Genomic DNA, 115,343 nt, shown 5'->3' with positions numbered 1-115,343 from the left:
CTGGGCGAGCGCGCGCAGGGCCGCCGACTCCAGCTCCCACTCGCCCATCGCCTGGGCTTCGCGCCAGCTCGCGCGGCCCGTCTCCTCGGCCTCCGACAGCCGGTTGGCGGACGTGGCCCGGTGGCTCACCTTGCGCAGCAGGTCCGCGCAGCGCGGGCGAAGCCGCTTCTCCCGGCACAGCGTCAGCGCGGCCTTGAGTCGCTGGTCCGCCTGCCAGGCTTCACCCGCGAAGCCCTCCTGCCGCGCGAGTTCGTCCTGGACCAGCAGGTGGATCCACGGGTCGTTCCACTGGCGCGCCACGCGCTCCAGCTCCTCGGGGGGACTCTGGGCCTCCGGCGTCAGCAGCCTCGCGCCGAGCAGCAGGTCCTGCTCGCCCGCACCGCGCAGACGGGTGAGGTAGTCCGGGGACGCGGGCTGGCGCTCTCGCAGGAGGCGGGCGTACTCGGCGGCCAGGGGCGCGCGTCGCGTGAAGTCCCGCGCGGCGATGTTCCGCGTGTGGTCCGCCAGGGCCGTGCCGCCGTGGATGCGGTCCAGCAGCTCCGCCAGCGGGAGCAACGCCAGCACCCGGGCCGACGTGGGCGCGGTGCGCACGACGTCGTAGAAGAGGCCGCGAGAGATGCCGGGATGTCGGCGCGCCTCCTCCAAGGGGATGGGGAGGTTCGCGTCCTGGGCCAGCTGGGTGAGCGCGGTCCGCGTGCGGTTCCAGGACTCGGCCCGCTGGCTCACGGAGGCGCGCAGCCAGGACGCGTGCTCACGGGCCTCCGCGCTCCATCCGGGCTCGCCCAGGGCGGCCACCTCGTCGAAGACGGACGCCGCGAGCAGGTGCAGCCCCATTTCGCGCAGCACGAGCGCCCGGTTCCACAGGGCCTGTGGATGACGGGGCGAGGTCTCCAGCAGGCCGTCGAGCCAGGTCAGGGCCTCGTCGTTGCGCTTCAGCAGGAAGGCGGCGACGGCCTGGTCGTTGTCGCGATTCAGCGACGGCGGTGCATGCGCCAGGTGCGCGAGTCCCTGTTGGGGATCTCCATGGAGCAGATAGGAGGCGGCGATGCCCGCCCGGTCTCCGCTCTCTTCCAGTCGGGCCAGCTCCCTCAGGGGAACGGCGATGGAGGGGCGCTCCTCGCGAGGCCGGACGTAGGGACGATGGACGTCCGCGGCCGGGACGCTGAGGCGCGGCTCCAGGGGGCGGGTGCGGGTGTCGGTGAGCCAAAGCAGCTCGTCACGACGGCCGGGCAGCGGGCCCGAGCGCGCGATGAGGATGGCCGGGAACACGAGCAGGGGGATGAGATGCCAGGCACGCAGGCGCGGCGCGCGTCGCCCGCGAGTAGACTTCCCTGGTGCATCCAGCTCGGCAGCCATTCGCTGGACCCTCCCCGTCGCTCCGCGTCCCATGGCGCGAAGCCATCACTCAGGCCCCGAGTCTTAAGCCAAGAAGCCTGACTGAGACAAATGGTGTTGGTGAAAGTCACGATGGGTTGGGGATGACGGCCTGAGTCATGACGACCCGGGCGGTGCGTCCGGGCGGCGGGTGGGCGCTCTCCGGCGCTAGGGTTGCGCCATGTTCATCGTCATCCTCGGCGGTGGTGTGTCGGGCCTGTCATGCGCCATCCGGTTGCAGGAGGCCGGGCACACGGTGGAGGTGTGGGCGCGAGAGCTGTCGCCTCACACGACGTCGGATGTCGCCGCGGCCGTCTGGTACCCCTATCGCGCGTGGCCGCAGGAGCGCGTCAGTGCCTGGGCGAAGCGGACGTACACGGTGCTGGCGTCACTGGCCCAGGAGCGCCCCGAGGCGGGCATCCTGATGGTCCCCGGCGTGGAGGTGTTCCGTCGTCACGTCGAGGACCCGTGGTGGCGCGACAGCGTGCCGGACTTCCGTCGGGCGCGGGCGGACGAGCTGCCTCCGGGACTGTTGGAGGGTTATCACTTCACCGCGCCCGTCATCGAGATGCCGCGCTATCTGCCGTTCCTCATGGCGCGCGTGCGCGAGCTGGGCGGCCACATCATCCAGCGCGAGGTGCGCTCCCTGGACGAGGCATGGGCGAGCGCGTCCCTCGTGGTCAACTGCACGGGCCTGGGGGCTCGGGACGTCGTGGGAGACGAGACGCTCTTCCCCGTGCGCGGTGAGGTGCTCCGGGTGAGCCCGCCCCCCACGGACCGCTTCATCTTCGACGACGAGTGCGAGAGCGGCATGGCCTACGTCATTCCCCGCTCGCGGGACTGCATCCTCGGCGGCACGGCGGAGGAGGGGAACGCGTCGCTCGTCCCCGACGCGCTGAAGGCCCGGGCCATCCTGGAGCGCAACGCGCCGTTGCTTCCCGAGGGCGCGAAGCTGGACGTGTTGGAGCACAAGGTCGGGCTGCGCCCTGGACGCCCCACCGTGCGACTGGAGGTGGAGGTCCTCGGGGAGCGCGTCGTGGTGCATGACTACGGCCATGGGGGCGCGGGCGTCACGCTCTCATGGGGCTGCGCGGAGGAGGTCGTCCAGCTCGTCGCGACCCACTCCCGCTGAGTCAGGCCCCCGCGCGGAGCACGCGTCCGAAGCCGCGCTCCTGGCCCAGGGCCGGGGACACCGTGCCGGCGCTCACCGCCTCGCGTCCGGCGATGAGCACCGCCTTCACCGCGGCATCATTGCGGCGCACCAGCCGCACGAAGCCTCCGAAGTTCTCCATCGGCGCCTCGGCGATTTCATCGAGCTTCTCGTCCAGGCCGTCGGGATTGATGACGACCAGGTCGGCGCGTCGGCCCTCGGCGAGCACGCCCGCGTCCATGCCGAACCAATCGCCAATCTCCCCGGTGAGCCGATGCACCGCGCGCTCTATGGTCATGAAGGGCTCGCCGCGCTTCTGGGCCTCGCGCACCAGCCGCAGGAGCCGCAGCGGGAAGTTGTAGTGCGCCATGTTGCGCAGGTGGGCGCCCGCGTCGGAGAAGCCGACCAGGATGTCGGGGTGCTGGCAGATGAACTCCAGCTCCTTGAGCCTGTCATTGGCCATGACGGTGTACCAGCGCAGCGCGTCCCCATGCGTGGCCACCAGGTCCAGGAACACGTCCACCGCGTCGCGGCCCTGCTCCTGGGCCACCTGCGCGAAGGACTTGTTCACCAGGCTCTTGTCCGGGCACTCGAGGATGCGCGACTGGTTGAAGTCGCGGTGGAAGGCGCGCGGCAGGAAGCGGTTGGTCCACTGGCTGCGGAAGCGGGCGCGGTACTCCGGGTCCTTCAGCAGCCCCGCGCGAGAGGCCGCGTCCTGGAGGTGCAGGGCCGCCGCGCCCGCGCCGAACTCCTCGAAGACCACCAGGTCGATGCCGTCCGCCCACAAGTCGAACACCTCTGGCAGCGCCTGCCAGCGGAAGTTCGCGCCGAACAGCGTGTTGGCCGCGCGCGACAGGACGCCGATGAGCCGGTGGATGCCTCGGCTGGCGCGCGGGTCCATCATCGAAATGACTGTCGTCTTCAGCGTCTTGCGCCACAGGCCCATGCTCTCGAGCAGGAACAGCACCACGTTCACCTTGGTGCTGATGTTGGGCACGCCCTGGAACACGCGGCCCCGCGCGCGCAGGAGCTTCGTCAGCCGGCGGTACTCGCTCCAGCGGGCATAGGTGGAGGGCAGGGGCCGGCTGCGGATGTCACGCGAGCCGCCCATCTTGTCCCACTTGAGCGTCATGATGGACATGCCCAGGTAGCCCAGGTCCAAGCCCTCGGTGACCATCGCCTCCATGCGCCGCAGCTCGTCCTCGCTGGGGCGCAGCCCTGGCTCCAGGCTGCGATGCAGACCCATGGCGTGGGCGCGCAGCGCGGAGTGCCCCAGCATGGACGCGACATTGGGGCCCAGCGGAAGCGTCTCCAGATGTTCCAGGTAGCCGCCCAGCGAGTCCCACGTCTTGCGCTGCTCCAGCAGCGAGCGGACGGTGTCGTAGGGGATGGCCTCCACGCGGCAGAACATGTCCGCCAGGTCCTCGGGCTTGCCCACCGCGAGGCTGAGCGAGCAGCTTCCCACCACCACCGTGGTGACGCCGTGGCGCACGGACTCGGAGAGCGACGGGGCCAGCTCCACCTCCGCGTCGTAGTGGGTGTGCAGGTCGATGAAGCCCGGAGTCACCCAGTGGCCGGCCGCGTCGATGACGCGCGTGTGCGGCGCGCGCTCAATCGGTCCTTCCGTGAGGGCGGCGACCGTGTCTCCTCGGATGCCCACGTTCAGCTTGCGGGGTGGGTTGCCTAGACCATCGAATACGAGTCCGTTCTCGACGATGAGGTCCATGGGCCGAGCCTAGGCCCGCCGTTCTGTCCACTTCCACCCGGAAGCCACCGACAGGAGGGCGGCAAACAGTCGGGCGCGGTGCGTCAGAGTGGATGTACGCCCCTGGAACGAGGAGCGGGGCGCTTGCTCGCAGGCCCGCTCTGGCGTGCTCCCATGCCTACCTTGCCGTCCGGACGACACGAACGCGACCTGCGCGCGGGAGGCGAGAGATGGCACGGACACGGTGGAAGTGGCTCACGCTGGTGGGCTTGGGCGCGTCGCTCGCGGCCTTCACGGGATGCGAGGACGATGAGGTTCGCGACAACTCACGCAACGTCGGCCGCGAGATGGGCAAGGCGGCGAGGGAGGTGCGTGACGGCACACGCGAGGCGGCGAAGGACATGAAGACCGCCGCGGAGGAGGCCTCGCAGGGCTTCAAGGAAGGCGTTGGCGGCTCGGGTGCGCCGGGCGATGCGGCCACGCCCGTGCCGAACCAGTCAGAGGAGGACCGGGAACGTTCGGTGGAAGACCGCGACGTGCCAGGTGAAGCACCTCCGCGTTGAGGTCACATGTGCCCTCCTGGCGCCGTGACTCGGCGCGGTGCCAGGATGACGCTCACGGCCATGCAGCGGCTGGCGGGGGCCCCATGAGCGAGCTGGAGCTGGACAAGGTGTATCGCCGGGGCGAGGAGTCTCCTGGCGTGCGGCGCATCCAGGAGTGGCTGACCCTGAATGGCTTCGCGGTCGCCATCGACGGGGACTTCGGCCCCGCCACGGAAGCGGCGCTCAAGCGGTTTCAGGCCAGGTCGAACGTGCCTGTCTCCGGGGTCGCGGACGCGGTGACCTTCGAGCGACTGGTGGCGCCGCTGCGCTCGGCGCTCTCCCTGGCTTCTCCGGCGGGCCGCTCCCTGGGCTCGCTGACGGTGGCGTATGCGGCGCAGCACCTGCGCCAGCTTCCGCGCGAGGTGGGTGGGAGGAATCGCGGCCCCTGGGTGCGGCTGTATCTGGATGGCAACGAGGGCGCGTCCTGGTGCTGGTCCGCTGGCTTCGCGACCTTCTGTCTGCATCAGGCGGCGAGGACGCTGGGCGTGCCCATGCCCGTGGAGCGGACCTTCTCCAGTGACTTGCTCGCGGCGCAGGGGCGCGCGCGGGAGAGCTTCCTCTCCACGCAGAGCGCGCCGCCGGACCGCACGCGAATCCGTCCGGGCAGCCTCTTCCTGCGGCGCCGCACGCCCGGAGACTGGGCCCACGCGGGCATCGTCACCGAGGTGGATGAGGAGACCTTCCAGACCATCGAGGCCAACACCAACGACGAGGGCGCGCACGAAGGCTACGAGGTCTGCGCACGCACCCGGGGCTTCAAGAACGTGGACTTCGTCCTCGTGTGACACGCGCTGCCTTGGGTCACGTGGGCTTGCCCGGTGTCGGCTTGCCGTCGCGAGGCTTCGCCGGGCGTGGCGTGTAGTGCGCCAGGACGGGCTGGTGGTCCGACGACTCGGTGCTCCGGTCCACCTCGAAGAGGACGGGCTCCAGCTCCGGGCTGGCGTAGAAGTTGTCGAAGCGCTTGCCCGTGGCGGGCACGATGCCCGACTCGTCCGGCAGCGAGGTGAGGGTGGCGCTGTCGGCGATGTCCTGGAGTCGCAGCCAGTGCTCGCTGCCTCGCGGAACCTTCCCGGAGCGCAGCTCCGAGCACGCCTGCTTCGGCGTCATCATCTCTCCGTCTGACATGCGGACGCGCGCGACGGCGGCGTGGGCGATGGTCTCCGGCAGGCCCTGCTCCAGCACATGCAGTTCGTGCCGCAGCCGAGGGTCCGCGATGTTGCCCACGCCCGTGTCGCCCACGCTCGTGTGCGGCACGCCGTAGCGCACGGCGTACTCCTCCACCGTGTCCGTGTCGTCGTAGGTAATCAGGTGGGCCATCAACCAGGAGCCGCCGCGCTTGATGGCGGTGTTGGCGTTGAAGTCACCCAACGCCACGGCGTGGGGAATCTCCCGGTGGCGCAGCAGCGTGTTGAGCTGCCGCAGGTTGTGCGCGTTGATGCCGGAGTCTCCCAGCGTGTGGTGCACGTTGTAGAGGACGACGGGCACGCCCTCCACGTCCAGCCGGACGTACAGCGCGCCCCGGTCCTCCGGCAGCTCGCACGGGTCTCCGCCCCGGCGATGGATGGCGGCGGCGCGCTCGGCGTCGGAGAGGGAGTAGGTGAAGTGGGCCGCATCCACCAGCGGATGCCGCGTGAGGAACGCCTTGCCGTTGATGAGCCTCGTGCCGTTGCCACCGTCATGACCGAAGTACGCCAGGTGGAAGCCGTACCGCGCCGACAGCAGCACGGCGATGGGGACGTTGGCCTCCTGAAGCCCGATGACGTCCGGCATGCGGCCCTCCGCCTCCAGCCCGTCGAAGTACGCCAGCAGGGCTTCGCGGCGCTGTCCTCCGAGCAGGATGTTGAAGCTCATCACGGAGAGCCCGGGGCCCGTGGGCGGCCGGGACTCCGGGTGTCGGACGAGCAGCGTGCGCCCATCGCCGAGCTTGCGCTCCGTCGCCGGCAGCTTGAAGGCGTCGAGGCTCGGCAGGGTGAGGGTGGGGTCCCTGCGAGGACGAGGCTCCTCGGCGCTGGTCGCCATGCGGCCGAGAAGGGGACCCACGCCCGGCAGGTGCTCGAGGACCTCGGGCACCTTCATACGGGCTCCTGGGGCAGGCCCCTCCCACGAGGGGCGCGAAGCAGCGAGTCGTGCTGGCGAGCGACGGTGTCCACCAATCCTCCTGGGTGTCCTCAAGTTCGGTGCGGATCCTCCGACTCGCCAGGGGCAGGCTTCTTGGAACGCGTGGTTCGGCCATTCTCGCCGGGACGGAAAGCGGGCGGGCGGCGAGGCCATGGCCTCCTCTGCGGCAGACCGAGAGGCGGAGCGGGGGCACCTCGTGGTTGAATGCTGAACATGATGCGGGTGTTGCTGCTGGTGATGTGTGCTGTGGGAGTGACGGCGTGCGCGACCACGACGTCCCGGGCCGAATGGGCGCCGCCGTCGTGTGAGCCGGGCGCGCTGCTTCCCTGTGCGGAGTGGGGCGCCAAGCTGCTGCGCGAGGGAGACCGTCCCCGGGCCATCGAGGCCTACGGTAAGGCGTGTGAGGAAGGCGACCTGTCGAGCTGCATGACGGAGGGCAAGCTGCGCAAGGAGTCCGGCGACCTGTCCGGCGCGGAGCGTCCGCTCACCAAGGTCTACGAGACGGGCGACGTGGCTGCCGCCCTGGCGCTGGCGGAGGTGCACGAGGCGAAGGGCCAGGCCGTGGACCAGCAGGCCGCGGCCCGGCTGCGCCACCAGGCCCCCGCGATGGACAAGCCCGCCACGGAGGTGCTCTTCGCCATGCGGACGGGCAGCGAGATGGGCACGGGCCTCGAGCTGTCCTTCAACCTCCAGCCGATGGCCTTCATGGATCGCCGGCTGGGCTTCGGCGCGAACATGGTGTTCGGTGGGGAAGACGGGCTGGTGGAGACCAACGGCTTCGCCGCGTATCAGCACTACGTCTCGCCCTATGTGGTCCCCTATGCGCGGGCGATGGTGGGAGGCATGACCTCGGGGCAGGACACCTTGCTGAACCTGGGCGGTGAGACAGGAGTGAAGCTGTGCCTGGAGGACATTGGCCACCTGAACGTGGCCGCTGGCGTCTCGCGCGCCAGCGGGGGCTACTTCTCGGTGGGCCTGGGGCTCAATGGCATCATTGTTCTCGCCATCCTGTTGCAGTACCGCTAGCGCCCGCGTCAGGAGTGGGGAGTCCGAGCACGTAGGAGATGGCCGCCTTCGCGAGCCGGCTTGGGCTGCCCGTGGAAGAGTCCCTGCTCCGTGAGTTGTCTGGGACCTACCTGCGGCGGCGGATGTCCATCGCGGAGGTCTCCTTTCTCCTGGGCTATGCCGAGCCGGCCGCCTTCCATCGCGCCTTCAAGCGCTGGTGGGGAATGAGCCCGGAGCGCTTCCGCCGAGAGCACCTTCCGGCTTCACCGTGATGCCGCCGTGGTCCTCCGCGCGTCTGGGTCTTTGAAGACCGACCATGCGTGAGTCCTGACTGCCGTGACGGTTCGCCGAGGGCGTCCGCGCGGTGGATTGCGGCGGTGACAAGGACTGTTTGACTCGCTTGGCGACGCGTTCCTAGCATCACGCGACATCAAGGCGGGGGACTCACCACTCACATGCCGGCATTGACTGAGTCACCTGGGTATCTCTCCCAGGGCGAGGACTCGCTTTACTACGTTCATCACCGGGCGCTGACGGAGCGTCGGGCGGCGGTGTTGCTGGCGGGGCCGTTGGGGCTGGAGCGGGCGCATGGCTATGTCGTGTGGGTGAGATGGGCGCGCTTCCTCGCGGCTCGGGGCGTGGAGGTGCTGCGTCTGGATTATCGAGGCTCTGGCGAGAGCACGGGGCGCTTCGATGAGATGACTTTCCCGCGCTGGGAAGAAGATTTGCGCACGGGGCTGGAGCACTTGCGGCGCGTGAGTCCCGGTGTGCCGTTGACGGTGCATGGGCTTCGACTCGGTGCGTTGCTCGCGGCGCGAGTGTTCCGGACGGAGCCGGTGGAAGGGCTCTTGATGTGGGAGCCGCCGGAGTCGGGGAGGGCGCATCTGATGGAAGTGCTTCGCCGGAAGGTGGCGGCGGACAATCTGGAGGGGACGGGAGGGGAGGCTCGCTCGCGTGAGGACTACGTGACGGAGCTGGAGGCGGGGCGGCACGTGGAGGTGGAGGGGTTGCCCTGGTCTCGCGGTTTGTGGCGCAGCTCGGAGGGCTACGGCCTGGCGGTCCCCGAGAAGGACGAGGCGCGGCCGTGGCGGGTGGTGCACCTGGATGGCCGTCCCGCGGAGCGTTTCCTGGCGCCGGGACGGAGTCGCTCGGTGAGGGCACCTCGGCCCTTTTTCTGGACGACGAGCAACCGGCTCTTGCCGGAGCTGGCGGAACTCTATGAGGACAGTCTGGGGTTCATCGCTGGGACTGGGGCGCGCCAGGAGGTGCGGTCATGAGGGAGTTGATCCAGCTCGACGTGAAGGGACACCGGTTGTGGGGGACGTTTCATCCTCCGGCGACGGGGACTCGGCGTTCGGTGGGTGTGCTCTTCCTGAACCCCGGGCATGTGCCGCGCTCCGGGCATGGGGGGCTGTCGGTGCTCGCGGCGGAGCGGCTCGCGGCGCGAGGCTTCCCGTGCTTCCGAGTGGATTTGCCGGGGTTGGGGGACTCGGACGGTCCGTTGCCGGAGACGACGTCTGAGCTGTACCAGCTCGTGTGCAAGGGCGGCTTCGTCGAGGTGGCGAGCGCGGTGCGGGAGGAACTCCAGCGGCGATTTGGGCTGGAGGGGATGTTGATGGGAGGGCTGTGCGGGGCGGCGACGACGGCGCTGTATCTGGCGGACCGTGAGCCGGAGGGTGTGCGCGGCCTGTTCATGTTCGAGCCGGAGTTCTACCTGTCGGAGCAGGAAGCGGCGGCGGTGGGAGGGGAGGGGGCCGAGGTGGAGGTTGAGTCCCCGCGGCTGTCATTGAAGCGGGTGACGTCGAAGCTCTTCTCGTATTGGGGCTGGATGCGGATGCTGACGCGGGAGAATGAGTACGCGCGCTTGTTCAAGTACGTGCCCTTCCCGCGACAGAAGCTGCTCGACTTGTTGATGGACTGGGATTCGTTGCCGGCGGTGACGAACGTGCCGCTGGTGCGGGCGTGGCAGCGCGTGGTGGAGCGCGGGCAGCCGGTGCTGGTGCTGACGGCGGAGGGCAAGCTGCGAGACGTGTTCTTCGACCGCATCCATCGCTCTGCGCTGGCGGACCTGCCGCATCCGAACCTGTCGCGGATTCGCCTCAAGGGCACCAATCACATCTTCACGACGGGTGGTGCGATTGAGTCGTGCGTGGACCACCTGTGTCAGTGGGCCTCAGAGCGCTTCCCGGGTTCAAACACCACGCACCTGCCCATCCCGCCCGAAGCTGTGCGTCCGGGTATCGAGCGGGTGGTGGGCTGAGGCGCGCAGCCGTCCAGTCTGCAAGCCGCGCCACACGTGATGGACGCGCTCAACTTGAGCACTCCCTGTCCACAGACGAAAATGTTTGTGTGTGTGATTTTGTCGCGCGCGGCGCGAGAACTCACTCGGAAGGGGCACACTTCGTGGGAGTCCGGTTCACGAGGCGCTCCGCCCCAGTGAGACAGGGGCGGGCGCCGGGACTTCGTGACGGGGTGCCTTACGGCAGGGAGTAGCGGACGCGGAAGCCGAAGACCAGGTTGGACTGGATGGGGTCGCGCGTAGCGAAGCCAATCACATACCGGTTGCCAGCCACCACGGTATGGGCGGGTTGGGATGCGGAGAAGATGGGGAAGCTGGAGTAGCCACTGTTGAAGGCCACTCCCGAGTTCTGCCAGGTACCCCCGAAGCTGCTGAAGTACGACACGGCGAGGGTCGCATCGGCCGTGCTCCAGATAGCGGCTTCGAAGTATCCGACGGTGGAGGAGTCGTAGCCGTAGGCAATGGCTTCCTGGATCTGCGCACCCGACGGAAGATTCAGACCGCACACGTACGTATTGAGCGTGGCATTGGAGTTCACCGCGCACGGGAAGGTATTGTCACCGTCCGTGCGCAGCGTGCCGCCGCCGCCGCAGGTCATCGGAGCTGGCGGAGGAGCGCTTCCCTGGTGCACGCAGGTGATGGCGGGGATGGAGACGGAGTACGTCCCGGCCAGCAGTTCCGGGTTTCCTGTCCGAGCGGGCGTTGTGGTCTGGGGGGCCTGCGGCTTGCCGCGCTCCTCGGCGGATGCCGTGGACAGCGTGGCGAAGGCGGTGAGCGCGGTCAGTGAACGCAAGGTCGACAGATGACGAGGCATGTTGATGTCCCCTGTTCGGAGCGCGTGGGTGGGGTGTTCGCGCGCCGAGCGTTCAGTAAATAACTTTGATGTTATTCCCGCAATTGCGGCTTTGTCTGATTGTCGCGGGGCTCACGCCAGCCGCCGCATCTTGAGGATGATGCCCTCGGAGGCGGGCGTGGTCCCTGATCAGGTCCTGGGACCGACGCGGACAGCTCAGACCCGGTGGAAGAGGCTCAGTCCCCACGCACTGTTCGACGAACCCTCCGCCTCTTCCTTGCTCACCCCCAGCATGCGCGCGAGCTGGGCGAACTCCTTGTCGCCGACGAGCTTGCGGATGGCTTCCGGGTCTCCTTCCATGAGCTTGTGGAAGTTGCTGAAGCGCCCCGAGACTTCGTAGTGCTCGCTGTCGCAAGACCAGTCGTGATTGCCAATCAGGCCGAGCTTCGCGGTCGTCTTGCCGTAGACCCGGGAGATGCCCGCTTCGTAGAAGCCGTAGACGACACCGCTGAGCGTGGCATCCCCGTGAACCTCCAGGTTGCCCTCCAGGTAGAGGTGGTGGGCCTTGAGCTGACCCATGACAGCCAACGTGCCCGTCTCATCCGTCGTGACCTCGCCGCTCACCGTCAGGTCCCCCAGGACCAACAGCGCCCCCTCCGTCACGCTGAGGTCGCCCTCAATCACGAGGTCTCCCTCGTGAACCCAACTGTCATCGCCGAGGACTCCCGCGATGTCCTCATCACCAATCTGCTCGAGGTCCTCGTCCTTCACGGGCCGGAGCTTCGGCTTCAGCGACTGCAGTGTCTGCTCGTTCAAGTCACACCTCCACGAACATCGATGAATTGGCGCCCAGGACCTACGCCGCGGCCAGTCCCGACTCCGCCTTGCTCCGAGCCTCGCGCTTTGCTCAGACCCGGAAGAAGAGCTTCATTCCGTAGCCATCGCACTCCGTATCCTCGTCGGACAGACCCAGCATGGGCGCGAGAATGGCGAACTCCTTGTCACCCATGAGCTGGCGGATGGCATCGGGGTCTCCCTCCTCAAGCTCGACGAAGTTCGAGAAGCGGCCAGAGACCTCGTAGTGCTCGTCATCGCACTCCCATTCATGGTCGCCGATGAGACCGAGCTTCGCGGTCGTCCGTCCGTCGACCTGTGAATTGCCCGCTTCGTAGAAGCCGAAGAGGGCGCCTCGGAGCGCAACGTCCTTGTGCACCCGCAGGTCGCCTTCCAGATAGAGGTGGCGGGCATCGAGTCGCCCCGTGACGACGAGCTTGCCGCTCTCGTCCGTCCCTACGGCATCGCTGACCCTCAGATTTCCCAGGATCAGCAACGCCCCCCGCTTCACCTCAAGCTCCCCTTCGAGCACCAGGTCTCCCTCGTGGACCCAGGTGTCACCGTCGAGGAACGTCGCGTGCTCCTCGAGCAGGAGGTCCGCGATGTCCCCGGCCCTCCGAAGCCGAGGCTTCAACGACTCCAGCGTATGTGTCGTCACATTGCTCCTGCTCTCGTGTGGTGAACGGCGCCTCGTTCCCACGGGGCGCCAGGAGGCTATGCCGCGACCACCAGCCCCGACTCAGACTTGCTCCGGGCCTCACGCCGCTGGATGGCCAGGAACAGGGCCTCGTGCGTGGCGGGAGCGGCCAGCTCCACCTCTCCGCCCGGAGCCCCGAACGCGCCCACCGCATCCCTCAGGGCCTCGCGCACCGACAGCGCCAGCATCAGCGGCGGCTCGCCCACCGCCTTGCTGCCGTGAATCGTGTTGTGCTGCCGCGCCCGCTCCAACAGCCGCACACGGAAGTCCACCGGCGCATCGCTGAACGCGGGCACCGGATACGTGCTGGCCGAGTGCGTGAGCAACCGTCCCTTCGCGTCCCAGCGCAGGTCCTCGCCCGTCAGCCAGCCCATGCCCTGGACGAAGCCGCCTTCAATCTGTCCCCGGTCCACACCCGGGTTGAGCGAGTCACCCACGTCCTCCAGCACGTCCACCCGAAGCACCCGCTTCATTCCCGTGTGGCCATCCACCTCCACCTCCGTCACCGCCGCGCCATACGCGAAGTAGAGGAACGGCTTCCCTCGGCCCTTCGCCTTGTCGTAGCCGATGCCCGGCGTCTGGTAGTAGCCCGTCACCGAGAGCCCCACGCGCGCCAGGTACGCCGCGTCCACCACCTCCGCGAAGGACACGGACGCATCCGCTCCCCCCACGCGCCCGTCCTGGAACACCACCGCCTCTGGAGCCACGGTGCGCCCGTGCCGCTCCGACAGCAGCTTCACGGCCACCGGCACAAGCCGCCCACGCAGCGTGACGCACGCCTCGCGCACCGCCGCGCCGTTCAGGTCCGAACCCGACGAGGCCGCCGTGGCGGAGGTGTTGGGCACCTTGTCCGTCACCGTCTTCGCCACCCGGATGGCGTCCGCGGGCAATCCCAGCTCGCGCATGGCCACGCCCTGAATCTTCGTGTGCAGACCCTGGCCCATCTCCGTGCCGCCGTGCGACAGCATCACCGAGCCATCCCGGTACACATGCACCAGCGCGCCCGCCTGATTCAGGAACGTCGCCGTGAAGGAGATGCCGAACTTCATCGGCGTCATCGCCAGCCCGCGCTTGATTCGCGGTGAGCGGGCATTGAACTCCTCCACCTCCCGACGTCGGCGCGCGAAGTCCGACGAGTCCTTCAGCTCGCGCCACAGGTGCGGCAGCCGCTCGTCCTCCAACTCCTGGCCGTAGTGCGTCGTGTTCGTCTCACCGGTGCCCCGGTAGAAGTTGCGCTCGCGCACTTCCTCCGGCGGCAGGCCCAGCGTGCGCGCCACGCGGTCCAGGACCTCCTCACCCACCAGCATGCCCTGCGGTCCACCGAAGCCACGGAAGGCCGTGTTGGACACCAGATGCGTCTTCGCCACGCGGCCCGTGTAGCTCATGGCCGGGACGTAATAGGCGTTGTCCAGGTGGAAGAGGGCGCGGTCCGTAATCGACTCGGACAAATCCAGCGACCAGCCCGCGTTCGACACGAGCTGCGCGCGCAGGGCGAGCAGCTTGCCCTGCTCGGTGAAGCCCACCTCGAACGTGGCATGGAACGGATGGCGCTTTCCCGTCACCGCCATGTCCACGTCCCGGTCCATCATCCACCGCACCGGCTTGCCCGTGTGCCACGCGGCCAGCGCGACAATGGCCGCGGGTGAGTTGCCCTGCGTCTCCTTGCCACCGAAGCCGCCACCCATGCGCGGTGACTGCACCACCACGCGACTGCGCGGCAGGTGCAACACGTGGGCAATCACCGCTTGCACCTCGGACGGGTGCTGCGTGGAGGACACCACCGTGATGTCTCCGTCGTCGCCCTTCTCCGCGAAGGCCGCCTGCGTCTCCAGGTAGAAGTGCTCCTGTCCGCCCATCGTCACCGTGCCGGACAGCCGACGCGGGCTCGACGCGAGCGCCGCGTCCACATCGCCGCGCCGGATGACGTGCGGCTCCGTGTGGTAGCTGCCCTGCGCCATCGCGTCTTCCACGGTAAGGATTGCCGGCAGCGGTTCGTACTCCACCACCACCTGCTTCGCGGCCTCGCGGCACGCGTCGATGCTCTCTCCCACCACCACGGCGACAATCTGCCCGTGGAAGAGCACCTCGTCCTTCGCCAGGAGCGGCTCGTCGTGGCGGATGGGCCCCGTGTCGTTCATCCCGGGGATGTCCTCCGCGAGCAGCACCGTCACCACGCCCGGAAGCGCCCTCGCGGCCGTCGCATCCCTGCGCAGGATTCGCGCGTGCGCATGCGGCGAACACACCGGCCACACCTCCAGCATGGGCCGGCCCTGCGCCACATCGTCCACGTACTTCGCGGCCCCCGTCACATGACCCAGCGCGCTCTCATGTCGCAGCACGCGGCTGGTGTCCGTGGGCGCCTCGGCGTCTCCCGTGACGAAGCCCGGCGCCGCGTCCAGCGAGGGACTCTGCTCCCCCGAGAAGAACTTCTCGAACAGGCTCACGATGAGCCCGCGTCGGTACTCCGCGCTCCCGCGCAAGTCGCTGATGGGGGACAGCTCGCCCGAGAGCACGGGCAGCACCTTGTCCACCGTCTCCCGGGTCCACGGCTGGTCGACGAGCAGCTCCTCGGTGCGTCGCGCGCGAATGGGCGTGGCCGCCACGCCGCCGTACCCGAGCCGCGCCGTGCGCACCACACCGCCCGCATCCAGCTCCACGCAGAAGCCCGCGGCGACGATGCTGATATCCAGCTCGCGCCGCTTCGACACCTTGAACGAATCCGACACCCGCCGGAGCCCACTGGCCGCCGAAGGCGCATGCGGGATGACGATGAAGCGCACGACCTCGTCCACCTGGAGCGCCGTCTTCCGGTACGCGAGGAAGAAGTCCGACAGCGCCACCGTCCGCTCGCCCTTCACGGACGACAGCACCATCCGAGCATCCAGCGCGAGCAGCACCGGCGCCAGGTCGCCAATCGGCGACGCCGTCACCAGGTTGCCCGACAGCGTGGCCCGCTGCCGAATCTGTCGCGAGGCGAAGACGTTGAGCATCTTCCCCACCTCGGGCACGTCCTTGCCGAGCGCATCCTCCAGGTCCACGAGCGTCGCCGCGCCGCCCACGTACCAGCCGTCCGCTTCACGGCGGATGGCACGCAGGGACTCCACGCCCTCGGTGGAGATGAGGAACGGAAAGCGCCGGGCCTTCTTGGTGATGTCCACGCCCACTTCCGTGGCACCCGCCACGAGCAGCGCCTCCGGATGCGCGCCCTTCAGCGCGAGCAGCTCCTCCCACGACGTGGGCCGCAGGAACTTCTGGCCGCCGGCCTCATAGCTCAGCGCCGACACGGGTGAAGCAGGGCCCCCGAGCGACGTACCCGGCAGTGGCTGCAGGCCCACCGCCGAATCCCTCGCGGCGAGCGCCTCCATCATCGCGTCGCGGATGGGCCGGTACCCGGTACAGCGGCAGATGTTTCCACAGAGCTGGTCCGCCACCGTCTCCGGGGTACAGACCTCCGGCCGCGAGTACGCCTCCGCCATGGAGACGATGAAGCCCGGCGTGCAGAAACCACACTGCGAGCCGTAGTGCTTCACCATCGCCTGCTGCACGGGATGTGGCTTCTCGCGCGAGCCCACGCCCTCCACCGTCACCACCTCGCGCCCGGCCACCATGGGCACCAGGGTGATGCAACTGTTGAACGCGCGCAGGCAGCGGTTGCCCTGGGCGTCGCGGTCCACCATCGCCACGGTGCACGCGCCACAGTCCCCCTCGGCGCAGCCCTGCTTCGTTCCCGTGGCGCCTTGGGCGCGCAGGTAGTCGAGCAGCGTGGTGTTGGGCGACACGTCCTCGACGCGGACCAGGCTCCCGTTGAGCCGGAACTCGAACATGGTGCTCATTCTCCAGACGAAACCCCGCGCAGGCGGGGCGGCTCCGAGGCGGATGGCTCGGGGCGGGTTTCAACGAAAGGTTGGTGGTGGAGCTGGAGCAGGCCGGCGGCGATGCTCACCGCGACCTCCTGGGGGGACTTGCCCCCCAGCTCCAGCCCCATGGGGCACTGCACCCGGCTCAGCAGCGTCGCGGGCACGCCTCGCGCCTCCAGCCGCTGCCGGAAGCGCGCCCACTTCGTCTTGCTGCCGATGAGGCCGATGTAGCGCGCGGGCTTTTCCAGCGCGGCGGCGATGATGTCCTGGTCCAGGTCATGCCGGTGCGTCATCACCGCGACGTACGTCCGGCGCGTGTCCCATACGGCCTGGGCCACGAAGTCCTCCCAGGACTCCTCGTGGCGTGTCACCGCCGCGGGCACGCGCTCGCCGTGGAGCCACTCGGGTCGCTCGTCCACCAAGTGTACGCGGAAGGGGGTCCCCTCGAGGATGCGGCACACCGCCTGGCCCACATGGCCGGCCCCGAAGAGGTACAGGCGAGGCCCGTGGTTGACGGGCTCCACGAAGACGTCCACCACGCCCCCACAGCACTGGCCGAGCTTCGCGCCCAGCGGATAGCGATAGGAGCGGGACTCGCCGCGCTCCAGACAGGCCCGCGCGTCGGCGAGCACCAACTGCTCCAGGTGTCCGCCGCCCACGGTGCCGTGGAACGCACCGTCCCCACGCACCAGCAGCTTCGCGCCGGGCTCGGCGGGGGTGCTTCCCTGGCACGCTGTAACGGTGGCCACGGCGAAGGGCGCATCCTCGCGCGCCCACTCGCCCAGCTGGCGGACCCAATCCCACATGGTCCCTGTGAGTCTGCCACACCCGGAGTCCGACGGGGATGACTCTCACCCGGAGTCCGTGGGCTGGACGACGGCCTGGTGTCCAGGCCGCCCCCTGGGGATGTCCCGGGGCCCTCTCCCCGAGCCCCCGCGCCGAGCCTACGTGGCCACCGCCGCGCCGGCCGCCTCGGTGCTCCGGCGCATGGGCTGGAGCTTGCCGTACGTCAGCGAGCGCCACACCCACTCCATGGGCCCGAAGCGGAAGCGCGCGAGCCACAGGTGGCTCCACACGATTTGAACGGTGAAGACCCCCAGGCAGTACACGATGCTCATGCTGGGCGTCAGCTTGCCGACGAGCCCCAGGCCGTAGCCGTAGAACACGAGGATGCTGATGACGGACTGGCTCAGGTAGTTGGTCAGCGCCATGCGGCCCACCGGCGCGAGCACGGACAGGATTTTCTGCCCCGTCGCGCGCTGGAAGAGCAGGGTGATGCCCGACACGTACGTCGCGGCGATGCCCACCTCACCCATGGCGCGCACGGGGGCCAGCACCATGGGCAGCCACACGGGCAGCGTCTCCGGATTGATGATCTTGCGCAGCACGAGCTGCTGCGTCACCACGCCCACGCTGCTGCCCAGCACGCCCAGTCCCAGCGACCAGAAGAACAGGCGGCGGAAGAAGGCCACGTGCTGGGGCGCGTCATGGAACAGGCGCTTGCGGCCCGCATAGAAGCCCAGGAGGAAGCGGCCCAGCAGCGCCAGCGAGTTGACGCACATGATGAGCAGGAACTCGCGCCGGTAGAACGACAGGCCGCCCTTCACCACGGCCCACCAGTTCCCGTTCTGGAACACCGACAGGGTGTCCGCCTTCAGGGCCGCGGAGCGCTCCGTCTCCAGCTTCGCCAGCGCGGCGGCGGCCTCCGGCGTGGCGGCCATCAACTGCGGCAGCTTGAAGATGACCGCGCTCAGAATGGGCCACGCGAAGAGCAGCACCGCGGCGACCTTGAGAATCGTCCGGTCCTCCCGGCGCCGGAACCACAGCAGCCAGAAGCCCAGCAGCGCGTAGTTGCTGAGGATATCCCCGTACCAGATGAGCGTCAGGTGAGTGAGCCCCAGCAGGAGCATCACCCCGAGCCGGCGCACGTAGAGGCGCGTGACGGGCGAGCCCCGCGCCTCCGCCCGGCCCATCTGCACCGCGAAGCCCAGTCCGAAGAGGAACGAGAAGATGGTGATGAACCGCCCGCTCACCAGCGTCGTCACGACGGGCAGGAGCACCTTGTCGAGCATCGTCCCATTTGCGAACAGGGACTCGAGTTGCTCCCGGGGCATGAAGGCCCGGCCGCTGAACCACATAAACGTATTGGAGATGAACACGCCGCACAGCGCGAAGCCGCGCAGCGTGTCGAGCAACACCAGGCGCTCGCCCGAATCGACCGGGCGGGCCTCGGCGGTGGTCACCGCGGAAGGAGCAGAGGTCATGTGTTCGGAAAGAACGCCTGAACCTGAGCTTTATTGCCGGTATTCCACGGCAGCGGTGAATTGCGCGCGCTTCGAGCGGGTCGGGTGGGTCTACACGCCGATGCGTGGGCAGATGTCCTTCACGATGCACTCGTCGCACTTCGGCTTCTTGGCGGTGCAGGTGTAGCGGCCGTGCAGGACGGTGGCGGGGCCGAAGAAGGTCCACGCGTCCTGGGGCACCAGCTTCATCAGGTCCTCTTCAATCGCCTCCGGCTTTTCGTGCTTCGTCAGGCCCAGGCGCTGGCTGACGCGGGCGACGTGCGTGTCGACGATGATGCCGGAGGCCAGGTTGAAGGCGGTGTTGAGGACCACGTTGGCCGTCTTGCGCGCCACGCCGGGGAGCGTCACCAGCTCCGAGACAGTGCGGGGGACCTCTCCGCCGAAGTCCGCGAGCAGCGCGCGGCTCATGGCCTGGACGGACTTGGTCTTCTGCTTGAAGAACCCGGTGGGCTTGAGGTCTTCCTCCAGCTCCGAGGTGTCGGCGTCCGCGAAGGCCTGGGGGCCCGGGTATTTGGGGAACACGGTGGCGGTGACGCGGTTGACGCGCTCGTCGGTGCACTGCGCGGCGAGGATGGTGGCGACGAGCAGCTCGAACGGCGTGGACCAGTTGAGCTCGTAGCGTGCGTCGGGGTGCTTCTCACGCAGGCGCTCGAGGAGGAGGGCGGCTTTCTCAGCGGGTTTCATGGGGTGTGGAGGACATCCTACCTGGGATGGCTGACAGACACGGGCTCGGAATCGGCGGCGGGGGAGGGGAGGGGAGGGCCATGGCCGCTCCTCATCTCCCTCGAACGGCCCCAATCGTGCTCGCCGCTTCGTCATTGTGCGGTCAGCAGCAATGCAGCGATCGGTACGGCGGATGAAGGCGTGGGGTCAAGTCGGATGCGAGGATGGCGCGTGGGGCGGAGCGGACTCGCGGGGGAGCGCGGCCCGTGTCGAAGGGGATGCGCGAGGGCGTAGGACTGGGTTCTGCTTGGAGTGCTCAATGACTCACGTCCGAGGAAACAGCTGGAGACCCTGGGGGCGTCGCTGACAAAAAAATGTGCTGCGACTGTTGTGTGGGCTTGCGTTGTGGGTCGTTGGCAGGTGGCGGTAGAGTCTGGCCTTTCCCCCGCAACGGAGTTCATGAATGAATGTCTTCAAGCGTGTTGTCTGGGTTTGTGCCGCCGCGTCCCTTGCCGCCTGTGGTGGCCCCGAGGAGTCTCCCTCTCAGGTGTCGCTGGGCAAGCAGGAGTCCGCGCTGACCACGACCTCGTTTGGGGGCTGCACGTTCACCATCTCCTATACGACGGTCGCTCCGCCCTTCCCTCCGGTCTATGTCGTCAAGCTGACGCGTCAGGCTTCTGGGACGTGTCCGTATCCCGCGGCGACCGTCGACCTGGGGCAGTCCTACAACACGCCTGACCTCAACGTCCTGGGGACCGCCGTGGGACTGTCCGCGTCGTTCTCCACCAAGGGGGGCCTGAGTGGGAGCTCTCCCACGGTTTGCAGCGTCCGTCACATCGACCCGGCGACGCTGGCGACGATTCGGGACGCGTTCGTCGGGGCGAACTTTGGCAGGGGCAGCGTCTATGGCTGCCGCCTGGACCAGACGGATGCGGGCACCACGCTGGTGGCCTACGGGACGAAGACGGGCCTGCTTCCGGGGGAGCCGACGACGAGCACCCATTCCAACTGGGTGGCCACGTATTACAACTTCTTCACCAGCACCACGCCGGGCGTCTACTACACGTACTGAGTCAAGCCGGTGGACCGCGGAGGCTCTCTCCGCGGTCGCTGGCGCGTGAAGGATGACCGGGGATGAAGACCCTGGAGGACAGCGCCGCGACCCGTTCGACTCAGGTCAGCGCGTCGCCGTGAAGCGACGCACCACGCGGCACTCCGGGTCGCCCGCAACCGTGTTCACATGGTTGGCATTGAACGTCCCGGAGAAAGAGGCCGGCGCGTCGACACTCTCGGGGCCCTCCGTGAACTGGCCTTCGATGAGGTAGAGCAACTCGGTGGGAGGCCCTTCGCGGCGCTGGAGCTGCACAATGGCCCTCAGCACGATGTGTTTGGTGGTGCTCCCGTAATGCGAGCCCGTGAGCTGGAGTTCTCCCAGCGTCGCGGTGATGTCCACCTCGCTGCCCTTCTGGACCACGACGACCCGCTCGCCCTCCGGCAGCGACACCCCCAGCAGGCCGCAGTCGGCGCTCAACGGCGTGGCGTCCTGGAAGCGGAACACATAGGCGCCGCTGATGGCGCAGCCTGATTCACAGCGTTCGGGCCCGATGTCGTCGTCGTCCTTGTCGTCGCCACTGCCGCACCCCGGATTGCCCATGCCACTGCCCATGGTCAGCATCGCCGTCACCAGCAACAACGGGACGCGCAGGTACGTCACGGCGGTTGGACTCTTCTTTTCTCGAGACACTGCGTCACTCATGTCGGCTTCCCCGCCACTGCATTCCGGCCCAAAGACGATGTTTCTACTGCGTTCCGGGGCGCTGGAACAAATCCGCGATAGCCCTGTCAGCCCCGGTGACTCCACGCGGTTGAGCCCTCAATCCTCCTGGGGGCTCCGAGGTGGGGTGGAAGCACCCTGGGACTCGGGTGCGCCACGGGTCCTCCCGCATTCAACCAGCACCTTCGCGCGCGGTCCGAACGACCAGCTTCCCGGCATGCCTCCGTAATGCCTCTTGAAAAACACCCCGCTCACGGGGCTCTTTCAGAGGAAATCCCATGTCTCGACGTGGAAGTCGCAGCCCCTGGCTGTTGTTGACGGCTGCCCTGGTGGCGGGTCCCTCCCTCGCGGGGGAGGTGACGAACGTGGTCGCCTCGGACCGCATTCCGCTCCCCGCGGAACGGGAGAGCAAGTATCGCAATCGTATCGCCCAGGAGCTTGGCGGCGGCGGCTGGCAGGTCTTCCTCGGCGACCTGCACAGCCACCCCCGAGGCCATTCGGAGAACGAGGACACGGAGCTCGACTTCACGCCCCAGATTCTGCGCAGCGAGGTACTCCAGTCCGCGTTCCGCCATGGCTATGACTTCTTCGGTACCAGCAACCACACCTCGTCCTGGGACGACGGCTATGACGGTGATGACCCCATCTCCCAGTTGAGCCCGGAGCTGGATGCGAACGGTCAGCCCGAGCTGCTCATCCTCACGGGCGTGGAGAGCCACGTCGGTCCCGACGACGGCACCGGCCCCTCCCATGACCACCACTTCAACAGCTTCAACCGGCACGTCCACGTCCACTCGGACGATGTCTGGGACATGCATCACGAAATCCTCAACAACTACTCGACCAATCCGCTGCTGAGCACCCACGTCCAGTTGAACCACCCCAGCGACAACGTCTGGTTCACGCTGCCCACCGAGCCGGACCGCCGCCGCAACGTCCGTGACGCCATCGAACTCACCGAGTTCAACGGGCTCCCCAGATACTTCGAGCTGCTGCGTCGAGGCTTCCGCGTCGCCCCGGTCTCCAACTCGGACTCGCACGCCACCACCCGCGAGCTGCTGGCCCATGAGTACCTGGACCGGAATCCCGACGGCTCCTTCGTCAGGCCCTTCATCGACGAGCCCGGCGTGCCCCGTGAGAAGCTCTACGGCGATGACTTCGCCCAGGGGCGCGGCGGTGTCGTGCTGCCACCCGGCACGCCGTTCAACTACAACAACTTCCTGACCGCGCTGCGCAACCGCTCGGTGTTTCGCACCGGGCTCGCGCCCGCCTCCGGCTTCTTCATGGTCAACGGGCGCCCCATGGGCTCCGAGTTCGAGCGCGCCGCCAACGAGCGGAGGCTGGACTTCACCGTGTGGGGCACGACCAAGGACGGCACCGGGTATGGTGGCAACGAGTGGACGAAGCTCCAGGTCTGGAACCCCTTCCAGCCCGGCGCGCCCCTCAAGGAAATCACCTACTCCGACCCGAACCTCATCAATGTGCGCGAGGCGTTCTCGCTGACGCCCTACGAGTCCATCTACGTCGTCACGCTCACCCAGAACTGGGGCAACTCCGAAGTCGTCATGGCCCCCATCTGGGTCACCAATCCCGTCAGCAAGCCGACCGTCTCCTTCGAGCACCCGGTGATCAACCGGCAGCTCTTGCCCATGCTGTTCATCAACGGCGGCGGTAACAGCCTCATCCTCCAGCGCGCGACCAACCCCTTGTCGCCTGACTGGAAGACCGTCGGGACCATCACCAACAACTATTACTACCCCATCGACTCCGCCACGCTGCCGACGACCTCGCTCTGGAGGGTGGTGGACCCCCACCAGCAGACCATCGTCTCCAACGCGACGACGCTGACCATCGCCAATGGCATCGAGGCCGAACTTCCCTGGGTCGGCACCACGACGCACGATGGCGTGAATGTCACCGTCCACTGGTCCCATCCGCAGGGTGTGGCGGTCGACTACTTCGCTTCGCGAGACAACGGCGCGACCTGGACCAAGGTGGGCGAGGACGTCGTGGCGAACACGAACAGGTACTGGAACTTCTACACGGGCGGCTGGGGCAACTCGAACGTGCTGCTCAAGGTGGTGGACAAGAACGACTCGGGCCGCTTCGGCATCGCAGGGCCCTTCTTCGTCGACGCCACCGTCGAGCAGAAGATTCCCGCGACGTCCAGCAACGCCACCATCAACGCCATCGCGGCCTACACGGTGACGGATGACAACACGGGCTCCTGCTGGTGGACGAGCAACGGGAACGAGCAGTCGGTGTACATCGACCTGGGACAGGTGCACCTGGTCAAGCGGATGGAGGTCCTCTTCGGCAGCGCGAATCCGCCGAGCTGGTACATGGGCCTCAGCCTCAACGGGAGCAGTTGGGTGATTCAGGACGGCAGCTCCCTGTCGTATGCGTCCGGTCAGACGCTCATCAGGGATTACAGCCAGCGCTCGGGCGGAGGGTTGAACACGCGCTACGTACGGTTCTACGCGTCGGGCACCTTCCCCGGCATCACCCAGTTCTCCCAGATATGTGACGTCCGCTTCTACCGGTAGGCACGACGCCCCAGTCCTCGGGGCTGTGTGACGGGCCACTTCATGACGCGAGGACGGAGCGAAAGCCTCGGCTCCCGCTCCGTCCTCACGGACTCACACCCTCGCGCCCGGCGTCACAGTTCCGTGCTGGCGTGCAGCGCCGTCACTCCCGGTTCCACGGGCTGCCGCCAGGTGGCGCGGTAGGTGCCCCCCGCGAAGTCCCACGTCACGCTCCAGGTCTGGACGGGGAAGGGCCCCTGGTGGGGCGTGGCGCCGCTCCAGAACGAGCGCGTGCCCGACGCGTAGGACAAGCCCAGGTCCGTCGACTCCCCGAAGCCGGGCCCCGTCATCAGCCCACAGCCCTTCGCGTCGCACCGCAGGCTGCCAGACGGGTAGGGGCGGCTGACGTTCGTCGCTTCCTTCAACCACTCCGTTCCAGTCCACCGCCACCAACTCAGGTCCGTGTGCATCCGGATCCCGCTCGGGGACACGGCCAGCAAGCCCTGGCCGTCCCCTGACGACGCCACGGTGTTCTCGTTGGACCAGGCGACACCGTTGTGCACCATGTAGCGGAACTCGTGGCTGAGGGGCGCCATCACCATCACCGCGCTGTCCGTGGCCACGATGTCGTAGATGCCGGTCCGCAGCACCGGCTCCACCCTCGGCTGCCAGACGCCCGAGGTGTGCATGCGCAGGATGTTCAGCTCGCGGTCCTCCCGCTTCGTCGACAACGCGAAGGAGGCTCCCGAGGGAATCAACTGGGTGTTTCTCCAACGCAGTATCGTCGACGTGCGCTCGGCGGCGAGCTGAGGCGTGCTCCACGTCGTCCCGTCCACGCTCTGCGCAGAGCGAATCTCCCACTCGCCCCACGCCGCCATGAAGCCACTGGCTCCGTGCACCAGGACCAGGTCGGGGTCCGTAGCCGTCACGCTGTCCAGCTTGACCGGCGTCCCCATCCCCCCCGCGGCGTAGGACACCGCCCAGATGTCCACCTTGCCCGCCGTGGTGGCCGGCTGGAGGTATGCGACGACCACCCTGTCGCCATCCACGGCCACCCGGACGTTGGAGCCCACGGGCCCCAGACGCACGGGCTGGTGCCACACCTCCCCGTCGTACTCCGCGAGGAAGAGGCTCCACACGCCCCCATCGAACTGCTCCCACGCGGCGGCTCCTTGCCCGTCCGGCGCGAAGTGGACCACCGCCTCCCGCACGCCACCGACGAGCGGCGGCGTCACCATCTGCCTCGCCGCGCCCCACTGGCCACCACCCTGATAGCCACGCACGGAGAGCTGCCCCGGCGCCACATAGGACACACTCACCTGGTCCACCACTCGATGCGGCACCACGGGAGTGCTCTCCGCGCCGCGAAGCTGGACGCTCGGCTGCCACCCCTGCGACGTGAGCGCGGTCCCCCAGACTTCATGCAGGGACGACGTCGGGCCGTTCTTCTTCATCAGGACCAGCAGCTCATTGCCCACCGCGCGCGTCTCGAGCACCGCGTGCATCCCTGTCGCGACAACACTCCTCGTCACCGACGTCCACGAGCCCCCCACCTGCGTGATGGAGTGCAGCCCCGAGGAGCTGCCCGACAACAACCCGACGTAGTTGCCCTGGTACGAAACCACCGCCACGGGGAGGAGCAGCGGCCCGCTGTCCGGCAGCCGCACGAGGGACTGCCACTCACCATTGACGCGAACCGACGCGGTGAGTTCATCCGAGCGGATGAAGAGCGCCGTGACGGTGCTGCCATCCGAGGCGATGCGCAGGTTGCGCGCCTGACTGGAGGTGATGAACTCGGCGGGCCCCCACGCCCGGGTGGTCCGATTGAAGAGCGAGAACCACGTCCCCTCCGAGGTGGTCCACGCCCGGCCAAAGCTGTCTCCCACGAAGGTGTACTGCTCCTCCACGGACGAGGAGACGACGCTGGAGTGCACCCACTGCACACCATCGAAAATCGTCGTGACGTCCTCGAAAGAGTCCGGCCCGGATATCAGCATCACGGCCCCCGCGTTGGAGACGAGGGTGGGGGACGTCCCCAGGTTCTTCCGGGTCACCTCCAACCACTGCGCTCCGGAGCGCACACGGAAGGACTTCGCTACGGAGTCATAGGCATAGAGGTTGTCGCCGAAGCCGAAGAGGTGGCCACGGATGCCAGGCGTCACCGGGGTGAAGGCCGTTCCATCGAAGAGCGCCACCGCATCGTCGTTGGGCGATGGGGTCGACCACCCCACGATGAACCGCTGGTCCCACGCGGCCGCCTGCGGCGACTCCTTCATCGAGCGCCCCTCGCCCACCAGGATGGACGCTCCGAAGCCAGAGCCTCGGTTGAGCGAGGCGCGGACCTGGACGCCCGTGCCCGTGTTCTCGTTCCACACGGCCAGCGTCCCCAGCGGCCCGGTGGCGAACACGGCCGGGCCCGGCTGGCCAGGACTGCCCGCGCTCACCCTCACCCCCGGAGCCACCGTGCGGAAGGTGTACGTGAAGGGCGAAGCGAGGCTCGCCCCCTGCGGCGTGCGTACGTCCCTCACGGTCATCGTGTAGTTCGTCGCCGGCGCGAAGGGCGACAACTGACGGTACGCCACCGTGTTCGTCGATGACTCGTAGTTGGCCACCCCCGTGACACCCGCGACGCTGACCGTCTCCGGGGTGATGGAGTCCCGGTCCAGCGGCCGGTCGAAGCGCACGCGCAGCGGGCCACTCAGCGGCACGAAGCGCGTGTCCGGAGCAGGCGTCGCGTCGAGGACCTGTGGAGGGGAGGGGGGCAGCTCCGTGACGAAGCCGAAACCCTCGAACGGCACCAGCCGGTTACCGACGATATCCTCCACGGAGCGGGCGTGCCCCCGGTAGCGCGTCTGGTACTTCAAGGGCTGGGCAGGAGTGAAGACCCCCTGGAGCCGCGCATCGTCGTAACGCAGGGCGCCCGGGACGAGGCCGACCACCTGGGTGCCATCCGCGTTCAGTTCCTCAAGGTAGAGCCGCTCCGGCGTGATGCTCGCGGGCCGGAGCGGCTCGCTGAACGTGACGATGATGGGGGCGTTGCGCACGGCGACTCCCACCGAGGTTGCCTCCGGCAGGGTTGCCTGCACGCGAGGCGAGGTGGTGTCTCTCGACGACGCCACCACGAACGTGAGCGTGTACGGCTGAACGAGGGGATTGCCCGCCAGGTCCTTCGCCTTCGTGGAGAGCGTGCCCGTGACACGTGCGCCCGGCGCGGGCTGGGGGCTCACCCGGAAGTACAGCGACCGGCTCGCGGCTTCATAGGAGTACGTCCCGGAGAGTGGCGACGCGGGGTTCGGACCCAGCAACTGCTCGAACTGGAGCGACTCGGCCGTGAGGGTGCGCGGGTCCATGGCCTCGTTGAACGTGAGGACGTACACCGGCCAGGTCGACGGCACATCCGTCACTCCGAGGAGGGGCTTCGTGGCCGTCACGCTCGGCGGCGACGAGTCCGACTCCAACCCCACCGTGAAGATGGAGTGATGGGGCACGCTCAGCGACTTGCCCGTCACCGAGCGCAGCAGCGAGGAGACCACCGCCGTCACCAACGCGTCGGCGGTGAACGGACGCGCCGGGGTGAAGGTCAGCGTGCGGGTGGTGGCGTCATGAGTCAGGGTGCCCTGGAGCGAGACCCCGTTCTCCGACACCGAGAGGACATGCTCGTTCACCGTGCTGACGTCGAGCGCCTCCGTGAAGCCCACGATGACCCGCGCGTTGCGAGGGACCGCCTCCGCGTCCAACGCGGGCAACACGTAGTCGATGAAGCCCAGGCTCTCCGAAGGCTGCGAGCCACCGTCTCCAGTCCCACCGTCCCCCGTGGGGCTGGAGCCACCATCGGAGCCTCCCGCGTCGGGATCGCCCGAGGCGTCCGGCGGGCCATTGTCGTTCGGCGTGTTGTCCTTGCAGGCAGGGGTGAACACCATGAGGCCCAGGACAACCAGGGCCCATCTCATCCAGGAGGGTTTCAATGTCATAGGGGGATGTCGCGGGCCGAACGGCTCGTGCGGCGCTTTCCGTTCCCGCGACTCGGGTGACGACGACAGGACCAAGAAGCAGCAAGAGGGACCACGCGTCGACGGAGCCCCTGTACGGACAGGGGTCATGCGCGCCCGGATAGGCGAGGGCACCTGCAACCAGGTGACAGGCGCTCGCCACACCGCACCGATGTACCGCGACCCTCTGACGTTCCCCTTGGAGCGACCTCCAGATCTCGGCCAGTCGGCGACGCACGCGTCATCGCGGTCCTGAGTCTGATGCCCTGACGGGTTGGGGCGACACCTCGCGGCACTGAATGCGGCCGCATTCCACGCTACCGCCGTTCGTGGCACTCGACTTTGGTGAACTCGTAGTGATTGGTCCTGACGCCCCAGTTTCTGCGGATGCCATTGCAATCACATCGCCGATCTCCCGCGAGGGTCGTCATTCCAGGCGGGCGTGTCCATCCCAGGAGTCTGGGAGATGCTGTCCGGCCCGTGCGGGGATGGACAAGAGTGCTCTGGCTCTATCTTGGCGACCGAGAATAGACGGCCTTTCCTCCGAGGTGGCGCACGGTTCGGCGGCCCCCATCCGCGCCCCGCCTCGGCTCCTCCGCCTCAGCCAAGTGTGTCCTGGTGCGCGGCGCTCCGACGTCCCATGGAGCTGCCATGGCTTGACATGTGCTCCGTGTGCCAGTGTTTTTGCTTTCCGCCGCGTCTTCCTTCAGGAAGGAGGGGCCCACGCCGTTGGCCCATCCATCCCACCTGCTGTCTGGAGGAACGACCATGACACCCCTGCTACGAAGCATCTGGCGTCGTCTGCCCATTCTGATGTTCGCGCTGGGCTGCGGTGGAGCACTCCCCGAGCCAATAGAGGAGGGCGCCCCGGGTATGCAGGCGGAGTCCTTCCAGCCGGCGAATGTCTCCCTTTCAGGCGCGCTGCTCGATGACCACGGAGACACTCCGGCCACCGCGACGCACCTCCCTGCCTCCTCAGCCAGCTTCGGAGGCACGCTGGAGAGCTCCCTCGACCGGGATGTCTTCGCCTTTCAGTCGGGGGCCCGGCACTTCTACCGCTTCCACTGCACCTTTCCGGAGCCGCTCGTGGGTTGGGGGCTCGAGCTCATCGATTCCGCGGGCAGGCGTCTGGATTGGGTCCCTGTCTGGATTTCGTCCGGGCGCAGCCTCTACTTCAAGACCCACTCGGCGCAGACCACCTACCTGAGGATGTACGCCGTCCATGAGGAGCTGTCGGGCTCCTACAGTTGCGTGCTCGAGGACGTGGGGCAGGATGACCACGGTGACACCGTGGAAACGGCCACGCCTTGGCTCCCGAGCACCCAGGCCACGGGCGTCATGGAGCTGCGCACGGACATGGATGTATTCACCGTGTCTTTGTCGCACGGGGCCTTCCATGGCGTCACCTGCACGTCCCAGAACCCGGCCGTGTCCTGCAGGGTGAAGGTCCTCTCTCCCACGGGTTCGTCCACGGGGGAGCCCACGGGCACGGTCTCCTTCAATGCGACGCATGACGGAATCTACCGGGTGGAGGTGACGTCGGTCTTCGCGCAGGACTCCATCGTCCAGGCGGCCTATACGCTCCAGTTCGTGACCCTGGGCACGGACGACCACGGGGATGCGCGGGAGTACGCCACTCCGGTGACGCCGTCGTCCGTGCCTTTCACGGGACAGCTCTCCGGTGGTCTGGACCGGGATGTCTTCTCCTTCACCACCCAGGTGGGACACATCTACCTCTTCAGTTGCGAGGTCGTCCCTGGGTACAGCGTGGGGCCGCACCTGCTGCTCACGAATGGCACGGGGCAGATGGTGGATGTCCACACGTACGTCGAGAACCAGCCGACGCGTGTCTCGGTGGATGCGGCCGCTGTCGCCGAGTACTTCGTGGAGGTGGGCTTCGGGGCCTACGTGGGCCCCTATTCCTGTCGCCTGGAAGACCTGGGCTCAGACGACCACGGGGACACCCTCGTGGATGCGACCGAAGTGTTGCTTCCCTCCCTGCTCACGGGACATCTGGAGACGCGCCTCGACGTGGATGTCTTCTCCTTCTCCGTGCGTGCCGGGCACCACTACTCCCTTCAGCAGATGGGAGGCACCGGCAACGCGGGCGCAGTGAGGCTGAAGAACGCGCAGGGGACGGTGCTCCACACCCTGTCCGGTGGCTTCACCTTCCTGTCGTCCGAGGAGGCGGTCTACTTCCTGGAGGTGGATGTCGCGCCGTTCGGGTGGGCGGGCACCTTCTCCATCTGGGCCCGTGACCTGGGACCCGATGACCACGGGGACACACCCGCGACAGCCACGCCGCTCGAACCGGGCCTGCCTGTCTCCGGCGCGTGCTACGTGAGCACGGACGTGGACGTGTTCACCTTCACCATGGAGGCCAATGCCCTCTACCGGGTGAGTTGCACCGGATGCGACCCGAAGCTCGAGTCACCGGCCGGGCCGCTTCGCACGCTCAAGACGACCCAGGGCACCACCATCAGCTACCACCTGGACGCCGACGCAACGGCTCCGGTCTACGTCGTCGTCAGGGCAGGGCTCTACCAGCTCACGCTGGAGTACCTGGGCACGGACGACCATGGGGATGACCTGGTCCATGCGACGCCCATCACCTATCCGCTGCTGCTGCCCGCGGTGCTGGACTCAGCGTTCGACGTGGACGTGTTCTCGCTGAGCCTGCTTGCCGGGCAGCCGCGTCGCGTGAAGGCCACGGCCGGTTTCGGGACGGTGGTGAGTGTGGTGGCCCCGGATGGAACGGCTGTGCCCAGGAGCTTCGCGGGGGACTTCACTCCCACCCAATCGGGCCTCCACCACCTCCGGGTCCGGCCTGACATTGCCTCCGGGAGCTTCACGTACGGCCCCTACTCACTCATCCTGGACTGAGCACGCCGCCGCGTTCCCATGCGCCTCTGGCGCCTCAGCCCAGCGAGGCGGGAGGCCCCGGTCTTCAACAGCCCGCGGGGTCATTTCAGCAGCAAGTTCCGACTTCGCGTGGGTGTCTCGAATCCCGAGACTTGAGACGGATTAAGCATCCAAGGTTGTCGCTGAGGGTTTGGGGTGGGGGCGCGCTATGAAACCTGGCGCGCGGCCCCGGCGGGAAGCCCTCGCCGGGCGGCGCATTCCCCCGCAGTCAAAGAGACGAGCATCCATGTTCAAGCAGGCAGCAGTCCTCGCGATGACCGGTGTCGCATTGCTGGTCGGTTGCGGCGGTATGGAGCCGCGAATGGAGAACGAGGAGATCATCTCCAACCTCATCGAGGCCGGCTATCCGGCCAAGGACATCCAGGTCATCAACGAGGCTGTTTTCGTGGGCGGCGACACGCGTGTAACGCTCCAGGCCTCCCGAGAGATGCTTCAGGCCCCCCCGGGGAGCGCCGAGCACTACAGAACGACCAACGTCGTCGGCCCCTCAGTGACGAAGATCTGCCTCAACCCATCGGACTCGTTTAACGAGTATCCCAAGTTGAAGCTGGGGCTCAACATGGCCATCGAAAACTACAACGCGCTGGGTCTGCGGTTCACCTTCGAGCGCGGCCCGACCACCGGCTGCTCCGCGAACATCGACATGGTGACCACGACCGAGGACCATAGCTGGACGTTCTTCCCTGCGCTCGGTCTCCCCCACGGGACCATCTACATGACTGTCTTGCTGGCCAACTACGAGCTCGACATCAACGAGCACACCATCACCCACGAGATTGGCCACGCCATCGGGTTGCGCCACACGGACTACTACAACAGCGCCATCAGTTGCCCGAGCGGCTACAACGAGGGCGATATGGGCGTGGGCGCCATCCTCATCCCGGGGTCGCCGGAAGCCGCCGTTTGGGACGGGTCCGTCATGAACGCCTGCCCCAACTTCGGCAGTACCGGCGAGTTCACCCAGGCCGACGAGGCCGCGCTGAAAGCCCTCTACGGCCCGAGCGAGCTCCCGAACTGCTCGAACGTCGACCTCACGGTCTTCCGAGGGCAGACGGGGGCGCAGGGTCGCTGCACCTGCTCCCCGGGGGCCTCAGGCACTGTCTGGGGAACGAATCTCTACACCGATGACTCGAATATCTGCACCGCCGCGGTGCACGCGGGGGTCATCTCCACCAGCGGTGGGACGGTGGTCGTCGAAATCCAGCCGGGCCAGAGCACCTACGTGGGAACCACTCGCAACGGCGTCACCACGAACTCCTACGGCGCCTGGGCGGGGAGCTTCCGCCTCATCGGCGCTCAGGTGCCGCAGACTCCGCCGATCTGCTCCAGCTTCAACTTCCTGTCCTACCGCGGGCAGAACGGGACGCAAATCCGGTGCAACTGCCCGACGGCGAGCCTCGGAGCGGCGATCTGGGGGACGGACCTCTACACCGATGACTCGGATGTCTGCACGGCGTCCGTGCACGCGGGTGTGATTGCCTCCAGCGGCGGACAGGTGACTGTCACCATCCAGCCGGCCCAGGGTGGCTACGCGGGCACCACCCGCAATGGCGTGACCTCGTACTCCTACGGTTACTGGGCGGGGAGCATCTCCCTCAGCCCGTAATCGCCCCGTTGGCAATGGGCGGCCCGGACAGAAGTGCTCCGGGCCGCCGGTTTCGCTTCAACGCACCCAATGACAGACCCTGGATGACCACGCGGGTATGCGCCCATCCGGGGCACTTCGAGCCGCGCCCGGGGCGCAGGCGCACGACGATACGCTGTGCCCGAGGGAAGTGAACGGACACACCGCTGCCGAGCGCGGCGCGGGAGAGCGCCGCGCTGAAGGGTAGGGGGCTAAGGGGTGGGGCCCTTACTGCCAGAAGTCTGGCTGCTGTCCATGATGTCGGCGACACGCAGGGCCCACAACTCGCGGCCACGCCCCCCGTCGTTGGCGGCGAAGTAGACCAGGGTGCCCGCGCGAGTCAGCGACGTCGGAGTGGAGGAGGCGTCACCCGGTGCCAGGTCCGTCAAGCGCACCGTTCCCGCGGCGCTCCCGTCCGTCATCCACAACTCCATTCCGGTTTCCCCATCCGACGCGGAGAACAACAGCCGCCCCTCGGCCAACGGAAGCAGGTTCGAGACGAGCGCGCCATTGTTGTAGGACTGCGTCGCCAATCCCCCATTCGGACCGGGTCGGAGGTCCACCAGGATATCCGTGCCCGCGGCAGTCCCATCGCTCTTCCACAACTCGTAGCCGTGAGCATCGTCACGCAGGCCGAAGTAGAGCGCGCCGCCCATCGTGGCGAAGTACGTCGACTCGGAGTAGGAGCGCACCGGAAGGTCCTTCACCTTGACGGTGCCCGCGCTGGTGCCATCGCTCTTCCAGAGCTCGGTCGTGGTGTAGTCGGACACGAAGAAGAAGAGCGTCCCCGACATGTTCCTGAAGTTGGTCAACGCGCCGCCGGTTGCCGGCAAGAAGGTCGCCACCTTGACGGTGCCCGTGCTGGTGCCATCGCTCTTCCAGAGTTGGTTGTACGCGCCGGTTCCATCCTGGGCGCGGAAGAACAGCGTCCCATTCACGTCGGTGAGGTTGGACGGGGAGGAGCTGTTCACGCCCGGCCAGATGTCCTTCACCCGCGTCGAGCCCGAGTAGGTGCCATCCGTCTTGTACAGCTCGGTCCCCAGGCTCGTGCCGTCATCGGCGGTGAAGAAGAGCGTCCCGTTGGAGACCACCATCTGGTCCGGGGTCCTGAGCCCGCGACCGGCGGTGTCACTCGTCTGGGTGGTGTAGGAGCCGTCCGTCATCCGCAAGATGTCGCCGTAGCTGGTGTCATTGGCGCGGAAGTACAGCCAGTTCTTGTACGACACCAATCGGGGCGAGGTGACGGTGAGCGAGCTGGCCACGGGGATGGCGCCAGCGGTGCCCGAGGAGGTGGGACTCCGCATCAGCCTCGCGGGCGAGCTGCCTCCAATCGAATTGGTGGTGGTGATGTAGAAGATGCTCGAGCCATGCAGGGTGAAGGAGGACAGGGTCGGGCTGCAGCTCCCCGTGCAGATGTCCCAATACCTGCGGGTGCCCGTGGCGGTGCCATTGCTCTCCCACAGCTCCGCCCCATGGCTCCCTTCATTGGCGGTGAAGAACACGCGGCCGTTCGACACGACGAGATTCGCGGGGGAGGACTCGCTCACGGGCCCGAAGAGGTCTTTCACCTGGGTGGTGCCAGCGGCCGTGCCATCGCTGCGCCACAGCTCGGTGTTCGAGACGCCGTCGTTGGCTCCGAAGTAGAGGACGCCGTCCAGGATGCCGAAGTAGCTCGTCGCCAGGGTTGAAAAGGCGCCAAGCGAGGTGCCCGGGTTGATGTCCTTCACGACGCGGGTGCCCGCTGCGGTCAGGTCACTCACCCAGAGCTCCGTGTAGACGCTTGAGCCCGTGCTCGCCTCCCGGGCGGAAAAGTAGACCGAGCCGCCCAGGACGTTGACGTTGTTCAGGTTCGAGGGCGCGGTGAGGAGTCGCTGGGTGCCCGCCTGGGTGCCGTCGCTCTGCCACAGGGCATAGGTAGCGGTCGAGTCGTAGGCGGTGAAGAACAGACTGCCTCCTACCACATTGATGTTGCTGATGTTGGAGGTGGCGCTGCCAGGAAAGACATCCACGGCCAGCAAGGTCCCGGCGGTGGTGCCATCGCTCTTCCACAGCTCGTATCCTGACGCGGTGTCGGAGGCCGGGAAGTACATCAGCCCGTTGAAGAGCAGGGGGGCGCCCACGGTCCTGAATTCCTTCACCTTGACCGTCCCCGCGGCCGTCCCATTGGACTTGAAGAGACTCCGCTGGCTGGGAGCATCCGAGGCGATGAAGTAGAGCATGTCGTTGTACACGGTGAGTTCAGCTGGCGCGGAGCCGTTGGTGCCCGGGTAGAGGTCCATCCGCATGGCCGTGCCGGCGGCGGTGCCGTCCGTCGCCCACAACTCGGCCCCCACCCCGGAGGTGGCCCTGAAATAGACCGTGCCGTTGAAGGCGAGGAAGCCACTCGGGTAGGAGTCGCCGGTGCCCGGGTTGATATCCACGAGCATCTTCGTGCCGACGGCGGTGCCATCACTCGTCCACAGTTCGTTTCCCGAGGCGGGGTCGTAGATGCTGAAGTAGAGCGTCCCGTTGATGGGGGTGAGTTTTGGACTGAAGTTGTTGATGTTGATTGCCTTGAGCATCTGCGTGCCGGCGACAGTGCCATCGCTGCGCCACAGCCCCAGGGCTCCGTGGGAATTCGAGGCGAAGAAATAGAGCGCCTCGTTCATGACCGTCAGACCGCGCGGGTTTGAGCCGCATGGGCCCGAGCAGAGGTCCGCGACCAGCGCGGTGCCAGCGGAGGTGCCGTCGGTCCTCCAGAGCTCCTCGCCCGAGGTGTGGCTGTCGGCGGCGAAGTAGAGCGCCCCACCGAGCGCGACGAAGTGCTTCGGATTGGAGCCGACGTTGGCCGGAGTCGAGGTGTTGATGTCCTTGACCAGGAAGGCGGGTCCTTCGTCCAGCGCCTCCCTGAGGGGACCTGGTTCCTGCTTGGGAGCCCACGGCTCCGTTGCCTCCGGGCCGCAGCCCGCGCCCAAGGTGAGCAGTGTGAGTAGGAAAAGACCTCTCACTCCGGATGCAGGAGTGGAACATACGGACGCGGAACGTCCGCCTTGCTTCTGGATATTCATGTTGGAGAACCCCTCACTGAGGCGTTGGATGAAACCGCACCGGACTGACATGTCTGGAAGGGAATTCTGACGCGAGGCGCATGGCCTTGTTTTGCGTGGAGGCCACGTATCTGTGCTCTCCCGGAACATCGGACCGATAGAAGCCCATGGTGCTGTCCTGCTCGTGAGCGGACGGGTAAGAGCACCTCTTGGAGAGGTCGGCTCAAGGGGGTGTGGTCCCTGTGGCACGTGAACGGACACACCGCCGCCGAGCGCTGCGCGGGAGTGCGCGGCGCGGAAGGGTGGGGCGCTGACTGCCAGAAGTCTGGCTGCGGCGGCCCTGGTGCCGGTGCAAGAGGCGGCACATCCACGGGCCGCTTCAAGTGCTCGAGCACCTGCCTGACAGTGGGCGAGTGGGCGAGGTCGCCTCCACCCGGTCAGCGCGTCTTGCCCGAGCGCTCAAGGATGAGGCGCTGCGTCTCGTTGCCCTCGGAGCCACCGTCCCGCTCCAGGATGTAGTCGAAGAGCGAGTCTTCCCTCACCGCCACGGGCGAGCCTGCTTTCAGCTCGGGCACGGCCTCCGGCTCACTGTTCAACACGCCATGGAGCACGCTGCCCTCCCACCGCGTGACGTGGACCCACATCCACTCGATGCCCCCGTCATGGGTGGTGAAGCGGGCCTTCACGAGCAGCTTCGACTCCAACTCCAGACCCTCCTGGAAGCGCGGTTTGATTCGCGTGAGCAGGGCCTCCACGGCGCGGCGGCTCGCGGCCAGCAGCTCCGGGTCCTCGTCGACATGGACAATCTCGGATTGCGTGCCGAAGACCTCGGCGATGGCGGCATAGGGGCGCTCCGAGGGGTTGTCGCCAGGCCGAGCCTTGAAGATGATTTCCACCAGCCGGTTCTCACCTTCCACGTCGCTCGGGTCCACGGGGAGCAGGCCAATCAAGGTGCGCCGGGGCGCCTCGGGCGGTACCTGCTCCAGCAGGGCCTCGCGATAGGAGGCGAGCTTCAGTGCGTCCACGGTGATGGGGAAGACCCCATTCTTGCGGATGGCGGTGCCTTCGACCATGAGCTGGGCGACGAGGTTCATGAACGTGCCCACCGTGTGCGCGAGCGGCGCCGGGACCTGCTGCACTCCCAGGTCCGGGAGGCCGAAGGTGCCCAGGCCCGCGGTCATGAGCCGTGCGGTGCCGTCCCATTCTGAGTAGACACGGGTGTTGAAGTGGCGTGGCAGCATCGGCTCGCCGCCGTCCCAGCCTTCGAGCCGGCGCTCGTGCCAGCCCTCCACGGAGAAGAACTCCCCGGCATGCTCGTCCCACACCAGCCCGCCGCTGGCGCGGGCCAGCTCCAGCGCCAGCGCGTGCGCCTGCCGCACCGCCTCGAAAGCCGGGGGCTCGGTGGTGAACTCCAGGACGGTGATGCGCTCGGAGGCCGCGAGCTGCGCCTGCTCCTGGGGCGAGAGGCCGCGCGCGGCGATTTCCAGCATCCCCTGCTCGGGGAGAGGATGGTCCTTCAGTGCTCGCTCCGAGACGCGCACGGTGGGCAGGGGCGCTGCCCCCGTGCCCTCCCCAGCGAGTCGCAGCACGGTGAAGCGCTCGCGCACCAGCTCCTCCACTTTGAGGAGGACTGGGGTGCCAGGCTTTGGCGTGTGGACGACGGCGAAGCGAAACGTGGCACGCGGGGAGAAGAGCGGGCCTGGTGGCAGCGGTGGGGGAATCGGCCGGAGAGTCGCCGCCCGGGTGGCACAGCCCGAGAGCGCGAGCGCACAGAGCACCGCGCCCCAGAACCCCACGAAACCCAACCGCCTGGCGGTCACACCGCGCATGCTCATCCTCACGCCCTGTTCGAAGAAGGTAGGTGACGGCAACCTAGCACCCGGAGGCGACAGTCGGCCGTTCCGGTCCCAGCTTCGTCATGGCGTCGTCGTCACCGTCGGGATGCGGGTGCGTCTTGCTGGCCTGCTAGGATTCGCGGGGCCTCCCATCCGCACTGAACACCCGACGAACCTTTGAGTGAGGTCAGCACGCATGTTCAAGGACAGCGCCGCTTCAGGACTCGGGTCTGAGTACCGCCCGCTCGACTCTCCCCAGCTCGAGAATCCCCACCCGTTCCTCGCGCGTGCACGGCGGGAGGAGCCGGTGTTTTTCAGCCCGGCGCTGGGAGCGTGGGTGGTGACGCGCCATGCGGACATCAGCGCAGTGGTCGCCGATACCGAGCGCTTCTCGTCCGCCGAGTCCATCACCGTGGGCGCCGCGACGACGCCTCCGGAGGTGGTTGCCGCGCTGATGGACGGCTACCCTCTGGTCCCCAGCCTCGTCGACAATGATCCGCCAGCGCATTCGCGCTTCCGAAGCCTCGTCAGCAAGGCCTTCACCGGGCGGCGCCTCGCGGAGAAGGAACCCTTCATCCGCGCCCTCGTGGACGAACTCATCGACTCCTTCCGGAAGGAAGGGAAGGCGGACCTGTTCCAGCGGTTCGCCCATCCACTGTCGTGCAGCATCATCGCGGAGATTCTCGGAATCCCTCGCGCGGACATCCACAGGTTCCGGCGCTGGTCCGACGAGCTGACCACGGTCCTCGCGGCGCATGGCCCCATTGAGCACCAGGTCGCATGCGCGCGAGGCGTGGTCGACTTCCAGCGCTACCTCGCCGCGGCGCTCGAGGAACGCAAGACGTCTCCCCGGGATGACCTGATGAGCGACATCGTCACCGGGTCACAGGGGATGACGCCGCCCATGAGCATGGCGGAGCTCGTGAGCATGCTGATGCAGGTGCACTTCGCGGGGCACGAGACGACCGCGGGTCTCATCGTGGGAGCGGTGGAGCTGCTGCTCGAGCATCCGGAGCAGCTGCGGGCCCTTCGGGAAGACCCGGGCCTCATCGCGGGCGCGGTCGAGGAGGCGGTGCGGATGACCTCTCCCGTGCATGCCATGTTCCGTACCGCGCTGGAGGCGGTGGAACTTGGGGGCGTTTCCATTCCCAAGGGAGCCCACATCCGCATCGTCTACGCGTCGGCCAATCGCGACGAGGCCCGGTTCCACGAGCCGGAGCGCTTCGACGTCCGGCGGCCTGACATCAAGAAGCACCTCGCCTTCGGGCAGGGCCTCCATTTCTGCATCGGCGCGCCGCTCGCGCGGCTGGAAGCACGCCTGTCGCTGGAGGCCCTTCTGCGGAGTCTCCCGGGGCTCCGGCTGGTGACAGGGCAGACGCCGGGCTTCTTGAGGAGCGTCACCGTCAGGAGGCACGAGAGCCTCGAGGTCGCGTGGGAGGTCCACGCGCCCCAGGCTCGCTGACGACAGCGTTGAGCGGCACGCCTGAATCACCTTCAGCGGAACCGCCCTCATTGCGAGGTGGCTCCCGTAGGTGTGCCGCAGGTCGTGCCAGCCGATTTGCCCCTGCTCGGCGGGTGATGCCCGCCACCCGGAGCGCACGTCGAAGCGGCGCCCCCATCTTCCCGTCGGTGAACTGCCGGCCGTCTTCTTGGCAGAACACGAAGCGATCGTGCAGGTGCCGGTGCGACTTGAGCGCCTCCACCACCGAACGGGGCAGGTCGACCGTCCGCTCGCGTCCACCCTTCGGCAAGTCTTCCACACCGCGCCAAATGCCCCCGCTCGACTCGCGGCATAAGGCCATTCGAGACCTGCGACCCGTCGTTCAGGGTTCGCCGTACTTTGTGCAGCGTGTATCCGAAATCTTCTTGAAGACGGCTGAATGAGATTCGTTGTGGGCGGCCATGCAATCGTGGAGTTGGGCGTTGCACATGGCTACTTTGGCTTTATCGCCTTTCGCGAACGTCTCTTTGCAATTCTTCGACTGCTCGATGCAGGCGTTCTGGCACGCAGCCTGGATTTCCTCGGGCTTGTGAAGGTAGTCGATTCTTTCTTTACGGTCGGGGGAGACGAAGAGCTTGAAGTGGTACCCGGCTTTGAATTTCTCCTTGTTGTCGTGGCACGACACCTTGGGGGCCTTAATCCCGCCCAAGGGGAATGAGACATTCGGCTTCACCGTCGGCATTACGCAGATGCTGGCGGCGCTGCTCTCCGGGGGCGGCTCAGAAGCGAAGGAGGGAACGGCAACGGAAAGCGTGAACACGGCGGTCAGGCACATCAGGTTCTTCTTCATCAAGTTCTCTCCCTGGACTCTCATTCAGCAACACAACGCGCACCATCCGCATCAGAGAAGAAGCGAGGTTGCCTCAACCTCTGAGAGGCATGCGTTCATCGACTCGTTCGTGTGACGGGCTCCGAGCTACCGGAGCAGCAACCGTGCCAAGGTGTCAGCGCGAGCGTCAAGAGTAATCCAAGGGTACAGAAGTCACATGAGCCACGCCTTCTTGACGTGTCAGGTTCGGGGACTGACACGTCAACCTGCCTTGTGACGCAGCCGCACCGAACCTCGAGTCTCCGATTACCACCATTCTTGACGGAACCACTTCCAGTGAATGCGCGCAGTACAGGGGCTGGAGGTGATTTCAGAGGTGTCTCAAGCGGTGAGACATGTCGAGAAACCGCACGCATCTACCTGGGGCAACCCTCTGCCCGGTGATGCGGTTGACCTGCCTGAATCCTTCGGACCGTTGCTTACGAGAGAGATGCCGGCCGGGATGGATTGGGTACCACTGCTTCGCACTGCCGTCGAAATTCCAGAGGCGTGAGGTAGCCGAGGCTCGACTGTGGCCGGACCAGGTTGTAGTGCTGCCGCCACGCCTCGATGACAACCTTTGCCTCTATCCTGGAACGAAACCATTCCATGCTGAGGCACTCGTCACGAAAGCGTCCGTTGAAACTCTCGTCGGTGCCGTTCTGCCAGGGCTTGCCCGGCGCGATGTGCGCCGGCTCGATGCGAGCCTCCGCGGCCCACCGCAAGATGGCCGAGGCGACGAACTCCGGCCCGTTGTCACTGCGCATGTGCCTGGGTGCCCCTCTTTGACTCACCAGCTTCGACAGCACCTCGACTCCCCGTCCAGAGCGGATGGCGCCCGCAACGTCGATGGCAAGGCACTCGCGCGTCCACTTGTCCACCACCGTGAGGCATTTGAGCTGCTGTCCGTTGTTCAACCGGGCGTTCTCCGCCTCCAACTGCTTCAACCTCTTCGTGTCGTTGGCGTCCCTGCCCCCGAAGTGCTTGCGCCACGCGTAGACCGTGGGCTCGCTCACTCCATGCTCTTTCGCTGTCTCCGGCACGGACGACCGCTCCGCCTCTCACAGAATGGCGTAACTGCTCGCCGGGCCCCGCCGCGCCTCATTGAGGGGGGCCGCTACTCGGTGGACTTCGCCGCCCACGTCGCCCTGCAGAAGTATGGCTTCCACCTGCCACTGGCGCGCCAGGAGCGCATGTTTCAGCGAGAGGGCCTGGTGGTGGACAGCCAGACGCTCTGGGACCAGCTCGACGCGCTGGCCCACCACCTGCAGCCCAGCTACGAGGCGCTGCCCGCGGTTGTCTTCTCCTCCCCGCTGACGAGACGCACTGGTACATGCTGAACAAGGGACCGGGGAAGAAGTGGTACGCGTGGACGGTGGCCTGTGCGGACGCGGTGTACCACCGGATTCTGCCCAGTCGCTCCGGGGCCACCGCGAAGCTGGTACTCGGTGACTATGCGGGCGTCGTCATGGTGGATGGCTACGCCGCCTACCAGACGGTGACGAAGCCTGGAGCGGAGGGGCCAGCCTCCTGCTCCCTGGTGTTTTGCTGGGCCCACGTGCGACGCAAATTCGTGGAGGCCGAGAGAGTGGCACCCGTGTGCGCCGAGGTGCTGTCGCTCATTGGCCAGCTGTATGCCATTGAGGCCGACCTACCACAACCGCACGTACTGCAGGGGGAGCAACAGGCCGCGGCACATGCTGGAGCAGTGGAGTGGGCTGACCGTCTTCCTCTCCAACCCATGGGTGCCGCTGGACAACAACCTGGTGGAGCGGCAGCTGCGCGACATGGTGGTGGGCCGCAAGAATCACTACGGCTCCAAGTCGCTGCGCGGCACCGAGGTGGCGGCCCTCTTCTCCTCGCTGATTGAGACGGCCCGCCTGCGCGGTGAGGACCCGGGGCGCTACCTGCTGCACGCTGCGCTCGCCGCCACCGAGACTCCCGGCACCGTCACGCTCCCGTCCAGCTCCGACTGACACCACCGCGCCCATCGAAGCCGGGCGGGGGCTCATCCACGCCCCGTCCAGATGGGGCGCGGCGAGCTGTTACCCATGGGCTTCCCTGGTCGTCTCCGCATTCCTGTAGTTGAGTCAGTCCATGCGAAAACTCCTCCTCCTCTGCTTGCCGCTGTTCGCCTGTGTGACGACGAAGTCCGTCCCGGTCCCGGCTTCTGCCGACTCCAGCGCGTTGCATCAGGTGAAGCGGATGAAGGTGGCCGAGGGGGTCGAGCTCGAGCTGCTCGACTTCGGAGGCCAGGGACCCGCGCTCGTCTTCCTGTCGGGCCTGGGCAACACGGGCCACGTGTTCGACACCTTCGCGCCGGAGTTCACCGCGGCCCATCACGTCTACGCCGTCACCCGCCGGGGGTTTGGCTCGTCGAGCTGGCCCGAGCAGGGCTACGACACCGCCACCCTGGGCGAGGACGTCGTCCGGGTGCTGGAGGGGCTGGGAATCGCGAAGGCGTCATTCGTGGGCCACTCCGCCGCCGGGCCAGAGCTCACCTGGGTGGCAACCCATCACCCGGAGCGCGTGGAGAAGGTGGTCTACCTGGACGTGAGAACCAACGGTGACCTGCTGGCGGAGCTCCTTTCGGTCCTGCCCATGCCTCCTCCGAGCGAGCCCGCTCCCGAGGACGTGGCCTCACGCGCCGCGCTCGCCGCCGCGCTCGCGCGTGACGTCGGAGGAGAGTTCCCCGCGCACGAGATCGACGAGGCGAACGAGTTCGATCCGAAGACCGGGCACTACCTGCGCGCCCGCAGGTGGCCGCACGCGGAGGAGCGGGTGATGAGGGGTTTCTCGAAGGTGGACTTCGCGGCCGTGACGGCGGCCGTGCTCTTCCTCTACGTGGATCAGCCTCGGTCCGGGCGGGCGGAGGACCTCCCAGGCTTCTCCCAAATGGACCTTCCCGTGCAGGAGAAGTTGAGGACCCTGGGCGCCAGGGCGCTCCAGCGGGACGCCGAAATGCTGAGCGTGATGAGTATGCCGAACTGGAAGGGCATCAAGCTCGAGCACGCGCGGCACTACGTCTGGCTCACCAACCATGACGAGGTGCTGCGCGAGATGAAGACCTTCCTCGATGCATTTTGAAAGGGCGGCGAAGGCGCGCTGGATGAGCGCATCTCCTGTTTCCACACTTCGAGCAAGCGAACAGGTCCAGCGCTTTCCGTCCTGCGTAGCAGTCTGGCGAGAGTCCAATCATGGTGTGCGCTCCTTCTTTCTTCGGCTCCTCCCTCGTCGCGGCAAAGGACGGGCTCTCTTCCTCCGGCTCCGGCCTCGCCCCTGCTTGGGGGAAATGGCTCGCCTGCGCGGTGAAGACCCGGGATGCTACCTGCTGCGCGCCGCCCTTGCCGCCATCGAGAATCCCGGTACCGTCACGCTCCCGGCCAGCTCCGACTGACGCCACCGCGCCGTGCTTCAATGCCCGGCGGGCTCATCCGCGCCCCGTCCAGACGGGGCGCGGCGAGCTGTTACAGAATGGCGACCATCTGCTCTTCGCTGAACCGACTCTTCTTTACTTCCTGCCTCCGTGGTGTCCGGAGGCGGCACCCTCTTGAGCTTCAGGTGGTCCGAAAACCGCAAGGCATGTCACCCCCAGGCTGTGGCCGGTGGACCTGGGCCCCTATGAAAGCGCCGCCCATGTTGCACGTAGGTCGCACGAACCTGCGGAATGGACGGGAACGGGACAGGACGGCAGGGGACGCGGAGGGATACCGAAGTTGAGTCGTTCCCGATGGTTGCGAGGTAAGGGCGCGATTCTGCTGGGAGTTTCGCACCGTCCGGAGAGGGTTCGATCTCCGCCGCCTCCCATCCTGGCGAGGAGCGCTCGGCCGCGAGGCGGTCGAGCGCACGGTCGACTTCCGTGGTGGTGGGGAAAGCTCATTCTCTGCTCTGGCAAATGGCCATCGGAGGGTATGAGGAACGACCATGAGCGACGAGCGAACGCCTACCGAGCCTGAAGTGATGGAGCCCACGTTCTGGCAGAAGAATGGCTGGTCGGCCCGGGTCATCAAGAACGAGGACGATGACGGCTGGGCCGTGGAGATCCGCAAGCAGGGGATTGCCGAGCCCGTCCTCATCAGTCCGTGGGTGATGGGCCGCGACAAGAAGAACCCCAAGCCCTTCGATGCGCCCGCGTTCGCGACCTTCGTGAAGACGGCCTCGGAGGTCCTCGACCGCTCCGCGCGACAGCGCGACCAGGCCCTGACCCGGAAGCTCTCCATCGCCTGGGAGGGCCGTTGGTACGAGGTCCTGCTGGAGATCGTGGCCGATGAGTATGAGCCCCACGCGCTGCTCTCGGCCACCGACGACGCGGGTGCGACTGTCGCGAAGCATCGCGTGCCCATGAACTTCAAGTTCAACAGGGACACCGCCAACGTGTGGGTGCGCGAAGGCTTCCCCGAGCCCTGAGCTGGCTGTCCTCAACACCCGGAGTCAGTGCCCGCCCGTCCCTGGCCACTTCGGGGCCTGGGCGGGTGAAGTCACGAGCGTGGAAGAAATGGCAGTGCGATTTCCGCAAAACATGCGGAATCAGCATCTACGTACTTCCCCGCATCAAGGTCTGTCATGAAGACACGCGGCGCGCGGATGCGAGGTGCCGGGGCCCTCTCCGCTCGAAAGCCTGACGAGCGATGGGCTTGGAATGACAAATGCTAGGGAGCCTTCCCATGAAAATCCAAGCATGGGCCCTGGCGGGAATGGTGATGCTGGGCAGCGGCTGCATCTCCAGCATTCGGACCAGCAGTCACTCATTCCTGGACGCGAAGAAGTCCGAGGCACTCCTCCAAGGAGGCCCGGATGACGCCGCGCGACGCATCACGGAGTTGATGAGCAAGCGCGGCTTCCCGGTGACGGAGAAGCAAGTCCGCAAGGACGGGAGCCTCGTCTACGTCTTCAAGGGACTGCGCACGGCGTTGACCACGGTGTCGGGGGGCGACATCGTCTACGGCTCCACGAACACGGTGGGGTCCATGTTCTTCGTGCTGCTGACGCCACGCGAGGACGGCGTCACCCGGATGGACTTGTTCGGCAACCCCACCTTGGATGGCCGCGCGGTGTGCAGTGACGCTCCGCCCGCCTGGGTGCCGAGATGCGACAAGAATGTCATCACCGGCTCGCTCTGGCACGGCCGGGACCAGATGACCGGGAAGGACGAGGCGGAGGCCATCCGCGGCATGCTGCTGGAGCTGGAGTTGGGGCAGACAAGCGGCCCTGGTGCGTTGATCGCCAGGCCAGAGGCTCCGCCCGAGGCCCCCTCCCAGCCGACCTGTGTCGCCTCGGAACATCCGGACTGGGCGGGCGCCTCGGCCGTCCAGAAGAAGAAGCTCCTGGAGATGTGCCGCGTTCCGGTCGCCCAGGCCACCGACGCGAACTGACACAGACAGCTCCAGGTCTCGCAGGCGCGAGGGGTCGCCCAGCACATCAAGGTACAGCTCATGCGCCGGCGCCGCACCACGCGGGCGCACCTCGACAGCGACTTCGACGCGGGCGTGCTGGAGCGGTTCAATCCCTTGCGAAGGTGCCATTGTCATCATGAGAGAGGAATGGTTCCGCCCCTGGTGGAGAAGTCTTCCGGATTGCGACGCACTCGTGAAGACAAGCGAAGCGATGGCTTGACGGGGTGAGAAAGCCCCAGGCACAATTGTTGGTGCAACCGCGCTACATGGAATTTGAGACATCTGGAATTCCTGGCGCTGTGCCTACCAAGGGTACTCTTCATGAACAGAGCGATACGTACGCTCCGGACTCTCCCTGTCTTCTCCCTTGCCTTCCTCGCGGCGTGCCAAGGCTCCTCATCCGAGAAGGGCGACGACCTCGAAGCGAGTGAGACAGTGCCATCGTCGCTCGTCTCGTCCAGTGTGTCTCCCAGCAGCGACGAGGCCATGAGCGGCATCTGGGCGGGCGGAGGAAGCGCGCCCATCCATGGATTGATGGATGACGGTGTCTCCTTCGCGGCGAGCGATCGCGGCGGCTCGTTCGCGCGCAGCGCCCCCGCGAGAACGTCATCGACCCTGACCCTGGGCTATCACGACAGCGCCATGCCCGGCGGCGCATCGAAAGTCGTCGTGAACTACGACGGATGGGCCATCAACGGAGGCGCCGGCTCGCTCCGCGTGAAGCTCTACGATGGCGCGACCCTGCTCGCCACGGGGCCCCTCCACGGACTCACCACCACTCCCGGGAACTTCAGCGACACGTTCGCCAGCCTGGACGTGGCGGACGCAAGGTTGCTCCGGACCGAGCTGCTCTTCGAGAACAGCGCGGCGGCCGGATCTCTGGTCTCGTCCATCATCTGGCTCGACGTCACCGGTCGCAGCGGCACCGGGCTCCAGGGGCAATATTTCGACAACGTCGACTTCACTGGCGCCTCGGTGAGTCGAGTGGATGCCACCGTCGATTTCAATTGGGGAGCGGCCGCGCCTCTCGCCGACCTCGGCGCCGAGACCTTCAGCGTGCGCTGGACGGGCAAGGTCAGCGCCGACCACACGGAGATGTACACCTTCTACACCACCAGCGACGATGGCATCCGCCTGACGGTGAATGGCACGCGCATCATCGACAACTGGACCGCACACGGCGCCATCGAGAACTCCGGAACCAGCGCGCTCCAGGCCGGCGAGCCCTATGACATCGTGCTCGAGTACTTCGAGAACACTGGCAACGCCGTGGCCACGCTCTCGTGGTCATCGCCGTCGACGCCCAAGGGCATCATCCCCAGGGAGAATCTCTTCCCCGGCCCGGCGGGCCCTCCCATCCCTGTCACGAAGCTCGACTGCCCTCCGGGTTTCATCAACGAGGTCTTCCGCGACGACTTCGACGGGACTGCCCTCGACACCACGAAGTGGGACGTCATCCAGGGAAACAACAACCCCAGCGGGGGCGCGTTCACGCAGCTCACCAAGATGCTCCGCGCCAACGTGAAGGTGGAGGACGGCAAGCTGAAGGTCGCCTCCAAGCGCCACTGCGCGGACCCCTATCCCAACATCACGCCGGAGAATCCCGCCAGGTGCGCGGGCACGAACTACTACTCGGGCGCATGGCTGAAGGGGAAGGGCACCTTCGCTCCGGGAAAAGGTGCGATGGCCTTTTACGCGAGGATGCCGGCCCCCATGCCCGGCACGTTCCCCGCCCTGTGGGCCCGCAACAGCTTCGGCGATGCACGCTATGGCGAGCTCGACCTCATCGAGACCTGGTGGGATTCCCCCAAGGGCACGGCCAATGACCCGAACAAGTTCTCGGCCACCACGCACGTCGGCTCGAGCCCGATGATTCACACCTCGAACAACGAAGTCGGCCCCTTCGCCAATCTGGTCTCCGCGGCCCACGTCTGGGAAGTCGAGTGGGACGCCGCCGCGGTTCCGGCGATCGCCCGATACTACTATCGGGACAGCCTGGGCTCTTCGCGCATCCTGGTGCGGACCGCGACCTACCAGACGTCTGGCTTCAACGGGAGGGTCACCGACGAGGCCTTCCGCACAGCGCTCGCCGATGGGTGGCGCCCCTATATCGACTTCGCGGTGCAGCCGGAGGGGACCTGGAACGTCGGGCCGGATACCGCGGCGGTCTATGACCCGCCAGACCTGGAGGTTGATTCGGTCATCATCTGCGCCCCCTGACGCCAACTGGCGTTGCACTTCCGCTCGATGGAGGCGAGTTGGGCTTCCGCGCCAAACTGAGCCTGGAGCCAGCGGTGGCTCGGTCAGCCCTGGGATGCCGCGGGCTGGCCGGGCTTGGAGGTCGCCGGAGCCGAGGGTGGGCGCCCGCGTTCGACGGCGTCCAGGCGGGCCATGGTCTGCGCGTAGAGGTGGTCCAGCTTGGAGTGGAGCTGGGTGACCTCCATGCCGGCGCGGATGTTGGCTTCGTACTCGACGTCGGAGCGGATGCGGTCCTTGGCGGCCTGCCGGCTCTGGCTGATGAGGACGAAGCAGGACAGGAAGATGGCCTCCAGGCTGACCACCATGGTGAGCAGGCCGAAGGGGAACGGGTCGAACGCGTGGAACGTGGGAACCCATCCCAGGTTGATGGTGATCCACACCGCGAACCACACGGCGTGCAGCATCATGAAGGTGAAGGTACCGCTGAAGGCGGCCAGTCCATCCGCGAGTCGTTGGATGGTCGTCAGTCGCTCCTCCACCATCTCGTTGGGGCTGAGTGATGGCCGGCTGTGCAGCATCTTGTCTGCTTCGCGCAGGCGACGGCCGATGGCGGTCAGCACGTCCATGGCGCTGGAGGGGTGGCGCCGGAAGAGGAGCTCGAGGTCCGCGCGGTCCACCTTGAGGGCGGACGTTTCCTGGATGGCGCGGGCATCCGCGCTGCGCGGGTCTCCATCCAACAGGGACAGCTCGCCGAAGAAGTCGCCGCGCCGCGCGGTCTCGAAGACGATGACCTGGCCGGTGGTGTCCTCGACGGAGATTTGAACCTCGCCGGAGCTGACGATGTAGATGGCGCCGCCGGGGTCTCCTCGGCTGAACACCTTCTCTCCGGCGGACAGGCGCACTTCCTCGAGCTGGTTGGCGAGCAGCGCGCGCTCCTCGTCATCGAGGGCGGCGAAGAGGGGCACTTCCTTGAGCAGGGCGACGTCGGCGGGCATGACGCGGAGTTCCTCGCGAAGGGCTGCACCGTGCGCTCCGCAGGCTGGCACCTTCCGAGCAATTCGCCCAGCGTCACCGTGTCACGGGACGATGGTTTTCCCAGGGCCGAAAAGTAGGGCCCGGCCGGATGACTGTGGCTCCAACGAGTCGCGGTGCTTTCGCGACGTGGCTCACGGCGAAGGGGGCTCGCGGGAGGTTTTCGGCTCGACGGTGGAGGCGACGTTCTGCGGGGTACCGTCGGAGAAGGGCCTGACGTCGAACTGGACGCGGACGGAGCGGCCGGGCTTCAGGTTCTCGCGCAGATAGGTCTCGATGTCCTGGTCGCGAGGGACAGTCTCTCCGGCGATGCGTGTCTGGTGTGTCACGCGGATGGGAATCGAAGCGCCGCTGGGACCGGTGACGAAGAGTGTTCCCGGGGCGGTTCCGAGCACCGGGCCGGAGAAGGCCCGAGGTGTGCCGCTCGTGCCCTCGGCATCCGGTGCAGGGGAGGGGCGGGCCGAGTCCCCGCTCGCCTGGGTGTTCACGGCCACGGCCAGGGGAGGCGTGCTCAGCAGGAGTCCGAGGAGCAGGTGCTGGGTCCATCGTTTCATCGGAAGGCCTCCTGGGCTGGGCGGAGCAGTCGTCCACGGGAAGCATGGCCACTGACACGCTTGAAGGCAGGGCCTGCCTGTCCGGTCGGGGGCTGATAGGGTCGGCCCGATGCCGGGACGGGCATGGTGAACAAGTGCCGACGTCCGGCGGGGGGAAGTGCGCATGCGAAGGACAACCTGGGTGATTTGCCTCGGGATTCTGCTGTGGGCCTGCGCGACGCCATCGAGTGTGGTGCACCGCGATGCCGCGCTGCTGCCGGTTGATGACGTGTCCGCCGAAGAGTGTGCCGCGGCAGCAGAGGACGACAGCGGGTGTGTCGCCCTGTCGTGCGCGAGTGGCGAATGCGGTCTGTACCGGTGCGAGGACCTTGCTTCCGCTCCGGTGGCCTTCCGTGGGCCGATGCCGGCGTCGGCCGCGGCCTCACAGCAGCGAATGCGGGGCCCAGCCCAACCTCTCCCGGGCCGAGGCCCCGTGCTCGTCATCCCGTGGCATCGTGCCGAGGAGTTGCCGAGCCAGGCGCGACTCCGAAAGGCGTATGCCGAGTGGGCCAGTGTCCCGAAGGAGAAGCACCACATTTTCCCTCGCGCGCTCGAGAACTACTTCACCTTGCGTGGCATCAACCTCCACGAGTTCGCCCTTGCCATCGACGTGCGGCGTCATCGCCAAATCCACGATGGCAAAGACGGCGGACCGTGGAACGCGGATTGGCGCGCTTTCATTGAGGCGAAGGAGCGAGGCATCAGTAAGGCTACGAAGTGGGAACTGATGGAGCACGCGGGCTTCATGATTCAGAAGTATCATCTGGTCGGAATGCCCATGTCCTACTGGACGAAGCTCGATGAGTTGTTCGCTGTGCCGACAAGCGGAGTTGGAGGGAAGTGATGCGCTATTTCGAGTTGCGTCGCTCGCTGCCGCATCGCGACCCGGCCTACCCAGGGGGGTATCAAGCCGAGCATCGATGGGGGCTTCCAGGTGCGGTGTGTCCCACCTGCCATGGCGAGTGGGCCAGACTTGGACTCGACTATCCGGCAGTCGACCTGACCACGCTGTCGAGTGAGCGCGAGTATCGCAAGGCTCGACAGACGATGTGGGACGAGTACTCGCGGCTCCGTGATGCCGTGATGCCGTTGCTACCGGCGGGTGCGCTGGTTGCGCCAGGTACGCACCTGGGGCCGTTGGTGGGCAGGGCCCGCGGCAACCTGCCGCCTGTCGTGCTCCAGGAGTCGTGGAGGTTGCTGGTTCATGGTGACGTGCTCCAGCAACTCGAGGATGCGAAACTCACGGGCATCACACCCGTTGAGGCGCGCATCAGCGGGAGCAAGCGCGGCCCTCTGTACGAACTCGCACTCATGCCGCAAGGGAGATTGGCATCAGAATGCCAGCCGCGATTCTACGGCAGTGGTCCCTGTGCCAACTGTGGCATGCAGGAGTACGACATCCCCGAACCGTGGTGGATGGACGCGACCAGCCCTCCGTCCCTGGATCTGGTCCGCTTCGCCATGATGCCGACCCTCATCCTGGCGAGTGAGCGGTGCGTCGAGGTCCTTGGCGAACTGCTGCCTCTCAGCGGAGTGCTCGCGGTGGAGGTTCCGACGACGCCTCCGCCTGTCCCTCATCGCGGAGCGCAGCCGTAGACGTCTGCTTGACGTCGACCATCCAGCGGGCTCGATCCTCCGGTGCCGCACCATGGACGCCAAACGACTTGAAGCGCTCTTGCACCAACTCCTGCGCATCGCCGCGCTCGGATGGGTAGGCGGCGAGTGTCTCACCGCTCCCATGCGGGACCAGCCCAGGGGAATGAACCTCGCCATCCTCGGATGGACGATGGACGCTCCCTTCGTGCCGGCGTAGGGTCCGCGCCCGTTCCCCCCTTTCTCCCGAGTGAGAAACCCATGGTCTCGGCCATCTTCAATCCGGCCCGCTGGACGCCCGTCGAGGGCCACAAGTTCAAGGACATCACCTTCCACCGCGCGGTGGACCAGGGCACGGTGCGCATCGCGTTCAACCGCCCCGAGGTGCGCAACGCCTTCCGTCCCCGCACCGTCGACGAACTGTCCAAGGCGCTGGAGGCCACGCGCTTCATGACGGACGTGGGCTGCGTGCTCATCACCGGCAACGGCCCGTCCCCCAAGGACGGCGGCTGGGCGTTCTGCTCGGGCGGAGACCAGCGCATCCGCGGCAAGGACGGCTACAAGTACGAGGGAGAGGAAGGCGAGTCCGACCCGGCGCGCCTCGGACGGCTGCACATCCTGGAAGTCCAGCGGCAGATCCGCTTCCTCCCCAAGGCGGTCATCGCCGTGGTGCCGGGGTGGGCCGTGGGCGGTGGACACAGCCTGCATGTCGTCTGCGACATGACCATCGCGAGCCAGGAGCACGCGGTGTTCAAGCAGACCGACGCGGACGTGGCCAGCTTCGATGGTGGCTATGGCTCGGCGCTGCTGGCGCGGCAGATTGGCCAGAAGCGGGCGCGCGAAATCTTCTTCGTGGGCGCGAACTACTCGGCGCAGGAGGCCTTCCAGATGGGAATGGTCAACGCCGTGGTGCCCCACGAGAAGCTGGAGGACTTCGCGCTGGAGTGGGCGGCGGAGATCAACACCAAGAGCCCCACCGCCATCAAGATGCTGAAGTACGCCTTCAACCTGCCCGACGACGGTCTGGTGGGGCAGCAGCTCTTCGCGGGCGAGGCCACGCGCCTGGCCTACGGCACCGAAGAGGCCCAGGAAGGCCGCGACGCCTTCGTGCAGAAGCGCAAGCGCGACTTCAAGCGCTTCCCCTGGAGCTACTGAGTCACGCTTCGTCTTGTGTGACTCGGCCCGCTTCGGAGACACCCCGGAGCGGGCCGTTCAAATGCTTCAGATGCCTACACGGTGAAGACCACCGACGGCGCGGAGCGCTTCGCCGGGCCATGGTAGACGGCTTCGATGTTGTTGCCGTCCGGGTCCAGCACGAAGGCCGCGTAGTAGCCCGGGTGGTAGGGCCGCTCACCTGGGCCGCCGTTGTCCTTCCCACCGGCCGCCAGCGCGACCTCGTAGATGCGCTTCACCATCTCCTGGTCCTTCGCCTGGAAGGCCAGATGGACGCCGCGTCCACTCGGCGCACCGGGGTCCGCGGTGCTGACGAACAGCTCGTCCGCGAAGAAGTTGTCGGGGCCATGCGAGCCCAGCGGGATGCCCAACACTTCGAGAATGGCCTGATAGAACCGCTTGCTCGCCGCCAGGTCCTTGGCGCGGAGGTGGACGTGGTCGAGCATCCGGCCTCTGTGAAATTCCATGGTGCTCCTCGCGGAAATGTGCGCCCCTGAGGGGGTACGCGTGGAGGCGCGAGGCTGCCATGAAACCCCATTTCCTGACCTTCTTTTGCGAGCTGGCTCCGGAGCCACTTCGCGAACTGTTCAACACCGAAGGCGTCATCGACGATCTCCAGGCGATGCGCGCCGGCGTGAGCCTGGGACTCCTGGACTTGAGCCCCGAGCGCGCCGATGTGGTGCGCCGCCTGAACCGCGCGGGCATCCCCGTCACGGCGTGGCTCCTGCTCCCTCCGGAGCAGGGCTACTGGTTCCACGCGGGCAACGTGCTGCAAGCGCGTGCGCGCTACGAAGCCTTCAGGACGTGGACGGACGACGAGAAGCTCGAGTGGGCCGGCGTGGGGTTGGACATCGAGCCCGATATCCAGGAGCTGCGCAGGTGGGCCGAAGCGCCGCTGCGGAGTCTTCCTGGGATGCTCTCGCGGCTCATCCTCCGAGGAGGTCGCTCCCGCGAGGCGAGGGCGGGCTACCACGCGCTGGTGGAGCGCATCCGCGTGGATGGCTACCGCGTGGACGCGTACCAGTTCCCCTTCATCGTGGATGAGCGCCAGGCGCGCTCCTCCGTGCTGCGGCGCGTGGCGGGTCTGGTGGACGTGCCCGCGGACCGGGAGGTGCTGATGCTCTACACCAGCTTCGTGCGTCCCCGAGGCGCCGCGCTCCTGTGGAGCTACGCGCCAGGCACGGGCTCGCTCGCGGTGGGCAGCACGGGGGGCGGCGTGGAGCTGCCAGGGGTCCTCTCGGCGCCGCCGCTGGACTGGACGGAGCTGTCGCGCGACTTGCGGCTCGCGGTGCGCTGGACGCATGACCTGCACGTCTTCAGCCTGGAGGGCTGCGTGAAGCAGGGCTTCCTGTCGAGACTGCGCGTGTTCGACTGGGACGCTCCCGTGGACCCTCCCTGGGTGGAGTCGCGGCGCGTGGACGCGGTGCGCCGGGCCGCGCGCGGTGTGCTCCACGCGTCGGGTCGGTTGCTGCGCTGACAGGGGAGGGGGCGCACGCAGTGTCGGGGTGGGTGTGGAAGTCACCTCGCGTCATGGTGCCTTGGATGACGTGAAGGGTTGACGCTCGAAACGCGCGGCAGTGTCATGCGCCCCGATTCCCCGAGCTGTTGCCCCGCCCTGCTCGGGAAGGGAACGACATGACCGACCTCCCCCAGACGTCGAAGCTCCTCGGCGTGCTGCTGTTGTCCGCGAGCCTGCTCCAGGCCGCGCCCGCCGTGGCCGCCTCCCCCGTCAAGTCCTCGGCGGTGCCGAACGGAAACTTCGAGGTGGCCGGAGGGTCCTCCTCGGTGCCCGCGTTCTGGCGCTCGCAGGGACCTGGCAAGGTGGCCTCCAGCGCCGAGGGCAAGGCGGAGGGCTCGCGCGGCCTGCTCATCGAGAGCCCTCAGGGCGGTGGCGAGACCACCGTCGAGTCCGAGAACCTCCAGCTCCAGGTGGGCCAGCTCTACCGGCTCAGCGCCTGGGTGCGGACCAAGGGCGTCCAGGTCGACCCCCAGGCCCGCTATCCCACGGCCCACGGCGCCTGCTTCTCGATGAAGAGCTTCCCCTTCACCAACTGCGCACCCGCCCCGGGCGGTGAGGCCGGCACCCGCGCCTCCGTCCTCTTCTTCGCCACCCAGTCCTCGGACCGCGTGCAGCTCCACCTGGGCCGCAACGGCAAGGCCACCGGCTCCGTCTGGTATGACGATGTCCGCCTGGAGCCCGTGGAGGACATCACCGCGTATGTCCCGATGGAGTCCGTGCGCTGGGCGGGCAAGGGCTTCCGCTATGACGACGGCGGGTGGATCTACGTCCACATCGAGGGCGAGCCCTACGAGCGCGGCGTCCAGTTCGGTGAGCTGACCTCGCAGGAAATCGTCCGGTACATGGAGAAGCTCGGCATCCAGAAGGACAAGACGGATGCGGCCAAGGGATGGAGCCACCAGCGGCTGCTCGCGGACTCGCTCTTCCTGCGCAAGTTCGACGCCGAGTACCTGGAGGAGATGAAGGGCATCGCCGACGGCGCGAACAAGGCCGGCGCGAAGTTCAAGGATCGCGAGCTGGACGTGCTCGACATCGTCACGCTCAACACCGCCGTGGACGCGGGCCAACTGGAGGAGGCCAACCGCGCCACCTCCACCTCGCTGTCCGGCCGCACCTTCCTCAAGGCCGACGAGGAGGCCGAGCGCGGAGGCAAGGGCGACCACTGCTCCTCCTTCGTCGCCACCAAGTCCGCGACGAAGGACGGCCGCGCCATCATCGGGCAGATTTTCATGTGGAACGGCTACACCGGCGTCCACTGGGACGTGGTGCTGGACGTGCAGCCCACCCGGGGCCACCGCTTCGTGATGCAGACCTTCCCGGGCGGCATCCACAGCGGCGCGGACTGGTTCATCAACTCCGCGGGCATTGTCATCGGCGAGACGACGGTGGGGCAGACGCCTTTCGACCTGAATGGCTCCCCGCAGAGCAACCGCATCCGCAAGGCGGCGCAGTACGCGTCCTCCATCGATGACGTCGCGCGCATCATGAAGGACAACAACAACGGCCTGTACACCAACGACTGGACGCTCGCGGACACGAAGACGGACGAGGGCGCCTGTCTGTTGCTCGGCACGAAGAAGACGCGGCTGTGGCGCACCGGCAGCAAGGGCAACACCTCCGACACGCCGGGCAACCTCAAGGACTTCATCTGGGCGAACAACAACAACCGCGACTTGGAGGTCCGCAAGGAGTCCGTCTCCAGCCCGGACAACGCGCCCGCGGACCTGGCCTTCAATACCTGGAACCGCGACATCGCCTTCTGGGAGTACTACGCGAAGTTCGGCAAGAAGGGGTTCGACCTGGACTCCGCCACGCGGATGATGGCCTCCAGCCCCATCAACCGCCCGCACGCGTGCGACGGCAAGGTGACCACGTCGGAGATGGCCGAGAAGCTGATGTTCCTGGCCCACTACGGCAAGACGACGCTGCGCGAGAAGATGATTGGCAGCCGCTTCATGCCGGACCTTCCCGGCGCCACGCCGCACCTGTCGCTGGGCTACACGACGTTCAGCCCCATCTACGTCGCCGCCAAATTGAAGGAGGCGCGCAAGACGTGGAAGGCGCCCGAGGAGCCCCAGGCCGCCAAGCGGGACTTCTCCCGGGTGAAGGACGCGGTCGGCTTCGACAAGTCGCTCCTGTGGGCCAACACCCTGTTCCCCGCGTCGGACGGGGAGAACTGGCTCATCAGCGGCACGTCCGCGTACTGGAAGCTCTTGCGCGACGTGTCGGCCCACGAGGACAAGCAGGACAAGGCCTTCGACGCGCAGCGCGACGTGCTCGCGGACCTGAATGACCGCTACCTCTTCACCACCTCGCGCGAGGCGGACGTGCTGCCCGCCTCCGTCAAGACGGAGTACGGCCGCTATGGCACCTATCTGGTGCCGCGCATCAAGGGCACCTTCGCGCTGCACCAGCTGCGCCTGCTGTTGGGCAACGCGGACTTCTCCAAGGTGATGAACGCCGTCCACGCGCGCTACGCGAACAAGGACATCTCCACCGCGGACTTCAAGCGCACCGCGCAGGAGGCGGTGGGCAAGGACGTGGGCTCCTTCGTCGGCCAGTGGCTGGAGCGCACCGGCCTGCCGCAGCCGCGCTTCCGCGCCACCGCCGCGCAGGTGAAGGACGGCTATGAGGTGACGCTCAAGGTGGAGCAGCCCGGCCCGAAGCCCTGGCACTTCGTCACGCTGGTGGAGGTGCACACGGCGAAGGGCTCCACGCTGGAGCGCGTGGAGGTGAAGGGCACCGCGAGCGAGACGTTCGTCCTGCGCACCAAGGAGGCGCCCGTGCGCGTCGTCTTCAACGCGGGCAATGACCTTCCGGTGCCGCGCGAGCGCTACCAGGTCCTGGCCAACCAGACGGATGCCTGGGAGAAGCTGCTCATGGTGCACGGCACCGCCCGGCAGACGGAGTCCATGCGCACGCTGGTGCTGGGCTACCGCGAGTCGCTGGCGGATGTCTTCACCGAGCGGCTGGTCCCCGTGGCGCCGGACTTCGAGGTGACGGACGCGCAGCTGGCGGATCGCGACCTGGTCGTCTTCGGCGGGGCGGAGGACAACGCGCTGCTTGCCCGGCTGGCCCAGGAGAAGAAGCTCCCCGTGGAGCTGGGCCGCCGCTTCTTCCGCTGGCAGGGCAAGACGTATGGCCGCCCGGATGACGGCATCGCCCTGGCCCTGCCCAACCCCTGGAACCCCAAGCGCGCCCTGTACCTCTTCGTCGCCAACAGCGGCATCCAACTGTGGCACATGACGCGGACCTACCAGCGCAACCTCCAGGGCTGGGCCCTGTTCCGGAACGGCGACGTGACGACGAAGGGCTTCCATGACCTGGAGGCCCTGTCGCAGGACGTGACGGTGACGCCGGCTCCCGCGCCCGTCGCGCCCCCGGTGCCCGCCCCCGCCACCTCGGTGCCCGCGCCCGTCATGGGCCAGCGCTGAGCGCCTGAGGCGGGAGTGGGCGCTCGCGGCCTCGCCTCCTGAACGGGGGCGGGGCCGGAAACGGCTGTTTCCACGAAATTGCAGCCAGGGCGGGGGACTCCCTGAGGAATAGGGCGGGCGCGCGGGTGTTTTTCCTGCCTGCCCGGATGGACGACGACCACTCGGGTCCGGCAGCATCCCCCGTCCCTTTTTCCTCTCGGAACCTCATGAGCCCCAAGAAGTCCATTGCCCACCGAGCCTGGGCGACCAGTGCCCTCGGAACCCTGTTGCTGACCGGCTGCGCCAGCGCGCCGCAGCCCGCGCCCACCGAGGCAACTCCGCCTCCCGCCGCCTCCGCGTCCACGCCCGCGCCCGTCGCGGAGGCCGTGTCGGAGGAGGCGGTTCGCGCGCTCGGCGTCGAGCTGAAGAACCTGGACCGAGGCATCCGTCCCCAGGATGACTTCTACCGGTTCGTCAACGGGACCTGGCTGAAGAACACGCCCATCCCCGCGGACCGCGCCCGCTATGGCTCGTTCATCGAGCTGGCGGACAAGTCCGAGCTGGCCCTGCGCGCCATCATCGAGGAGTCCGCCACCGCGAAGGAGCGCGCGCCGGGCTCCACCGCGCAGAAGGTGGGCGACCTGTACAACAGCTTCATGGACACCGAGCGCATCGAGTCGCTCGGCGTGAAGCCGATTGCCCAGGAGCTCGCGCGGGTGAAGGGCCTGAAGGACAAGGCGCAGCTGCCGGAGCTGTTCGCGGAGCTCCAGCGCAGCGGCATCCAGACGCCCTTCGCCTTCTTCGTGGGCCAGGACCAGAAGCAGGCCACGCGCTACATCGCGTACGTCAGCCAGAGCGGCCTGGGCCTGCCGGACCGGGACTACTATTCCAAGCAGGAGCCGCGCTTCATCGAGATTCGCGCCGCCTACGTGGCGTACATCGAGAAGCTCTTCACGCTGGCTGGTGAGAAGGACGCGAAGAAGGCGGCCGAGGCCATCCTCGCGCTCGAGACGACGCTGGCCGACAAGAGCTGGGACCGGGTGAAGAGCCGGGACCGCGAGGCCACCTACAACCTCAAGAGCGTCAAGGAGGCGGAGGCGCTCACGCCCGGCTTCTCGTGGACGCGCTTCTTCAAGGCCGCGGGTGCCCAGGCGACGCCCGCCGTCATCGTCCGTCAGCCGACGTACTTCGAGGCCCTGGCGGGTCTCGTCAAGACGACGCCGCTGCCCGTGCTCAAGCAGTACCTGACGTTCAAGGTGCTGGCCGGCCGCGCGCCGATGCTGTCGAGCCCCTTCGAGCAGGCCTCGTTCGAGTTCTACGGCAAGACGCTGCAGGGCCTTCAGGAGAACCGTCCGCGCTGGAAGCGCGGCGTGTCGGCGGTGGAGGACTCGCTGGGCGAGGCCGTGGGCCAGCTCTACGTGGAGCGCCACTTCAGCCCCGCGTCGAAGCAGCGCATGGTGGAGCTGGTCAACAACCTGCGTGAGGCCTTCCGTCAGGGCATCGACGGGCTGGACTGGATGAGCGCCGAGACGAAGGCGCAGGCCCAGGCGAAGCTGTCCAAGTTCAACGTGAAGATCGGCTACCCGGACAAGTGGCGGGACTACTCGCGCCTGGAGATCGTCGCGGGCGACCTGCTGGGCAACGTCCGTCGCGGTGAGGCATTCGACTTCCAGCGGATGGTGGACAAGCTGGGCAAGCCCATCGACCGCGAGGAGTGGGGCATGCCGCCGCAGATGGTGAATGCCTACTACAGCTCCACGATGAACGAGATTGTCTTCCCGGCCGCCATCCTCCAGCCGCCGTTCTTCAACCCGGACGCGGACGACGCGACGAACTACGGCGCCATCGGCGCGGTGATTGGCCACGAAATCAGCCACGGCTTCGATGACCAGGGCAGCCGCTCGGATGGCGACGGCAACCTGCGCAACTGGTGGACGGAGAAGGACCAGGCCGGCTTCAAGCAGCGCACGTCCGTGCTGGTGGCCCAGTACGCTGGCTTCAGCCCGCTGGAGTCGATGAACGTCAACGGCGAGCTGACCCTGGGCGAGAACATCGGCGACCTGAGCGGCCTCGCGGTCGCCTACAAGGCGTACAACATGTCCCTCCAGGGCAAGGCGGCGCCGTCCATCGCCGGCTTCACCGGCCCCCAGCGCTTCTTCCTCGGCTGGGCGCAGGTCTGGCGTGGCCTGTACCGCGACGACGCCATGCGGCAGATGCTGCTCACCGACACCCACTCGCCGCCGCAGTACCGCGTCAACGGCGTGGTGCGGAACATGGCGGAGTTCTACGAGGCGTTCGGCGTGAAGGAAGGCGACGCCGGCTGGCTCGCCCCCGAGAAGCGCGTGAAGATCTGGTAGCTCCCTGACGATCCCACCGTCCGACGTGGGCGGTGGGACAGGGTGGGGCGCTTGCTCGGCCCCACCCTGAAGGGCCCCATGAGGCCGCCTGGACAGGGCCTCTGGGATGTTTACGCTGGGGCACCCCGTCACCGAGGTTCCTCGCGTGAGCTCCCTGTTGCTTCGACTGGTCTGTGGTCTGTTGTTCTCCGCGCTGGTGTTGGGGGCTGTCGTTCATCCTCCCGACAACCTCACGCAAGGATTGGGGATGATGCTCCCCGCGAGCATGCTGCTGGGCGTGGCCCTCAAGGGCCCCCGTCGCGGCATCATCCCGAAGAAGAAGGTCCCCGTGGCCGTGCCGGTGGAAGAAGCGCCGCCGCGCGCGTGAGGGCGCCCCGCGTCACGCCTCTTTCGCAAGGGTTTTCCGCAATGGTCCCTTGAGGGCTCGTCCTGGGACGAGGTTCTCGGGACGCAGGGGCGTGGTCGGTGGGCCTCGTCTCGTGGCGGGAATGAGCCACCAGGGGAGGGCGGGTGTCGTCTAACGGGGCAAGCGAGGTGCATCTGCGCGCGCCCGCATCCCTGGACGCACCACACCCCTGAAGGTACACCCATGATTGTCAGCAGTCTGTTGACGCTCTGTCTTCTGGCGGCGCCGCCGCGATTGATCGCGGACCTCAACCCCGAACCACGAACGAACGCCACGAATGCGCGCGTGCTCGCCATGTCGGGCGACACCGTCTTCTTCGCGTTGAGCACGCAGGCGGGCAACGAGCTGTGGGCCGCGAACACGGCCGAAGGCCGATCCTGGTTGGTCAAGGACATCCATCCCGGACTGAGCTCATCGACCCCCGATTTCGTCGCCATGCTGGGAGGCAAGCTCCTCTTCCGAGCGGATGACGGCGTTCACGGCGAGGAACTCTGGACGACCGATGGAACGCCCGCGGGCACCCAGCTCTTGTTGGACATCCGGCCCGGTGGCGCGAGCCCGGAGCTTCGTGGCGCGTATGTCTGGGGCACGTCGCTCTACTTCATGGCGAATGATGGTGTGCACGGCATCGAGCCTTGGATGACCGACGGCACTCCGGAGGGGACCCGCCTCATCGCGGATACGACCCCCGGCGCGCAGGGACTCTCCGACAGAGCCATTGGCCTCGTCGAGTTCGATGGCGCGCTCTACCTCGGTTCGTACAACGAGCTGTGGAGGACGGATGGGACCGCCGCCGGAACCTGGCGCGTCTACGCGGTCGACCAGTCCTCGCATCCCCGCGTGGTCCGACCGTTCGTCACCGTGGGGAAGCTCTGGTTCTCCTCGGGGTACTCCGCGAACCCGGTCAGCGATCGCTACGTGACGGATGGCACCACCGCGGGCACCCGGTTCGTCACGACCTCGTCCGGGGGGCCGAACCTGGTGGTGGGTGGACGGACGCTGTTCAGCACCTCGTCGGGAAGCAATGGCACCTTCACCCTCTCGTTGAAGGCGTCGAATGGCACCTCCGGTGGCACCCAGGTGATTGCCTCCATCTTGTCCTCGAGCACGTCCACGTGGATTCACGCCGTGAACCCGAGCGGGACGCTGGGGTCCTTCGTGGTCCCCGTCGGCACGGGCTCCGCGCTCTGGCGCACCGACGGCACCTCGGCGGGAACGCGCTCGGCGCAGTCGCTTGTGCGGATGGGAGGGGTGGTGGGTTGGCTGGGAGGGGAGTTTGTCTATGTCGCCGCCGACTCGACGGGTCCCGCGCTGTTCGCCTGGAATGGCACGGCGGCGCCTCGCGTGGTGCGGCGCTTCGCCGAGCTTCCCACGAACATCCTGAGCGCCCAGGTCGGAGGGCTGTTCTACTTCACCGCGAGCGACGGACTGACGGGTCAGGAACTCTGGGTCTCGGACGGCACGGAGCAGGGGACGGTGATGGTGGCCGACCTCAGCCCGGGCGCGGACGGCACGGTGCTCGCCGCCCTCCATCCCGGCGCGGGACAGTTGCTGTTCACTGGCACGCCGCAAGGGGGAGCCGTCTCGCTGTGGCGGACGGATGGGTCCGTCGCGGGCACGTCACGCGTGTCCACTGGGAGTCCGGACGCGGTCGTGTCGTCGTCCACGGCGATGGTGGCGTTCACCGAGGAGGAGGGCGAGGCCTTATTCCGTGTCTTTCCCGAGGGGGCGCCGGAGCGGCCCGTGACGAGGGTCTGGACCGTGCCCAACAGGAGCTCGGCTCCCGGGAGCTGGACCCTGAATGGGGATGGGACGTCCGTGTACTTCAGCGCGAGCCCGACCGATCAGCATATCGAGCTGCTGCGCACCGATGGCACGAGTCCGGGCACGCACGTTCTGCTCAGCGTGTTCTCGGTCAGCACCCCGGAGTTCTACAAGCTCGAGCAGATGGGCGACACGCTCGTCTTCCACGACAGGTACACCTTGTATGCCAACCGAGGTGTGCGCAACCAAACGGTGTACCTCACCAATGCCACCAGCATCGCCCGGTTGGGCTCCAAGGTCATCGTGGGCCGAAGCAAGAGCCCTTCGGGTCATGAGCTGGCGGTGAGCGACGGAACGGTGAACGGGACGTCCGCGCTGCAGACCCTGAGTAGCTCCCCGTCCGACTTCGTCACCTCCGGAGCGCGGGTCTATTTCCGCCAGTACAGCTCCACCGCGAGCGCCTATCACCTGTACCGCACGGATGGGACGCTCAACGCGGGAGGGGTGGCGCGGATGGCGACGTTCACCGCCAGCCGCCCGGTCGCCTATGGCAACAAGGTGGCGTTCATCGCCGACACCACCTCGCTCGCCGCGAGCGACGGGACGGCCGCGGGGACGACGCTGGTGTCGGGGACGGAGAACACGTCGCCGAACGACCTTCACGGCGTGGGGCCGTGGCTGTTCTTCACCGCCCGGGATGCCACGAATGGGCGTGAGGTGTGGGTGCTCGATGAGGCCGGGGCTCGCCGGTTGGGTGACTTCGAGCCCGGGGCCGCGGACACGCGGCTGCTGGCCGCCACGCGGCAGTCCGGAGGGGCGGTCCTGCTCATCCAGACGGGGGCGGGCCGCGAGCTGGTGAGGACGAACGGCACTCCCGAGGGCACCACGCGACTGGGCGCCGTCCATGGCACGACGTGGCTGACGACCCTCGAGGACACGGTGTTCCTGGACTGTGATCCGGATGGGCTCGTGGGGCTGGAGCTGTGCTCGCTGCCCGCAGGCGCGACCGCGCCCCTCCTGGTCGCCGACTTCTCACCGGGCCTGATGCCCTCGTCGCCGTCCGCGCCCGTGTACGTCGCGGGCTCTCTGCTCGTCGCTGCGAGCCATCCCGACGTCGGCCGCGAGCCGTTCGCGGTGGATGTGGATGTCACGCCGCCGGTCATCAAGCCGACCGTGACGGGGACTCTCGGGAAGAACGGCTTCTATGTGAGTGATGTCACCCTCACCTGGTCCGTCACGGACACGGACACCCCCGTGAGCAATACGAGCGGCTGTGACAGCGTGGTCTTGACGGTGGACACGCTGGGGCAGGTGTTCACCTGCTCCGCCACCTCCGAGGGCGGCACGGCCGTCGAGCGCGTGACACTCCCGCGCGACACCTCGCCCCCCGTGGTGACGTGTCCGGGGCAGGTGCAGGGCACGGAGGCAACGCCCGTCGAGTTCTCCGTGACGGCCACCGACGCGGTGGACCCGGCTCCCGTGGTGGTCACCACCCCGCCTTCGGGCGCGGTCTTCCCGACAGGCTTCACCGTTGTCGAGGCCTCGGCGACGGACCGCGCCGGTCACCGCTCCTTCTGCCAGTTCTCGGTGCTCGTCTCCGAGCAGCCTGCTCCTGATGCCGGTCCCAACGACGCTGGGCCCGTGGACGGCGGTGGCCTCGTGGACGGCGGTCCGGGCGACGGCGGCTCGGGTGGGTCGGCTGATGCCGGGCGAGACGCAGGCGGAACGGTGGACGCAGGCGTCACGCCGATGCCACCCGCCGTCGAGTCCTCCTCCTGTGGCTGCGGAGGTGGTGGCGGGCAGCTCCTCTTCGGGCTCACGCTCCTGCTGCTCCCCGCGCTCTCCCGGCGGCGGCGCTGAACTCCCTCCGATGAGAGGTCCCGCGCGTGGCGGTGTGAGTCACGCGCGGGGGAGGGAACTCGCCGGCTCGTTCCGCCACTCCATCTCGATATCCGCGCGCTCGTAGCCCGTCTCGCGCGACACTTCGCCTCCCAGGCGCGTCGTCACGAAGCCGTGCTTGCGATACAGCCCGAGCGCGGGCGCGAGCGCGCCGCCGGTGTTCGCACCTCGGCCGGCATGGCGTGCCCTCAGCCCTTCTTCGCGGAGGGCTTGTTGAGGTGGGCGAAGAAGTCGTTGCCCTTGTCGTCCACCACGATGAAGGCCGGGAAGTCGACCACTTCAATCTTCCACACGGCCTCCATGCCCAGCTCCTCGTACTCCAGCACCTCCACTTTGGTGATGCAGTCCTTGGCCAGCCGGGCCGCCGGGCCGCCAATGGAGCCCAGGTAGAAGCCGCCGTGCTTCTTGCACGCGTCGGTGACGGCCTGGGAGCGGTTGCCCTTGGCCAGCATCACGAAGCTGCCGCCCTCCGCCTGGAACTGGTCCACGTACGCGTCCATGCGGCCGGCCGTCGTCGGACCGAACGAGCCGGAGGCATACCCTTCCGGCGTCTTCGCCGGGCCCGCGTAGTAGACCATGCGGTCCTTCAGGTACTGCGGCATGCCCTCGCCCCGGTCCAACCGCTCCTTGAGCTTCGCGTGGGCGATGTCGCGCGCCACCACCATGGGGCCGGTGAGCGACACGCGCGTCTTGATGGGGTAGCGCGACAGCTCCGCGCGCAGCTCGTTCATCGGACGGTTGAGGTCCAGCTTCACCACCTCGCCGGCCAGGTCCGCCTCTGTCGTCTCCGGCAGGTACTTCGCCGGGTCCGCCTCCAACTGCTCCAGGAAGACACCGTCGCGCGTAATCTTGCCGAGCACCTGCCGGTCCGCCGAACACGACACGGCGATGGCCACCGGGCACGAGGCGCCGTGGCGCGGCAGCCGGATGACGCGCACGTCGTGGCAGAAGTACTTGCCGCCGAACTGGGCGCCAATGCCCATGCGCTGCGTGAGCTTCAGCACCTCCTGCTCCAGCGCCACGTCGCGGAAGCCCCGGCCCAGCGCGTTGCCCTCGGTGGGCAGCGTGTCCAGGTAGCGCGCGGAGGCGTACTTGGCCGTCTTCAGCGCGAACTCCGCGGACGTGCCGCCCACGACGATGGCCAGGTGGTACGGAGGACACGCCGCGGTGCCCAGCGAGCGGATCTTCGCGTCGAGGAAGGCCAGGAGGCTCGTCGGGTTGAGCAGCGCCTTGGTCTCCTGGAACAGATAGCTCTTGTTGGCCGAGCCGCCGCCCTTGGCCATGAACAGGAACTTGTAGGCGTCGCCGCCCGTCGCGTAGAGCTCGATCTGCGCGGGCAGGTTGTTGCCGGTGTTGGCCTCCTTGTACATGTCCAGCGCCGCCATCTGCGAGTAGCGCAGGTTGGACGTGCGATACGTCTCGAAGACGCCGCGGGAGAGGGCCTCCTCGTCATGGCCGTCGGTGAGGACGTGCTGGCCCTTCTTGCCCATGATGATGGCGGTGCCCGTGTCCTGGCAGGACGGCAGCACGCCACCGGCGGCGATGTTCGCGTTCTTCAGCAGCTCCAGCGCGACGAAGCGGTCATTCGCGGACGCCTCCGGGTCCTGGAGGATCTTCGAAAGCTGGCCCAGGTGGCCGGGGCGCAGGAGGTGCGCGATGTCCCGCATGGCCTCCCGGGTCAGCAGGGTGAGCGCTTCGGGGGCGACCTGGAGGAAGGTGCGTCCGCCGGCCTCGAAGGTGGAGACGTGGTCCTTCGTGAGCAATCGGTAGGGCGTCTCGTCCTTGCCCAGCGGGAGCATTTCCTGGAACTGGAAGTCGTTCATCGCGCGCGCCTCTTCGGGGGAGTCTTCGGCGCCCAGGAGTAGCGCCCTTGGCGGCGGGATGGGAGCCAAAAACGTGGACCGGGCCACACCCCAGGCCCCTGTCCGGCCGGGACCTGGAGTGAGGGGAGGGGGGCCGACGGTCGGCTGGTGGTCAGCCCGCCCGGCTGACAACTCGCGGCAGGCCCAGGTTGTGCGATGCTGTGGACCCCCGTGGCTTATTCCTCCGTACAAGCACTGTGGCTCTGCATCCTGGCCCTCGTCGGCGCCACGGCTCGCGCGGCTGAACCGTCCACCGTCGAGCAGCGGGCCCGCGAGGACCTGGACCGTCAGCTCCAGGCCCTGGTCAAGACGCCTCCTCCAGAGGTCGTCATCACCTACGAAGGGCTCCCGGGCGCGGGAACCGCGCGGGCCTACAAGCTGCTGGAGGTGGACTTCATCCTCAACGGCCAACCCCTCGCGGTACCGGGGCTGGACGTCATCTCCGGCCCGGGCATCCATCGCCTCGCGTCGCTGAAGGTGGAGGAGGGCTCCTACACGCTGGTGTCGCGCGTCACCTATACGAACAACGACGCGTGGAACCTCTTCAGCGAGGAGAGCGGCTTCCTCTGGAAGATGACGGCCTCCGTCACGTTCCAGGCGCAGAAGGGGCTGCGGATGCGGGTGAAGGTGATTCCCGGCATCAACCCCACCGCGCCCGACCCTCGGCTGAAGCTGAAGCTGTCGCACGATGTATCGGCGGAGATGACCGCGCCGCTCGCGGACGCCACGCTGGTGGAAGGCCAGGACGCGGGTGCGCCGCCCATCGCCGTGGCGCAGGTGACGCCGCCTGTCACCGCGCCGCCCGTGACGGCGCCTCCTGTCACCGCGCCGCCAGTCGCGGGGACGAAGCCCCGGGAATCTCCGGAGCAGGGCCCGGTGGCGCCGGGGCGGCTGCTGCTGAAGGTGCTCGCGGGCAAGAAGCCCGTGGCCGCCACGGCGTATGTCCGGGGCAAGGGCGCGCCGCAGCAGGTCCTCCTCGACAAGAACGCGCGCAAGCCGGTGCCGGTGATGCTGCCCCCGGGTGAGTACACGGTGGATGTGCTCTCCAAGGGGTTCCTGGCCCAGACGCGTCAGGTGAAGGTGAGCCGCGATCGCGAGGCCTCGGTGGCCTTCGTGCTGGCGCCCGCGCCCGCTCAGAAGGCGAAGCAGCCGCAGGTGAAGAACGAGCGCGTGGAGCTGCCCAAGCCCCCGCGCTTCGCGGAGAAGCAGGCCGCGCCGCGCAAGGACTCCACGGAGGGCCTGGCCCTGCTGGTGGACCTGCTGGTGCGGGACGAGACGCTGCGGCTGCGCCTGGAGGGACACACGGACAACCGCGAGGCTCCGGCGACGGCGCGACAGGCGCTCTCCGAGTCGCGCGCCAAGGCCGTGGCGGACCTGCTGGTGAAGGCGGGCCTGAGCCCGTCGCGCATCGACGCCTCCGGCCTGGGCGATACCCGTCCCAAGGCCCCCAACCTGATTCCGCGCGGGCGCGAGCTGAACCGCCGCGTGGACATCCTGCTGGTGAAGGGCAAGTAGCGCCCCCCGCCTCCTCGGGGCTCCTGACGTGTGCTTGGATGGGCCCCTTTTCAGGGGGAGCGTCCATGTCGTCCCAGGAGCCGGTGAAGAACGCGTATCTCGACCAGGTGCGGGAGCAGCAGCAGCGCCTGGAGGTGGACCTGCGGGCCCGCAAGCAGATGGTGGGCGGCATCGCCATGGCTGCGGCGAGCGCGTCCCGCCCGGCGTCGCCCGGAGGAGGGGGCGGAGGAGGAGGAGGTGGTGGTGCGAGCCCGGGGAATGCGGTGGACGTGCGCATCACCGGCTTCTGGCGCTGGAAGACGGTCGTCGTCCCGCCCAATGCCTACGTGGTGCAGACGCGCCGTGGGCATGCGCAGCCGCTGACGCTCGGCCTGGGGGTGTCGTTCGCCTATGACCCCTCGAAGGACTCGTTCCTGGTGGTGCCGGGCGCGATGCAGACCATCCTCATCAACGCGCACTGCATCTGCCGCGAGCTGCAGGGCCTGTTGGTGCAGGGCTACGTGCAGTGGATCATCGAGGACTTCGGCACGGCCTACCGCAAGCTGGACTTCACCGACGTGGAGGACCCGATGCGCGTGGTGAACGTGCAGCTGCGCGAGCAGGCGGAGGCGGCCATCAAGGACAAGGTGGCCACCATGAGCATCGACGCGGTGCTGTCCGACAAGCAGCCCATCATCGAGGAACTCACGGCCCGGTTGCGGCACGTGGCGGAGGGCGGCGGAGGCACCGACAAGGGCCTGGGGCTGCGCATCGTCACGGTGCAAATCAAGGAGGCCGTGGTCAGCTCCGCGCGCCTGTGGGAGAGCCTCCAGACGCCGTTCCGCGCCGAGCAGGAGCGCATCGCCCGGCTGGCGTCGTTGGGGAAGGAGGAGTCGCTGGCCCAGCGTGAGCTGGAGGTGGAGCAGACGCGCGAGCGCATGCAACTGGAGAGCGATGGCGAGCTGTCCGCGCTCCGGGCGAGCAAGGACGCGCAGGCGTACGACCGCGAGCAGTCCGAGCGGCAGCGGCGACAGCATCGCGAGGAAGAGGACGCGCGCAAGCTGGCCACGGAGCGGCAGCAGACGGTGCTCCAGGCCGCGGAGCTGGAGAAGGCCCGGCTGGCAGGTGAGGCGGAGCTGGCGCGACTGCACCAGGAGGTGGAGGCGGCAAGGCTCAAGCGCACCGCGCTGGCGAGCACGGACGCTCACGACGTGGAGCGCGCCGCGGCCAACCGTCAGGCCCGGGTCGAGCTGGAGCACCTGGAGCTGCGCCAGCAGATCCTCAACGGGCTGAGTGCGTCCAACGTGCAGGCGCGGCTGGTGGAGTTGCTGCCCGCCATCGCGGAGAAGCTGCCGCAGCCTCGCGAGCTGCGCTCGGTGTCCATCGGCGGCGCCGGCGGCGCGCAGGACGGCCAGGGACTGACCACCCTGGTGGCCCAGATGATGGCCCTGGTGAATGTCTTGAAGACGGAGCCGCCCGCGTCTCCGCCGCCTGGTGCCCCCACCCCCACGCCGGAAGAAGAGCACCCCACGCCGGATTGAAGTTCAGCCCCCCGGCTCCCAGGTCACCTTCCAGATTTGCTATTATTTCTGGTTGGGCGGCTTTGGGAGCCGTCAAAGGGGGAGTCATGCGCAGTGTCCGTTTCGTGGGGTTGTGTCTCGGAGTGTCCGTCCTGCTCTCGGCATGCGGGAGCGTCGAACAGGAGCCGGCAGGTGCGCCGGCAGGCACCTCCGATGCGGCCTTCGAGGAGTTCAAGTCGAGGGCATACCGGGAGCCCGACTCGAACGTCTATGTCGTGCCGCCGGACCTGGCGTTCGACGGCGACACGGCGCTGCGCGCGTACCACGACCGTTACGTGCGACGGGACGGACTGGGGACTCGCGAGGACGCGCTGGCCGTGGGGTGCCCCAATGGCGTCCTCGTCATGTGGGGCGCCACGGCGGTGCGCGACTTGCGGTACTGCGTCAGCAGGTCTTTCGGCACGCGCCAGGCCGACGTCATCGCGGCGATGAGCAGCGCGGCGAAGGCGTGGGAAGCCGTGGCGGGCGTGAACTTCATCCACGAGAGCTCGCTCGACGGGGCCTGCATCGCCTCTCAGGAGGGCGTCGTCTTCGACATCCGTCCGGTCAACACGGGCGGCCAGTATCTGGCCCGCGCGTTCTTCCCGAATGCGGCCCGCTCCGCGCGGAGCCTGCTCATCGACAACACCGCGTTCGGGAACATCGCCCCTTTGACGCTCAGGGGCCTCCTGCGGCACGAGCTGGGGCATGTGCTGGGCTTCGTGCATGAGCCGGGCAGCGTGCTCTGTCCGCGGACCACGGGCACGTGCATGCTGACGGAGACCCCGGATCCCAACTCGGTGATGGTCAATTACTCGTGCGGTGTGACGGCGGGAGACCTGGTGTTGAGCGCCCAGGACGAGACGGCGGTGGGGTTCCTGTATCCGCTCTGACGTGCCGGGCCCTTCGCGTGGTCATCGTCCCGCGCGAGGGGCCTTCGTCGCGGGTGTCACGACATAGGCACCCGTCTTCGCGACGACCGAGGTGCGAGGCACCTGTCGGCTCTCCTCGAAGAGGGTGTACGCGGGCTGGAGGCTCTTCCAGAACGACACCAGCGAGGTGTCCGCGCCTGCCTGCTTCTCCAGCGCCGCCATCCCCGCCGCGTCGAGCCTGCGCGGGAAGATGTGGATGGGCGCGTCCCGCTTCGTCCGGGCGCGCGTGTCCAGCGCCATGAGGTAGAGTTCCTCGATGGGGCCATCCTCGATGGCGATGCACCCAATGCTCACGCAGTTGCCATGCACGAAGATGTTGCCGCCCAGCCGGACGCCCGGCTTCTGGTGGTGCTTGTCCGCCGTGTTGGGATAGCTGACCCGCACGGAGAGGTGGAAGTTGCTCACCGGGTTGAAGAGGTCGAGCGTGTAGAACCCTTCCGGGACCTGGAGGTCGCCCTCGCGACGCTTGGGCCCCAGCTCTCCCGAGGCGGCGCAGAAGGGGTACGTCTTCACCTTCACCAGCGGACCCTCCTTGGGCCCCGCCCAGATCTCCAGCTCCTTTTCGTGCTTGAAGGCCCGGACATAGAGCTGGTCCGTGGGCCAGGGTGTCCCGGCGGTGGCGAAGAGGGCCGTGACGTCCTTCATCCGCGAGGCGCGAGCGGTGGCGACGCGGTCCCCTGCGTGGGCGCTCAGGGAGAGAAAGGCGCCAAGGAGGCCGGCGACGAGTGCGAGGGAGGTCTTCATCGCGCGTTGGACTCCGCCGGGTCGCTCACGGTTCCACGGTATGTCGTTCCCTGCGAAGAGGCCGCCAGCGGTAGGCACACTCCGTGAGGTGGAGGACCGAGTCCAGGCGCGCTCCCGGGGCGAGAGGGCCCTCCTCGAAGTATTCGCAGTACAGCTCCACCGGGGTGCAGAAGCGGGCGTTCCATGGGGCGCGGTCGATGGTGAGCACGTAGACGAAGTCGCCCGAAACACCGAGCGCGTCGTAGCACTCGACCAGCGGCTCGTGCAGATCCTCCAGTCCCGTCCACACGCTGCCCTGGGGCGGGTGTGTCTGGGGCCGGGTGTCGAACACGCCGACGAGGCGCCCTCCGGGAAAGGCCGCCTCCGGGTCCGCCGCGACGGTGAGCAGCTCACCCTCGCGAGCCATCACCATGTGCGCCTCGCCGAACTCGTGGAAGCGGAACTCGTCCAGCGCATTGCCCACGCGGCGCATCACCGGGTCATTCGTCTCGCTGCGCACGAAGTAGCCGCCGCGTCGCCACTCACCGCGCGCGTTGCGATAGCGCACCGCCGCCCGATAGCTCACCTGGTAGAAGCACACGCCCAGCAGGGGAGACACGCCCTGGGGACGCATGTCGCGCAGGGACGACATCAGCACCTGCACCCACGCGGTGCCGCGATGGATTTCTGGAACGAGCGGCGCGGGCAACAGGCGCGCGAGTCGCTCCGCGTCCACCGCGTAGTTGAGTGAGACGGCCTCCACCCAGTGCGTCTGCACCTGGGTGAGCCAGGGCACGGATGGGCACTCCTCCATGCCGGGGGGACTGGGGCTCGGGTCCTGGCTGCCCGCGAGGAGCAGGTGGGCCTCGCGCAGGGCCTCGTGTCCCAACGGCGTAGGGACCCAGCGGCGTCGCTCCTCGCGAGCCAGGCCCGCCAGGGCAATCGCGCGCAGCGCCGACGCGGGGTCCGTCACTCCAGCCACCGCGAGGCGCGAGTGAAGCTCCAGCTCGTCCAGCCCCCACGGCTCGGTTGCGAGGGCCACCAGTGCGGCGAGCGACTCCGGCTTCATACCAGCCGGGCCTCGGGCGTCCGGGCCGCGAGCCTGCGCAAGCGGGCGCGGTGGAGCGCGAGCCCTCCGCCGAACTGCACCGCGAACCAGAGCGCGGCCAGCAGGCTGAAGCCGTGCTCTGGCAAGCGCGTCATCACCAGGGAGACGACCGCGAAGAAGGCCGCCACCGTGAACCACACCCGGCCCATCAGCGCACCCATCATCGAGAAGGCGGTGGCGAACAACACACAGGCCACCGCGGGCATGAACAGCCGGTCCAGGCCGAGCAGCCAGTTGATGAGGGCCACCAGCCCCATGCCACCCATGAACGTGGTCCAGATGGCCCAGATCTGCCGCTCGACGAAGGAGCGCGCGCCCGCCGTCTGGCCGCGCTTGAGCAGGAAGATGCTGGAGATGTTGAAGGCCAGGATGGCGCTCCAGAGGACGACGTAGGCGCCGGGCGTCCGGTCTCCCCGATTCCAGAGCCACTGAGTGGCGGCGAAGCCCGCGGCGTTGGTGAAGGCATGGAGCATCCAGATGACGCCCCAGTTCTGGAGGGCCGAGTCGTCACGCGCCTGGGACACGACGCGGCGGATGAGCTCGAGGGCCTGGTTCGCTTCTTCGCGGTTCATCGTGGCGCGGAGTCTACGCGACCCCCGGCGAGGAAGGCGTCCCGTTCGCGGTCGGATTCCAGACCCGGTACGTCAGCCACGGTGTGGCGAAGCGAGGGAGCAGGCTTCAGTGCACGGGATGTCTCCACCTGGTGCATGAAAACCGACCATGCAGGTGAGGTGAGTGCGCGGCATGTACGGGTCACTGGAGGAGGGAAGCCCGACCGCGGGGGTGGGGAAGTGCCTGGCGCGTGAGGCGGGCATGTACCTTCGTGCAGGAATTCGGAGCGAAGGTTGGTCCGCATGGGATGGGACCCTCATGCAATGGTGGCTGACTCCTGCTCGTGTTACCTGCCAGCCCGCCTATGAAGACATCTTCGTTTTCCTTCTTGATTGCCAGCGTCGTCGCCGTGTCTCTCTCGGTGAGTGCCTTTGCTTGTTCCGGCGAAGATTCGTCGACGGACCCTGAAGACGGCGTGGGAGTGGAGGATGGTGGCGGGCTCGTGCGCGATGCTGGCGGAGAACCCGAGCGTGACGCCGGTGGCGAGCCCGAACGCGACGCTGGTGGAGAACCCGAACGTGACGCCGGTGGCGAGCCCGAACGCGACGCTGGTCGAGAGCCCGAGCGTGATGCTGGTGGAGAGCCCGAGCGCGATGCCGGTGGAGAGCCCGAACGTGACGCTGGCGGCGAACCGGAGCGCGATGCTGGTGGCGAACCTGCGCGCGACGCTGGCCCTGGGACCTCGGATGGAGGCGACTCCGGCGTGGACGGTGGCAGTGGTCCTGACCCCGTGGATGCGGGCCGAGCCGATGCTGGGACGGATGGCGGTGCTTCGGATGGTGGCCTGGACGCAGGCCAGGATGCGGGGCCCGTCGAGGTGCCGACGGATGGCGGCACGGTCGTCACGGGCACGTTGTCCGGGACGCTGACGGCGGCGGGCTCACCCTACCGGGTCATCGGCAATGCCCAGGGCGTCGTCACGATTCCGAAGGGGCAGGTCCTCAAGGTGCAGCCCGGCGTCATCCTCGACTTCAAGGGGCGCCCGGAGGTGACGGAGGCCGATGTCGCGGCGGGTGCGCCGGACAGCGTGATGAACCACCAGAAGGGCCGCGTGGAAGTGCGTGTGTACGGCGGCATCCAGGTGAGTGGCACGGCGGACAAGCCCGTGCTGCTCACCTCGACGAACCCGTATGGCTGGTGGGGCATGAACTTCTATGGAGACAACTCCGTGGGAGAGGGACACCCCGTCTTCGACCACATGGTCTTCGAGAAGGTGCGCAAGAACGAATACAACGGCGACCGAGACTGGACGCGTGGCGCGCTGTGGGCCTACTACCCGGGGCCGGTGACGATTCGGAACTCCGTGTTCCGCGACAACGTGTCCGCGGCGAAGTGCGGCGCGCTGGACCTGATGTTCACCGTGGGCTCTCGCGTGGAGAGCACGCTGTTCGAAGGCAACCGCACGTCGGACATCGACCGCTTCGCTCAGGCGGGCACGTCCTCCATGGCGGGTGGCGGGGCGATGTGCGTGACGCACGGACGTGACTCCGTGGTGCGCGGCAACACCTTCCGGAACAACGGCCTGGAGGCGTTCCGGGGCAGTGTGTGGAGCGGCCTGACGGTGAGGCCCGTGCTCGCCTGGCCCAACTCACAGAACATCTACGACCTGGGCGGCGGCGCGGCCCTGCACTACTTCCAGCCGAACAACGACCTCATCGTGGACAACCTCTTCGAAGACAACTTCGTGACGAAGGGGCCCGCGGCGGCCATCTACGTGGAGGATGTTGGCACTCGCGGTGTCACCCTGCGACACAACCGCTTCCTGGACAACCAGGCAGGGGCGGGGGGCGTGGTGGTGTGCAACCGAGGCAGCGGCGCGGTGGAGCTGGTGGTCGAGAGCGACAACGTCTTCAGTGGGAACACGGTGAATGGCAACCCCGCGCCGAATGTGACGGGCGACTGCACCGTCGCCGCCCAGTAGTCGGCGCGAGTCCTACCTTGTCTCCACCCGGGGGCTCGAAGCCTCGAATAAAATGGCTCAGGCCGCGTCAGTAGGCCTGTACACACAAGCGAGCTTCGCGCTCACGAGGACCCCCCACCATGAACGCTTTTTCATCCGCCGTGCTCGCGGGACTTCTCTTCGCGGGAAGCGCGCAGGCCCAGTCCCGCTCCAACCAATGGGAGCGCGCGCAGGACCGTTACGAGGTGCATGAGGACCGCCGCGAGCTTCGCGACGACCGGAAGGACGTGGAGGAGCTGAAGGCCGTCCTGGCCCGCTTCGACAAGGCCTGGGCGCGTCGTGACACCCGAGAGATGGATGCCGTGGAAGGGCGCCTGCGCCAGCTTCTTCGCGCGGAGATGATGGAGAGCCGCACCGAGCTGTCGTCCTCGCAGAGGGAGGCCCAGCGCAGCCAGCGCGAGGTGCGCGCGGAGCAGTGGGAGGTCCGCGACGATGCCGCCTGGGGGCGCCGGGCCGCGTACGTCAACGACAAGCGGGACCTCCGCGATGACCGGCGGGATGCCCGGGATGACCGCCGCGATGTGAAGGCGGAGGCCGCCACGCTGCGCACTCGGCAGGTCATCGCCCGGGAGCTCGCGGAGCTGGAGGGCCGCCGGAATGGTGGCGCGCTGCACCGCAAGCGGGACCTCATCCAGGAGCTCATCCGGCTGGCGGAGCGCGAGGTCCGCGAGGGAAAGCAGGAGCTTCATGAGGACAATCGCGAGCGCCGTGAGGACCATCGCGAGCGCCGTGAGGACCGCCGCGACCACCGCCGCGGCTGAGTCGATACCGGGGGCGCCGCTCCGGCGATTCGCTCGCCGGGTGACACTTGCCGACGAGCGCCGCTGTCCGTGCTTCCGAATGCTCGCGGGCCGGCATTGACTGCCGCCCGTGGGAATCTGGTCGAAGAAGAGCCTCGCGAGGCTCCAGGACGAGGATGGCGCGGGGCATGAGCTGCACCGCACCCTCAATGGGTTCCAGCTGACGTTGCTGGGAATCGGGGCCATCATCGGCGCGGGCATCTTCGTCGTGACGGGGACGGCGGCGGCGCAGCACGCGGGGCCCGCCATCGTCCTGTCGTTCGTCCTGGCCGGGGTCGGCTGTCTCTTCGCGGGGCTGTGCTACGCGGAGTTCGCCTCGATGATTCCCGTTGCCGGCAGCGCGTACACGTACGGCTACGCCACGCTGGGCGAGCTGGTGGCGTGGATCATCGGCTGGGACCTGATGCTGGAGTACCTCTTCGCGTCCTCGGCCGTGGCGGTGGGGTGGTCCGGCTACTTGACGGCCTTCCTTCGCGACTACGTGGGGTGGCAGCTGCCGGCGGCCTTGGCGAATGCTCCGTTCGACACCGCGCCGGGCTCGCTCATCCCTCACGCCACCGGAGCGCTCATCAACCTTCCGGCGGTGCTGCTGGTGGGCGTGCTCACGGTGCTGCTCGTCGTCGGCATCCACGAGTCGGCGCGCGTCAACAACATCATCGTCTTCGTGAAGGTCGCCATCGTCCTGCTCGTCATCGTCTTCGGCGCCTTCCACGTCGAGCGAGAGCACTGGACGCCCTTCATCCCTCCCAACACCGGGCGCTTCGGAGAGTTTGGCTGGAGCGGGGTGCTGTCGGGAGCGGGCGTCATCTTCTTCGCGTACATCGGCTTCGACGCCGTCTCGACGGCCGCGCAGGAGACGAAGAACCCGTCGAAGGACCTGCCCACGGGAATCCTCGGCTCGCTCATCGTGTGCACGGTGCTCTACGTCCTGATGGCGGCGGTGATGACGGGCCTGGCGCCGTACCGCACGCTGAACGTGCCCGAGCCCGTGTACGTGGCCATCTCCGAGGGGGGCCCGGCCCTGCAATGGCTCCGTCCCATCGTCGGGGTGGGGGCCATCGCGGGACTGGCGTCCGTGGTGCTCGTCATGTTGATGGGGCAGCCGCGCATCTTCTTCGCCATGTCGCGCGACGGGTTGTTGCCACCGTTCTTCGGCCGCATCCATCCGCGCTTCCGCACGCCCTATGTGTCCACGCTCATCACCGGAGCCGTGTCCATGGTGGTGGCGGGGCTGTTTCCCATCGGGTTGCTCGGGCACCTCGTCTCCATCGGAACGCTGTTCGCGTTCGTGGTCGTCTGCGCCGGCATCCTGGTGTTGCGCTACACGCGGCCGGATCTGCCCAGGCCCTTTCGGACGCCCTTCGTGCCCGTGGTCCCCATCCTGGGCATCCTCGTCTGCACGGCCCTGATGCTGGGCCTTGGCACGGAGACCTGGATACGCCTCATCCTCTGGCTCGCGCTGGGGTTGGTCATCTACTTCGGCTACGGCCGCAAGCACTCCCGCGTGGGGCAAGCGGAGGCGGCGGGGCGGACGGACTCGCGCTGAGCCAGAGGGTCGTCCGCGGCCTCAGTCGTGGAGGGCCACGGGCTTGAAGTGGATGCGCTCCGCTTCCGGGTGGACGAAGAACGGGCGCACGCGAATGCCGGTGTGCTCCTTCTGGAGCTGCTCGGCGGCGTGACGCAGATCCTGGACCTGCTGCTCCGCGATGAACTCCGGCCCCATCGTTCCGTGACGGGACTGGTAGTAGCCGCAGTTGGCGTGAGCGAGCAGGAGGACCTCCTCGATGTGGTGGCCGATGATGAGGAAGCGGGCCGCGCGGGTGATGGTGTCGCTCTCCAGATAGTCAGCCACCCAGCGGTTGAGGAGCGCGGGACCACCGGGGATGGTCAGCGTATCGATGCGCTCATGGCCCAGGTGGGTGGCGAGGTCCTCCACGGCATCCGTGAAGCGTCCATCCGAGCAATAGATGGCGAGCACCGTCGGATGGTGGTGCTCGTAGCGGTGGCGGGAGACGAACGGCTTCTCGTCGATCATGGCGGCACCCTAGCGGGTTTCACCTCCCAGGGTTCGAGCGGATGCGTGCCTGGCTGTTCCTCCCCGTCGTCCAGGGGGGGGGACACGGGCCCGGGGGCTGGGCGGCGCTCGGGGGTGGCTTGAAGGCGCGTCCAGGGGGGCCCACCTGTCTCCATGGTGCCGTGCCCTCGGTTTTCTTTGCGCCCGGCGCAGCAAGGACTCGTGCGATGGCCAGGAAGCCTCGGTTCCCTCGGAAGGTGGATCGCCACGTCTACCCAGGCCCGGAGTACCGCTTCTCGAAAGCGAAGATCGGGCTGACCTATCAGGACTCGAAGCCCGACTTCCCGCGCCAGCCGAACGCGCCAGAGCGCGCGCCCAACGTGCTGCTCGTGCTGCTGGACGACGTGGGCTATGGGTGGTCCAGCGCGTTCGGCGGACGGGTCGCGATGCCGACGGCCGAGCGGCTCGCGCGGAGCGGGTTGAAGTATTGCCAGTTCCACACCACCGCGCTCTGCTCTCCCACGCGGGCCGCGCTGCTCACCGGCCGCAACCACCACAGCGCCGCGTCGGGCGTCATCGGCGAGATAGGCACGGGCTACCCCGGCTACACGGGCATCATCCCCAAGAGCTGTGGAAACATCGCGGAGACCCTCCAACAGAATGGTTACGGCACGGCCTGGTGGGGGAAGAACCACAACGTCCCCGACAACCAGACGAGCGCGGCGGGGCCGTTCGACAACTGGCCCACGCAGCGGGGCTTCGACTACTTCTACGGCTTCATCGGCGGTGAGACGGACCAGTTCCGTCCCGCGCTCTATCGGGGCACGGAGCCCGTGGAGGCCGGCCGGACGCCCGAGGAGGGCTATCAGCTCACGCGAGACCTCGCGGATGACTGCATCGGGTGGATGCGCCAGCAGAAGTCGATTGCCCCGCAGCGTCCGCTGTTCCTCTATTTCGCACCCGGCGCGGGCCATGCGCCGCACCAGCCACCACTCGACTGGCGAGGCCGGCATCAGGGGAAGTTCGACCAGGGCTGGGACGCCTATCGCGAGGAGGTGTTCAAGCGGCAGATAGAGCTGGGCGTGGTTCCTCCCGACGCGAAGCTCACCGCGCGCCCCGCGGAGATTCCCGCATGGGACTCCTTCGGCGACGAGCAGAAGCAGCTCTTCAGTCGCATGGCGGAGAACTACGCGGACTTCCTGTCCCACGCGGACCACGAGGTGGGCCGAGTCGTCCAGGCACTCGACGACCTGGGTGAGCTGGAGAACACGCTCGTGCTCTACATCATCGGAGACAATGGCTCGAGCGCGGAGGGCACGCTCACGGGCACCCTCAACGAGATGCTGACGCTGGGAGGGTACGCGCCCGACCTCCAGCAGCTCCTGGACCGACAGGACGAGATAGGCCTGCCGGGCACGTCGCCGCACTACCCGGTGGGCTGGGCCTGGGCGGGCGACACGCCGTTCCAGTGGACGAAGCAGGTGGCCTCGCACTTCGGTGGCACGCGCAACCCGATGATTGTTTCGTGGCCTCGCGAAATCACCGAGGGAGGTGGCTCGCGCTTCCAGTTCCACCACATCATCGACATCGCGCCCACGTTGCTGGAGGTCATCGGCATCACCGAGCCGACGATGATGAAGGGCACGCCGCAGAAGCCCATCGAGGGCGTCAGCCTGGCGTACACCTTCGATGAAAAGGCCGAGGACGCTCCGAGCACGCGGACCACCCAGTACTTCGAGATGTTCGGCAACCGGGCGCTGTATCGCGATGGCTGGATGGCCTCATGCCGACATGGTCGGTTGCCGTGGCAGACAGTGGGGACGGCGGACTTCGCCAAGGACCGCTGGGAGCTCTATGACCTCCGGGGCGACTACAGCCAGGCGGTGGACGTCGCGGCCCGACATCCCGAGAAGCTGCGCGAGCTCCAGGACCTGTTCATGGTGGAGGCGGCGAAGTACGACGTGCTGCCCCTGGATGATCGGTTCATCGAGCGCGCGGACGTCACGCTCCGCCCGAGCTGGTTCTACGGGCGCAAGCGCGTCACGTTCTACTCGGGCATGACCTATCTGCCGGAGGGCAGCGCGCCGAAGACGAACAACATCAGCTACACGCTCACCGTCGGAGCGGACCTTCCCTCGGAGGGCACCGAGGGCGTGCTGGTCTGCGTGGGCGGAGACATGGGCGGCTGGTCGCTGTACGTGAAGGACCGGCGGCTCGTTTACCACTACAACTTCTTCGACATGGAGCGGCACGAGGCCGTGTCGGACATCGAGGTCCCCACGGGTCGGGTGGAGCTGAAGCTCGCGTTCACCAATGAGTCCGACACGCTGGGCGGCCCCGCGTCGGCACGCCTCTTCATCAACGGCAAGGACGTGGGCCACGTGGCGATTCCGCGTCAGTGTCGCGGGCGCTTCAGCACCGAGTGCATGGATGTCGGAATGGACTCCCGTTCGCCCGTGAGCCGCGGGTACCTGGACCGGGGGACGTTCCCCTTCACGGGGCGCATCGAGTACGCCACCTTCGACTTCGACCTGGACGTCGCCAACCGCGAGCTGACGGCCGAGGAGCGGTTGGAGCAGCACGTCCGACTGGACTGACTTCCTCCCGCCGGGAGGGCGACCCATCGCTCGTCCTCCTGGTGGGGTGGCCAGAATCGGGCCAAGGCGTTAGACACGACGACATGTCTTCTTCCAGCCGTGGTGGGCATATCTCGGGGCTGCGACTCGAGCGGGTGAGCGCCTCCCGCCAGTTCGCGGAGGGTCGGTTCCGCAACACCGCGCCCGTGCACCCTGGCATCCAGGGCAACCCCCTGCCGTTGCTCGGCGAGTACTTCTTCGGGGGCGCGCAGCGCACGCCTCCGGGGCCGTTGCCCCTGGAGAACCCGCTGGAAGCCTGGGGGCGGAGGCCCGACACCGGTCTGCGGGTGACGTGGCTGGGGCACAGCACGATGCTGCTGGAGCTGGACGGCGCGCGCATCCTGACGGACCCCGTGTTCGGCGAGCGTGCCTCGCCCATGTCCTTCGCCGGGCCTCGGCGTTTCCACGAGGCGCCGGTGTCCCTGGACGCGTTGCCGGAGCTGGACGTGGTGCTGCTGTCGCACGACCACTATGACCACCTGTGCCGGCCCACCATCCAGGCCCTGGCGAAGCGGCGCGTTCCGTTCGTCACGGCCCTGGGCGTGGGGGCCCACCTGGAGGCCTACGGTGTGGCGCCGGAGCTGATCACCGAACTGGACTGGTGGGAGCGGACCCCGGTGGGACCGGTGACACTCACCGCCACGCCGTCGCAGCACTTCTCCGGGCGCGGCTTAGGCGACCGGAACCGGACGCTGTGGGCGTCCTGGGTGCTGGAGGGTGACAAGCACCGCCTCTTCTTCAGTGGCGACACGGGGCTGACGGAGGAGCTGCGCGAAGTGGGGCGGCGCCATGGTCCGTTCGACCTGGTGATGCTGGAGGTGGGGGCCTTTCATCCGAGCTGGGGCACCATCCATCTGGGACCGGAGAACGCGCTCAAGGCCCACGAGATGCTCGGGGGCGGCCGGTTGATGCCGGTGCACTGGGGCACCTTCAACCTGGCCCTGCACGCATGGGACGAGCCCGCGGAGACGCTGCTCCGGCTGGCCTCCGAGCAGCAGGTCCGGCTCTTCACGCCTCGCTTGGGGGCCGCGAGCGAGCCCCTGCGCCTGGAGCAGGCCACGCCCTGGTGGCGGGAAGTCTCGGCGGGAGTGCTGGCCCCAGGGCCCGTCCTGGGCGGGTAGGCGGGCGTTCCATCGACCGGGCGGCGGGGCTTCGCGGGACCCCTGAGTCGATGTCTTGGAACGCGGGCGGGGGGATGGGCATCTCTCCCTCAGCAGGTGGATACCACCATGACCATGCCCCTCATCGCGCTCGCGGCTGTCGGTTCAGGTGCGCTGCACGCACTGGCGGGACCGGACCATCTGCTGAGTCTCGCCCCTCTTTCGGTGGGACGTCGTCGGGGCGCGTGGCGGGTGGGGCTGCTGTGGGGATTCGGCCATGGGCTCGGCACCCTGATCGCCGCGGGAGTCCTGCTGGTGCTCCTGTCCGCGGTGCATCTGGAGTCCGTTGATCGCTGGGCCGAACGCCTCGCGGGACTCGCGCTGCTGGGGATGGGCGTCTGGGGACTGCGGCGGAAGCTGGGCGCGGGCGATGAGGCCCTGGCGTCCCGAGGCGTGCTCGCCGTGGGGCTGGTGCACGGTCTGACGGGGGCATCCGCGCTGGTGTTGCTGCTCCCCATCGCGGTGTCGGGCACCGCGCCAGAGCAGGCCCTCTACCTGGGCGGGTTCTCCATCGGCAGCACGCTGGCCATGTCCGCGCTCACCGCGAGCATCGCCGCCTTTTCCCGCATCAAGCAGTTCTCCTCCAAGCTGGCGACGCATGTGCCTCGTGTGGCGTCCACGGTCTCCATCCTCGTGGGCAGTGCCTGGATGCTCGGGAGTTTCTGAGCCAGCGCGTGATGTCCTTTGGACATGATTCGGGCCGGACTCCACGCGCCTTGGTGGAGCCCGGCCCATTCACTTCGTGTGTCCGGCGCGTCTCAGTGGACGCGGCCCGGAGGCAGGTTCGAGCGGGGCGGGAAGCCCGGCACAGCCGCGTCCAGGTTCTTCGCGCTGCTCAGTGAGCGCGGCGCGAGCAGGGCCTCACCCACGGAGCCCGTCATCGCCTGGAAGCCCTGCGGTGCTCCGCACACCAGGTTCTCCAGGTCGTCGTCTCGCCGGCCCAGGTCGTCGAAGACGCGGGTGATGGAGGAGTTCACGGGGTCAGGAATCGGCGCCTGGCTGACCATGAAGGGCGATGGGCCCGAGGCGCTACCCGCCGAGCGCGGGAAGATGTGCAGGAAGGGGGTCTGCGTCTCGCCCGCGTGGCAGCCATTGCACGTGTTCAGGGAGAAGCGATGCCGGGCCTCGGGGTCCGCGCCCGGCGCGTCCCAGAAGAAGAAGAACGGCGTGAGCGCGGAGCCCGCGAGGAAGGGCTGTCCCTCGAAGAAGGCCGGCACCTCGTGGGTGCCGTTCATGAGGGGCACCACGTTCTGCTGCACGTAGTCCGACACCAGGGGCGTGCCGGCGTGGAAGAGCTCCGGCGTGAGGGCCACGGGAGCGGGGGCCAGGCCGGTGGGCCCGAAGTGGAACTCGCGCAGCTCCCACAGCGGGTCCAGCGCGTTCTCGTTGGTGCGCACCTGATGGATGGCGCTGCCCATGAAGTGGCCGGGTGCCACGAACGACTGGGTGAAGCGGTCCGTGAGCGCCTGGAGCTTCGTGTTGAACGCGGGCGTGCCGAGGCTCAGCGTGCCCAACTCGTGCCAGTCACGGGCCCAGCGCTGGATGTCCTCCGGCCCATCGCCGGGCAGCATGTACTCGAGGATGACGGTGAACGGCAGCGGCTGGCCCGTGGGCGTGGTGACACCGAAGACGAAGCGGCCCTCACCTGAGTGCGTACCTTCGCTGCGCAGGTCGATGCGGTTGACGATGGCGAGCAGTCGGAATGGCGCCGTGTTGAAGTCGAGTTGTGCGGTGGGGCCGCCGCTGCGTGCCTCCCACGGCCCGAGCACGTCGGGGCGGATGCGCGTGCGCGCGGCGACGAACGAGGCCTCGATGAACTGGTCCTGCTCCCACGTCTTCAGCCAGTTGCGCACCAGCTCGGAGGGGTTCTGCCCGCCGTTCATGCGGCGCATCAGCGTGCCGAACGTCCAGACGCCGTTGCCGGTGGTGCGCACCGGGTCTTCCACCACGGACAGGTCGGTGATGAGCAGCTCGCGGTTCGGCGTCACCTGACACACGCCCGGAGTACAGGCCGTGGAGGACTCGCAGCCGTTGACCGCGTTGCCGTCGCAGTCGAAGGTGCCCACCGCGCAGCCGAGGCCACACGTCCCCGCGCCGCAGACGCCGCTCGCCGAGGCCGCGCCACCGCACACGGTGCCGCACGCGCCGCAGTTCGCCGCGTCTTCCATCATCGACGTCTCACACCCGTTGCCCGGATTGCCATCGCAGTCCAGGAAGCCCGCGACGCAGGTCTCCGTGAAGGACGTGCAGGAGGACTGGTTGCCCGCCGCGTCCCGGACCCTCGCGAAGACGGTGACACCGACCTGGTTGGCGAGCAGCGGCACCATCGCGCTGCCGGCATTGTCCAACGGCACCTCCGTGCCCATGGGCGTGGTGCAGCCCGCGTTCGAGAAGAGGACCACCCGCGTGCGAGGCTCGGCCAGGGTGCGCACCGCGCTGACGAAGGGCGCCTGGGGGAAGGGCACCAGTCCCGGTATGAAGGTGGCCGGCAGTGGCGCGAGGTTGTCGTGCGTGTACGCCACCGTCGGAGAGCAGCCGGAGGTGTTGCCGGCGGCATCCACGGCTCGCAAGGAGAACGTCGTCACCGCGTTGGTCCCCACGGTGAGGTTGAGGCTGAAGTTGCCGGTCGTCGCGTTCGCCGTGGTGGTGGTCAGCGGAGTCCCTCCGCAGCTGGAGTTCTGGAAGACGCGGACAAGCGCGCCCGCCTCGGTGCGACCTTCGAGCAGCGGCGTCAGCTGCGTTCCCACTCCATTGGGGACGAAGCCGAGCTGGAAGGGCGTGGTGGGGGCGATGTTGTCATGGACATAGCTGATGGCGGCGGAGCACGCGGAGATGTTGCCCACGGCGTCCTCCGCCTTCGCGGAGAAGGTGCTCGTGGTGTTGGCCGTCATGGTGAAGAGGCGGGTGAAGGTGCCCGTGGCGGTGGCCGTCACGCTCGCGAGGGGGCTTCCGGCGCAGCTGCTTCCGGAGAAGAGCCGCACGGTGGCTCCCGCCTCCGTGGTGCCGGCGAGAGTCGTGCTGGTCTGCGTGCTGGGAGAGGCCGGCGTGAAGCCCGTGAACACCGGGACGATGGGCGCCACCGTGTCGCGCACGCAGCCGAGCAGCTCCAGCCGTGCCAGGGAGATGACCTCGACCCCGGTGCGGGAGTCATTGTCGTCCGTCACGTTCAGCCGGAACTTGCTGAACGTCCTCGGGGTGCTGAGCGTGTACTCGCGCCGCTCCGCGCCCAACCAGTTCATCTCGTCGATGCGCGTGTCCACCGTCACCCACGCGCTGCCGTTCCAGCCCTGGAAGGTCCAGTTCTTCGGCGCGCGCGTGGTGATGTCTCCGTTGGCGTACTTGATGGCGTACCGGCTGACGATGCGAGGACCGTCCGTCCACTCGTAGGCCAACCACGCGGGAGTCTGCTTGATGGCGGAGATCCACATGGATGCTCCGGTGGCCACGCTGTCGAACGCCTTCCAGGCGTCGTACTCCGGCTCCGCGTCGATGACCCCCGAGGTGGTGACGATGCCGGAGGGCGCGGTCGCGCTCGTCATGTCCGGTACCTGGTTGACGCTGGCGGCGCAGGCGCAGTTGTAGAAGCTCAGCTTCCCGATGGAGAGGACATCCACGCCCGTGCCGGCCGCGTTGTCCTCCGTCACCACCAGGCGGTACTTGCTGTAGGCCGTGGGAGATGCGACGGCGAACTCGCGCTGCTCGGTGCCTCCCCAGTTCGTCTGGAGCGTGCGCGAGTCAATCGTGTTCCACGCGGTGCCGGACCAGCCCTGCAGCGTCCAGTCCCTGGGGGCTCGTGCGTTGAGCGTGCCGTTGGAGAACTTGATGGCGTAGTGCGTGACTGTCTTGGGGCCGTTGAAGAACTCGTAGGTGAGCCAGGCCGTGGCCTGTCCGCTCGCGGAGAGCCACATGGTGGTGTCGCTGCCGTCGAGCGCCATCCAGCCGGGGTTGGACGCACTGAGCTGGCTGGAGCCGATGGCGAGCCCGCTCGGAGCATCGCCGGCCGTCATCGCGGGGATGAGGCTGTCGCCGCAGGTGAGGCCCTGGGTGGCGGCACCCAGCGGCTCGGGAGGGGAGTCAGCGGGCGGCGGGGCGTCCTGACACCCGGGCACGAAGGCCAGGGTGAGGGCGCTCGCCAGGAACAGGCTTCGGATGGATATCGGGCGATGCATGGACACGCTCCTCGCTACGGGCCGCCGGCGAACACCGGAGGCGCTGGAGCACCGTGTCGTAGCGGGACGTGTCGACAGCGAGGGCGGGGATGTGACGGAAGCTCCGGCGCCGGTGACGAGTCGTCCTCCGCGCGGGACGAGCCCGCGGCCTCGCGGGCCTCAAGTGCCCGGGAACAGTCGCGCGTGGACCTCGCGCACGGCGCGCCGCGTGGCGACATCCTCCGTCACCGCGGGCCAGGGTTGCTCCGTTTCCTCCATCCACCAGGAGGCCTGTCCCGGAGGAGACCAGCGCCCCCTGGAGAGGACTCGGACGAGGCGCTCGGCGCAGACCTCTGGCGACTCCCAGCCGCGCTTCACGAGCGAGAGAAGCCAGCCCACGGGCCCCGTGCGCGCACCCAGGTCGGTGCGCACGACACCCGGATGCATCACGAGCACGTCCAGCTCCGGATGTTCGGTGGCGACGTCGCGCATCGTGAGCGCGAAGCCGAGCTTGGTGTCGCAGTAGGTCCGGATGCTGGAGAAGTCCTCACCCGTGGGCGTGCGCGCCGCGTCGAACCGGCCCTTCACCAACAGGCCCGCGCTCACCAGCAGGATGCGGCGCAGCCGGCCCGCGTCGAGCAACGCCTGCTGCATCACCCACGGCGCGGCATGATTCACCACGAACGCCCGCTCCAGTCCGTCCGGCGTCAGCTCCCGTCGCGATGGCCACACGCCCGCGTTGTGCACCAGCGTGGCCTCGGGGCGCACGACGGCCACCAATCGCCGCCCCAGGTCGCGCGCAGCCGCGAGAGAGGAAAGGTCTCCAGGCACGGCGAGCGCCTGCCCGCCGTCCTGCTGGATGGAGAGCACCAGCGCGTCCAATCGGGCCCGGTCCCGAGCAACCAGGATGAGTCGGTCCTCCGTCGACTTCGCGAGGGCCTTTGCCAGCGCGTGACCGATGCCACGCGACGCTCCAGTGAGGATGAGGTCGGCCATGGACACCAGCCTGCCAGCCCTGTTCATGAATTGGAAGAATATTCCAATTCGAGAGTCTGGGGTTTGATGACCCAAGGAGGGAGCAGCGCATAGGGTAGGGCGATGGGGCCAGCACGACGGGACGGGGTGAAGCGACGCGATGCCTTGCTGGATGCGGCGCTGCACTGCTTCGCGGAGCGGGGAGTTCTCAGCACGGGTATCGAGGAGATTCGCAAGGCTGCGGGGGCGAGCCCGTCGAGCGTCTACCACCTCTTCGACGGGCTGCCGGACCTGACGCTGGCGTTGCTGATTCGCACCTTCGAGCGCCTCTTCACGCACCTGTCGGAGCGCGTGCTGCCCACCACCACGGCAGAGGCGGCGGTGGTGGCCCTGGTGGATGGCCACCTGGAGTGGATCTTCGCCCACCGGGATGAAGGGCGCTTCATGTACCAGGCGATGGCGATGGAGCTGGGGACGCACGCGGCGGGAGCGCTCACGGCGCGCAAGGCGGAGCTGCTCGCGCCCATCGTCCAGCACTTCGGGCGCTTCATCGCGGAGGGCTCGCTGCCACCGTGGCCGCCGCTGCTGCTGGATGTCGTGCTGCTCGGCCCGAGTCACGAGGCCTGCCGCCGTTTCCTCGCGGGCGCTCCGCTGGAGCCCTCCTGGATGCGAGGCCAGCTGCCGAGGCTCGCGTGGCAGAGCGTCAAGTCCAGGGAGGCTCACGGCTCATGACTGCCAAGGGCTGACGCTTAGCGGCCCAGCAGCACCGCGCGCAGCCACGACGCGAACGCTCCGACGGTCGGCGTCACCTGGGCTTGCGTCCACCGCAACCTGCGCATGTGGCGGCGACTCTTCGCTTCCGCGGGCAGGGGCTCCAGCACCGCGAGCGCTTCGTCACGCTGCTTCTGTCGCGCGAGCAGGAGCGCCAGGTCCAGCTTCACCTCGAACAACGTCGCGTCCAGCGCGAGCGTTTCGCGAAGCAGGAGGATGGCACCAGGCCGCTCGGCCCCGCGACGGAAGTGGAGCCGGCCTCGGAGCAGTGTCTTCACGGCCTCCGCGCGGTGTCCCTTCACGACGTGGAGTTGCGACACCTGCCGCCAGAGGTCCAACTCCAGGGGAAACAGCTCAGCCGCCTGCGCATAGACGGCGAGCGCCTTGTCCGCGAAACCCTTGTCCAGATGGACCTGGGCCGCCGCGCGGAAGCTCTCCAGCGCGGCCTCTGGCTGCTTCACCCGGGCCAGCAGCGGCGCGAGCTTGCCGAGCACCACCGCGTCCTTCGGCTCCAGCTCCAGCGCCTTCTTGTAACCGGAGATGGCCTTGTTCAGCCGGCCCTTCGAGCGAGCCAGGTCCGCCTCGGTGACGAGCTCCGAACGGGACGGCGGCGTCTTGCTTCCGAACAGCATCGCGACTCCGCATTGAAGTCGCCCCGCGCGCCGAGGGCAACCCCACACGAGCCCTCACGACGAGACATGTCCGCCAGGTGAAACAGCCGCGCTGGAAGTTTCGACGGGACAAATAGGTGAGCCCGATCAGGGTGTCCTCCTGACCGGGCTCGGGGTGCTGCCATGGATGAGGTCCGCACGTTTAAGACTTCGCCTCAGTCTGATGCCCCGTGTCCTGCGATTGAACGACCGCCGCGCAAGCAAGTGGAGCGGCGGGCTGGAATTGCACCAGCATCTCGGGGAGAAGGGCGAAGACGGTTGATCGGACCTGCGACAGCGAATGCTGAGTCTGGAGTGAGAATCTGAGCGTGGGGTGCTTCGCGGGCCCGTGACGTCGCTTGCCTCTACCAGTTGGGCTACCCCGCCGCAGGAGTGGATGGCGGGGGCAGGGTTCGAACCTGCACTGAAGGCGACCCGGGAACGCTCGGCGTCAACTTGCTGCTGAGTTTGAGCTTGTACTCCGAAAGGACTGCGCGCCGAGTCTAGCTGAAGAGGTAGCCGAGGAGAACCTCGCCCGACTTCAACTCTTCGACCTCCACCGCGTTGGCTTCCTCGCGCGCGAACTTGACCGCCTGCTGGAGCTTCTCCACGCGCTCCACCAGCTCATTGACCCGGACGGCGGGGAGAGCGCCCGAGTACTTCACCGTCTTCCAGTAACCGACGACGATGTCCTCGTAATAGACCTCCACCTGGGCGGGGTGCTTCTCGGTGGCCTCGGCCTTCACGTGGTTGCGGGGGACCTTCTTCGTCTTCGCGGTCTGCACCGGCTCGGTGGCCCACAGGCCCTGCGCCGGGTCCGGGACCCAGGACTCCGACGGGTCCAGCGTGGGCAGCTTCTTCACGAAGGTCTGCAGGTCCACCAGCTGCTTCTCCAGGAAGAGCAGGTACGTGGCGGGGGCGCCCTTGAGCAGCACCTTGCCGTCGACACGCACGTCCGCCTTCGCGTGACAGTTGGTGAGGTCCTTGGTGGCGGTGACGTCGAAGAGCCGGGTGAGGATCTCCTTCGTCTTCTTCAGCACGTCGTCGGTGCGCACCTGCACGCGCGTGGACTCGGGGGGGAAGCGCTCACCCTCTTCGTCACGGGGCTGATAGGTGCGGGAGATGCCGTTGAGCAGCTGCGGCTTCTGGAGGTCGTGGTGGGCCTGCGTCAGCTCCTGCTGGGAGCGGTTCTTGACGCCCTTCTCGACGGCGATGATCTGATTGAGCTTGGTCATGATGTTCGTGTCTTCGAATTTTTGAGTTGGGGGCCCAGGACGGTTCGCTCGGAGCGTACCTGACGCGGACCCGGATTCTCAGTCGGGCTTGCCGTAGCCCACGAGCGTGTCGTCCTCGAACTCCGCCACCCATCCTCCAGGCAGGGCGAGCGCGGACAGCAGCGCGGGGCGGCGACGCAGCAGGGCGTACACGGGGAAGGTCTCGAAGGTCTCATCGCCGGGCGGGCCGGGTGGGACGATGAGCCAGCCGGAGTCGGTGCCCTCGGGGGCGCGTGCGCGCGCCATGGCGACCCGGGGGCTCCTGTCCCAGCCGGGCACGGCCGCGACCTTGTCCCCGTAGCGAGGAAACAGGGGCTCGGTGCCCACCGTCTGCGTCGTCTCGAGCATCCGCCCCTGGACTCGCAGCGTCACGGTGATGTCGTCGCGCCAGTCGGTCAGCGGGTTGCCGTCGAAGTCGGGCTCCGTCACCACCAGCGAATCTCCGCGCGGGTCCAGGCGCAGGTTGGACCAGCCGAAGCGCAGCGTGCGTCCGGGGATGAGTCCGCCGGGAGGCAGGCGCTCGAGCACGCTCAGCACCCACTCCGCTTGTTCCTCCGCGTCGTCCGTGCACATGAGCACCACGTGCACCCCGTGCAGGTGTCGCTCCAGTCGAAGCTGTCCCATCTCCATCCCTCCCGCCGCTGTCTCGCGTCCACCGCGAAGCCGCCCGGCAGCATGTCGCGAACCCTGGCGACGAGGAAGCACGGCGATGGGCGGATTACCGCCCCTGGAACACGGGAGGCCGTCGCGCCGCGGCGGCGGCGAGTCCTTCGCCCAGGTCCGCGCTGCCGTAGCTCTCCGCCTGGAGCCGGGCCTCTTCCGCCAGCGCGCGCTGGAGCCCCGCGCGGTCCAGGCCGAGCCGCTGCTTCAGTCCCCGGGTCGCGAGCGGCGCGTTCGACGCGATGCCCGTCGCGAGGGCGCGTGCGCGGGTCCGGGTCTCCGTGGCGGGGGTGGCCTCCAGCGCGAGCCCGAGCCGCACCGCCTCGCGGCCATCGAAGCGCCGCCCGGTGAGCAGCAGCTCCGCGGCGCGCTGCGGGCCTGTGCGCAGTGGCACGAGCCACGTGGCGCCCATGCCGGGATGCAGGCCGAGCTGCACGAAGTTGAGGGCGAGCTTCGCGTCCTCGGAGACGATGCACATGTCGCACGCGAGCGCGACACACAGCCCCGCGCCAATGGCCGCGCCCTCCACCGCCGCCACCGTGGGGACGGGCAGGTCCAGGATGCTGAGATAGCGCGAGTAGAAGTCGAGCATGAAGACGCGGGCCTCCTCGAAGGAGACCTGGCGCAGTCGCTCCAGCATCTGGAGGTCGCCGCCCGCGGAGAACGTCCCGCCCGCTCCGGCGAGGACGACGGCGCGCACGTCCTCCCGCCCACGCAGCTCTTCCACCCGCGCACGAAGCGCATCCCCCAGCTCGGGAGTCATCGCGTTGCGGCGCGCGGCATCGTTCAGCGTGAGCGTGGCGACGCCACCTTCAAGGTCGAGCAGCACGCCCGTGGCCTGGACAGTCATGCGCGGACTGTAGCCGCATCCGCCCTCGCGCTCGGCGGAAAGGGCACTGTGAGCGCGAGGGCAGGGGCCTTCCGTCTAGAACGCCCGATTCACGGCGTACCCACAGATGCGGTGCTCGGCCTTGTACGTGTTCGGGCCGGGAATCCCGTCGATGGGGCCCGTGTAGCCGAACCCCCGGCCCACCGTCTGGACGCGCTGCCAGTAGATGGCGCCCGGGATTCCGTCTTCTTGCGCGGAGGTGCGCGGGCCGCCCCGACGGTTGAGCTCGCGCGCCGTGATTCTCACGCGAATCTTCTCCGTGTTCGGTCCGGTGACACCGTCGATGGGACCCGTGTAGCCGAAGTCCCGCCGCCCCACCGTCTGGATGCGCTTGTAGTAGATGGGCCCGGGGATGCCGTCGTCCTCCGTCGACGTCCGAGGCAGACCTCCGCCACCGGGCAGGGGGCCATGGTCCGGGATGACGCTGCCCGCATAGTCCAGCGACCAGCCGAGATACCGCGCGCCGGACTGCGCCGAGTACCCCGACACGCTGTTGATGCCAATGGCGTTGCCCCAGCTCTCCGCGAGCTTCCGCGTGGCCATGAAGACCGTGGTGCCACCGCCGTTGAGGTCCAGGCCCACGTGGCCGAACGAGCCGATGTCCCACCAGTGGAAGGCCCCCGCGGGAGCCTGCGAGGCGGAATAGGGCTGCCGGGTCGACGCGTGATAGGCCTCGATGGCCGAGGGCCGCGCCGAGGACTCCGGGAACTGTCCGAAGCGCCACATCAGCGAGCCGCACCACTGGTCCCACGTGCCGCCATCCCGCGTGGGATGGGCCGCGGCGTAGTTGCGCGCCCGGTTGTAGATGGCGGTGTTGAGCTCGGCCGTGCTCGTGTCGAGCGACTCGGCCGCGTCCGCCACCCCTTCGCCCTCACCGCCACAAGCGGAGAGCCCCACGAACAGCAGGGCGAGGAGCCACATCTTCCGTTTCGTGTGCATCTTTCTTCTCCAGGCGGGGTGTCCCGCGAGCGGTTCTCGGGCCGTGCACGGCGGGCCTGTCGCACCGCGATTCGACCCGGGGTCCACACGTTGTCGGACCGGGGATGTCCGGAGTTTCCGAAGAATCGGAATTTAAGAGTGGCTGTCTTCATCCGAGTGTGGGTGTTTTCAGGAGGGCGCGGAGGGTGGGCACGCCCGTGGCGCGCCGGCGCGTCTCGCTGTCGGTGTAGCGGTTTCCCGGGGGAGTCTCCCTGGCCGAGAGCCCTGGTGCGGGTCGCGAGCTTCCGTCGCGGTCGTAAAGTTGGGTTGGTTGTGATTGCTTTGGGAAGTGTGTCTGGTTGGTGTGCATGGGCGCGGGCGTGGCGGGTGGTGTCTGTCTTGCTGCGCTATTCCCGGTGTGTGTACTGTCTTTTGCATGACAAGGAAATCCGCCGTGGTGTCTTTCTTTCTGCTGCTGGGCGTGGTGGCGACTCCCGCCTGGGCGCAGGTCCAGATGATCTCCATCTCGGTACCGCCGACGATCACGACCCCGCTCTCGGGCTTCAACGTCCAGTACTCCATGGCCGGCAGCAAGTCAGGCGTTGGAGCGGCGGTGGCGCAGTTGAACTTCTACCTGTCGCCCACGGCGAATGGCAGCAGCGGCGTCTACCCGCTGTTCACCACGCAGATCGCGCTCCGGGGAAGTGGACTTGGACCCTATCTGCCGCCGGTGGGAACCCAGACGCAGTTCATCTCCCGGTTCTCCATGCCCGCCAACACCGTGGCCCAATTGGAGTTCATCTCCAACGGGTGTCAGCCGTCGACCTGGTATGTCCTGGGCCGCGTGGACCTCACCGGCGTGTTGAGCGACAACAGCCTGCTGGGCACCACGAAGCCGGCCGACTTCTTCTTCACGGCCGGCACGCTCAGCCCAGGCACCATCCAGCCAGGAGGCTCCGCCGACCTCTCCTTCGAGCTCTTCACCCGCTGCGCGGCCCCCTCGGCCACGCACGTGGGCGTCTTCCTGACCGACCCGGACTTCCAGATTCTGGAGGGCATTGGCGCCATTCCCATCAGCGCGGGCGCGGGGACGTGGTCCTTGCCGCCCACCACCATCACCTTCTCGCCGACCATCGCTCCGGGCAGCTACCGCGTCGTGGTGCTGGCGGACGTGGATGGCGTCGTCGCGGAGAGCGACGAGAACAACAACGGCGGGTTCTTCGAACTCGAGGTCACCGCCGCCGCGCTGGCGTCAGATGCCGCGGCTCGGCCCCTGGAGCCCGCGCCTCCGGTGCCGTTCAATGGGGCCTCGGTGCTGTCCGACCTTGAAAGCGGGGCTTCGAGCCGCCGCGACATCGTGTCGTTCTGATTGAAGCCAGGACCCGCGCCCGGTGCCTTCCTCACGAAAGGAAGGCGCCGGGTGGGTGTCAGTAGATGGTCAGGGAGAGCTCGTCGCCGGGCCGGACGGACATCTCCTGCTCGCTTTCGAAGCCACGCTCGCTGCCCAGGCTCTTGTGGCCCAGGGTGCCGATGATTTCGATGCCGAAGCGGATGCGGTCCGTGTTGCCCACCATGTCCGGGGGCAGCACGAAGTTGCGCGTCGACATCCCCGGCACGGTCCCCAGCCGCATCCGCCGCGTCCCCGTCAGCGCATAGAGGTTGACGTCCACGAGCTTGCGGCTCTCCACCGCCACCGTTGTCTTGGGGGGCGGAGGCTGATTGGGGTCCGAGGCGGCCCCATGGGCCCCTCCACACGCTGAAGCCACGGCGACGAGCACGAGCAGCAGGGCGGCCTGGGTACGCATGGGACCTCTCTTCCGAGGGTGTTGGGGGACTACCGGGGCGGAGCGACGCTCGTGGAGCCTTCTGCCCGGAGCGACTGGGTGGCCAGGCCGGACATGCTCTCCGCCAGCGACTGGACGGAGCGGGTGGCCTCCTGCGTCTCCTGAACCGTCTTCAGGGTGCGCTGCATCTGTCCGGAGAGCTCCTGAATGGCCATGGCCATCTGCTGGGTACCGGAGTCCTGCGCGCTGACGGCGGCGGTGATCTGCCGCATGCTCGCGCTGGAGTCGCCAATGAGGATGGCCAGCTCCTGGAACTGGGCGCTGGACGTGCGCACCGCATCCAGGCTCTGCCGGACGCGCTCGTCGCCCTTCTCGCTGAACTGGGCCGCCTCGCGCATGCTGGCGCTCACGCCGTTGAGCACCTCGCGGATGCGGTGCGTGGCGCGGATGGACTGGTCCGCCAGTCCCCGCATCTCCCGCGCCACCACGCCGAAGCCCCGGCCGCTCTCGCCGCTGCGCGCCGCCTCGATGGCCGCGTTGATGGCCAGCATGTTGGACTGGTCCGCCAGGTCCTTCACCGAGTCGACGATGCCGGACACTTCGCGCGTCCGCTCGTCGAGCGCGAGGATGCGGCGGGCCATCTCCGACACCTCGTTGCGAATCGCCGCCAGGTCCGCCAGCGTCCGCTCCAACGCGGCGCTGCCTTCGCGGCCCACCTGCTCGGCGCCTTCCGCGGACGCGGCGAGCGAGCTGGCCTTCTCCGCCGTCATCTGCGACGAGCGGCGGATCTCCTTCACCGTCTGCTCGGCCTCCTGGAGCGCCGCCGCCTGACGGCTGACGCCCTCGGTCTGCTGGTCGCTGGTGGAGCGCAGTTGCTGCACCACCGTGGCCAGCTCACCGGCGCCGGTGCCCATGCGCCCCGCCAGGTTGCGCACCTCCAGCTGCCGCTCCTCCAGTTGCCGGGTGTGGGCCTCCAGCGAGCGCACCACCTCCATGGAGCGTCGCGCGACGATGCCTATCAGCGACAGGGTGAGCGCCAGGTATCCCCAGTGCGACACGTTGCCCAACGAAAAGCTCAGCACGCCGATGACGGGCAGCACCGTGAGCGCGAGGAAGAGCACGAGCCCCGACATGCCTCCCACGAAGATGCGGGCGTCGGGGTTGCCTCGCCACGCCTCCGCCGCCGCCACGCTGAAGCAGATGAGCAGCATGATGAAGGAGAAGGGCAGGAAGGGCACCAGGATGCGCTGCGCGGTGCCCAGGTCCAGCAGGGCGGACAGGGCCGCCACCACGCAGAGCGCCGTGTAGCCCATCGCTCCAATGCGGAACCAGCGCCGCTGGTTGTTGAGGATGGCGTCGGACACGAACTCGATGAGGCCCGACACGAGCAGGAAGATGCCGAGCACCGTGAAGCGCGTCGCGGTGATGGGCGCGTCCCAGAGCGCGTTGGGCATGCCGCTCAGGCCCAGCAGCACGAAGCCGCCGCTGGCCGAGAACACCGCCAGGCCCGCGAGCATCCGCCGACGCCAGTGCATCAGGAATGCTCCACCCGAACCCACCGCCACCGCCAGCAGCAGCATGCCCATGACGAACGGCGCCTGGCCCTCGCGCGTCACCTTGGCGAGCAGCTGGTGCCGCGAGCCGATCAACGCGCCTTGTGCCACGCCGATGTTCGGGTTGCTCGACTGGACGCGCAGCAGCAGATGTCCACCCAGCGCGGCGCGCGGCACCGGCACGACATGCCAGGCCATGTTGTCGGACAGCTCCGCGCCAGACGTGTTCAGTCGCCCGCTCACATAGACGCGCTGACCGTTGGCGTAGGCCTCCACGGCGTTGGTGACCTCACCCAGCATGACGGCGGGCTCGGCCCACGGCCCCTGGGGCAACGGGATGCTGACCCACAGAAAGACGTGGGTGCCGCGTCCCGGTGGCGGCTTGAGCGCCTCCATCGTGCGCCAGTCCTCGGCGACGTTGGCCGTCTGCGCCCACAGGGGAAGTCCATCCGCGCCTTGGGGCGAGTCACCCCAGCGGTAGCGCCATCCCTCCAGCAAAGGGATGGAGGAACTCGCCTCCTCGGCCGCGCGGGCCGTCGGTGCATGCACGAGCGCCATGAACAGCGCGCAGCCCAGCAGGGCCAGACGCGCGACTCGGCGCGACGGTGCGTGACGCCTCGCGATGGAGTCGCGCGGGGCAAGGCTGTCGAAAGGTGTCGGGGAGGGGCGGTAGGCAGCCATGAGGAGGCCAATGCTCGACTGGCGGCGCATGACTGTAAATAGGTCTGCATCCCCTGACATGTAGGAAAGGTTTGGGAAGGGCCTCTGGGAGCCGGGGAGTGAGCCTTTTCCGACGCGCCACGGCAACATTTGGGAGGGGCGGTTGTGACCCAGGTGCACTTGTCACGGGACATCGTGTCAGGAGCGGGGGAAATCGGGCACCGGGCCGGGCGGGCCGTCGTGGACGGCTCGCCCGGTCTTCCGCCTCGCGGGCCTGCTCCGCGCGCCTCAGAACGTGCGGAAGACGCCGCGCACGCCCAGGGTGAAGAGTGCATGGAAGCCGTCGTCCACGGCGGAGACGGGGGACGTCTGCCCGGGCAGGCCGGCGATGCTCAACGTCTGGTCACCCGTGCGAACGGTGTAGCTGCCCAGCGACGCGGTGACGATGGGCCCGAACGCGACGTAGCGCGTGAGCCGCACGTCGCCTCCGGCGCTGAGGCGGATGAAGGTGGGGCCCCGGTCCGTCACCTGGGTGTCGATGTTCGCGGCCACGGTGCCTCCGCCGGGCACGGGCACCTGGGTGGTGCCCTTCACGTGGCTCTTGAGGAACTCCAGGCCCACGGCCAGCCCCACCCACGGGTCGAAGCCCGACTCCGGCTTGAAGTGGAAGCGGCCCTCGGGGCCGAAGCGCCATTGGGAGTTGTTGCAGTCGAACCCCTCCGGACAGGAGATGTCGTTCGTCTTGGTGAAGACCTTCTCCCAGCTGCCCCAGAGCCCCGCGTAGAAGCGGGGGTTGAAGCGATAGCCCAGCTCCAGCATCAGTGGCAGGGAGGCGTTGGCGGCGTCGGTGATCTTCAAGTCCTCCCGGGTCCCCGTGCGCGACGTGCCGTCCTTGTAGACGTAGCCCGCGCCCAGGCCCAGGTTGATACCCACCGCCAGCTGGGGGCCGGCCATCCCGTGCGCCGCGCGGACATCCATCTCCACCGGCTCCACCGGGCTCGACTCGCGCGTCTCCGACTCCTGCGCCACCGCCGTCCCGGAGACTCCCAGGGTGGCGATGACAGATAGCGTCCAGCAGTGCCTCATGGCCATACGTGCTGCCCTCCAATGCGATTTGCGGGGTGGACGTGGAAGTGACCAATCAGGGAGGGCTCCGTGAAGCCGACTCCAGGGCCGAGCGTCCGGGGACGACACAAGCGGACTCCGGGTGTTGGCAGCCCATCACCCCGGGGCAGCGAGGTGTCCGCGCGGAGGCATGCGACGTGTCCTGGGGCGGATGCGAGGGATTGGGTGGAGTCGCGCGCCTGGCGCGCCGCCCGCTCTGCCTGGAGCGTGGCATCCCCAGGTTGCCCGTGAGGGACGCCCGGCGACGGGACCACGAGGGGCGCCAGAGGGGGCGGCATGGAACACGCCAGGACGGGCCGCCGGAGCTGGATGGACATGCTGCTCGGCAAGCCCCTCACGACGGCGCAGGCGTCACACGAGCAGGTGGGCGTGCTCGCGGGCGTGGCACTCCTCGGGCTGGATGCGCTGTCGTCCGCGGCGTATGGCCCCGAGGCCGCGCTCACGGTGCTGCGCCCGCTGGGCCCCACGGGCGTGAAGCTGCTGCTGCCCATCACCGCGTGCATCGTCGGGCTGCTGGTGGTGGTGGCGTCCTCCTACCGGCAGACCATCGCCGCCTACCCGCGCGGCGGTGGGGCCTATACGGTGGCGCGAGAGAACCTGGGCCGTCGGGTGGGGCTGCTCGCGGCGTCCGCCCTGCTCCTGGACTACCTGCTCAACGTGGCGGTGGGCATCTCCGCGGGCGTGGGCGCCATCGTCTCCGCCTTCCCCGCGCTGCGGCCGCACACGCTGGGGCTCGCGCTGGGGTTGCTGGGCCTGCTCACGCTCGTCAACCTCCGAGGCGCGCGGGAAGCCGGGGCCCTGTTCCTGTTGCCGACCGCGATGTTCATCGGCTCGCTCTTCATCCTGCTCGCTGTCGGTGCGTTCCGGGCCTTCGCGCAGGGGGGCGCTCCGGCCAGTGACATCCCTCCGCCAGCGCTGCCCTCGCCCTCGGCGAGCGTGGGCTTGTGGCTGGTGCTGCGGGCCTTCGCCAGCGGCTGTACGGCGATGACGGGCGTGGAGGCGGTCAGCAACGCGGTGCCGGTGTTCCGCGCGCCCTCCGTGCGCCGCGCCAGGCTCACGCTGTCGCTCATCATCCTCATCCTCGTGCTGCTGCTGCTCGGCGTGTCCGCGCTGTGCCAGGTCTATGGCGTGGGCGCGACGGCGCCCGACGGCCCGGGCTACCAGAGTGTCCTGTCCCAGTTGCTCGCGGCGGTGACGGGGCGGGGTGTCTTCTATTACGTCGCGATGACGTCCATCCTCGGCGTGCTCGCGCTGTCGGCCAACACCAGCTTCGCGGGCTTCCCTCGCGTGTGCTGGCTCCTGGCGTTGGATCGCTATCTGCCCGTGGCCTTCGTGCACCGGGGACGCAGGCTGGCGTACTCGCGAGGCATCCTGTTGCTCGCGGTGCTCGCGGGGGTTCTCATCCTCGCCTCGGATGCCATCACCGACCGACTCATCCCGCTGTTCGCCATTGGCGCGCTGCTCGCCTTCACCCTCTCGCAGACGGGCATGGTGGTGTACTGGACGCGCCGTCGCGAGGCGGGGTGGCGGTGGCGCCGCGTCCTCAACGGCGTGGGCGCGCTGCTGACGGGGCTTGCGCTGGCCATCGTCATCGTCGCCAAGTTCACCCATGGCGGCTGGGCCGCCGTGGTCATCATCCCGCTGGGCGTGCTGCTGTTCAGTCGGGTCCACAAGGCCTATCTGCGCGTGCGCGCGACGACAGGGCTTCAGCGGCCCATGGCGGTGGACTCGCGCGGGAGCATGGTGGCGGTGGTGCCCATGAGCCGCTGGTCCCACGCGTCGGAGACCGCCCTGCGGTTCGCGCTGGGGCTCTGTCATGACGTCCGCGCGGTCCACGTGCGCACCGACGAGGACGAGGCCGCTCCGGGCGCCCTGGCCGACCAGTGGGCCGCGCTCGTCCAGGAGCCCGCGGTGCGGGCCCGCCTCCAGGTGCCGAGGCTGGACGAAGTCCCCTCGCCCTACCGGGGGCTCGTGCAGCCCCTGCTGGATTACGTGGACGGACTCCTCGCCGAGGACCCGCACCGCACGGTGGCCGTCGTCCTGCCGGAGCTGCTGGAGCGCCGGTGGTACCGGGCTGTCATGTATGGGCGCCGCTCTGAGCTCCTGCGCAGCACCTTGATGCTGTCCGGAGCCCGGCGCCTGGTGGTCATCAGCGTGCCCTGGTACCTGCGCACCGAAGACCAGTCCCAGCCCGGCTCCGCACTCGGGCCCGTCGGGGAGTCAGGGCCCGTGGCTCCTTCCTGAGCACCCGTCACGGATGGTGTGTTTCGACTGGAATTGTTGCAGGGCTCTTTTGCCAAAAATTTCCGTGTAGGTTGTTTCCCTCGTGTTCTGCCCCGCAGGCGGTGTTGCCCTGGGGGGCGGGTGTCGAGCCCTTCATCGGGCAGACAATCCCTCTCGGGCACCCATCATTCGAGAATGTCTGTCTGTTCATGCCGCGTGGTCATCACACGCCGGGACTGATGGGCATTCGCAGGCGTCATCAGGAATAGTTTGTGAACCAAGCCAAACCGGGCACCTTCCGTGCAGGGCGTCCGGCGTCCCTGGCCGTAACCCCCAAGGGCGCGGAGGCATAAAGATGAATCGCAGATGGTTTGGAGTCCTGCTCGGTGGCGCATTATGGGCCCCGGGTGTCTGGGCTCACGATTTCCGAGCGGAGAAGCTCGTGAATGGCGTGAAGCAGGCCACGATCATTACCTATCCGAACACGCTGAACTTCACGTTCAGCGCGACGAACATCCATCCGACGCTGGAGTCGATTCTCCTCCTGGCGGCGGACCCGCTCCTGACCGCGTGCACGCTCGACCCCGCGCCGCCGCGGACGGTCCCCGTGGGTGGCAACGTCACGTATCAGTGCTCATTCCCCTTGCCCACCTACGAGGCCTGCATCGCGCTGGGCGCGCTGGACGCCAATCCTTCCACACCCAACGAGGAGGCCTCCTTCACGAACGTCTTCAGCATCGGCTGGGACAGCGGCTCCGCCCAGGACGGCGTCAACGTGCTCTGCTCCCAGGAGCGCATCCTGACGTGTGACGACACGGTCTACATCTCGACGGCGTCTTCCTCGAGCGCCGGGCTGCCCGCTGGGCCGTCGCGTCTGTACATCTTCGACCCTGGCACGGCCACGCTCGCGCTCCAGGGGGAGACCTCACTGCCGTACAATGCCCTCGCCTTCAACCATGTCGACGGCTTCCTGTATGCCATCAGCTCCGACGGCGTGGTCCAGCCCAGCTTCATCCGGGTGGACGCCAATGGCTCTTCCGACGTCATCGCTCCGCTCGCCACGGGGGCCGCGAACACGGCGCTCTGGGGCGCGGGCGCCGTCCTGGAGGACGGCTCCTACCTCGGATTTGAAATCACGAGCAACCACCTGGTCCGCATCAACACCACCACGGGCGCGACGCTCACGGATGTCGTCGTGGGCACTCCCGCGACGTTCCGAATCGCGGACTTCGCGGTGAACCCCATCAACGGGATGCTGTATGGTTTCAACAGCGCTACCCAACGCGTCACCGTCATCAATCCGCTGTTGGGCACCCACACGGACTTCCTCCTGCCGACGCTCATCAACGGCGTGCCGTCGGTGGGCAACTCCATGGTCTCCGCCGTCTTCACGGCCGCGGGGCAGTTGTTCTTCTACGGTTCCACCAACGCGAACGTGAACCTCGCCAACACGTTCTATTCAGTGAACCTGGTCACGGGTGCGCTGACCACCGTCTCCACGGGGCCCGCCACGCAGTTCGCGGACGGCGCGGCGTGTGCCTTCAACCTGCCTCCTCCCGTGGGCAGCGGGGGATCCACTCCGATGCTGACGAGGGATCACGGCTTCTTTGGCTCCAGCGAGGACGCCCTGAGCGAGTGTCTGGCGCCGGGCCCCATCTCGCTGGGCAACCTGGGCAAGGTCACGACGACGGAGACCGCGCTGGGTATCCTCTGGGCCAACCCGGCCATCTCGCAGGGCGGTGCCATCCGCTCGGACTTCGAGTCCCTCAAGGTGAAGGTCGCTCGTGAGCTGCTGACGGCCACGTGCAACGAGCGGTTCTTCGGCACACAGGCTCCGGCGCTGACCGGCCTGGAGGCGTGGGTTGCTCCGAATCCGCTGTTGCTGGAGCAGGCGCTGGAGCAACTGGAGAAGCACAACCGCTCCGGTCAGCGCAGGGCGGTGCCGCTGAGCAAGAAGATCTGGAAGATGGATCCGCTGCTGGGGCAGGAGCGGGCCGTGGAACCGCAGTACTGAAAGGGGGGATGACATGATGACGAATTCAAGGTGGATGGCCCTGTCCGGGATGTTCGTGGCGCTGACGCTGAGCGCGTGTGATGGAAGCGGTGGACCGGACCCGATCGTGGTGCCCGAGGGCGACCGCTTCGAGCTGCGGCTGCTCGGTCAGGATGCGGAGTTGTATGAGAAGGCGCTGCTGGGCGTGGGGCGCATCGAGGTGATTGCGCAGGGCAAGTCGATTCCGTTCCAGCTCGCCGCGTCCGCGCGCTCCATGGACCTGGCTCAGACGGACCACGCCTATCTGCTGGGGTACTTCTACCTGCCGGCGGAAGCGCAGTCGGCGGACGTGCGCGTGCACTTCGATGACGTGGGGGCCTTCCGGGAGTCCGGCGCGCCGGGTCTCATCAACGCTCGCTCGGGCTCCATCCTGTTCACGACCAAGCGCGCGGAGCTGGAGAAGCGCAAGCACGTCGTCATCCAGTTGCACCTGAAGGACAGCCTCTTCCAGGGCCGAGGCGCCAAGGTCCTGCTCCCCTCGACGTTCATCGTCCACTGAGGGTGGGAGGGGCGGGGGCCCTTGGGGCTCCCGCTCCTTTGAGAGAGTCATTCTTGGATGTCTGACCTTGAGCACGCTCCCCGTGCTTGAGGTCCGGGCGCCCTCTGCGTCAGCGTGGAGGGGCGCGTCTTCTTTTGTCGCGGCCTGCGAGGATGTGAAGGCACTGACGACGCTCGCGGTGTGCGGCACCCCGCTTTACAACCCGAGCGCCACGCCTACCACGAGCCCGAGCAGGGTGGCTCCGACGACCATGAGGCTCTCCTTCATGGCCGAGCGGCGGCGGGGCAGGGGCGGCGGAGGCGCCACCGGTACAACCGGCGCACGCTCATCCACAGGCGCGAGGTTTGGCGCAGGCGCGGCGCTGAGCTGGGGCACGGGCGCTGCGTTGGGCTGAGGCACGGGCGCGGCATCGAGCTGAGGCGCAGGCGCAGGCGCAGCGTCGAGCTGCGGTGCGGGCGCGGCATCGAGCTGAGGCGCGGCGTTGGGCCGAGGCGCAGGGGCGGCGTCGAACTGGGGCGCGGGCACGGTGTCGAGCAGAGGCGCGGGCACGGCGCTGAGCTGCGGCCCGGGCACGGCGTCGAGGTGAGGCGCAGTGTCGAGCGGAAGCTCATGCGCAATGTCGAACTGAAGCTCAGGCCCCGCGTCGAGCTGAAGCGCGGTCTCAGTCCAGGGCGGGGTGGCCCACGGCCTGAGCGCTTGTGCCATCTCCTCGGCATCAGCGAAGCGCTCCGCGGGCTTCTTGTGCAGCGCGCGTGCAAGCACTCGCGAGAAGTCCTCGGGCACGTCCGCGCGAATCGCTGAGGCGAGCGGCGGCACCCGCTCCACGATGGCGGAGAAGAGCGCCACCGTGTCGGCGACGTCGATGGGCTGCTTCCCCGTCACCATCTGGTACAGACACGCACCCAGCGAGTAGAGATCCGCGCGCGCGTCAACGGGCTGGCAACGCACCTGCTCGGGCGCCATGAACGACGGCGTCCCCACCCAGGCTCCCGCCTCCGCGCCCACCGCCGAGGCGTCGTCCTCGTGGAGCAGCCTCGCCACACCGAAGTCCAACACCTTCACCTTGTCACCCGTCTCGCTCGAGACGATGAAGAGGTTGTCCGGCTTGATGTCGCGGTGGATGACCCCAGCGCGATGCGCGGTCTCCAGCGCGGACAACGTCTGCAGCGCGATGGCCACCGCGCGCGCGACGGGCAGGGGACCCTGCTGCTTCAGCAGGAGTCGGAGCGTCTGACCCTGGAGCAGCTCCATCACCATGAACGGAGGCTCGTCCGGGTTGCACTGGAAGTCCTTCACCTCGACCAGGTGCGGGTGCTGGAGCCCCGCGATGGCGCGCGCCTCCCGACGGAAGCGCGCGAGCACGGCCTCGTTGTCGAGGAGGTGCTGCTGGAGCACCTTGATGGCCACCGCGTCGGTCTCGTCGAGCTCCGCCGCCTCGTAGACGATGCCCATTGCCCCCACGCCAATCCTTTGGCGCAGCTGATACTTCTGACCCAGCAATGTCCCGACCGAAGCTGACGAGCGGCTCATGAATCAACCGGTATACCCAAGCCGCCCACATGGCGAGGGGTATCCGCCTGATGACGTATGTTTCAGTCGTTGATACCGGGAAATCTCAGACGAGCCCGATGTACCGAGCCTGTTTCATGCGCGGAGGTTTCCATGAATATCTCGCGTCGTGAGCGAATGGTTCTTGGCGCGCGAGAGCCTGCTCCGTATCGAGTACCGGGACACTGGATTCAGAAGGTGACGCCCAGGCGAACCAGGTCCAGGTCCAGGTCGGTGATGGCGCGGTCCGTGCGGTCCTCCGTCATGGGATTTCCATACTGGAAGCTCACGTCGATGGCCTTGCGTCGCTGGTTCACGCTGTAGCCCATGCCGAGTCCGAGCATGGGCTCGAAGAAGAATCCAGAGCGTCGCGTCACGACGCGGTAGCCCACGTCCATCCCCAGGGTGACCTGGAAGCCATGTTCCTGCTCATACGTCAGCGCGGAGGCCCTTCCGAAGGGGCGGAAATGCTGGCTGTCAAAGGTCCACATGCCGCTCAACCTGGGCTGGAAGAAGAAGCCCTGCCCACGAGCCCTGGGCGCGGGCTTCCACGCCAGGCCCAGGGTGACCTTGAGCTGCCGTATCGTGTCGCAGCGCATGGACTCGCGGTTGCAACTGTTGCGCGTCAGCATTGGCGTGACTTCGAGCACCCCCGTGGTTGTCTCCGAGAAGCTCCGGCCCACGCCAATGGGCACGGCGACGTGGAGCCGCTCCGTCATCGGCCCTCCCAAGAACAAGAAGGCGTGCGTCACGGGCGACAGCCAGAGGGAGGTCTTCGGAATGGCCGCCGTGGACTCGGTCTGGGGCCTGGGGGACTCCGCCTGGGCACGAACCGCCGGGGCGAGGAGGAGCAGCGCGACGAAGGCGAGGCGAGTCAGACAGTCGCTCCTGTGGCTGGGTGGCGATTGTCTCCAAGCAACACCCATGCCTCGCGATGCCCCTCGCTTTTCCCCGGAGCCGAGGGAGTGGGCGAGCAGCCATCGCGACAGGATTGTCAGCACTCCCCACACCACGAGTTCCGGGCGGCGATGTCGCGGTGGCGGATGGACGGGCCCAAATGAAAGGGGTTGGACGGCTCGCGCCATCCAACCCCTGTGCTTCATCACCGGTGCGGCTCAGCGGGCGTCTAGAAATCCTTGACGCGATCCGCGAGGTCCGCGTTGTCGACGAACGCGTTGGTGTTGCCCTGGATGTTGGCCACGCGGCGGTTGCGCTCGATCTCCGCGGTGTCCACTCCGTCCAGCTTGTTCCACGCCTTGAGGGCGGCTTCCTCATCGGCGGGAATGGGCTTGTTGTACGTGGACGAGAAGTAGAACATCGCGCGCGCCACGTTGCCCTTGTGGGAGTCGGGCGGCTCGAACACGGTGTTGCCCTTGGCGTCGGTGCCCAGCTTGGCGCCGTTGTGGCTCCACTTCACGTTCACCACTTCGCCGAACGGGAAGCTGCTGCGCCGCGAGTTGGCCTTGCTGTCGGTGGGGAACAGGTGGTGCAGGTCGCTCTTGGCGGCGCCCGTGGCACCCTTGGACTGCGGCCAGGTGTGCTCCACGTTCATCACGGAGCTGTTCGGAATCTTCCCGCCCTTGACCTCCACGCCCGTGTAGACGCACTCCACGTTGCCAGCGGCGTTCACGTCCAGGCTGGAGAAGATGATGTTGCGCGCCTCGTTGTAGCTGACCACCTTCTTGCCGGAGGCCGAGTCCCTCACGGCCTTCAGCAGCGCGTCGTCGCGCAGGCCGTCGAACGGGTCATCCGAGGGCTCCGGGTCCGGCTCGGGCGCCTTCGTCTCGGGGACGATGTTCATCCCCCACTGCTTCAGCGTGCCGATGTCGCCCTTCGCGGTGTCCTTCACCTCGAGCTTCCAGGTGCCCTTCGTGGGCTCTCCCGCGAAGTCCTTCAGGTCGAACGAACCCTTGAGGTCATCCGCGGAGCCGCCCTGGCGGTTGGACACCACCGCGCTCTTGCCCGACGGGGACGTCAGCGTCACCGTCAGGTCACCCCGGTAGGTGTGCGCGATGTCCAGGTCCAGCTTGAGCGACTCCACCTTGGCGTCGTCCGCGACGTCCAGCGTGCTGGTGACGGTGGCGTTGTCCTGGATGGCCGCGTTGGGGCTCGTGCTGGGGGTCAGCGGCGTCGCCGCCGTTCCCGTCGCGGCCTTCGCGCTCGGGGCCGCCGCGTTCGCGACGGTGGGGGCGCCAGGCACGAAGACGGAGCCGAGCTTCGTCAGGAGGGAGGGGGTGAGGCCCGCGAGTCCCTGCCGCGAGGGCTCGAACTCGTTGCGCGCCGGGGCAGGTGCCCGGGGTGAAGACGTTTCACGCGCGGTTTCAGTTTCGGTCGGGCGAGCGGAGAGGGGCGAGCGGCGGGGGCCGACGACACTGGTCATGCGGGCATTATCGGCCCCGTTCCCCCTGAGGTTGTCACTTCCGCGCGGATTTTTTGACGCAGCCGGAACCGCTGGAAATTCCAGGGGTATCACGCCGGTGTTTCATGGCTCCGGCGCGGGCGGGACGTCCTACCGGCGGATCAGCTCGGAGAGGGCCTGACCTTCGGCGCCCACGCCATCCAGCCGCACGAAGTCGACCGAGAAGGGCCAGGACGTCTTCACGAAGATGTGGACCAGTTGGGCCGAGTTGGCGCCGAACTTCGTCCAGGCCTGCACCGAGCACTGACCGCGCACCAGGGTGGTGGTGATGTCGATGGGGCGATCCGGAAATGACCGCAGGCGGATGCGCACCCGCCCACCCTCGGCGGTGGACTCCACCTGCTGCGCGTCCTCGAGTCCATAGGCGGGAAGCTCGATGCTCAGCAGCGCTTCGACCTCCGCTTCGCCCCGCTCCAGCATCCGCCAGTACACGTGCACGGGACGCGCGCCGACAGGGCGGCAGCCCTCATCCAGGGCCACGGCGTAATGGACCTGGTTCCGGTTCTCGCTCCGGGAGAGGAAGAAGGCGGACGGCGCCTGGACGGTGGGCTCGGCGGCGACTCTCGGAGCGAACGCCAGCAGCACCGCGGTGACGGCACTCGTGAACCCGGTCTTCGGAAACATGCGGTCCCCCTGTTTCGGCGCGGTGCCGTGGGTCAGGTCTGGAGGCTCTGGACTGGTTCAACACCCCAGGGCCCTCAAGCTGTCACCCGGCCGAGGCGCTTCGGCGGGCGCTGCCTAGCACGGAAGACGAGGGAGGTCCGCAATTTGGTGTGGCGGAAGATGCAACTCCTGACACCACGGCCCGGGCCCGGTGAGGTTTGACCCCGTCCGGACCCGGGCCGCGTGGCCGGGAGGTGGCGAAACGTTTCAGCTCCCCCGAAGCCGCTTACGGCGTGGTGATGAGGGAGCTGACGGCATCCGCGCTGCTGTAGGGCACCTGCTCGTGGATCGTGAACGGGTGGCGCTCCATGTCGAAGCCAGGGGCGTCGATGGCCCCCACACGCAGGTAGTAGATGCTGTCCGGCTGGAGCACGTCGGGCGGCAGTCGGACCTGCGTGGCCGAGCCGGGCACATAGAGGCTCGCCGTCTGGAAGGCGAAGTTCAGGTCCGGGTCATACCGGTAGAAGGCCACCCGGTAGGCATTGGGCGTGCCGAGCGTGGGCGGTGCCCAGGCGATGACGGGGCTTACGGAGCCCACCTCGCGCGGCACGCTCGCGGGCACGCCGTCGATGGTCAGTGAGCGGGGCGGGGACACCCGGGGCTGCAGCGGCCCCGCGATGAGATTGTCGAGCGTGTCGACCGTGGAGATGGTGCCCGAGATGGCGAGTGATTTGCCCGAGCCGTCCGGCAGCAGGACGGAGTGCCGGAAGCTGTAGCCCGAGGCGCCGACGACACCCCAGTTCTGGGGAAACGGATTGCCGAACTTCAGGCGGGTCGTGTAGTCGAACGAGGAGGCTCGGGGCAGGCGGAGGGTGAGCAGCTCACCCGAGTAGCCGATCCAACCCTCGGACAGCCCATGCGCGGCGGGCAGGACCTGGAGCGTGGGCGTCCAGGGCGCCGCCAGCGGGTGTACCTCCGAGGCGAAGCGCGTGAACGCGGGCAGGCGCCACTCCACGGGGAACTCGCGCATCCTCACGGGCTGGAGCATGCCGGAGACCGGCAGCGGGTTGACCCCGTCCGGCGCGAAGTCGAACGCGCCCACTTCCAGGGAGCGCTCCACGGCGGCGTAGCCCACGGGTGTCCCATCCGACAGCGCTTGCGCGCTGAACTGGCTCAGCTGATTGACATACATCCTGTCTCCGCGCGCGGCCTCGAAGATGGGGATGTTGTAGCCACTGCCGAGCGACAGGCTGGCCTGGTTGGTGAGGATGGACGTCTGACCCCCGGGGACCCTCTCGAAGAGGTCCATCCAGCCGAACAGGTCCACCTGCCCGGAGGTGAGCTGGAGGCTGGAGCCGGGCTGCAGGTTTCCGGACCCGGATGGCGTCCACGGTGCCAGGTTCAAGAGGTTGATCTGCAGGGGCGCCCAGTTGAACTCCGAGTAGATGGCATCCTCCCGGCCCAGCCGGTTCCTGCCGACGTCCACGTGGCGCGCGGACGTGATGACGTGGGTGGTCCCCGTGTGCAGGTAGTACGGCCCCTGGGGCACGCCCCGGAACTCCCAGCCACCGGGCACCGCGGAGCCCAGAATCAGCGAGAAGGTCGCGCCCTGGGGCACGAGGATCTCAGGGGGATTGGCAGACAGGTCCTCGACCTGCTCGGAGATGCCCACCGAGGTGAAGAAGCGCGTGGTGCTCGTCACCAGCACGGTGTCGGCAGACGGTCCGCCATCCGTGGGCGGCGGAGTGCCTGCGTCGGGTTCGCAGCCCGCGCCAGTGGGCTCGCCCATCCAGGTCCCATCCCCCGTGGGGCCCGACCGTGGGTCGATGGTGGAGAGCCCGTCCGCCAGTTCCATCGAGTCCGCGGGTGCATCCCCACAGCCCACCAGCCATGCGGCGCAGGCTGAAACCAGTACGACAGAAAATCGCGGCAATTGCATGAAGACCTCCAAGGAGCGTTAGGAATTCACACCCTAACCGCGGCTCCTGACGGTGTTCATGTCATGGACTGACAGCCCTTCACTGCGCAAGCATTCACGAGGTGTTTGCGCAATTCGAGCCGGACAGGTGTCATGCCTTTTTGGGTCGGCCTCCGAAAGGACAGACTCGGAGGGGTTTTCGGTCAGGCTGCTGCCATTGAGTCAGGCGCCGCGTCACCTTCGCGGACAGGACACGAACCACGGCTGATAGGAGCCGGTGTCGTCCACGGCGCGGAAGTAGATGCGATCACCCACGCGGGCGAAGCCATCGGGGATGGATGAAGCAGGACCCGGATGGATGTCCGCGAGGAGTCGGGTCGTCGCGACAGTGCCCTGGGTGAACCAGGGCTCCAGGCTGGTGTGCGTCGTCGACGCGACGAACAGCGCGGCACCGTCGCCCGTCGGGAACAAGGGCGAGGCGTACTCGTCGCTCAGGCTCAAGTCTTCCGAGAGTGGGAGAGTTCCCGCGGCGGTTCCATTCGAGACCCACAGTGTCGCGGCGCGGGGCGGGGGGCCGGGGCTGGCGATGGCCACGGAGAAGTAGAGCAGGTCCCCGGAGACGGCCATCTGCTGCGGGTAGGGGTAGGCGGCCTCCTGGCCCGCGAACGGATTGGGCAGCGTGGTGACGGAGGCCTTGCCACCGCCCTGGAGGGACAGACTCTCGATGCGCATCAGCATCGTCGTGCTGTCCACCGAGGACAGGTAGACGGTGTCGTGCAGCGCCCCGAGCAGGTTGACGCTCTTTCCGAACGCGTCCAGCCGGAGGGTGCCCGAGGCCGTGCCGTCCGTCTTCCACACCTCCGTGTTCGCGCCGTCCTTGAACAGGAACAGGCCCACGGCCCCCGCCTGTCCCGTGGTCGTGAGATTGACGACCTGGGCATCCAGCTTCTTGACGAATTGGGTTCCGCTCGCGGTCCCGTCGGTGCGCCACAGCGCGGTGCCCTGCTCGGGCGAGGCCAGGAAGAAGAGCAGGTTGTCGCCCACCCGCAGCGACACGTTGCCAAGAGTCGCGCTGGTCCCGAAGTTCGCGAACCGCACCGTGCCCGAGGCCGTCCCATCCGAGCGCCACAGCTCCACTTGAGGATTGCCGGGCGCGAAGGACCACAGCCTCAGGAAGGTGAGTTGACCGTGCTGCGCGGCGACGGCCGCGAGATACGTGCCCTCGGGGCCGGGCGTGAGGTCCTTGACGAGCCGGGTTCCGGTCTCGGTTCCATCGCTGACCCACAGCTCCCGGCCGGTGGAGGGTTCATCGAATTGGAAGAAGACCAGGTCGCCCACGGGGAACAGGTTTCTCAGCGGGGGGACGCCGACAGGGGCGGCGGGAAACGACTTCACCGGGACGGTGCCGGCCTCCGTGCCGTTGCTGCGCCACAGGGTCGCGCTGCCGTCGAACAGGTTGGTGGCGAAGTAGAGCTTTCCCCGCACGTCGACGAACGACTCCGGGAATGGCCCATTGATGGAGCCTCCGGACCCCGGGGGAATGACGATCTTCAGGCGTGATGCGGCGCCCGGGCACGCGTGGCGGGAGTCCTCGCGAGCGCTCTCGCTCGTGCGGGCCACCGAGGCATTCTCCGGGAGCGGCGTCAGGCCCGCTCCCTGGAGTTCGAGTCGGGTGGGCGCACCACATCCCGCGAGGCCCACCGTCAACAGGACAGACCAATGACTGGCTCTCATCTCATGCTCCTCTCCGGCCCAGAACCGACAGAGGGTGGGATGCGTGACGTCGTTCGCCAATCAGGCCTTGAGATGAGGCCTTATTCGAGAGTGGACAGAGAGCCCTTGGGGGCCTCCACCGGCATGGGATGTCCCGGACGGACGAGATACCCGACGACCGTCACGGACCCGCGAGTGCTGTCTCGGTCGATGCGGGCCATGCTCGGTCCCTTCCAAAGGCGCGCCATGGCGCCTGGCCGGCCCATGGCCTCCTGGAAGTCTGTCTCCACCGGGAAGTCGACCTCCAGACGGCAGAGTGTCGCGCGACAATCCAAGTCACGCACGGACGCGGTCGCTGGCAGGTGGGACGACAGGTTTTCACGAATCTCCCGCTGCGCTTCAGAGGCCCAACCGCTGTCGGAGGACTCGTGCTCGAAAGTCCGCTCCACGTGGGCGCGCGCGGCATTGGAGTCGAAGGGAACGGCGGCGGGGGGCGGCGGGGGCAGGGGCTCGTCCAGCTCGTGGTCGGGTGCGACGATGACTGTCGGCGGGGCCTGCCGTACGGGCGCGAGAGTCAACCGGGCCGGGGGCTCGCTTCCACGTGCCGACGAAACCCGTTGCAGCTTCTCCACGGAGATGGCGACGCGGTCCAGTTCATCCCGAAGGAGGGCCAGTGCTTCGCGTTGATTCTGGGCATGCAACCCCTGGATGATCAGGCTCCCGACGAGGAGCGTGCCCACGATGATTCTCTCGACTCTCATTGACGCGCTCCGTTCGGAAATGACGGGAACGGCCACACCTGGGCCGTTCCCGTCAGGCAATCCCTACCAGAGAATGCCGTTGACGCCCGCGCCAGGGCCGACGTCGCAGCAGACGAAGAGCTGCCCGTTGCCCGGCACATAGGCGCCGGTCAGGGTGATGTACCGCGCGCCGGAACCGAAGGACGACACGTAGCGCATCCCGGACGTCCAGACGGCGGAGATCGCGTCATCCACACCCGTCGCGTAGCAGCCCACCGTGGCGGACGTGTTCGGCGCGTACGCCACGACATTCACGGTGTACGAGCCAGCGGGGTCGACCACCGCCGGGATGCACCAGCTCCTCGTGGTGGAGCAGTTGTTGCGAGCGGAGCCGTAGTAGTTGCTGAAGCAACCAGCATCCGCCGGATTGTAGGGACTGCCCAGGAAGCCAGACGCGGCGCGAGCGAGCGCCGCTCCCGGGACTGCCATCGACAACAGGACTGCACCCGCGACAAGGGGACGAATCGAGGACATGGGACCTCCAGGAAAGAGAGACACTTCGATAGGCCTACAGCTCGAGTGCGAATTGCCCGCTCGAATACTCACGACAAGCCAGAGGCGGGGGCGCCATGTGAGGGCATCGCATCTGCTTGTCATCGAACGAGGGCGACGGGATTCCTTCGCCATCCGTGTCCAACACCTCGACACTCCGAGATGGATCCACTCTGATGGCCGCAGAGGTGGAGCACATGAGGAAGCAGGGCTTTGTCATCGGTGCTGCGTCGGCGGCGGTCCTTCTCGCGGCCACGGGATGGGCGGGCGAGAAGCAGTCCACCCAGGAGGACGAAGTCGCCTGCGCGGGTGTGCGCCCACTCACCGAGCAGCTCGTCAACGACGCGGCGCGGCTCGGGCTCAAGGGTGTCGCGACGCGCGAGGACCTGCTCGTCGGAAAGCTGAGCTACCTGCGCGAGCCGCGGGAAGCCGCCGAAGCGGCGAGTGGGATGGTGCTCTTCATCAAGGGCCCGAAGGGCTGGCGCGCGGTTGTTCCCCGCCATGAAGAGGAAGAGGTCGGCTTCTACGTGTCACCTTCGAGTCACAAGGTCATCATCGTCACCCAGCGACAGATGGGAGACCCGGGCCAGTCGTTCACCGTCGTCCGCTCGGACGACGACTTCGCCACCGCGACGTGTGCGACGCTGGGCTTTCCAAGGGAGCTGAACGCGCCCACCTGGAACGGCGAGTATCTCGAAGTCCACGACCTGGACATCCGCGCGCGAGGCCGCGGCGTACTCGTGGGTTCGGCGGGACTGGAGCGGACCGGCGAAAAGCCTCGCACGCTGTGGTTCTCGTATGCCACGCGGGATGATGGCCGCTCATGGGGTCCGCCGCATCGGCTGGCGAAAGAGCAGGAGGCTCCCCAGGGCACGTTCGCTCCGGCCCGTCTCGTGGATGCCCCCGCCCTGGTGGCGGACCTGCGCGCCTTCGTGGCGGGGCCGCGCTGAGCTGCTGGGCAACCTTTGACACTTCCCACACGGCGACACCACGCCGCTGGGCTCCGCCTCTTCGGACAGGAGTGGACGCTCATGGCCGAAGAGCCGCGGCGTCAGACCGCCACCGGGCTGCTAGACTTGTACCTGAAACTTGGAAACAGGAGCCACCATGAAGCTGGTGTCGAGCAGTGCCATCGTGACAGGAGCAGGGCAGGGCATCGGGCTGGGAATCGCCTCGCGGCTCATGCGAGACGGAGCCAACGTGCTCCTCTTCGGGCGGACCCGGGAGAAGGTGGAGGCGGCCGCCGTGGAGCTCAACCGGGTGGCGGAGGGGCGCACGCGGGCCGTGCCCTTCGCGGGAGATGTGGTCCATGTGGAGGACGTGGCGCGGGCCATCGAGGTTGCGACGCGTGAGTTCGGCCTCCCGGGCATCCTGGTGAACAACGCAGGCTCGGCCACCCTCCGCCCAGTCCTGGAGCTGCCGGTGGAGGAGTTCGACCAGGTTCTGGCCATCAACCTCAAGGGCCCTTTCCTGTTCACCCAGGCACTGGCGAAGGCGCTGGTCGCCGCGAAGCAGCCGGGCTCCATCGTCAACATCTCCTCGTTGAACCAGACGGCCGTGACGGACGGGCTCGCCCACTACTGCGCCTCCAAGGCGGGGCTCGCGAACTTCTCGAAGGTCGCGGCCTCGGAGCTGGGGCGGTACAACATCCGCGTGAATGTCGTGGCACCGGGAGCCATCCGCACCCCTCTGGCTGAGGGGGCTGGGCTCCTGACCGGGGCGATGGGGCGGGAGTTTCTTGCCCACACTCCGCTCGGCAAGCCGTGTGGCGAGCCGGAGGACGTGGCGAAGGTGGTGTCGTTCCTCTGCAGCGACCTCGCGTCATGGATTACCGGGGACACCCTCGCGGTTGACGGTGGCAGTCACATTCGCGGCCTGCACAGCTATGCGGACACGCTGGGCCTTACGCGTCTCGCGGAAGGCTCCTCCTGACAAGGGTTGGAGTCCGTCGTCCTGAGAGCGGAAGCGATGCTCGCCTGAGCTGACCCGCGGCGTCCGTGGTTCAAGGACGCCGCGCGCGCCGGGCCGACCGCGCGCACGTTTGGAACTCGCGGCCAACGTCAGGTGCTCATTCCCTCCTGGTCAGAATTGTCAGACGCGCCAGGGCGTTCAAGCACCCCCGGTACCCACCGCCAATGGGCCCCTCGCGGCGTGACGACAATGACGGTGCATATTTTCCTGGACATGGATTGACTCTCAGTCGCGCTCCATGGGTGGAGATTGGGGGTAGGGAAGACCCAGGAGGCGCCACATCGCGAGCGCGAATGAGGCCGTCTATTTTTGGTTTGCACTGCACACTTCTCCACCACTTCGGGCCCGTCGTGCTTTGGCTGTTCCATGGCGTGGACACTTCTGGATAGAACGCGGGCCATGACGGTCGCCCCTTTTCGTCTGGGCATGCTCATCCCAGAGTTCCCCACGCAAACCCACGCCTTCTTCTGGCGGGAGATCACCGCCCTGCGCGCCGCTGGCGTCGAGGTACACATCTTCTCCACGCGACGCCCGGTGGAGGGATGTCCGCATGAATGGGCGGAGCGCGCGGCCTCCGAGACCACGTATCTCTACCCGCCCCGACTCTCGTCGGCGCTGCTTTCGCCTCGGGACTTCCCCGGGATGGCGAAGGCCCTCGCGTATGTCTCCAGGCTCTCGGTGGACGTGAAGCAGAAGGCGAGAGCGCTGGGGATGCTGGCGTGCGCGGTGGACTTCCTCCACTACGCGCGCGAGCGGAAGCTGGACCACCTTCATGGCCATTCCGCCGCGGACGCCGCGCACGTGCTCGCGCTTTGCAGAATCCTCGGTGGTCCGCGCTATAGCTTCCACCTCCACGGCGACCTGCCTGTGTATGGAACGGACCACGCCGCGAAGGCCTGGGACGCCACGTTCGTGGCCGCCGCCGCGCGCCCCATGCAGCGCGAACTCATCGAGGACGTGGGGCTGCCGCCGGAGCGTACCTACACCCTGTGGATGGGGGTGGACACCGACCGCTTCGTTCCTCCGCCGCAGCGCGTGGAGTCCCCCCGCGGCCTTCACCTCGTCTCCGTTGGGCGGCTGCACCTCTGCAAGGGCCACGTCCATACCTTCGCCGCACTCCGCAAGGCGTTGGACCGAGGGCTTCGAGCACACCTCACCGTGGGGGGACGGGGGCCGTACGAGCAGGAGATCCGCCAGTCCATTGCCCGCTTCGGGCTGGAGCCGCACGTGAAGCTGGTGGGGCCGCTCGGAGAAGCCGCGGTGATCGAGTTGCTGCACGGGGCGGATGCTTTCGTGCTCTCCAGTATTGGTCTCGGCGAGGCCTCTCCCGTCGCGGTCATGGAAGCCATGGCGTGTGGCGTCCCCCCGGTCTGCTCCATCATCGGGGGCACGCCAGACATGATTTCCGACGGGGCGGAGGGCCTGCTGGTGGCCCAGGGGGATGAAGAGGGATTGGCGAACGCGTTCCTCCGGCTCGGGCAGGACGTGGCGCTGCGCGAGCGGATGGCGCGGGCCGCACGCGAACGGGCCGTGCGCTCCTTTGACTACCGCGAGACGGGCCGTCGACTGCTGGATGCCATTCATGCCTCGCGCGCGCCTCAACGTCAGGCCGCGTGGCAGGGGGCTGCCCCCCGCGCCGATCAAGCGGCGGCCTGAACGCCGCGACCGCGCGGACTGAAAACATCCGCGACCCGAGGAGCTCCGAAACACACCCTGTCTTCAATTTTACGCGCTCAAGCAATCATTGGTTTCCAAGCAACTCGTTCCCGGGCGGTAGGAAAACCCATTCGTCACACATCATCGAATGGGTCACCCCTCACCCCTGGAGCGACATGAGAAGACAATTCCTGGCACTCACCGTGTTGACGCTGGCGGCTGCGAGCGCCTCCGCGGCGGACCGCATGAATCCGGCGGACCTGCGCCGTGTGACGAAGGCGCGTGATTTCATCGCTCCCGCCGTCGCGAAGGAGTTCGGACCCAAGGCCCGGTTCGTCCACCTCTTCGGGCAGGGCAAGGGAATGCTGGCGGGCGTGGTCGCGGAGATTCCCGCCGAGGCGCTGGGCACGGACGAACTGCCGCTGCTGGCCATCGTCCAGTACGACGAGGCCACGGGCGCGGTGCGCGTGGTGGCCCGTGAGTTCAAGTACCGCGAGGCCCGGACGGTAGGCCCCGAGGTGGCATTGCTGGATGGCGAGGGCAACCTGCGCCTGCGCGATGCCAACGGCGGGGAGCGACTGCTGGCGCAAGGCGTGGGTGGAGATTTGTTCCCCACGGCGAAGGGCGACGCCCTGGTGGCCACGCTGGCGATGTCCCGTGGCCCCAAGCACGAGACCTCCGTGGGCATCATCGACATGAAGGGCCGAGTGAAGGTGCTGGCGGATGGCCCCGGCGTGGATGCGACGCCCAGCATCTCTCCGGATGGCAGGACCGTGGTCTTCGTGTCCGGCCGCACCACCGTGGCGTCGTTCTACGTGACGGACGTGGATGGCTCGGCGCCGAAGCAACTCACCAACATCGGGATGGACAGCACGATGCTGTATGGCGGCCCGCCCAAGGGCTTCGTGCCACCGCCCGTCTCCAGTCATCACATGGAATGGGTGAGCGACGACGTGCTCCGCTACAACGCGGGCGGCGGTGAGTTCTGGAAGCTGAACGTGCGAACGGGCGCGGCCTCCGCGGACCTGGGAGGTGAGAAGTGATGCGCGCGATGCTGAAGCAGCTCACGGTGGCGCTGGCCTTCGCGCTGCTGGCCCTTCCGGCCCTGTCCTCCGCGCAGACGATGTTCCGCTTTCCCGCGTCGCAGCTCGCGGACCAGTGTGGCAACGGCGGGTGCACCGTGAGCGCGTACAAGGATTACGGTGGCCGGGACTACGCCTGTGGTGGTGTGCGCTACAGCGGCCACACGGGCACCGACTACGCGCTGGTCGGCGGGTTCAGCAAGATGGACTACGGCGTCTGGGCGATGAATGCCGCGCGGGGTTACATCGAGTCCAACGTGGATGGGTACTACGACCGGTGCAACTACTGGAACCAGTCCAACCCCTACGCCGCCTGCGGCCTCTACACAGCCAACTACATCATCATGCGGCACCCGGATAACACCCAGACCTGGTACTGGCACTTGAAGGCCTACACGCAGCAGTTCGCCCGGGGCACGTCGCTCGACTGCGCCTACTGGATTGCGCGAGTGGGCTCGTCGGGTGCCTCCACGGGTCCACACCTGCACTTCGAATACTGGGTGCCGGGCTACGGCACGGATGACCCGTATGCGGGCTCGTGCGGCACGCCGTATACGCGGTGGACGTCGCAGGGGGCATACCGGGGCCTGCCCGGCATCGCCTGCCAGTAGCGGTGTGGATGCGGCCCGCCCACGCAACCAGCGGTGGGCGGGCGCGCGGGGGACTACCGCGTGCAGGTATAGCGAACGATGCAGCCGCCCACGTACACCGGGGTGATGATGCCGTCCTCGCAGAAGCCCGGGGCCGGATAGACCGGGTTCGGACAGATGGCGTTGGCGACGACATGGGGAACGCAGTTGAAGCCAATGAGGCACTTGCCCGAGTAGATGGGGTAGAGGTCGCCGTCCTCGCACAGCGGAGGCATCACCTCCGGGCAGATGGGATGGCCCACGGGAACGGCGGTCTGGCTCGTGGTGGCCTCCTCCGAGGCCTCCGGCACAGGGGCTTCCGGACCGCAACCGATCAGCGTCAACAGGCCACACACCACTGCAAGGCGTCCAAGGCTGTTCATCCAGGCTCTCCGCGTCAGACCCGCCAAAGCGGCGGGATTGGAGAGCGTCTACCAGTCTCGCTGGAGCCTCGCAAACGGGGGGCCGGAGACCGGGACGTGAACGATGCCTGCCAGCGGGTGGAGAGTGCGCGTTGATGCAGCGCATCCGCGCGCGGCTGTGTCTAAACCAGAGTTCGTGATTCGCGATCAGGCTGGGGAGCAGGCGGGCGCGGAGAAGGCGGGAAGAGGGAGCAGGGGCACCTCTCGTTCGGCTCTGTGTGCGCAGAAGACCTGAGAGCGAGAAGGCCCTGCCCGAGGGCAAAGGTAGGCAGTGGTTGAAGAGGAAGCAGCGCCAGGCGCTGC

General features: G+C 67.8%; 89 protein-coding genes and 4 pseudogenes (1 of these 93 running past the window's edge). 47 read left to right on the top strand and 46 right to left on the bottom strand.

Going from position 1 to position 115,343, the window contains the following annotated elements:
* Positions 1-1,356 carry the start of a CHAT domain-containing protein gene (locus tag HUA75_RS42235; RefSeq protein WP_174489665.1) on the bottom strand. The gene continues 1,410 nt to the left of window position 1, outside the view, so 1,356 of the gene's 2,766 nt are visible here — the first part of the coding sequence; it begins with the start codon at positions 1,354-1,356; its stop codon lies beyond the left edge, outside the window.
* Between the two features lie 199 nt (positions 1,357-1,555).
* Here HUA75_RS42235 and HUA75_RS42230 point away from each other — a divergent pair, with 199 nt between their 5' ends.
* Positions 1,556-2,506 (top strand): FAD-dependent oxidoreductase, encoded by a 951-nt coding sequence (locus HUA75_RS42230; RefSeq protein WP_174489664.1) that lies wholly within the window; start codon positions 1,556-1,558, stop codon positions 2,504-2,506.
* Between the two features lies 1 nt (position 2,507).
* Here HUA75_RS42230 and HUA75_RS42225 read toward each other — a convergent pair whose 3' ends face one another.
* The gene (locus HUA75_RS42225; protein ID WP_174459209.1) at positions 2,508-4,250 is read right to left on the bottom strand and encodes an amidohydrolase family protein; all 1,743 of its coding nucleotides are present in this window, start codon (positions 4,248-4,250) and stop codon (positions 2,508-2,510) included.
* A 209-nt stretch (positions 4,251-4,459) separates the two neighbouring features.
* Here HUA75_RS42225 and HUA75_RS42220 point away from each other — a divergent pair, with 209 nt between their 5' ends.
* Positions 4,460-4,792, top strand: a complete 333-nt coding sequence (locus HUA75_RS42220; protein ID WP_246137600.1) for a hypothetical protein — start codon at positions 4,460-4,462, stop codon at positions 4,790-4,792.
* A gap of 83 nt (positions 4,793-4,875) precedes the next feature.
* Entirely contained in the window at positions 4,876-5,616 is a 741-nt protein-coding gene (locus HUA75_RS42215) for a peptidoglycan-binding protein (protein WP_141646840.1), read from the top strand.
* A gap of 16 nt (positions 5,617-5,632) precedes the next feature.
* Here HUA75_RS42215 and HUA75_RS42210 read toward each other — a convergent pair whose 3' ends face one another.
* On the bottom strand, positions 5,633-6,907 hold the full coding sequence (locus tag HUA75_RS42210; protein WP_174489663.1) for an endonuclease/exonuclease/phosphatase family protein: 1,275 nt from the start codon (positions 6,905-6,907) through the stop codon (positions 5,633-5,635).
* A gap of 246 nt (positions 6,908-7,153) precedes the next feature.
* On the opposite strand from HUA75_RS42210, the gene HUA75_RS42205 reads away from it, so the two are divergent.
* The 4 genes from HUA75_RS42205 (at position 7,154) to HUA75_RS42190 (ending at position 10,214) form a co-directional block, all read left to right on the top strand.
* Complete coding sequence (locus tag HUA75_RS42205; RefSeq protein ID WP_174459206.1) at positions 7,154-7,975, top strand: hypothetical protein; 822 nt, start codon at positions 7,154-7,156, stop codon at positions 7,973-7,975.
* 38 nt (positions 7,976-8,013) lie between these two features.
* The gene (locus tag HUA75_RS42200) at positions 8,014-8,226 is read left to right on the top strand and encodes a helix-turn-helix domain-containing protein (protein WP_305794097.1); all 213 of its coding nucleotides are present in this window, start codon (positions 8,014-8,016) and stop codon (positions 8,224-8,226) included.
* A 183-nt stretch (positions 8,227-8,409) separates the two neighbouring features.
* A complete protein-coding gene (locus tag HUA75_RS42195; protein ID WP_141646837.1) occupies positions 8,410-9,231 on the top strand; it encodes a serine aminopeptidase domain-containing protein in 822 nt (273 codons plus the stop codon).
* Positions 9,228-10,214, top strand: a complete 987-nt coding sequence (locus tag HUA75_RS42190) for a hypothetical protein (protein ID WP_174489661.1) — start codon at positions 9,228-9,230, stop codon at positions 10,212-10,214. The genes HUA75_RS42195 and HUA75_RS42190 overlap by 4 nt, the downstream gene beginning before the upstream one ends.
* Before the next feature lie 217 nt (positions 10,215-10,431).
* Here the strand turns inward: HUA75_RS42190 and HUA75_RS42185 are convergent, their stop codons facing one another.
* The 7 genes from HUA75_RS42185 to nth form a co-directional block, all read right to left on the bottom strand.
* On the bottom strand, positions 10,432-11,067 hold the full coding sequence (locus tag HUA75_RS42185) for a hypothetical protein (RefSeq protein ID WP_174489660.1): 636 nt from the start codon (positions 11,065-11,067) through the stop codon (positions 10,432-10,434).
* A 195-nt stretch (positions 11,068-11,262) separates the two neighbouring features.
* Complete coding sequence (locus HUA75_RS42180) at positions 11,263-11,862, bottom strand: hypothetical protein (protein WP_141648826.1); 600 nt, start codon at positions 11,860-11,862, stop codon at positions 11,263-11,265.
* 91 nt (positions 11,863-11,953) lie between these two features.
* Entirely contained in the window at positions 11,954-12,538 is a 585-nt protein-coding gene (locus HUA75_RS42175) for a hypothetical protein (protein WP_174489659.1), read from the bottom strand.
* A gap of 56 nt (positions 12,539-12,594) precedes the next feature.
* Positions 12,595-16,401, bottom strand: coding sequence for a xanthine dehydrogenase molybdopterin binding subunit (gene xdhB / locus HUA75_RS42170; RefSeq protein ID WP_217446532.1), 3,807 nt, complete (start codon positions 16,399-16,401; stop codon positions 12,595-12,597).
* Between the two features lie 5 nt (positions 16,402-16,406).
* Positions 16,407-17,240 (bottom strand): xanthine dehydrogenase accessory protein XdhC, encoded by an 834-nt coding sequence (xdhC, locus tag HUA75_RS42165; protein WP_174489657.1) that lies wholly within the window; start codon positions 17,238-17,240, stop codon positions 16,407-16,409.
* Positions 17,241-17,378: 138 nt separating this feature from the next.
* A complete protein-coding gene (locus HUA75_RS42160; RefSeq protein WP_174489656.1) occupies positions 17,379-18,698 on the bottom strand; it encodes a DUF418 domain-containing protein in 1,320 nt (439 codons plus the stop codon).
* Between the two features lie 90 nt (positions 18,699-18,788).
* Positions 18,789-19,421: an endonuclease III gene (nth, locus tag HUA75_RS42155; RefSeq protein WP_141648821.1), complete on the bottom strand. Its 633-nt coding sequence runs from the start codon at positions 19,419-19,421 to the stop codon at positions 18,789-18,791.
* A gap of 442 nt (positions 19,422-19,863) precedes the next feature.
* On the opposite strand from nth, the gene HUA75_RS42150 reads away from it, so the two are divergent.
* Positions 19,864-20,472 carry a hypothetical protein gene (locus HUA75_RS42150; RefSeq protein ID WP_174489655.1) on the top strand — a complete coding sequence of 203 codons (609 nt, stop codon included), beginning with the start codon at positions 19,864-19,866 and terminating at the stop codon, positions 20,470-20,472.
* A 105-nt stretch (positions 20,473-20,577) separates the two neighbouring features.
* Here the strand turns inward: HUA75_RS42150 and HUA75_RS42145 are convergent, their stop codons facing one another.
* Positions 20,578-21,156, bottom strand: coding sequence for a hypothetical protein (locus HUA75_RS42145; protein WP_174489654.1), 579 nt, complete (start codon positions 21,154-21,156; stop codon positions 20,578-20,580).
* Positions 21,157-21,452: 296 nt separating this feature from the next.
* On the opposite strand from HUA75_RS42145, the gene HUA75_RS42140 reads away from it, so the two are divergent.
* Positions 21,453-23,720 carry a hypothetical protein gene (locus HUA75_RS42140; RefSeq protein WP_174489653.1) on the top strand — a complete coding sequence of 756 codons (2,268 nt, stop codon included), beginning with the start codon at positions 21,453-21,455 and terminating at the stop codon, positions 23,718-23,720.
* 113 nt (positions 23,721-23,833) lie between these two features.
* On the opposite strand, the gene HUA75_RS42135 is transcribed toward HUA75_RS42140, so the two are convergent.
* Both HUA75_RS42135 and HUA75_RS48145 read right to left on the bottom strand, forming a co-directional pair.
* The gene (locus HUA75_RS42135) at positions 23,834-27,649 is read right to left on the bottom strand and encodes an Ig-like domain-containing protein (protein ID WP_174489652.1); all 3,816 of its coding nucleotides are present in this window, start codon (positions 27,647-27,649) and stop codon (positions 23,834-23,836) included.
* A gap of 356 nt (positions 27,650-28,005) precedes the next feature.
* Positions 28,006-28,119 (bottom strand): DUF6289 family protein, encoded by a 114-nt coding sequence (locus tag HUA75_RS48145; protein WP_371746319.1) that lies wholly within the window; start codon positions 28,117-28,119, stop codon positions 28,006-28,008.
* A 337-nt stretch (positions 28,120-28,456) separates the two neighbouring features.
* Between HUA75_RS48145 and HUA75_RS42130 the strand changes: the two genes are divergently transcribed.
* Complete coding sequence (locus tag HUA75_RS42130; protein ID WP_174489651.1) at positions 28,457-30,571, top strand: hypothetical protein; 2,115 nt, start codon at positions 28,457-28,459, stop codon at positions 30,569-30,571.
* 340 nt (positions 30,572-30,911) lie between these two features.
* Positions 30,912-32,216 carry a M57 family metalloprotease gene (locus HUA75_RS48140; RefSeq protein WP_371746318.1) on the top strand — a complete coding sequence of 435 codons (1,305 nt, stop codon included), beginning with the start codon at positions 30,912-30,914 and terminating at the stop codon, positions 32,214-32,216.
* A 230-nt stretch (positions 32,217-32,446) separates the two neighbouring features.
* Here HUA75_RS48140 and HUA75_RS42120 read toward each other — a convergent pair whose 3' ends face one another.
* Positions 32,447-35,221 (bottom strand): ELWxxDGT repeat protein, encoded by a 2,775-nt coding sequence (locus HUA75_RS42120; RefSeq protein ID WP_174489649.1) that lies wholly within the window; start codon positions 35,219-35,221, stop codon positions 32,447-32,449.
* 476 nt (positions 35,222-35,697) lie between these two features.
* The gene (locus tag HUA75_RS42115; protein WP_174489648.1) at positions 35,698-37,089 is read right to left on the bottom strand and encodes a DUF2314 domain-containing protein; all 1,392 of its coding nucleotides are present in this window, start codon (positions 37,087-37,089) and stop codon (positions 35,698-35,700) included.
* A gap of 202 nt (positions 37,090-37,291) precedes the next feature.
* On the opposite strand from HUA75_RS42115, the gene HUA75_RS42110 reads away from it, so the two are divergent.
* The gene (locus tag HUA75_RS42110; RefSeq protein WP_174489647.1) at positions 37,292-38,557 is read left to right on the top strand and encodes a cytochrome P450; all 1,266 of its coding nucleotides are present in this window, start codon (positions 37,292-37,294) and stop codon (positions 38,555-38,557) included.
* A 21-nt stretch (positions 38,558-38,578) separates the two neighbouring features.
* Here HUA75_RS42110 and HUA75_RS47320 read toward each other — a convergent pair.
* The 4 genes and pseudogenes from HUA75_RS47320 to HUA75_RS48135 all read right to left on the bottom strand — a co-directional run.
* Positions 38,579-38,867, bottom strand: a pseudogene (locus HUA75_RS47320) (tyrosine-type recombinase/integrase); the annotation flags it as partial.
* 51 nt (positions 38,868-38,918) lie between these two features.
* Complete coding sequence (locus HUA75_RS42105) at positions 38,919-39,386, bottom strand: hypothetical protein (protein ID WP_174489646.1); 468 nt, start codon at positions 39,384-39,386, stop codon at positions 38,919-38,921.
* Between the two features lie 458 nt (positions 39,387-39,844).
* Positions 39,845-40,315, bottom strand: a pseudogene (locus HUA75_RS42100) (integrase core domain-containing protein); the annotation flags it as partial.
* Positions 40,316-40,327: 12 nt separating this feature from the next.
* A pseudogene (locus tag HUA75_RS48135) lies at positions 40,328-40,447 on the bottom strand (transposase); the annotation flags it as partial.
* Here HUA75_RS48135 and HUA75_RS48130 point away from each other — a divergent pair.
* From HUA75_RS48130 to HUA75_RS42065, 6 genes and pseudogenes are all read left to right on the top strand, one after another.
* Positions 40,424-41,034: pseudogene (locus HUA75_RS48130) on the top strand (transposase); the annotation flags it as partial. The pseudogenes HUA75_RS48135 and HUA75_RS48130 overlap by 24 nt on opposite strands.
* 67 nt (positions 41,035-41,101) lie before the next feature.
* The gene (locus HUA75_RS48125; protein ID WP_174489644.1) at positions 41,102-41,380 is read left to right on the top strand and encodes a transposase; all 279 of its coding nucleotides are present in this window, start codon (positions 41,102-41,104) and stop codon (positions 41,378-41,380) included.
* A gap of 121 nt (positions 41,381-41,501) precedes the next feature.
* A complete protein-coding gene (locus tag HUA75_RS42080; protein ID WP_217446531.1) occupies positions 41,502-42,491 on the top strand; it encodes an alpha/beta fold hydrolase in 990 nt (329 codons plus the stop codon).
* Positions 42,492-43,328: 837 nt separating this feature from the next.
* Positions 43,329-43,811, top strand: coding sequence for a hypothetical protein (locus tag HUA75_RS42075; RefSeq protein ID WP_141647640.1), 483 nt, complete (start codon positions 43,329-43,331; stop codon positions 43,809-43,811).
* A gap of 257 nt (positions 43,812-44,068) precedes the next feature.
* Positions 44,069-44,776, top strand: coding sequence for a hypothetical protein (locus HUA75_RS42070; protein WP_174458933.1), 708 nt, complete (start codon positions 44,069-44,071; stop codon positions 44,774-44,776).
* A gap of 507 nt (positions 44,777-45,283) precedes the next feature.
* Complete coding sequence (locus HUA75_RS42065; protein WP_174489643.1) at positions 45,284-47,017, top strand: PA14 domain-containing protein; 1,734 nt, start codon at positions 45,284-45,286, stop codon at positions 47,015-47,017.
* An 83-nt stretch (positions 47,018-47,100) separates the two neighbouring features.
* On the opposite strand, the gene HUA75_RS42060 is transcribed toward HUA75_RS42065, so the two are convergent.
* Both HUA75_RS42060 and HUA75_RS42055 read right to left on the bottom strand, forming a co-directional pair.
* Positions 47,101-47,991, bottom strand: coding sequence for a DUF1003 domain-containing protein (locus tag HUA75_RS42060; protein WP_174489642.1), 891 nt, complete (start codon positions 47,989-47,991; stop codon positions 47,101-47,103).
* A gap of 171 nt (positions 47,992-48,162) precedes the next feature.
* On the bottom strand, positions 48,163-48,582 hold the full coding sequence (locus tag HUA75_RS42055; protein WP_174489641.1) for a hypothetical protein: 420 nt from the start codon (positions 48,580-48,582) through the stop codon (positions 48,163-48,165).
* 163 nt (positions 48,583-48,745) lie between these two features.
* Between HUA75_RS42055 and HUA75_RS42050 the strand changes: the two genes are divergently transcribed.
* Genes HUA75_RS42050 through HUA75_RS42035 form a run of 4 tightly spaced genes read left to right on the top strand, consistent with a single transcriptional unit; the run spans position 48,746 to position 51,369 of the window.
* The gene (locus HUA75_RS42050; RefSeq protein ID WP_174489640.1) at positions 48,746-49,465 is read left to right on the top strand and encodes a TIGR02269 family lipoprotein; all 720 of its coding nucleotides are present in this window, start codon (positions 48,746-48,748) and stop codon (positions 49,463-49,465) included.
* Entirely contained in the window at positions 49,465-50,217 is a 753-nt protein-coding gene (locus HUA75_RS42045) for a double-CXXCG motif protein (RefSeq protein ID WP_141647647.1), read from the top strand. Before HUA75_RS42050 ends, HUA75_RS42045 begins: the two co-directional genes overlap by 1 nt.
* 52 nt (positions 50,218-50,269) lie before the next feature.
* Positions 50,270-50,434, top strand: a complete 165-nt coding sequence (locus tag HUA75_RS42040) for a hypothetical protein (protein WP_174458938.1) — start codon at positions 50,270-50,272, stop codon at positions 50,432-50,434.
* A 41-nt stretch (positions 50,435-50,475) separates the two neighbouring features.
* On the top strand, positions 50,476-51,369 hold the full coding sequence (locus HUA75_RS42035; RefSeq protein WP_141647648.1) for a 1,4-dihydroxy-2-naphthoyl-CoA synthase: 894 nt from the start codon (positions 50,476-50,478) through the stop codon (positions 51,367-51,369).
* Between the two features lie 74 nt (positions 51,370-51,443).
* On the opposite strand, the gene HUA75_RS42030 is transcribed toward HUA75_RS42035, so the two are convergent.
* Positions 51,444-51,854, bottom strand: a complete 411-nt coding sequence (locus HUA75_RS42030; protein ID WP_174489639.1) for a VOC family protein — start codon at positions 51,852-51,854, stop codon at positions 51,444-51,446.
* 59 nt (positions 51,855-51,913) lie between these two features.
* Between HUA75_RS42030 and HUA75_RS42025 the strand changes: the two genes are divergently transcribed.
* The 5 genes from HUA75_RS42025 to HUA75_RS42005 all read left to right on the top strand — a co-directional run bounded on the left by HUA75_RS42025 (position 51,914) and on the right by HUA75_RS42005 (position 62,706).
* Positions 51,914-52,864, top strand: a complete 951-nt coding sequence (locus HUA75_RS42025) for a hypothetical protein (RefSeq protein WP_174462613.1) — start codon at positions 51,914-51,916, stop codon at positions 52,862-52,864.
* Between the two features lie 158 nt (positions 52,865-53,022).
* Entirely contained in the window at positions 53,023-56,340 is a 3,318-nt protein-coding gene (locus tag HUA75_RS42020) for a C45 family autoproteolytic acyltransferase/hydolase (protein ID WP_174489638.1), read from the top strand.
* A 206-nt stretch (positions 56,341-56,546) separates the two neighbouring features.
* The gene (locus tag HUA75_RS42015; protein WP_174489637.1) at positions 56,547-58,676 is read left to right on the top strand and encodes a M13 family metallopeptidase; all 2,130 of its coding nucleotides are present in this window, start codon (positions 56,547-56,549) and stop codon (positions 58,674-58,676) included.
* 145 nt (positions 58,677-58,821) lie between these two features.
* On the top strand, positions 58,822-59,043 hold the full coding sequence (locus tag HUA75_RS42010; protein ID WP_141648779.1) for a hypothetical protein: 222 nt from the start codon (positions 58,822-58,824) through the stop codon (positions 59,041-59,043).
* Positions 59,044-59,265: 222 nt separating this feature from the next.
* On the top strand, positions 59,266-62,706 hold the full coding sequence (locus HUA75_RS42005) for an HYR domain-containing protein (RefSeq protein WP_174489636.1): 3,441 nt from the start codon (positions 59,266-59,268) through the stop codon (positions 62,704-62,706).
* A gap of 227 nt (positions 62,707-62,933) precedes the next feature.
* Here the strand turns inward: HUA75_RS42005 and HUA75_RS42000 are convergent, their stop codons facing one another.
* Complete coding sequence (locus tag HUA75_RS42000) at positions 62,934-64,568, bottom strand: fumarate hydratase (RefSeq protein WP_174489635.1); 1,635 nt, start codon at positions 64,566-64,568, stop codon at positions 62,934-62,936.
* Positions 64,569-64,763: 195 nt separating this feature from the next.
* Here HUA75_RS42000 and HUA75_RS41995 point away from each other — a divergent pair, with 195 nt between their 5' ends.
* From HUA75_RS41995 to HUA75_RS41985, 3 genes are all read left to right on the top strand, one after another.
* Positions 64,764-66,122, top strand: a complete 1,359-nt coding sequence (locus HUA75_RS41995) for an OmpA family protein (protein ID WP_174489634.1) — start codon at positions 64,764-64,766, stop codon at positions 66,120-66,122.
* A 65-nt stretch (positions 66,123-66,187) separates the two neighbouring features.
* Complete coding sequence (locus HUA75_RS41990) at positions 66,188-67,642, top strand: SPFH domain-containing protein (protein ID WP_254628058.1); 1,455 nt, start codon at positions 66,188-66,190, stop codon at positions 67,640-67,642.
* Positions 67,643-67,728: 86 nt separating this feature from the next.
* A complete protein-coding gene (locus tag HUA75_RS41985; protein ID WP_141646938.1) occupies positions 67,729-68,553 on the top strand; it encodes a matrixin family metalloprotease in 825 nt (274 codons plus the stop codon).
* Positions 68,554-68,574: 21 nt separating this feature from the next.
* On the opposite strand, the gene HUA75_RS41980 is transcribed toward HUA75_RS41985, so the two are convergent.
* From HUA75_RS41980 to HUA75_RS41970, 3 genes are read right to left on the bottom strand one after another with little or no spacing between them, the layout of a single operon-like run.
* The gene (locus HUA75_RS41980; protein WP_174489632.1) at positions 68,575-69,336 is read right to left on the bottom strand and encodes a murein L,D-transpeptidase family protein; all 762 of its coding nucleotides are present in this window, start codon (positions 69,334-69,336) and stop codon (positions 68,575-68,577) included.
* Between the two features lie 25 nt (positions 69,337-69,361).
* Positions 69,362-70,384, bottom strand: a complete 1,023-nt coding sequence (locus HUA75_RS41975; protein ID WP_174489631.1) for a DUF2071 domain-containing protein — start codon at positions 70,382-70,384, stop codon at positions 69,362-69,364.
* On the bottom strand, positions 70,381-70,995 hold the full coding sequence (locus tag HUA75_RS41970; RefSeq protein WP_174462620.1) for a hypothetical protein: 615 nt from the start codon (positions 70,993-70,995) through the stop codon (positions 70,381-70,383). The genes HUA75_RS41975 and HUA75_RS41970 overlap by 4 nt, the downstream gene beginning before the upstream one ends.
* Before the next feature lie 468 nt (positions 70,996-71,463).
* On the opposite strand from HUA75_RS41970, the gene HUA75_RS47310 reads away from it, so the two are divergent.
* The 4 genes from HUA75_RS47310 to HUA75_RS41955 all read left to right on the top strand — a co-directional run bounded on the left by HUA75_RS47310 (position 71,464) and on the right by HUA75_RS41955 (position 75,341).
* On the top strand, positions 71,464-71,904 hold the full coding sequence (locus HUA75_RS47310; protein ID WP_254628057.1) for a hypothetical protein: 441 nt from the start codon (positions 71,464-71,466) through the stop codon (positions 71,902-71,904).
* Complete coding sequence (locus tag HUA75_RS41965; RefSeq protein ID WP_371746317.1) at positions 71,853-72,956, top strand: right-handed parallel beta-helix repeat-containing protein; 1,104 nt, start codon at positions 71,853-71,855, stop codon at positions 72,954-72,956. Before HUA75_RS47310 ends, HUA75_RS41965 begins: the two co-directional genes overlap by 52 nt.
* Positions 72,957-73,075: 119 nt before the next feature.
* Entirely contained in the window at positions 73,076-73,756 is a 681-nt protein-coding gene (locus tag HUA75_RS41960; protein ID WP_174458949.1) for a hypothetical protein, read from the top strand.
* Positions 73,757-73,865: 109 nt separating this feature from the next.
* The gene (locus HUA75_RS41955; protein ID WP_141646932.1) at positions 73,866-75,341 is read left to right on the top strand and encodes an amino acid permease; all 1,476 of its coding nucleotides are present in this window, start codon (positions 73,866-73,868) and stop codon (positions 75,339-75,341) included.
* A gap of 21 nt (positions 75,342-75,362) precedes the next feature.
* On the opposite strand, the gene HUA75_RS41950 is transcribed toward HUA75_RS41955, so the two are convergent.
* Complete coding sequence (locus HUA75_RS41950; RefSeq protein WP_141646931.1) at positions 75,363-75,830, bottom strand: carbonic anhydrase; 468 nt, start codon at positions 75,828-75,830, stop codon at positions 75,363-75,365.
* A 206-nt stretch (positions 75,831-76,036) separates the two neighbouring features.
* Between HUA75_RS41950 and HUA75_RS41945 the strand changes: the two genes are divergently transcribed.
* The 3 genes from HUA75_RS41945 (at position 76,037) to HUA75_RS41935 (ending at position 80,271) form a co-directional block, all read left to right on the top strand.
* Positions 76,037-78,406, top strand: coding sequence for an arylsulfatase (locus HUA75_RS41945; protein WP_174489629.1), 2,370 nt, complete (start codon positions 76,037-76,039; stop codon positions 78,404-78,406).
* Positions 78,407-78,489: 83 nt separating this feature from the next.
* Positions 78,490-79,566, top strand: coding sequence for an MBL fold metallo-hydrolase (locus tag HUA75_RS41940; protein ID WP_141646929.1), 1,077 nt, complete (start codon positions 78,490-78,492; stop codon positions 79,564-79,566).
* 108 nt (positions 79,567-79,674) lie between these two features.
* On the top strand, positions 79,675-80,271 hold the full coding sequence (locus HUA75_RS41935) for a hypothetical protein (protein WP_254628056.1): 597 nt from the start codon (positions 79,675-79,677) through the stop codon (positions 80,269-80,271).
* A 92-nt stretch (positions 80,272-80,363) separates the two neighbouring features.
* On the opposite strand, the gene HUA75_RS41930 is transcribed toward HUA75_RS41935, so the two are convergent.
* Together HUA75_RS41930 and HUA75_RS41925 are read right to left on the bottom strand one after the other, a co-directional pair.
* Positions 80,364-83,774: an Ig-like domain-containing protein gene (locus HUA75_RS41930; RefSeq protein ID WP_174489628.1), complete on the bottom strand. Its 3,411-nt coding sequence runs from the start codon at positions 83,772-83,774 to the stop codon at positions 80,364-80,366.
* A 159-nt stretch (positions 83,775-83,933) separates the two neighbouring features.
* Entirely contained in the window at positions 83,934-84,749 is an 816-nt protein-coding gene (locus tag HUA75_RS41925) for an SDR family NAD(P)-dependent oxidoreductase (RefSeq protein ID WP_174489688.1), read from the bottom strand.
* A gap of 126 nt (positions 84,750-84,875) precedes the next feature.
* Here HUA75_RS41925 and HUA75_RS41920 point away from each other — a divergent pair, with 126 nt between their 5' ends.
* Entirely contained in the window at positions 84,876-85,460 is a 585-nt protein-coding gene (locus HUA75_RS41920) for a TetR/AcrR family transcriptional regulator (RefSeq protein WP_371745766.1), read from the top strand.
* Between the two features lie 17 nt (positions 85,461-85,477).
* Here HUA75_RS41920 and HUA75_RS41915 read toward each other — a convergent pair whose 3' ends face one another.
* The 5 genes from HUA75_RS41915 to HUA75_RS41895 all read right to left on the bottom strand — a co-directional run bounded on the left by HUA75_RS41915 (position 85,478) and on the right by HUA75_RS41895 (position 89,911).
* Entirely contained in the window at positions 85,478-86,131 is a 654-nt protein-coding gene (locus HUA75_RS41915) for a lipopolysaccharide assembly protein LapB (protein ID WP_174489627.1), read from the bottom strand.
* Positions 86,132-86,652: 521 nt separating this feature from the next.
* Positions 86,653-87,384 (bottom strand): hypothetical protein, encoded by a 732-nt coding sequence (locus HUA75_RS41910; RefSeq protein ID WP_141646925.1) that lies wholly within the window; start codon positions 87,382-87,384, stop codon positions 86,653-86,655.
* Positions 87,385-87,462: 78 nt separating this feature from the next.
* Positions 87,463-88,047 carry a hypothetical protein gene (locus HUA75_RS41905; RefSeq protein WP_174458957.1) on the bottom strand — a complete coding sequence of 195 codons (585 nt, stop codon included), beginning with the start codon at positions 88,045-88,047 and terminating at the stop codon, positions 87,463-87,465.
* A gap of 94 nt (positions 88,048-88,141) precedes the next feature.
* Positions 88,142-88,933, bottom strand: coding sequence for an enoyl-CoA hydratase/isomerase family protein (locus tag HUA75_RS41900; RefSeq protein ID WP_174489626.1), 792 nt, complete (start codon positions 88,931-88,933; stop codon positions 88,142-88,144).
* 75 nt (positions 88,934-89,008) lie between these two features.
* Complete coding sequence (locus HUA75_RS41895; RefSeq protein WP_174489625.1) at positions 89,009-89,911, bottom strand: hypothetical protein; 903 nt, start codon at positions 89,909-89,911, stop codon at positions 89,009-89,011.
* Positions 89,912-90,344: 433 nt separating this feature from the next.
* On the opposite strand from HUA75_RS41895, the gene HUA75_RS41890 reads away from it, so the two are divergent.
* Positions 90,345-91,259 (top strand): hypothetical protein, encoded by a 915-nt coding sequence (locus tag HUA75_RS41890; RefSeq protein WP_141648482.1) that lies wholly within the window; start codon positions 90,345-90,347, stop codon positions 91,257-91,259.
* A gap of 58 nt (positions 91,260-91,317) precedes the next feature.
* On the opposite strand, the gene HUA75_RS41885 is transcribed toward HUA75_RS41890, so the two are convergent.
* From HUA75_RS41885 to HUA75_RS41875, 3 genes are all read right to left on the bottom strand, one after another.
* Positions 91,318-91,695: a hypothetical protein gene (locus HUA75_RS41885; RefSeq protein ID WP_141648481.1), complete on the bottom strand. Its 378-nt coding sequence runs from the start codon at positions 91,693-91,695 to the stop codon at positions 91,318-91,320.
* A gap of 29 nt (positions 91,696-91,724) precedes the next feature.
* On the bottom strand, positions 91,725-93,908 hold the full coding sequence (locus HUA75_RS41880; protein WP_174458961.1) for a methyl-accepting chemotaxis protein: 2,184 nt from the start codon (positions 93,906-93,908) through the stop codon (positions 91,725-91,727).
* Positions 93,909-94,175: 267 nt separating this feature from the next.
* A complete protein-coding gene (locus HUA75_RS41875; protein WP_174489624.1) occupies positions 94,176-94,979 on the bottom strand; it encodes a hypothetical protein in 804 nt (267 codons plus the stop codon).
* 309 nt (positions 94,980-95,288) lie between these two features.
* Here HUA75_RS41875 and HUA75_RS41870 point away from each other — a divergent pair, with 309 nt between their 5' ends.
* The 3 genes from HUA75_RS41870 to HUA75_RS41860 all read left to right on the top strand — a co-directional run bounded on the left by HUA75_RS41870 (position 95,289) and on the right by HUA75_RS41860 (position 99,787).
* The gene (locus tag HUA75_RS41870) at positions 95,289-97,256 is read left to right on the top strand and encodes an APC family permease (protein ID WP_254628055.1); all 1,968 of its coding nucleotides are present in this window, start codon (positions 95,289-95,291) and stop codon (positions 97,254-97,256) included.
* A 421-nt stretch (positions 97,257-97,677) separates the two neighbouring features.
* Positions 97,678-99,249, top strand: coding sequence for a hypothetical protein (locus HUA75_RS41865; protein WP_371746316.1), 1,572 nt, complete (start codon positions 97,678-97,680; stop codon positions 99,247-99,249).
* Between the two features lie 13 nt (positions 99,250-99,262).
* Positions 99,263-99,787 carry a hypothetical protein gene (locus HUA75_RS41860; protein ID WP_174489623.1) on the top strand — a complete coding sequence of 175 codons (525 nt, stop codon included), beginning with the start codon at positions 99,263-99,265 and terminating at the stop codon, positions 99,785-99,787.
* 195 nt (positions 99,788-99,982) lie between these two features.
* Here HUA75_RS41860 and HUA75_RS47305 read toward each other — a convergent pair whose 3' ends face one another.
* The 8 genes from HUA75_RS47305 to HUA75_RS41820 form a co-directional block, all read right to left on the bottom strand.
* Positions 99,983-101,317 (bottom strand): serine/threonine-protein kinase, encoded by a 1,335-nt coding sequence (locus tag HUA75_RS47305; protein WP_256433577.1) that lies wholly within the window; start codon positions 101,315-101,317, stop codon positions 99,983-99,985.
* A gap of 209 nt (positions 101,318-101,526) precedes the next feature.
* A complete protein-coding gene (locus HUA75_RS41850) occupies positions 101,527-102,054 on the bottom strand; it encodes a hypothetical protein (protein ID WP_141649008.1) in 528 nt (175 codons plus the stop codon).
* Between the two features lie 407 nt (positions 102,055-102,461).
* Positions 102,462-103,715 carry an endonuclease gene (locus HUA75_RS41845; protein WP_141649009.1) on the bottom strand — a complete coding sequence of 418 codons (1,254 nt, stop codon included), beginning with the start codon at positions 103,713-103,715 and terminating at the stop codon, positions 102,462-102,464.
* Between the two features lie 129 nt (positions 103,716-103,844).
* A complete protein-coding gene (locus tag HUA75_RS41840) occupies positions 103,845-104,378 on the bottom strand; it encodes a DUF4833 domain-containing protein (protein WP_174489622.1) in 534 nt (177 codons plus the stop codon).
* A gap of 265 nt (positions 104,379-104,643) precedes the next feature.
* A complete protein-coding gene (locus HUA75_RS41835) occupies positions 104,644-106,296 on the bottom strand; it encodes a hypothetical protein (protein WP_174489621.1) in 1,653 nt (550 codons plus the stop codon).
* Positions 106,297-106,509: 213 nt separating this feature from the next.
* Complete coding sequence (locus tag HUA75_RS41830) at positions 106,510-108,009, bottom strand: hypothetical protein (RefSeq protein WP_174489620.1); 1,500 nt, start codon at positions 108,007-108,009, stop codon at positions 106,510-106,512.
* A gap of 80 nt (positions 108,010-108,089) precedes the next feature.
* Complete coding sequence (locus tag HUA75_RS41825) at positions 108,090-108,749, bottom strand: hypothetical protein (protein WP_174489619.1); 660 nt, start codon at positions 108,747-108,749, stop codon at positions 108,090-108,092.
* A 63-nt stretch (positions 108,750-108,812) separates the two neighbouring features.
* Positions 108,813-109,262, bottom strand: coding sequence for a hypothetical protein (locus HUA75_RS41820; RefSeq protein ID WP_141647456.1), 450 nt, complete (start codon positions 109,260-109,262; stop codon positions 108,813-108,815).
* Positions 109,263-109,477: 215 nt separating this feature from the next.
* Between HUA75_RS41820 and HUA75_RS41815 the strand changes: the two genes are divergently transcribed.
* The 5 genes from HUA75_RS41815 (at position 109,478) to HUA75_RS41795 (ending at position 114,600) form a co-directional block, all read left to right on the top strand.
* Positions 109,478-110,230: a hypothetical protein gene (locus HUA75_RS41815; RefSeq protein ID WP_174489618.1), complete on the top strand. Its 753-nt coding sequence runs from the start codon at positions 109,478-109,480 to the stop codon at positions 110,228-110,230.
* A gap of 157 nt (positions 110,231-110,387) precedes the next feature.
* Positions 110,388-111,212, top strand: a complete 825-nt coding sequence (locus tag HUA75_RS41810) for an SDR family NAD(P)-dependent oxidoreductase (RefSeq protein WP_174489617.1) — start codon at positions 110,388-110,390, stop codon at positions 111,210-111,212.
* A 438-nt stretch (positions 111,213-111,650) separates the two neighbouring features.
* On the top strand, positions 111,651-112,907 hold the full coding sequence (locus tag HUA75_RS41805) for a glycosyltransferase family 4 protein (protein ID WP_174489616.1): 1,257 nt from the start codon (positions 111,651-111,653) through the stop codon (positions 112,905-112,907).
* A gap of 176 nt (positions 112,908-113,083) precedes the next feature.
* Positions 113,084-113,950, top strand: coding sequence for a PD40 domain-containing protein (locus HUA75_RS41800; protein WP_141647452.1), 867 nt, complete (start codon positions 113,084-113,086; stop codon positions 113,948-113,950).
* On the top strand, positions 113,950-114,600 hold the full coding sequence (locus HUA75_RS41795; protein WP_246137664.1) for a M23 family metallopeptidase: 651 nt from the start codon (positions 113,950-113,952) through the stop codon (positions 114,598-114,600). The genes HUA75_RS41800 and HUA75_RS41795 overlap by 1 nt, the downstream gene beginning before the upstream one ends.
* A gap of 53 nt (positions 114,601-114,653) precedes the next feature.
* Here the strand turns inward: HUA75_RS41795 and HUA75_RS41790 are convergent, their stop codons facing one another.
* Positions 114,654-115,001 (bottom strand): hypothetical protein, encoded by a 348-nt coding sequence (locus HUA75_RS41790; RefSeq protein ID WP_141647451.1) that lies wholly within the window; start codon positions 114,999-115,001, stop codon positions 114,654-114,656.
* Positions 115,002-115,343: the final 342 nt, after the last annotated feature.

The organism is Myxococcus sp. CA040A (assembly GCF_013336725.1).
GTDB classification, from domain to species: domain Bacteria; phylum Myxococcota; class Myxococcia; order Myxococcales; family Myxococcaceae; genus Myxococcus; species Myxococcus llanfairpwllgwyngyllgogerychwyrndrobwllllantysiliogogogochensis.
The sequence above is the reverse complement of the archived record's forward strand: the minus strand, read 5'-3'. Positions and strand labels throughout refer to the sequence as shown.

Bases quoted from the DNA above. Each gene is read 5' to 3' on its own strand.
- HUA75_RS42230 (WP_174489664.1), top strand. From the start codon at position 1,556: ATGTTCATCGTCATCCTCGGCGGTGGTGTGTCGGGCCTGTCATGCGCC.
- HUA75_RS42225 (WP_174459209.1), bottom strand. From the start codon at position 4,250: ATGGACCTCATCGTCGAGAACGGACTCGTATTCGATGGTCTAGGCAAC.
- HUA75_RS42220 (WP_246137600.1), top strand. From the start codon at position 4,460: ATGGCACGGACACGGTGGAAGTGGCTCACGCTGGTGGGCTTGGGCGCG.
- HUA75_RS42215 (WP_141646840.1), top strand. From the start codon at position 4,876: ATGAGCGAGCTGGAGCTGGACAAGGTGTATCGCCGGGGCGAGGAGTCT.
- HUA75_RS42210 (WP_174489663.1), bottom strand. From the start codon at position 6,907: ATGAAGGTGCCCGAGGTCCTCGAGCACCTGCCGGGCGTGGGTCCCCTT.
- HUA75_RS42205 (WP_174459206.1), top strand. From the start codon at position 7,154: ATGCTGAACATGATGCGGGTGTTGCTGCTGGTGATGTGTGCTGTGGGA.
- HUA75_RS42200 (WP_305794097.1), top strand. From the start codon at position 8,014: ATGGCCGCCTTCGCGAGCCGGCTTGGGCTGCCCGTGGAAGAGTCCCTG.
- HUA75_RS42195 (WP_141646837.1), top strand. From the start codon at position 8,410: ATGCCGGCATTGACTGAGTCACCTGGGTATCTCTCCCAGGGCGAGGAC.
- HUA75_RS42190 (WP_174489661.1), top strand. From the start codon at position 9,228: ATGAGGGAGTTGATCCAGCTCGACGTGAAGGGACACCGGTTGTGGGGG.
- HUA75_RS42185 (WP_174489660.1), bottom strand. From the start codon at position 11,067: ATGCCTCGTCATCTGTCGACCTTGCGTTCACTGACCGCGCTCACCGCC.
- xdhB (WP_217446532.1), bottom strand. From the start codon at position 16,401: ATGTTCGAGTTCCGGCTCAACGGGAGCCTGGTCCGCGTCGAGGACGTG.
- xdhC (WP_174489657.1), bottom strand. From the start codon at position 17,240: ATGTGGGATTGGGTCCGCCAGCTGGGCGAGTGGGCGCGCGAGGATGCG.
- HUA75_RS42160 (WP_174489656.1), bottom strand. From the start codon at position 18,698: ATGACCTCTGCTCCTTCCGCGGTGACCACCGCCGAGGCCCGCCCGGTC.
- nth (WP_141648821.1), bottom strand. From the start codon at position 19,421: ATGAAACCCGCTGAGAAAGCCGCCCTCCTCCTCGAGCGCCTGCGTGAG.
- HUA75_RS42150 (WP_174489655.1), top strand. From the start codon at position 19,864: ATGAATGTCTTCAAGCGTGTTGTCTGGGTTTGTGCCGCCGCGTCCCTT.
- HUA75_RS42145 (WP_174489654.1), bottom strand. From the start codon at position 21,156: ATGAGTGACGCAGTGTCTCGAGAAAAGAAGAGTCCAACCGCCGTGACG.
- HUA75_RS42140 (WP_174489653.1), top strand. From the start codon at position 21,453: ATGTCTCGACGTGGAAGTCGCAGCCCCTGGCTGTTGTTGACGGCTGCC.
- HUA75_RS42135 (WP_174489652.1), bottom strand. From the start codon at position 27,649: ATGAGATGGGCCCTGGTTGTCCTGGGCCTCATGGTGTTCACCCCTGCC.
- HUA75_RS48145 (WP_371746319.1), bottom strand. From the start codon at position 28,119: ATGACGACCCTCGCGGGAGATCGGCGATGTGATTGCAATGGCATCCGC.
- HUA75_RS42130 (WP_174489651.1), top strand. From the start codon at position 28,457: ATGACACCCCTGCTACGAAGCATCTGGCGTCGTCTGCCCATTCTGATG.
- HUA75_RS48140 (WP_371746318.1), top strand. From the start codon at position 30,912: ATGGAGAACGAGGAGATCATCTCCAACCTCATCGAGGCCGGCTATCCG.
- HUA75_RS42115 (WP_174489648.1), bottom strand. From the start codon at position 37,089: ATGCGCGGTGTGACCGCCAGGCGGTTGGGTTTCGTGGGGTTCTGGGGC.
- HUA75_RS42110 (WP_174489647.1), top strand. From the start codon at position 37,292: ATGTTCAAGGACAGCGCCGCTTCAGGACTCGGGTCTGAGTACCGCCCG.
- HUA75_RS42105 (WP_174489646.1), bottom strand. From the start codon at position 39,386: ATGAAGAAGAACCTGATGTGCCTGACCGCCGTGTTCACGCTTTCCGTT.
- HUA75_RS48125 (WP_174489644.1), top strand. From the start codon at position 41,102: ATGCTGGAGCAGTGGAGTGGGCTGACCGTCTTCCTCTCCAACCCATGG.
- HUA75_RS42080 (WP_217446531.1), top strand. From the start codon at position 41,502: ATGCGAAAACTCCTCCTCCTCTGCTTGCCGCTGTTCGCCTGTGTGACG.
- HUA75_RS42075 (WP_141647640.1), top strand. From the start codon at position 43,329: ATGAGCGACGAGCGAACGCCTACCGAGCCTGAAGTGATGGAGCCCACG.
- HUA75_RS42070 (WP_174458933.1), top strand. From the start codon at position 44,069: ATGAAAATCCAAGCATGGGCCCTGGCGGGAATGGTGATGCTGGGCAGC.
- HUA75_RS42065 (WP_174489643.1), top strand. From the start codon at position 45,284: ATGAGCGGCATCTGGGCGGGCGGAGGAAGCGCGCCCATCCATGGATTG.
- HUA75_RS42060 (WP_174489642.1), bottom strand. From the start codon at position 47,991: ATGCCCGCCGACGTCGCCCTGCTCAAGGAAGTGCCCCTCTTCGCCGCC.
- HUA75_RS42055 (WP_174489641.1), bottom strand. From the start codon at position 48,582: ATGAAACGATGGACCCAGCACCTGCTCCTCGGACTCCTGCTGAGCACG.
- HUA75_RS42050 (WP_174489640.1), top strand. From the start codon at position 48,746: ATGCGAAGGACAACCTGGGTGATTTGCCTCGGGATTCTGCTGTGGGCC.
- HUA75_RS42045 (WP_141647647.1), top strand. From the start codon at position 49,465: ATGCGCTATTTCGAGTTGCGTCGCTCGCTGCCGCATCGCGACCCGGCC.
- HUA75_RS42040 (WP_174458938.1), top strand. From the start codon at position 50,270: ATGGACGCCAAACGACTTGAAGCGCTCTTGCACCAACTCCTGCGCATC.
- HUA75_RS42035 (WP_141647648.1), top strand. From the start codon at position 50,476: ATGGTCTCGGCCATCTTCAATCCGGCCCGCTGGACGCCCGTCGAGGGC.
- HUA75_RS42030 (WP_174489639.1), bottom strand. From the start codon at position 51,854: ATGGAATTTCACAGAGGCCGGATGCTCGACCACGTCCACCTCCGCGCC.
- HUA75_RS42025 (WP_174462613.1), top strand. From the start codon at position 51,914: ATGAAACCCCATTTCCTGACCTTCTTTTGCGAGCTGGCTCCGGAGCCA.
- HUA75_RS42020 (WP_174489638.1), top strand. From the start codon at position 53,023: ATGACCGACCTCCCCCAGACGTCGAAGCTCCTCGGCGTGCTGCTGTTG.
- HUA75_RS42015 (WP_174489637.1), top strand. From the start codon at position 56,547: ATGAGCCCCAAGAAGTCCATTGCCCACCGAGCCTGGGCGACCAGTGCC.
- HUA75_RS42005 (WP_174489636.1), top strand. From the start codon at position 59,266: ATGATTGTCAGCAGTCTGTTGACGCTCTGTCTTCTGGCGGCGCCGCCG.
- HUA75_RS42000 (WP_174489635.1), bottom strand. From the start codon at position 64,568: ATGAACGACTTCCAGTTCCAGGAAATGCTCCCGCTGGGCAAGGACGAG.
- HUA75_RS41995 (WP_174489634.1), top strand. From the start codon at position 64,764: ATGCTGTGGACCCCCGTGGCTTATTCCTCCGTACAAGCACTGTGGCTC.
- HUA75_RS41990 (WP_254628058.1), top strand. From the start codon at position 66,188: ATGTCGTCCCAGGAGCCGGTGAAGAACGCGTATCTCGACCAGGTGCGG.
- HUA75_RS41985 (WP_141646938.1), top strand. From the start codon at position 67,729: ATGCGCAGTGTCCGTTTCGTGGGGTTGTGTCTCGGAGTGTCCGTCCTG.
- HUA75_RS41980 (WP_174489632.1), bottom strand. From the start codon at position 69,336: ATGAAGACCTCCCTCGCACTCGTCGCCGGCCTCCTTGGCGCCTTTCTC.
- HUA75_RS41975 (WP_174489631.1), bottom strand. From the start codon at position 70,384: ATGAAGCCGGAGTCGCTCGCCGCACTGGTGGCCCTCGCAACCGAGCCG.
- HUA75_RS41970 (WP_174462620.1), bottom strand. From the start codon at position 70,995: ATGAACCGCGAAGAAGCGAACCAGGCCCTCGAGCTCATCCGCCGCGTC.
- HUA75_RS47310 (WP_254628057.1), top strand. From the start codon at position 71,464: ATGGTGGCGGGCTCGTGCGCGATGCTGGCGGAGAACCCGAGCGTGACG.
- HUA75_RS41960 (WP_174458949.1), top strand. From the start codon at position 73,076: ATGAACGCTTTTTCATCCGCCGTGCTCGCGGGACTTCTCTTCGCGGGA.
- HUA75_RS41950 (WP_141646931.1), bottom strand. From the start codon at position 75,830: ATGATCGACGAGAAGCCGTTCGTCTCCCGCCACCGCTACGAGCACCAC.
- HUA75_RS41945 (WP_174489629.1), top strand. From the start codon at position 76,037: ATGGCCAGGAAGCCTCGGTTCCCTCGGAAGGTGGATCGCCACGTCTAC.
- HUA75_RS41940 (WP_141646929.1), top strand. From the start codon at position 78,490: ATGTCTTCTTCCAGCCGTGGTGGGCATATCTCGGGGCTGCGACTCGAG.
- HUA75_RS41935 (WP_254628056.1), top strand. From the start codon at position 79,675: ATGACCATGCCCCTCATCGCGCTCGCGGCTGTCGGTTCAGGTGCGCTG.
- HUA75_RS41930 (WP_174489628.1), bottom strand. From the start codon at position 83,774: ATGCATCGCCCGATATCCATCCGAAGCCTGTTCCTGGCGAGCGCCCTC.
- HUA75_RS41925 (WP_174489688.1), bottom strand. From the start codon at position 84,749: ATGGCCGACCTCATCCTCACTGGAGCGTCGCGTGGCATCGGTCACGCG.
- HUA75_RS41915 (WP_174489627.1), bottom strand. From the start codon at position 86,131: ATGCTGTTCGGAAGCAAGACGCCGCCGTCCCGTTCGGAGCTCGTCACC.
- HUA75_RS41910 (WP_141646925.1), bottom strand. From the start codon at position 87,384: ATGACCAAGCTCAATCAGATCATCGCCGTCGAGAAGGGCGTCAAGAAC.
- HUA75_RS41905 (WP_174458957.1), bottom strand. From the start codon at position 88,047: ATGGGACAGCTTCGACTGGAGCGACACCTGCACGGGGTGCACGTGGTG.
- HUA75_RS41900 (WP_174489626.1), bottom strand. From the start codon at position 88,933: ATGACTGTCCAGGCCACGGGCGTGCTGCTCGACCTTGAAGGTGGCGTC.
- HUA75_RS41895 (WP_174489625.1), bottom strand. From the start codon at position 89,911: ATGCACACGAAACGGAAGATGTGGCTCCTCGCCCTGCTGTTCGTGGGG.
- HUA75_RS41885 (WP_141648481.1), bottom strand. From the start codon at position 91,695: ATGCGTACCCAGGCCGCCCTGCTGCTCGTGCTCGTCGCCGTGGCTTCA.
- HUA75_RS41880 (WP_174458961.1), bottom strand. From the start codon at position 93,908: ATGGCTGCCTACCGCCCCTCCCCGACACCTTTCGACAGCCTTGCCCCG.
- HUA75_RS41875 (WP_174489624.1), bottom strand. From the start codon at position 94,979: ATGGCCATGAGGCACTGCTGGACGCTATCTGTCATCGCCACCCTGGGA.
- HUA75_RS41870 (WP_254628055.1), top strand. From the start codon at position 95,289: ATGGAACACGCCAGGACGGGCCGCCGGAGCTGGATGGACATGCTGCTC.
- HUA75_RS41860 (WP_174489623.1), top strand. From the start codon at position 99,263: ATGATGACGAATTCAAGGTGGATGGCCCTGTCCGGGATGTTCGTGGCG.
- HUA75_RS47305 (WP_256433577.1), bottom strand. From the start codon at position 101,317: ATGAGCCGCTCGTCAGCTTCGGTCGGGACATTGCTGGGTCAGAAGTAT.
- HUA75_RS41850 (WP_141649008.1), bottom strand. From the start codon at position 102,054: ATGACGGAGCGGCTCCACGTCGCCGTGCCCATTGGCGTGGGCCGGAGC.
- HUA75_RS41845 (WP_141649009.1), bottom strand. From the start codon at position 103,715: ATGACCAGTGTCGTCGGCCCCCGCCGCTCGCCCCTCTCCGCTCGCCCG.
- HUA75_RS41840 (WP_174489622.1), bottom strand. From the start codon at position 104,378: ATGTTTCCGAAGACCGGGTTCACGAGTGCCGTCACCGCGGTGCTGCTG.
- HUA75_RS41835 (WP_174489621.1), bottom strand. From the start codon at position 106,296: ATGCAATTGCCGCGATTTTCTGTCGTACTGGTTTCAGCCTGCGCCGCA.
- HUA75_RS41830 (WP_174489620.1), bottom strand. From the start codon at position 108,009: ATGAGAGCCAGTCATTGGTCTGTCCTGTTGACGGTGGGCCTCGCGGGA.
- HUA75_RS41825 (WP_174489619.1), bottom strand. From the start codon at position 108,749: ATGAGAGTCGAGAGAATCATCGTGGGCACGCTCCTCGTCGGGAGCCTG.
- HUA75_RS41820 (WP_141647456.1), bottom strand. From the start codon at position 109,262: ATGTCCTCGATTCGTCCCCTTGTCGCGGGTGCAGTCCTGTTGTCGATG.
- HUA75_RS41815 (WP_174489618.1), top strand. From the start codon at position 109,478: ATGAGGAAGCAGGGCTTTGTCATCGGTGCTGCGTCGGCGGCGGTCCTT.
- HUA75_RS41810 (WP_174489617.1), top strand. From the start codon at position 110,388: ATGAAGCTGGTGTCGAGCAGTGCCATCGTGACAGGAGCAGGGCAGGGC.
- HUA75_RS41805 (WP_174489616.1), top strand. From the start codon at position 111,651: ATGACGGTCGCCCCTTTTCGTCTGGGCATGCTCATCCCAGAGTTCCCC.
- HUA75_RS41800 (WP_141647452.1), top strand. From the start codon at position 113,084: ATGAGAAGACAATTCCTGGCACTCACCGTGTTGACGCTGGCGGCTGCG.
- HUA75_RS41795 (WP_246137664.1), top strand. From the start codon at position 113,950: ATGCGCGCGATGCTGAAGCAGCTCACGGTGGCGCTGGCCTTCGCGCTG.
- HUA75_RS41790 (WP_141647451.1), bottom strand. From the start codon at position 115,001: ATGAACAGCCTTGGACGCCTTGCAGTGGTGTGTGGCCTGTTGACGCTG.